Below are 115343 nucleotides of genomic sequence, written 5' to 3'. Positions count from 1 at the left end.
TTACGGTGCAGGAAGGTCAAGTAAGCAGTGTGCGGGTAGACATGGGTGAACCGGTTCTGAATGGATTGAGCGTGCCCACGACAATCGATCTCCATCCGGTAGTGAATCATCCCATTGAAGCGGACGGCAAGGAGTTCCGCTTCACTGCGGTGTCCATGGGCAATCCGCACTGCGTCATTTATGTGGACGATGCAATTAACTTCGACCTTGGTGTATGGGGACCCAAGCTGGAGGTGCATCCGCTGTTCCCGAGAAAGATTAATGTGGAGTTTGCGACGGTGAATTCACGGAGTCAAGTGGACATGCGGGTATGGGAGCGCGGTGCAGGACCGACATTGGCCTGCGGGACCGGAGCTTGCGCAACATTGGTATCCTCGGTGCTGAACGGATTGACAGACCGCAGCGCGACGATATCTCTTAAAGGCGGGGACTTATTCATCGAGTGGGATGAGTCCGACAATCATGTATACATGACAGGGCCGGCCGAAGTCGTGTACGCAGGGACGCTTGCCTTGTAGAGCCTTCGCCAGCCGCGACAATCCCCGCCCGCAAATGCAAAAAACAGTATGATCTAAAGTTTGTCCTGTAGGGGTGGACACATTAGGGAGGCCTTCGGAAGGCCTCCCTTTTGTCTCTTTATCTTTTGAGAGGTTTTATGATACATTAGTTGAAAATAAACGTCGGGTGGAGGAGAAACGCGATGAAACCGAATCTTCGGCAGGCATGGGAGAATCAGGTACTGGTCGGTGACGGCGCGATGGGTACTTATTTATATCAAAAAGGATTTCCTGTAGGCATTTCTTATGAAGAACTGAATTTAACCTCCCCGGAGGTCATCGGGAACGTTCATCGCCAGTATGTTGAGGCGGGTGCCCAGGTCATAGAGACGAACACGTTCTCTGCCAATTATGACAAGCTGTCCAAATACGGTTTGGAGGCGAAGGTAGGGGAGATTAACCGTGCAGGCGTGAGAATTGCGCGTGAAGCTGCCGGTGATCATGGATATGTAGTGGGTGCGGTAGGCTCCATTCGCGCGGGTAAAAGAAGCAACATCTCCACGAGCGAGCTCAAGCGTTATTTCGAAGAGCAGCTGTCGGTACTCATATCGGAAGGCGTTGACGGCATTCTGCTCGAAACGTTCTATGACGTGGATGAAATTCAATTGGCTTTGGCGCAGGCTCGGATGCTAAGCGACCTGCCGGTGATCTGCCAGTTTGCGGTAGAGGATATTGCCCGCACGCTGGACGGCTTCACGATGCCGGATGCATACCGCATACTGAGTCAAGAAGGGGCGGACGTGATCGGCTTTAACTGCCGGACAGGTCCAAACGGCATTATGCGTGCGCTGGAGACTCTGAACGGTATGATGAATCTTCCGGCTTCGGTCTACCCTAATGCGGGGATCGCCGATTATGTGGACGGGGAATACCGGTATGGTGCGAGTCCCGAGTATTTCGGCAGGACAGCCCTGGAGTTTGCGGATCGCGGCGCCCGGATTGTCGGCGGCTGCTGCGGAACGACGCCGGAGCATATCGCTGAAATTTCATCAGCGTTGTCCGGTTACGTACCTGCGCCGCTTCCCATCGTCGAGGAGGCGGAGGTCAACCGGATCGTGATTCACGAGACGGCCCAGGAGCAGTTTTACGAGCGCAGCGGGGAGCCGACAATTGTTGATATCGTGAAGGAGCGGCATACGGTGATCGTGGAACTGGACCCACCAAGGGATTTGGATATCACCAAGTTCATGAAGGGCGCGGAAGCTTTGAAAAAAGCAGGAGCCGACGCCTTGACCCTTGCGGATAACTCGCTGGCCGTAACCCGTATGAGCAACATGGCCCTTGGACATCTGGTACAAGCACGCACGGGACTGCGGCCGCTGATTCACATCGCTTGCCGTGACCGAAACCTGATCGGTACGCAGTCGCACATGATGGGCTTTGATGCGCTCGGCATCGACCATGTGCTTGCGGTGACGGGTGATCCGGCACGCTTCGGGGATTTGCCGGATTCCAGCTCGGTGTACGACATGACCTCATTTGAAATCATCCGCATGATTAAACAGCTGAACGAGGGCATTGCTTTTTCCGGAAAGCCGCTGAAGCAAAAGGCCAAATTCGTTGTCGGTGCAGCGTTCAATCCCAATGTAAGGCATCTGGACAAGGCGGTTGCCCGCTTGGAGAAGAAGATTGCTTCCGGTGCGGATTATGTGATGACGCAGCCCGTGTACGATCCCGAGTTAATGGTTAGGCTGAGGGAAGCGACGGCACATCTGGATATTCCGATCTTTATCGGCATCATGCCGCTGGCAAGCGGACGGAACGCAGAGTATCTGCATAACGAGGTGCCTGGCATTCAACTGTCGGACGAAGTCCGCAGCCGCATGGCCGGGCTTGAAGGCGAAGCGGGCCGGGCGATGGGCGTTAAGATCGGCAAGGAGCTGCTGGATGTTGCAACAGCGCATTTTAACGGCATATATTTGATGACGCCGTTTATGTTCTATGAAATGAGCGTACAATTAATGGAGTATGTCTGGGAGAAATCGGGCCGCCGATTGACCCCCTTGTTTCATTAATAATTATCAATTACAATAGTGTAATGGATGTGATTCCGATGTCATTGAGCATGACCGGATATGGGCAATCCGTTGTCGATTTTCAAGGTTACAGTATCTCTTTCGAAGTGAAGTCAGTCAATCATCGGTATTGTGAAATCGTCTTTCGTATGCCCCGTGAATGGGCTCTCTTCGAGGATTCATTTCGACGGATGGTACAGAGCCGAATCGGACGCGGACGGATTGATGTTTATATTAACAAGGAAAACAACGGCGAGTCCCAGGGTGCCGTGCTGAACCACGCCATGGTTCAGGCGTATTTACAGGCAGCCGAGGATTTGAAGTCATATGGAATCAAGGGAGATCTGGCGGTGCGGGATATTTTGTCGCTGCCAGATGTTCTTGTTAGTCCGAGCGGACTTCCCATGGATGAAGCGCAGCAGAAGTTATGGAATGATGCGCTTCTTCAAGGTCTTGAACAAGCGCTGGAGGGTCTGATCCAGATGCGCAGCAGGGAAGGCACTTTTCTCGTGAAGGATATCGGGCAGAGGCTTGACCGATTGATGCTGCTTCACCGAGAGATGACCGAACTTGCTCCGGAAGTTCCGGAAGAGTACCGGAAGCGTCTGCGGCAGCGCATAGAATCTCTTGATGACGGATCGCTTGCTGTTGATGAACATATATTCGGAATGGAAGTCGCGCTGTTTGCTGAACGTTCCAATGTAGACGAGGAGTTGATTCGACTTCATAGCCATTTGGAGCAATGCAGAGAGCTGCTTCATCAGAAGAGCCCTGTAGGCCGTAAACTGGATTTTCTGATTCAAGAAATGAACAGAGAAGTCAATACGATTGGATCGAAAGCCAATCATCTGACTCTGGTAAACCGTGTTGTCGAAATGAAAGCGGAACTGGAGAAGATTCGTGAACAAGCCGCTAATGTGGAATGACCGCAGCTTCATCGGCAAGTAAGAGTCAAATGTATAGGGGGAGCAACCGCACTATGGCAATCAAACTTATTAATATTGGCTTCGGAAACATCGTATCGGCCAATCGGATCATCTCAATCGTGAGTCCTGAATCGGCTCCGATCAAGAGGATCATTCAAGAAGCACGGGACCGTCATATGCTGATTGATGCTACATATGGCCGAAGGACACGGGCTGTTATCATTACGGATAGCGACCACGTGATTTTATCGGCTGTGCAGCCAGAAACGGTGGCTCACCGTCTGTCCAGCAAAGATGACGACAACGACGAATAAGATGAGGAGTACTATGTCTAGAGGATTATTGATTGTATTGTCCGGTCCTTCCGGGGTGGGAAAAGGAACCGTCTGTACGGCGCTTCGCAGCCGGGTTCCGGAGCTGGTGTATTCGGTGTCGGCTACGACGCGTTCGCCGCGGCTCGGTGAGGTACATGGTGTGAACTATTTTTTCAAAAGTCGGGAACAATTCATGGATATGATTGAGAACGACCAGCTTCTCGAATATGCGGAATACGTCGGGAACTATTATGGAACCCCGCGTGATTTTGTGGAAGAAACTTTAGCCTCCGGCAAGGATATTATACTGGAGATCGAAGTGCAGGGTGCACTGAAGGTCAAGGAGAAGTTTCCGGAAGGTATCTTTGTGTTTCTGATGCCGCCGTCTCTGGATGAGCTGAAAGATCGGATCCAGGGCCGGGGAACAGAGAGTCAAGCTACCATCGACCACCGCATGTCCGTAGCGGTTGACGAAATCAATTTGCTGCAGCATTATGATTATGCGGTAGTGAACGATGAAATCAATCTCGCTTGTGAGAGAATACAATCTATCATTATTGCCGAACATTGTAAGGTAAGAAAGTAAGCTGTCTATTCATAGACGTGTTAACTTTCAAGTAAAAGAAGAAGAGGTGCTTCGCCATGTTATATCCATCCATTGATGAAATGATGAATAAGGTAGACAGTAAATATTCTCTTGTGGTTGCGGCTTCCCGCCGTGCACGCCAGTTGCGTGAAGGCGGAGTCAGCGAGTTGAAGAATCCGAAATCCCATAAGTTTGTCGGTGTCGCTCTGGAAGAAATCTATGGCGATTACGTGAAAATCGAGAAGGGACAGGACTAAGACTTTTTCTTCAATATTTGAATAACATGCGTTAGCGCGCGAAAATGTGACAACCGAAAGGTTGTTATTTTTTTGAGAAGATATGAGAATGTAGCCTTTATACAATGGAAAGCGGGGGATTGTCATGTTGAACGGAAAAGTCATTGTGCTTGGCGTTACAGGTGGCATTGCCGCGTATAAAGCAGCGACTTTATGCAGCAGGCTTGTCCAGAGGGGGGCGGATGTGCATGTCATTATGACGGAATCCGCGAAGCAGTTCATTCCGGAATTAACGCTTCAAACGCTGACCAAAAACCCGGTTTATAGCGATACCTTTGATGAACGGGACCCATCGGTCGTCTCGCATATCCACTTGGCCGATCTGGCCGATTTGGTGTTGATCGCTCCGGCCACAGCCAATGTCATCGGCAAGATGGCACATGGCCTGGCGGATGACATGCTGACCACGACGCTGCTAGCGACCACGGCACCTGTCATGATCTCGCCGGCAATGAACGTGCATATGTACACGCATCCGGCCGTCTTGGCGAATATGGAGACGCTGGTCTCCCGCGGGGTGTCCATGATTGAACCTGGAGAGGGGCTTCTCGCTTGCGGATACGTCGGAAAGGGACGGATGGAAGAGCCTGATACGATTGTTGATGTGGTGGAACGGTTTTTCCGAGAACGTGCAGTACAGCCTGTGGCGTTGAATGAAGAAATAGCGAGCAGCACCACAGGCATATTGCATGGTAAAAAGGTAGTTGTCACGGCCGGCGGCACGATCGAACGCATTGATCCGGTCCGGTATATAACGAATGATTCTTCCGGAAAAATGGGATTTGCGATCGCGAAAGCGGCCAAGCAGCTGGGAGCGGATGTCCACCTGATTGCCGCTCATACCGATGAAGCTCCACCAGAGGGAATCCGGACGGAAAAGGTGGAATCGGCCCAAGATATGTACGAAGCGGTGCTGCGCGTGTTCGATCATAGCGATATCGTGGTCAAAGCAGCGGCGGTTGCCGATTATCGCCCTGCCGAGGTAGCGACATCAAAGATCAAAAAGAGTGGGGAGACCATGACGCTGGATCTTGTCAAGACAACGGACATTCTGGAGAGTCTGGGACGCCAAAAAACCTCCCAGTTCTTAATCGGATTTGCGGCTGAAACCGATACGGTGGAGCAGTTCGCCAGGGAAAAGTTGAATCGTAAAAATTGCGATTTGATCGTTGCTAACGATGTTACACAGGAAGGAGCGGGCTTCCGCACGGATACGAACAGCGTTCATATTTTTGATGCAGAAGGACTGGTCCTCCAGCTTCCAGTGATGTCCAAGGAGGAAGTGGCCCAGAGGCTGTTAACGCTGGCGGCTGATCGGTTGTCCGGGAGGTCATCCTGATGGAAATGGCCCGCGTGATTGTGGACGTGCCGTCCAAGGATACGGACCGACCTTTTGATTATTTGATTCCCGAGGAACTCCGGCCCTGGGTTGAGGTAGGCAGCCGGGTCGGCGTGCCGTTTGGGCACCGTACGCTCCAAGGGTTCGTGGTCTCTTTGCATCCAAGGCCCGAGATGGATACGGCCAAAATGAAGCCGATTCAGGAAGTACTCGATGTGATGCCGCCTCTTTCGCCTGAACTGATTGAGCTTGGAGAATGGATGAAGGAGCGCTACGCATGCCGTTATATATCGGTCTTGCAGTCGATGCTGCCAACGGCGCTGAAGGGGAAAGCCGAGCGATATATTTCCCTTAGCGAGCCAGACGCAGGTCTGACGGAGGAAAGCGACGGATTATTTGCGCTGCTGCCGGAAAGCGAGTCGGAGCAGGAAATGATCCGGTTTGTCAGTCAGAGAGGCGAGGTTTCGCTCCAGCAGTTAACGCGAGCATTTCCGGATGGAGCTGCTACCATTAAAGCGCTGATCGGCCGAGGACGGCTGAGTGAGTTTCAGCAAATCAAGGATAAACTGCAGAAAAAAACGATGAAAGCGGTAGAGCTTGCCGTATCGAGCGAGGAAGCGCAACAGGCGCTGGTTTCCTTTCCTGCCAAGGCCCAGCGTCAGAAGGAAGTGCTCCAATATATATTGGAGATGGAAGCATTTCTGCCGATATCGCAGAAGGATCTGCTGCAGACGCTGGGCGTCACCGCAGGGACCATAAAGGCGCTGGCTGACAAAGGGCTGATTACCCTTGAGGATATCGAAGTGTTCCGGGATCCGTATCGAGGGCGGCATTTTACGCCCAGCACCCCATTGGCGCTCACACCGGAGCAGCAAGCGGTGTACCGCAGTATCGTGCACAAGCTGGATGAACGCAAGCATGGCGTGTTTCTCCTGCACGGGGTAACCGGCAGCGGCAAGACCGAAATCTACCTGCAGACCATTCAGCGCTGTCTCGAACAGGAGCGTCAAGCGATTGTCCTGGTACCTGAGATATCGCTGACACCGCAAATGGTGGAGCGGTTCAAAGCCCGTTTTGGCGACCGTGTAGCTGTCATGCACAGCCGGCTCTCGGATGGGGAGCGTTATGATGAATGGCGGAAAATAAGAGAAGGCCGGGCGTCCGTTGTCGTGGGTGCGCGATCGGCGGTATTTGCGCCGTTTGACCGTCTGGGCCTGATCATTATGGATGAAGAGCACGAAGGCTCTTATAAGCAGGAAGAGACGCCGAAGTACCATGCCAGGGATGTTGCGATTCACCGTGCCCGGCTGACCGGTGCAGCCGTCATTCTGGGTTCGGCAACCCCTTCGTTGGAGAGCTACCATGCGGCGAGATCGCAAGCTCAGGATGATTTTGCGCCTCATCTGCTGGAGATGCCGAGCCGTGCGCTGGGCAACAAGCTGCCGGAGGTCCAGGTCGTGGATATGCGGGAGGAGCTCCGTGAAGGAAATCGATCCATGTTCAGCCGCTCCTTGCATGCCGCGATTTCGACAAGGCTGGAACGCGGTGAACAGACGGTGCTGCTGTTGAATCGGCGGGGTTACTCCACGTTTGTCATGTGCCGGAGCTGCGGATATGTGGCAGGCTGTCCGGAATGCGACATTTCGCTAACCTATCATCAGAAATCGAATAATTTGCGCTGCCATTATTGCGGTTATGCCGCACAAGCGCCGGAGGTTTGCCCGGATTGCGGAAGCGAGCATATACGTTATTTCGGTACGGGCACGCAGCGTGTCGAGGAAGAATTGGCCAAGCTGTTTCCCGGCATTCGCGTCATTCGGATGGATGTTGATACCACGACCGAGAAGGGCTCCCATGAGAAGCTGCTGAAGCAGTTTCGGGATAAAAAGGGGGACGTGCTGCTAGGGACCCAGATGGTCGCCAAAGGCCTGGATTTCCCCGATGTCACCTTGGTCGGTGTCATTACGGCCGATTCGGCCTTGAACCTGCCCGATTTCCGGGCGGCCGAGAAGACGTTTCAGCTGCTCACTCAGGTTGCCGGAAGAGCAGGCCGCCATCAGCTGCCGGGTGAAGTGGTTATCCAATCCTATACGCCCGAGCATTATTCGATTATCCATGCAAGCAGCCATGATTATTTATCCTTCGTCAAAGACGAGCTGAAGCACCGCAAAGCGCTCCATTATCCGCCGTATTGCAGGCTGATCCTGGTGACGCTGTCGCATGAACAGCTGCCGCTGCTGGTAAGAATGGCGGAGAATTTCGCCGCGACGATCAAAAGCGAATCCGACCGCCGGGGATGGTTTGGAAGCCTGGACCGATTCGACGCCAGCGCGCTCGATATATTGGGTCCGGTAGCTTCTCCCATTCCACGGTTGAAAAATAGATACAGATTTCAATGTATGATAAAATGGCGGGGAACGATGGATGCTGTCTCGCTGGTGCGTTCGGTTGCCGAGAAGCTTCAGGATTCGGCGCGGGACAGCAAGCTCCAGATCAGTATTGACGTTGATCCGCAAATGTTAATGTAATACAGCATACAATGATGAAAAGCACAAGGATGGTGTCATAGACATGGCGATTCGAATTATCGTTAAAGAACCGGATGAGGTTCTTCATAAAAAGGCAAAGGAAGTTACCAAAATTACGCCGAACGTTCAAAAGCTCCTGGACGATATGGCCGACACTATGTACGATGCGGAAGGCGTCGGATTGGCTGCGCCGCAGGTCGGCATTTTGAAGCGTCTGATCGTAATCGATGCCGGTGACGAGCATGGCTTGATCAAGATGATCAATCCGGAGATCGTGGAGAGCGAAGGCGAGCAATTCGGGCCGGAGGGCTGCCTGAGCATTCCGGGATGGAACGGGGATGTGCGCCGTGCGGAGAAAGTGACGGTTAAGGGGCTTGACCGCGAAGGCAAAGAGCTTGTCATTACGGGTACCGGGCTGCTTGCGAGAGCGTTTCAACATGAAATCGATCATCTGAACGGGGTGCTGTTTACGGAAATCGCTGACCGGGTGTATGAGTATGTTCCGGAACAGCCGAGAAAAGAGCTGGAGAATCGATGAATATCGTATTTATGGGCACCCCGGCCTTTGCAGTACCCAGCCTGGAAATGTTGATTGCCGAAGGTTATTCCATAGCTGCCGTTGTTACTCAGCCTGACCGTCCGCAAGGGCGTAAAAAAGTGCTGACCCCAACGCCGGTTAAGGAAGCCGCTCTTCGTCACGGCATCCCTGTTCTGCAGCCGCAGCGCCTGCGGAATCCGGAAGCCGTGGCCGAACTGGCCGAATATAAGCCTGACTTGATTGTCACGGCCGCCTACGGCCAAATCCTGCCGAAATCCGTGCTGGATATGCCAGCGCTTGGCTGCCTGAACGTCCACGGCTCGCTGCTCCCCGCTTACCGGGGAGGAGCGCCGATTCAGCGGAGCATCATCAACGGAGAGTCCGTCACAGGCATCACGCTGATGTATATGGCGGAGGGACTCGACACCGGGGACATGATCGCCCGCACCGAGGTCCCTATCGAAGACAACGATACGGCCGGAACCATGTTCGAGAAGCTGAGCCAAGCCGGCGCCGAGCTGCTTCGGCGGGAGCTGCCGCGGCTCGTGAAGGGCAAGGTGGAGGCCGAGCCTCAGGATGATTCGAAGGCAACGTATGCTCCGAATTTGACCCGGGATGACGAGAGAATCGACTGGAGCCGAACTTCCCGCGAAATTTACAATCAGATTCGCGGCCTGGTTCCTTATTCCGGCGGATTCACGCTGTGGAACGGCGAAGTGTTTAAAGTATGGGCAGCGGCTAAGCCGGACAGCGCCCAGAAGTCAGCTGGCGATGCGCAACCCGGGACCGTGCTTGGGCTGCAGGAGAAAGGGATCGTCGTGAAAACAGGCGACGGCACGCTGACGCTGCTTACGGTTCAGCCCAGCGGCAAGAAGGCAATGGATGCGGCGCAATTCGTGCGCGGGACGAGCCTGACGGCCGGGACGGTGCTGACGTGAGCGGAAACCGCAGCCCGAAGGGGCGACTGGACTCCCCGCGGGAGCTGGCGATGAATGTGTTGACACAGGTTGAGCAGGAGGGAGCGTACAGCAATCTCCTGCTCAACACGGCCCTGCAGAAGTCCTCGCTTGCGAAGAGCGACGCGGGACTTGCCACGGAGCTGATCTATGGCACGATCTCGCGGCTGAACACGCTCGATTATTTTTTGGACAAGTTTGTAAAAAAAGGGGTACAGAAGCTTCAGCCGTGGGTAAGGGCGCTGCTTCGCATCAGTCTGTATCAGGTCGTATATCTGGATCGGATTCCGGATCACGCGGTTGTCAGCGAGGCCGTTAATCTGGCGAAGCGCCGCGGGCATCAAGGGATTTCCGGTATGGTGAACGGGGTGCTTCGGAATATTTTGCGCCAGAAGGAAAGCTTGGCGATTCCGGAGAATATGCCGACTGCTCAGCGCATTTCTCTGCTGCACTCCCATCCGCAGTGGCTGGTGGAGCGCTGGATATCCCAGTACGGGATCGAGACGACAGAAGCGATCTGTGCCGCAAACAATGAACCGCCGGCAGTCAGCGTCAGGGTGAATACCACGATGATCAGCCGTGAGGACATGCTGACATTAATGAGCAGCCACGGCCTCGATGCCACCCCTTCGTCGCTCAGCCCCTATGGGATTGTCGTAAAAGGAGCGGGCAATATGGCCTTGACCGAATGGTACCGGGACGGAATGATTTCGATCCAGGATGAAAGCTCCATGCTGGTCGCCGAGGCTGTTAAGCCCGAGCCGGGGATGCGGGTGCTGGATTGCTGCGCGGCCCCGGGCGGGAAAAGTGCCCACATGGGCGAGCTGATGAAGGATGAAGGCAGCATTGTCGCTAACGACATTCATGCGCATAAAGGCAAGCTGATCTCGGATCAGGCCAGCCGTTTGGGACTGGACAGCATTTCGATCGTGACTGGGGACGCGCTGGATTTGGTTGACCGCTTCGAGCCTGCGTCTTTTGACCGAATTTTGCTGGATGCTCCCTGCTCGGGCCTTGGCGTCATCCGCCGCAAGCCCGATCTGAAGTGGGGCAAGTCACAGGAGGACATTCATGAAATTGCGGCGCTGCAGCTAAGGCTGCTGGAGTCGATCTCTACCTTGCTTCGTCCCGGAGGACTCTTGGTATACAGCACGTGTACGATTGAACCGCTGGAGAATGAAGGCGTTGTATCTGCTTTTCTGGAAGGCCATTCCGAGTTTGAAATCGCGGAAGATGGTCTTGGCGCCTTAAGCCGGCTGGAAAAGAAATCGCTTCTGCAAGGAGGCGGGATTCAAATTCTGCCCCAGCACTATCATAGTGACGGTTTTTACATTGCAAGACTCGGCAGACGCCCCTCATAAGGGCGCTGCCGCCATGACTATAGTCGTATCCCGCCAATGCCGGCGGGTTTTCCTCTTTTACCGTCTCTTTTATTTATGTTAGAATAGGAAGAATGAAAAAAGAGATGCATATGAATGTAATAGGGAGAGTTCGGAAGAATGCTGGCTGGACATCCTCTAAATTAGACAGGTGTGGTGAGAATGAAACCTTTTATATATGATTATTCACTGGAAGAGCTTCAAGCATGGGCTCAAGAGAATGGGGAGCCGGCGTTTCGCGGAACCCAGATTTATGACTGGCTGTACGTGAAGCGGGTGAACGACTTTGCGGAAATGACGAATCTATCCAAGGAGCTTCGCTCGAAGCTGGAGCAGGAGTTCAGTTTTGTTACCTTGACGGAAATCACCAAGCTGGAGTCGAAGGACGGAACGGTCAAGTTTCTGTTCGGCTTACATGATGACCATGCGATCGAGACCGTCATCATGAGGCACAATTACGGCAACAGCATCTGCGTGACAACGCAGGTAGGCTGCCGTATCGGATGTACGTTCTGCGCATCCACGCTGGGTGGCTTGAAACGAAATCTGACCTCCGGCGAGATTGTTGCCCAAGTGGTTCAGGCGCAGAAGATTCTCGATAAAACGGGAGAACGTGTCGGCAGCATCGTGATCATGGGCTCGGGCGAACCGTTTGAGAACTATGAAGCGACGATGAAGTTTCTGCGCACGATGATCCATGAAAAAGGATTGAATATCGGCCAGCGCCACATCACCGTTTCGACGAGTGGCATTGTGCCTAACATCTATAAATTCACGGAAGAGGATACCCAGATTAATCTGGCCATCTCCATACATGCACCGAACGATAAGCTGCGCTCCAAGCTAATGCCTGTTAACCGCCGGTTCCCGTTCGACGACGTGATTGAGTCGCTTCGTTATTACCAGGCAAAAACCGGGCGGCGCATTACGTTTGAATACGCCTTGATCGGCGGCGTAAACGATCAGGTTGAGCATGCCGAAGAGCTTGCGGACGTCATTAAGGATATGAACTGCTTCGTCAATCTGATTCCGGTTAACCATGTGCCGGAACGGAAATATGTTCGCACATCGCGTAACGATATTTTCAAATTTCAACGTGCGTTAGCAGACAAGGGGGTCAATGTGACCATCCGTCGTGAACAAGGCCATGATATCGCTGCCGCTTGCGGTCAGCTGCGGGCCAAGCATATGGAGTTGAGGTGAGAAGATTTGATCAAGACGGTTCATGTAAGCCATGTGGGACGCGTTCGTCCTGTTAATGAAGATTCGGTATTTGTTAGCACACTGGAGCATGGCTATACCTTGGGTGTGGTTGCTGACGGTATGGGAGGTCACCTTGCGGGTGACACCGCCAGCAGGCTTGCGGTAGATACCGTGGCCGAGGATTTGTCCTCTTTGGAACAGGACATGTCCATGGAAAGTATCCGGGCTGCGCTTGGTGATGCCATATTGCATGCCAATGCCGTTATCTATCGGGAAGCCTCGGCTGATGAGCGGCTTCACAATATGGGCACGACGATTGTAGCGGTGCTGCTGCGAGGTTCCGAAGGCTATATCGGACATATCGGGGACAGCAGGGCTTACAAAGTCGTTCCCGGACAAGTGATTCGACTCACAGATGATCACACATTGGTCAATGAGCTTTTTAAGAGTGGTCAGATTACGGAAGATCAACTGGAGACCCATCCCCGGAAAAATGTATTAAGCCGGGCGCTAGGAACGGATGTGGATGTGACGGTTGAGCTTACACCGGTTACGATCGGAGAAGGCGAAGTGCTGCTGCTCTGCAGTGACGGGCTCAGCAACCGGGTCAGCCGCGAGCTGATCGGACAGATTTCCGGTTCACTTGACCTTCCTCTGGAAGAAAGAGCGGATCGCCTGCTTCAACTGGCACTTCTTGCCGGCGGTGAGGACAACATCACGGTCGCCATGTTTGAACATCAAGAAGAAGTTGTCGGGCAACGTATAAAGGGGTGGGATTCATGATCGGACATGAATTGGCTGGTCGTTATAAAATTATAGAACGCATCGGTGGCGGTGGCATGGCGCTGGTCTACAAGGCTCAGGATATTTTGCTGAACCGGAATGTAGCAATCAAAGTGCTGCGCCAGCAGTTTGTGCACGACGAGGAATTTATTCGCCGTTTCCGGCGTGAAGCACAATCAGCGGCTTCGTTGTCGCATTCCAACGTGGTCAGCATCTATGATGTGGGCCAAGAGGAAGATGTGCATTACATCGTCATGGAATATATCGAAGGTCAGAATTTGAATGAAATTATAAAAGAACGGGCACCGCTGCAGGTGGAAGAAGCTGTGCGGATTGCTACCCAGATCTGTGATGCACTGGGGCACGCTCATCATAACCAGATCATTCACCGGGACATTAAACCGCATAATATTCTGATTGGCCGTAATGGGAGGGTCAAAGTAACCGACTTTGGCATTGCCAGAGCGGTCACGTCGACAACCATTACGCAGACAGGCTCTGTTGTGGGTTCTGTGCATTATTTTTCCCCGGAGCACGCCAAGGGCGTCGTTACGGGCGAAAAATCGGATTTATACTCACTTGGTATTGTGTTATATCAAATGCTCACGGCCCGTCTCCCATTTCTGGGCGAGAGCCCCATTAGTGTTGCTCTGAAACACCTCCAGGAGGAATTTGATGAGCCTAGAGAAGTGAATCCGCTCATTCCTCAAAGCGTGGAGAACATCATCCTGAAGTCCATGCGCAAAAACCCGGAGGAGCGTTACCAGTCTGCCGAAGAGATGATGGACGATCTCGAGACGTGTTTGATGCCGATGCGACTCAACGAACCGAAGATGGAGTTCGAGGACGATGCCGATTCTACCCTGGTCATGCCGGCGCTCAAAACGATGCAGCGCAGCAGCCAGCATCATGACGAAGACGATGACTCGGATGATGAGGACTTTGAGGAAAAGCCGACAGGTAAACCGAAGAAAAAATGGGTCAAGCCGACCATCATCATCGGCTCAGTGCTCCTGTTCCTCGGCATTATGTTTGGTGTCGTCATGTATGTGAACAATATGCTGGAGGTGCCGGAGGTCAAGGTGCCGCCAGTAGTAGGCATGACGGAAGAGGATGCGATCCGCACGCTTGAGGCCCAAGGTTTGACGGTGGATGAGGAAGTCATTCGTGAATATAAACCAAATGTCGATGAAGGCATTGTGTTTGCCCAGGATAAGGAACCAGAGACCATGCTCAGGCAGGGGGCACCGGTTCAATTGTCGGTTGGGGATGCGAAGCCGCTTCCGGAAATGCCGGACCTTAATGGGAAGACGTTTGATGAGGCTGTTGCTGCGTTAAAAGAGATTGGCGTTAAGGAAACCTCCATTAAACGATCGTCCGAAAAAAATGATGAAGTGCCACAAGGCAAGATCTTTAAACAAAGTCCGGAAGCCACTACAAAAATCGATCCGGAAACGGAAGTAATCAGCGTAACGGTAAGTGAGGGGAAGAATTTCGTCCCTATGCCGGGCGTGGTTGGCTTAGAGCAGGAGAATGCCGTCAATATTTTGGAATCCAATGGCTTTAAGGTTGAGGCAATCAAAGAGAAATCCAGTTATGAAGTGAAGAAGGGCATCGTAGTAGAGCAGTGGCCGCATGAGGCCAATGAACAGGTTGCTCCAGGCTCCAAAATCACGTTGTTCGTCAGCTCAGGCTATCCTTCGGATGCGCTTGAGTATAATTACAGCGTACCGGTGTCGCCGAGCGTCGAAGGTCAAGAAAGCAAAATCCGGGTGGTCTTCAGCGATGCGCTGGGAGAAAATCAGGAAGCCGTGAATAAGACCATTACGACTTCCGAAATGGTACCTGTTAAGCTGCTGCTGGCTCCCGACAAGCATGCAACGGTCATGATCTTCCGTGACGGTCGCCAAGTGGATACGTACAGCGTAAGTTACAGCGATGTCAAGAATGGTACCGTGCCGCAGCCGACCTTTGAGCAGCCGCCTGTTGAACCTGATGTACCGGTGGACACGAATCCGGATGAAGGAAATGGCGAGGAAGGCTCGAATGAGGAAGATGATGCTGCTTATCATTGGGACTCCGGGAACAACGGAAACGGTAAGGGTAATGGCAAAGGTAATGGTAACGATTAGAAACAAGTCGTGAGAACACTAAATTTCAACAAGAAAGGTGAGGCCTATTATATGCTAGAGGGACTGATCGTGAAGGCACTAAGCGGATATTATTACGTCAAACCACTGCAGGATGGCAACATTATATCCGGGGAGGACCCAGCGGTTCAATGCAGAGCCCGCGGCATTTTCAAAAAGAAAGGTATCTCTCCGCTCGTTGGAGATCACGTGATGTACTCATTGACTGAAAATGGGGAAGGGACCGTGGATGAAATTCTTCCACGGTCTTCCCAACTAATTCGCCCGCCTGTCGCGAACGTCGACTTGGCGGTGCTGTTGTTTTCGGTCAAAGAACCGGATCTGAGCCTGCATCTGCTGGACAAGTTTCTGGTACATATAGAGCATGAGGGCCTTGAGGCATTGATCTGCCTGACGAAGCAGGATCTTGTGGACGCCACCGACGATGTGCTGGAGCAGGTGAAGCGCCAGTATGAAGAGATTGGTTACGAAGTGCTGATTACCAGCTCTCTGCAAGGGATCGGGACGGAAGAGGTGAAGAAACGCCTGGCCAGTCGAATCAGTGTCTTCTCCGGTCAATCCGGTGTCGGGAAATCGTCCCTGCTGAATGCGTTAATGCCTGGCCTCTCGCTGGAGACGAGCGAAATTAGCCTGCGTCTTGGCCGCGGTCGTCATACGACACGCCATGTGGAGCTGATTGAGCTTGATAACGGGGGGTATGTTGCCGATACACCCGGCTTTAGCCAGCTGGATTTTCTGGAGCTGGGTGTCGAGGAGTTATCGACCTGTTTCAGAGAATTTGCTCCTTATGCTGCCGAATGTAAATTCAGAGGCTGCAGCCATCTGCAGGAGCCGGGCTGCCGGGTGATCCAAGCCAAAGAGGATGGAATCATCCTGGCTAGCCGTTATGAGCATTATGTGGAGTTTTATACGGAGATGAAAGACAAGAAACGGAGGTACTGAATGATGATAAAAATTGCCCCATCCATATTGTCAGCGGATTTTGCGAAGCTGGGACAAGAAATTAAAGAGGCTGAGGCCGGCGGAGCCGATTGGATTCATGTGGACGTTATGGACGGACACTTTGTACCCAATATTACGCTGGGGCCGCCGATCGTCCAAGCGATCAGGCCCCATACGAGCCTGACGCTTGATGTGCACTTGATGATTGAGCAACCGGAGCTGTATATTGCGGACTTCGCCAAGGCTGGAGCCGATCTGATCACCGTTCATGCCGAGACCTGCCCGCATCTTCATCGCGTCATCCATCTGATCAAAGAGTTTGGCGTGAAGGCCGGCGTCGCGATCAATCCGGCTACGCCGGCCCATGTCCTTCAGGAAGTGCTTCCTGATTTGGATTTGGTACTGGTAATGACCGTGAACCCGGGGTTTGGCGGACAGGCTTTTATCGAGCGGACGGTAAACAAGATCTCACAGCTGCGTGAATGGATTTCTAACTCCGACAACCCGAATATCCATATTGAAGTGGATGGCGGCATTACAGCGGAGACAGCGCCGCTTGTGGTGGAAGCGGGAGCGGATGTCCTGGTTGCGGGCAGCGCGGTATTCGGCATGCCGGATCGCGCGGCAGCCATTGCCAAAATCCGTGACAGCGTAACATCTTGACCAGAACGTGAGCAACGGGATGCATAGGGCGCGGGGTTCCCGCATAAATATGGTTACATGAGCTGGGTTCTCATGTAGCCTTTTTTGTCTGTGTTCACATCTAAGGGCTTGGTGCATAACATAATCTAGGAAGGCATGAGAATGATGGGGAGGGTGAGACATGAAATTCTATACGTTCAAGCTGCCGAAGTTTTTGGGAGGTTTTGTGAAGGCCATCTTAAATACGTTTCACAAGAGCTGACAGCTTGTCCCGGCGTAACAAAACCTCCGCCTGGGACTGACGCCGCCTAGCCGGTTCTGGGGGAAAGAGGCAAGAACACTCCGATAGAGCGCATGGAGGACATACCGCATCTGTATGCGGAAGTTTTCTTGCGGTATAAGAAAGCCAAAAAACGCGTAAGTCCTCCTTCGCTTTCTTATATCAAAAGAAGAGTGTCTAGCGACGTACTTATCGAGGACAGACCGCGTTCGACCGGAAGTTTTTCTTGCGATATAAGAAAGCGGAAGTTTTGCTCTTTCATTTTTCTTATATCTAAATAAAAAAAGCACCTGCTAACTGCTCAGGGTGCTTTTTGTTTAGAAGAAGAATATGTATCTAAACGCAAGAAAAACTTCCTTGTCCCGGATCGCCCACAAATGGTGCCTGGAGATTAAGAAGTTTTTCTTCATATAACACAAGATGATTATACGCGAGTCACTTTACCGGATTTCAAAGCGCGAGTGCTGACGTATACACGTTTTGGCTTGCCATCTACCAAAATGCGAACCTTTTGAACGTTGACACCCCAAGAACGCTTGTTGTGATTGTTAGCGTGAGAAACATGGTTACCACTGCTTGGTTTCTTGCCAGTTACATAACATTTGCGAGCCATTCATTACACCTCCTTGTTCCTAACCCTGCATGAAACAATACTTAAATATAATATCACAGTAAAAATTGCTCCGTCAACTGTCCTAAAAACATTTATTTCTCTTTGCCATTATAGTACAATGTTGATTAGTCCATAATATTTCCGAAGAAATAGTTCGTGGGCTGCTCGGCAGGGCTCTCAAGAGGCTTGGGAACCGCCGGAAAGCGTAGAGGACGAGAGGATAGCCCAACCTAGATTTATGATCCATTAATCACGGTAAGTCTTTTATTTACTGCCTGGGCATTTCGTCAGCTATAAGCTATGAAATAGATATGAAATTTACAACAAGTAGTGTTATGGGTATCAAGCCAGGAAGGGGAATTCTCATTGAGTAAGCGTTCTTTGAATGGAACAGAATTTACCGCGATGGTCCTAGCCGGAGCGGAGCAGCTGCAGCAGCATGCAGAACACGTCAATTCCCTGAATGTGTTCCCGGTGCCGGACGGCGACACGGGGACCAACATGAATTTGACGATGACGGCAGGTGTGGCAGAACTGAAGAGTAAGTACTCGGAGTCCGTCGGGCATAGTGCCGGTGTGCTGTCCAAGGGGCTTCTGATGGGAGCCAGAGGGAACTCGGGGGTTATTCTGTCCCAGCTGTTCCGTGGTTTCAGCCGATATGCGGCACCTTATACAGAACTAAATTCTCATCAATTCGCCGCAGCACTGCAGACAGGCGTAGAAGCTGCGTATAAAGCTGTTGTGAAGCCTGTTGAAGGTACCATCCTTACCGTAGCTAAAGAAGCGGCCAAGCATGCGGTCTATTTCTCCCGCCGCAACAACGATATCGTGGAATTGATGGAGCAGGTGTTGGCCAAAGCCAAAGAAACACTGTCCCAGACGCCGGATATGCTCCCTGTTCTGAAGCAGGTTGGCGTCGTGGATTCGGGTGGACAGGGCTTGGTTTACATTTATGAAGGTTTCTTGCAGGCACTTAGAAAAGACGCTCCAACCGGATCGTTTGCTGTTGCGGAAGGACAAGCCGAACAGAGCAACAAGGCCCCCGCCTTTCAAGCGGCCCCTGACTTCTCGGCGGTTCAAGCTCCGGCTTCTGCCCAGTCCAGACTGTCCACAGAGGACATTGAATTTTTATATGACATGGAATTCTTTATTAATAGGCAGCTCGGAGAAGGAACAGGCGCAGACTTTGATGAAGATAAGTTCCGGAAAGCGCTTGCAGTGAATGGTGATTCCATCATTGTCATCGCCGATGACGAGACGATCAAAGTTCATGTGCATTCCAAGGCTCCGGGTGAAGTGTTGAATTTGGCGCTAATGTATGGAGAGATCACTCAGATTCATATATTGAACATGCGCGAGCAGCATCGTGATTTGCTGACAACGGGAATGGATATTGCACCGATGCCCGAGTTGTTTGCAGATATTCCGGCAGAGACCGTGACGCCGGAAGCTCCGGCTGTTCTCCCGGCAGACGAGATTGCACCGTACGGCTTCATAGCAGTATCGTCAGGGGAAGGCATCTCCGATATATTCAAGAGCCTGGGCGTAGACGTTGTTCTCTCCGGGGGACAGACGATGAACCCGAGCACCGAGGATTTTGTCAATGCGATTTCTTCGATCTCGGCGCAGCAGATTTACATCCTGCCGAACAACTCCAACATCGTGCTGGCCGCCCAGCAGGCGAGAGAGCTTCTTGAAGGCGAACGCAGCGTAACGGTCATACCGAGCAAGACGATTCCGCAGGGGATCGCGGCGGCATTTGCTTTCCAGGAAGACGAGAATGCGGATATGAACACCGACAACATGCTGGATGCGATCACTCGCGTGCAATCGGGGCAGGTAACCTATGCCGTTCGGGACACAACGATTGATGATCTCGAGATCAAGGCTGGCCAGTTTATCGGTATTCGCAATTCCAACATCGTTGCAGCAAACGAGGATCTGATTACGACCTCCCAGGATTTGCTGGGTAAAATGCTGGAGTCCGGCGATGAAATCGTGACGCTGCTTACCGGCGCGGACGCAACTGAGGAATCGACCAACGCACTCACGGAGTGGCTTGGCGAGCAGTATCCTAACGCAGAGGTTGAGGTTCACTACGGCGGACAGCCGATTTATTCCTATCTGTTCTCCGTGGAGTCTTGATCTAAGAGATAAGGAAGTATACACTTCCGAGGTTTTCCCTTCCTTATCTCGCAAGAAAAACTTCCGCTATATGCGGTCTGACTTCTAAGGAAGTACGTCGATAAAGTTTTTCTTATAACGTTTTGACATTATGCAAGGTATATTAGGAGGGGTTCCGGTGAATAAGACCGTTATTGTGACAGACAGCACAGCGGATATTCCGGCAGACCTGGCGAAGCAACACAACATTCATATTGTGCCGCTGAGACTTATGTTCGGGGAAGATACGTATTTGGACGGAGTCGAAATCACGCCGGGAGAGTTCTACAAAAAGCTGGTGCAGTCACCCCAGCTTCCGACGACCTCCCAGCCTTCACCCGCAGATTTTGTAGCTGTGTATGAGTCCATTCTGGAACAGCACCCCGGCTGCTCCATTATGTCCATTCACATCTCATCCGGCTTGAGCGGAACGTATCAGTCCGCATTGCTTGCCACCTCTCTTATCGAAGGAGAAGCGGATATCACCGTATGGGATTCCAAATCGGCCTCTTATGGTTTCGGACTATTCGTGGTTCATGCAGCGAAGCTCGCACAAGAAGGAGCCGCTGTTCCAGATATTATTTCGTCGCTTGAGGACCTTCGCTCTAAGCGCCGCCTCTACTTCCTGGTAGACACACTGGAGTACTTGCAGAAGGGCGGACGGATCGGCAAGGCTTCAGCCGTGCTTGGTACACTGCTTAACATTAAGCCAATCCTGTCCATTGATGGCGAAGGGATTATCTTTCCGGTAGACAAGGTCCGCGGTCGTAAGAAAGCGACGGCCAAAATCATTGAACTGTTTCAACAGGATCTATCCGGTGTGAAAAATATTAAAGTGGCTGTGGGTCATACAGCTGACCCTGCTCAGGTTGAGGATTTTCTGCAGCAGCTGTCCGCTGTGTTTACGATCGAGGAAACGGTGTTCTCCGAGATCGGTCCGGTTATCGGTACGCACGTTGGACCGGGAACCATTGCAGCGTATATATGGCCTGCTTAAGTGAGGTAGATGATATGAGTCTCAAACTCGATCAAATATCCGTCAGACAGATCAACGGCGTGAGCGCCCTGAAAGAGGGGGAGCTTCACGCCTTTGGCGTCTCTACGGTCAAGGATCTTTTGGAGTATTACCCCTTCCGGTATGAGGATTACCGGCTACGGTCTTTAAGCGAAGTCAAGGACGGGGACAAAATCACCATACAAGCTAAGATAGCCAGCGTGCCGGTACTGCAGCGCTACGGGCGCAAATCCCGTCTCACCTGCAAAATGCTGGCCGAAAACTGGATGTTCACCGCAACCTGGTTCAATCGGCATTTTCTGAAGGACCAGCTTACGGCCGGTCGGGAGATCGTGCTGACGGGCAAGTGGGATCAGCGCAGAATGCAGCTTACGGTGTCCGAGTCCGAGTTCCCGGATAAGGGAGCCTTCCGCAGCGGAACGCTGCAGCCGGTGTATTCCATCGGCGGGAAGATCACGCAATCCTGGATCCGAAAAACGATGGGACAGGCTTTGGAGCAATACGGGGAGATGATTCCCGAAATTTTGCCGCAATCTCTGCTCCGAAAATATGATCTGATGCCTCGTAAAGCGGCGATCATGACGATCCATCAGCCTGTCGACTCCCGGGAAGGCCAGGAAGGGCGGCGCCGGATGGTGTATGAGGAGCTCTTCTTGTTCCAGTTGAAAATGCAGGCGTTCCGGGCGCTGAACCGGGGACGGATGGACGGTGTTGTACATACGGCTGACAATGCAACGATCCGAGAGTTCGTGCGCAGCTTCCCGTTTGAGCTTACCGATGCGCAGAAGAAGGTGGAGCTGGAGATTTTGCATGATATGCGCTCCCCTTACTGCATGAACCGCTTGCTTCAAGGGGATGTCGGCTCGGGAAAAACGATTGTTGCCGCCATCGCTCTGTTTACAACGGTGCGCTCAGGCTTTCAAGGGGCCTTGATGGTGCCAACGGAGATTCTTGCCGAACAGCATATGCGTTCGCTGCAGAAGCTGTTTGAGCCCTTCGGCATTACCGTTGGCCTGTTGACAGGCAGTGTAACGGGGAAGAAGCGTAAAGACCTGCTGGCTTCCTTACAGATGGGGCTGACGGATGTTGTCGTGGGCACCCATGCCCTCATCCAGGATGATGTGTACTTCCGGGAGCTGGGACTCGTCGTGACGGACGAGCAGCACCGTTTTGGCGTGAACCAGCGAAGCGTACTCCGCCGTAAAGGCTATAACCCGGATGTGCTCACGATGACGGCAACGCCGATTCCGCGAACGCTGGCGATTACCGCCTTTGGGGATATGGATGTATCCACGCTGTCGGAGCGTCCGAAAGGTCGTATTCCTATTACGACCTATTGGGTCAAACATGAACTCATGGACCGTGTGCTTGGATTTATTTCCCGGGAAGTAAATCAAGGTCGTCAGGCCTATTTGATTGCTCCTTTGATTGAAGAATCGGATAAGCTGGACGTTCAGAATGCGATTGACCTGCATGTCCAGATGCAGCAGGCCTTTCCCACGTATGCTGTCGGACTTCTGCACGGTCGTATGACGCCTGCCGAGAAGGATGAGGTCATGCGCCAATTCTACAGCAATGAGGTCCAGCTGCTGATTTCTACGACGGTTGTTGAGGTTGGCGTTGACGTGCCGAACGCAACGTTGATGATCATTATGGATGCCGATCGCTTCGGTCTGTCCCAGCTTCACCAGCTTCGGGGCCGTGTAGGCCGTGGGCAGCATGCATCCTACTGCGTCCTTGTGGCTGATCCAAAATCGGAAGTGGGCCAGGAGCGGATGCAGGTCATGACGGAAACCGAGGACGGCTTCGAGGTATCCCGGAGGGATTTGGAGCTTCGGGGCCCTGGTGACTTTTTCGGTACGAAGCAGAGCGGACTGCCGGAGTTCCGGCTGGCCGACATGGTCGCGGATTTCAAAGTGGTGGAAGAGGCCAGGGGCGATGCAGCGGCGCTTGTCAGCGACAGCTCCTTCTGGACGTCCCCTGAATATGAGCCATTGCGCGACTTTTTGCAGCAGGAAAAGATCTTCCAGGGCGATATCATGGATTAATGACATGAATCTGTTAGCACAATGGACAGACCTTCGTCATATACTCAAAAAGGGTAGCAGCATTTATGACTGGAGGTGCTTCAACATTGAGTTATCAGCAGTACGGGATTAGTCCGCAGCTGGTGGAGCGAATCAAGCTGAAAATGAAAAACCCGGCAGTCAAGGAAAGAATCAAAGGGCTGACTCAGGGGTTGACCAAGGCAGATCTTCAAAATAGCGCAAAAGTACATCAATTGATCCGGACGGCCAGCGGCATCATGAATGAAAAGCTGAGCTCCGCGCAGGAGCAGCAAATGGTTCAATTCGTCCTTGCACAGCGCATCGATCCGAACAACACCTTCCATTTGATCAAGCTGTGGGGGATGTTTCGATAACAATTGGATGACATCAAGGTTTTACTTTGCATAGAAGAAGCCCCTCTCGGGAGTGTTTTCTCCTTATGAGCAGGGGCTTTTGATTTGGCATGTGCAGGGATGAAACGTTCCTGGCGGACTTTTATAAAAGAAGTCCCTTGATTTGTGGTCTACCCGATAGCAGAGGAACCGGGGAGCTAAGAAAAAGTGCGGAAGTTGAAGAGGCCCCCCCAATCTTTCCGTAGTATTTAGCTGTCCGTAATGGAACGGATGCAAGCTTCCGTGTCATTTTTAACGGAATTTACGGTTGTGCTAACCGGTACGGCCTGCATTTCCTCCGCGGGGTAAGGCCTCAAAAGCTCTTTGAGGGTTTGCAAAAGGGAAGGGCTGCTTTCATTGGTTTGGGAAGATGTCTGCCGTTCAAGCCATAGTGCTTCGTCTGCGGGGCTCAGAATGACCGGCATCCGGTTATGGATCGGTTCCATGAGTCGATTGGGTGCGGTTGTAATGACGGTGCAGGTGCTGAGTTTATCTCCGCTTGGGGTGATCCAGGTATCGTACAGACCTGCCATGCTGAATATTTCCCCGTTCCTCAAGCCGATGCGAAAAGGCTGCTTGCCATTGCCGTTTTTTTGCCATTCGTAAAAACCGTCTGCAGGTATCAGGCATCTTTTCCGATAAAAGGGCATCCTAAATGCAGGCTTATCTTCCAGCGTTTCGCTGCGCGCATTGATCATTTTGGCTCCGGCTGAGGGATCCTTGGCCCAGGATGGGACAAGCCCCCATTGCAGCTGACCGATCCGGTTGGCGCTGCCGTCGTTGATAATCGCCGTGACCATCTGCGTAGGAGCGATGTTGTACCGGGGAATGTGAAAGGGAGATACCGATTCGGGATCGATGAGATACCGTGTCATTAATTCTTCCCAAGTGACCGTGAGTGTAAAGCGTCCGCACATGGATTCAAACCTCCTGTCATTTGCTCTCGCTTAAGATTTTGAATATAACGACTAATTAAGACTTTTTATCGAGTTCAGAACGAAATGGCTACGTAGAGTTGTACAGTACATTTGTTTTTGAGTATATCAAATATTGCATAACTTACCAAAAGGGTCTAGCACAAAGCCAGGCCAAGCAACATGAATGGAGGATATATTGTGTTTGATTTAAAAGCTAATGGTACCTCGGTGAAGACAGAAGTTGTTGCCGGGGCCACGACGTTTTTCACGATGGCGTATGTGACCGTTGTGAATCCGCTGATTCTGTCGCAAGCGGGTGTACCTTTTGAGCAGAGCTTCACGGCAACGATTATTGCCGCTGTGATTGGTACACTGCTGATGGGGCTCGTAGCCCGCTACCCGATCGCAGTGGCGCCGGGGATGGGCTTGAATGCCTACTTCACCTATTCCGTTGTTCAAGGACATGCCGGACTTGGGTATATTGAGGCTTTCTCGGCTGTTTTTATAGCCGGTATTCTGTTTTTGGTATTATCGATGACTTCCCTGCGGCGTAGGCTGATTGAGATGATCCCGTCGAATTTGAAGCATGCGATCACGGTCGGAATCGGCCTGTTTATTGCTTTTATCGGTCTGCGGATGAGCGGCATCATTACAGCGCATCCGGACAATCTGGTAGCGCTCGGTGATCTGCACCAGCCATCGGTTGTGCTCGCCTTGGTGGGATTGGCGGTTACGCTTGTGCTGCTGTCCCGCGATGTAAAGGGTGCTTTGTTTATCGGTATGATTATTACCGGGATTATTGCTTATTTTGCCGATATGCTGTCCTTTACGAGCGGGATTATGTCGGTTCCTACGCTGCCGGAAGGCATTCTGGTATGGAACCCGATTACCGCTGCCTCCGATGTGATCAGGCATGGACTTTATGCCGTTGTGTTCTCGTTCCTCCTGGTGACGCTGTTCGATACCACAGGCACGGTCGTTGGTGTGGCGGAGCAGGCGGGGCTGATGAAGGATAACAAGCTGCCTCGTGCAGAACGCGCCATGTTCTCCGATTCGGTGGCAACCGTGGCCGGATCCATGGTCGGTACAAGCCCGACCACCGCCTATGTGGAATCTGCAGCCGGCGTCGGCGCAGGCGGTAGGACAGGGTTGACGGCGGTCGTCGTTGCCGCGTTGTTCGTCGTTGCAGCCTTCTTCAGTCCGCTGATCGGCGCGGTTGCCGGATTGTCCGCCATTACGGCCCCTTCGCTTATCGTAGTGGGCTGTCTGATGCTGAGTAACGTTCAGCACATCCGGTGGAATGATTTTGATGAAGCGTTCCCCGCGTTTCTCGTCATCTTGACTATGCCGCTTACGTCCAGCATCGCGACCGGGATCGCCCTCGGTTTTATTTCATACCCGCTGATGAAAATCGTAAAGGGCAAGTGGAAGGCGGTTCACCCGCTGATGTATATTTTTGCCGTGCTGTTCGTGCTGCAGCTTGTCTTTGTCCCGCATTGATTTTAGGGAGTACTAGGCGCATGGAAATCCCCTGCAAGGTCTGAGCAGACCCGACAGGGGATTTTTGGCATGCCGATAAACGTATAAGTGTGAGGATTATTTGTAACGGAAGAGGAGATGGTGCAACGGTTCCGGGTTGTTGCTTTCGACCGGTTAAGAGGATATACCTTCTCATCAGCCGGCCGTGGATGCACCGAGCTTTAGCGAGCACGGCTCCATACGTCCGCGTACCTCGTAACGAGGCCGTGCTCGTCAACCTCCAGATCCGCTTGGTAGGCTCCATAGTTACTCTCATAACGGTAGGCATACTCATCCGTACGCGTATACTGTTGGGCAAGGGGGGCGATGGTTAAACTCGGGAACTGAATCCAGACTGCGGTCATGGACGCGCTCTCCCCAGGCTTCAGTCCCAAGCGCCGGATCGGCAGCGTGTTGGTGGGTGTTGCCCCTCTATATTATATAACGAACGTATGTTTGTTATAAAGCGATAAATACAATGCATGGATTACAAATTGGAGACTTCCACGGAAAACGCTTATTCCATATATGGACGTCAAAAGGTTTGTGAAGTAATATGTAAAGATCGTATAATAATCCGGCAATAGGTTTCATCAAGAGTAGGAGTGCAGCCGCCATGAACATACCTAAAAAACGCATTAAAATCAGTCTAGCCATGGTCATGCCTGCGCTGGTTTCATTATCCATTCTCATGACGATGTCGATTATGATCTATATTCAGTATAAAAATGAGAAACGATCTCTATATAACAATACCATGTCGCTTAATTTATCCTCCGCACAAAAAATGGCGGTTACCATTGAAGCGCTTTTATCAGGGATGCGCCAAAGCCTTCGTGCCTCTGCCAACAACCCGGCAATAGAGGCCAGTGCGGCATCCGATGAGAAGGAGCTGCAGGTCATTTTTGATCTTATGCTTCAGAGCAGCCTTTACTTCAACTCCGTATTTTGGGCCGATCAAGCGGGTACCATTCGAGTGGTTTCTCCTGAGGGGAACCATTTGAATCCGGCCCGATTAATAACGGAAGGGACCACTAAGGCGCTAAATGAGAGAAAGTCCTACATATCGGCACCTTATAGAAGCCCGACCGGACGCTGGATGATTCTTGCGAGCGAGCCGATTTTCGACAGCTCCGGCAAGTATCACGGGATGATTGCCGGCACGATCTACTTGGAAGAAAATAATATATTGCATCGGATTTTCGGATCTGGTGCGGGAAATGAAAAGGACTCCTACTCCTACATCGTCGATTCCGGCGGGAAGCTGCTCTATCATCTGGATAAAAGCCGGGTGGGGGAGGATGTAAGTTCTAACGTCGTGGTGCAGCGGCTCATGGACGGCGAGAGCGGTATGCAACGTGTCATGAATACGCAAGGTAACGATTACTTGACGGGTTACGCCAGCGTTTCGATGAATGGTTGGGGGATTGTCATGCAGACATCGGTAAGTTCCATTCTGGACGATGTCAATCGCAACCTGCAGGATCAGCTGAGAAGTATGCTCCTTCCGATCATGATCATGCTGGTCATCGCCGCATATATGGCTACAAGAATTGCCGCGCCATTTACCCAGCTGTATAAGTTAACAAAATCGATAGCAGCCGGTCAAACGGTGTCCTCTGAAGAATTCCAGCCGCATTGGAATCGGGAAGCTGATCAATTAAACCAGATTATGGGGGCCGCTGCCGAAACGCTGGCCAAGCAGGCCTATTCGTTGCAGCAGGAAGCCAGCACGGATCCACTGACAGGGCTGACCAATCGCAGAGAACTGGAACGCTGCCTTGATTCGTGGGATTCGCTTGGGGATCCGTATGCCGTTTTAATGCTGGACATTGACCATTTTAAAAACGTAAACGATACCTATGGCCACCAAACCGGCGACCAAGTCCTGAAGCTGGTGGCGGCGGTCATGAGCGGTTGCGTTCCTGCGGGTGCGGTCTGCTCCCGTTTTGGCGGAGAGGAGTTTGTTATTCTTCTTCGCAAGCATAGTATGGAAGAGGCCTACCGTATGGCTGAGCGGATACGCAACGCGATCCTGATTTCCCAAACGCCGTATTCCCTAACGCTTACCGTATCGATCGGCGTCTCCTTGTATCCTGAACATGGCGGGAACCGCGAGGATGTATTCCAGGCAGCGGATATGGCTTTATACCGGGCGAAGGACGAAGGACGTAACCGGACGATCGCTGCAGGATTATCGGCGAAATAGTACATGCGGCCAATCCCTTGATTACCGGGTTAAAGTATATTTATGAGAGAACATTATTTAATAACTTCTCCATAATTGTTACGTCCACGAACTTACCATCCAAGATGCCGTGGTCTTGAAAAACACCAACATCACGGTACCCGAGTTTATGATATAAACCCTGCCCGCCTTGATTGAATGGAAAGGTGAACAGCACGATTTTATAAAAACCATTTTCCTTTGCAATCGTCTCAAGGCGATGAAGCAGCATGCTTCCAATTCCTTTGCTTCGGAATGCCCGATCGATATATATGGATAGGTCGGCAACACCATCATAGGCGCAGCGCTGAGAATAAGGGTTGAGGGAAGCCCAACCGACCACCTCGCCTGCGCTTTCAGCGACAATGACAGCGTAACGCTCCGCATGTTGTTGGAACCAATGATGCATATATGTAATATCTTTTGTCTCTACTTCCAGGGTAGCAATGCGATCTTCAATTCCTTGATTATAAATACGCAATATTCGTTTCACGTCGTTCGTGTGGGCTGTTTTAATCGTAATTGGGTTCATCAGCGGCGGGTTCCTCACCTTTCTCTTTAAATGAATGACAGCTCAGCCAAAAGTTATTGGGATAATGGGCTGCAGCATGTACTGGATTTAGCCATGGCTTGGTCTGGAATATCACCTATGATTTGTTATACAACATATATTTGCAATATGCAAGTAATTTAACGTTGTATCGCTGCAGTCAGTTCTATCGTATATCTGAGTGTCATTCTGCAAACACTCCTAAACAAATCAAAAAAAATTGATGCTTGACGTGTCGCGGATGGCTTGCTACAATGAGCACATCAAAATTATTTGATGGGAAGTAAAGAGGTGACAACATGAAGGTATCTACAATACATGAAGACGTATTAAGCCTGTATGAACAGAAATTCAAAGCATTATCCGATAAGAATCGGCTCAGAATCATTTATGAATTAAATCAACGAGGTAAAGTATGTGTATGCGACCTTACCGACATGCTGGAACTGCCTCAATCGAAACTGTCGTACCATCTGAAAATGTTGCTGGATGCAAATATTATATTGATGGAACGCATCGGAAAATGGAATTACTACGAATTAAACGATGAAGAAATCAAAGGACTATTATCCGAAAAGCTATGCTGCGTTTTCTATCCGAGTACAAAAACATAATTTTTTTAACCAATACATCAAAAAAAATTGATGGATTGAAAACATAAGGAGGATTTCAATATGAAAAACATTGAATTCAAGGTAGCCTCATCTTCTTGTTGTACACCCCGTGTACCGTTAAACACTAAGGAAGTGAAGGAGGAATATGTTCCGGACAACCGTAACCTGCCTGTCGCGATTATTGGTGCCGGTCCTATCGGCTTGGCTGCAGCAGCTCATTTGGCCGAAAGAGGGCAACCATTCATTCTTTTTGAAGCCGGACCCAGCATAGGTCAAAACATCCTACAATGGGGACATGTGCGTCTTTTTTCACCATGGCAGTACAACATCGATAAAGCTGCGGAGCGACTTTTGCGTAAACAAGGATGGCAGCCTCCTGTATTAACGGAATTGCCTTTCGGTCAAGAGATTGTGAATCAGTATTTGAGGCCCTTAGCGCAACTCCCTGAACTGGAGCCCTACATCATATTGAATGCTAAAGTGGTGTCCATATCGAAGAAAAATGCTGATAAAATGAAATCCGCTAATCGCGCAGCTGCGTCGTTTGTACTTTATGTTGAACGAAACGGCAATACCGAACGCCTTGAAGCCAGGGCAGTAATCGATGCCTCCGGAACCTGGGGACATTCGAATCCGCTGAATGCAGACGGGATATGGACACGTGAAGAGCGTGATTTGAAGGACCATATTTATTACGGGATTCCGGATTTATCATCCGAACAAAGGCAGAAATACGCCGGGAAACGTGTTGCAGTTGTAGGAGGCGGGCACTCTGCGATCAACACTTTACTGGATTTAGCCAAGCTCAAAGAAACGGATCCGACCACTGAGATTATTTGGGTGATGCGAAAGAAATCTGTGGATGAAGCTTACGGTGGTGAAGAGAATGATCAGTTAGAGGCACGAGGGGCACTTGGAAGACACATTCACCAGTTGATTGATGCCGGCCAAATCCAAGTGGTCACTCCGTTCTTGATTGAAGGGCTTTCCAAACACGATGGAAGAATGAACATCAAGGGGACTGCAAACGGTGAAGGCAAGGAAATACAAGGAATCGATGAAATTATCGTAAATACAGGGAGCCGACCTGATTTTTCATTCCTGAGTGAGATCAGACTTAGCATTGATCCTGCTACGGAGAGTGTTGAAGCGCTTGCGCCCCTTATCGATCCCAATGTACACAGCTGCGGAACGGTAAGACCCCATGGCGAAAAAGAGCTGCGTCATTTAGATAAGAATTTCTATCTCGTTGGGATGAAGAGTTATGGCCGAGCACCTACCTTCCTTATGGCGACGGGCTACGAACAGGTTAGATCCATTGCTGCATATCTGGATGGCGATTTAGAATCCGCGTTAAAAGTTGAATTAGAGCTGCCGGAGACCGGCGTATGCGGTATTAACAGTGCGCCGAATGCCAATGATTGCTGCATGCCCGCTGCCTCATCTACTTCGGGCTGCAATTAATTTATATCAAGGGGGAATCAAGATCTGGTTCTCCCGGATAAATGAAACAGAGGAGTGAGCGACATGTATAAATCAATCATTATAGGAACGGGTCCAGCAGGTTTGACCGCTGCCATTTATTTAGCCAGAGCTAACCTGAGTCCGCTTGTAATTGAAGGACCGCAGCCGGGTGGCCAATTGACATTAACTACAGAAGTTGAGAATTTCCCTGGATTCATTGATGGAATCATGGGTCCGGAGCTCATGGATAATATGAGAAAACAAGCGATTCGATTCGGTGCTGTGTTTAGGAATGGCTGGGTGAATGAAGTGGATTTTTCATCCCGTCCGTTTCGAGTGTCGGTTGATGGGCTGGGTCAATTACAAGCGGATTCGATTATTCTCTCGACGGGTGCATCTGCAAATTTACTCGGTGGCATACCAGGCGAAAAAGAGAATATCGGCCGCGGGGTAAGCACTTGCGCGACATGTGACGGCTTCTTTTTCCGTAATAAAGAAGTGCTGGTCGTGGGCGGGGGAGATTCCGCCATGGAAGAAGCGAATTTCCTCACGAAGTTCGCTTCGAAGGTAACGGTCGTTCATCGGCGGGATGAACTGCGTGCTTCAAAGATCATGCAGGAACGCGCTAGACAAAATCCTAAAATTAGCTGGGCCCTTAGTAAAGAATCCACTGAAATTATCGCCGATGATCGCGGAGTTACCGGTCTGCGCGTCAAGGATATGAAAACCGGAAACGAAGAAATAATGGAGACCAACGGAATTTTTATCGCGACGGGTCATACGCCCAATACTGCATTTTTGAAAGGACAGATCGATACGGATCCAGCCGGATATATTCGGGTGAAGCCTGGAACGACCGAAACGAACATTCCTGGCGTATTCGCTTGCGGAGACGTACAGGATCCGAAGTACCGTCAGGCAATTACCGCTGCAGGCACGGGATGCATGGCCGCGCTGGATAGTGAGAGATTTTTGGAGGAAGAATCTGCGCACTTGAAATCAGGCACACTTTCCATTAATATATAAGCATTAAATTATATGGTTATGGATTCATTAATCTCATTTTATCGGAGGAAAGGGATGAACCTTATTGGAGCATATGAACGAAATAGCCGAGAAACTCAAATTGCTTGGGGATAAAACAAGGCTTACCATGTTGACGCTCCTTAAGGAAAGAGAATGGTGCGTTTGCGAGTTTGTTGATATTTTTGACATGTCACAGCCTGCAATCAGCCAGCACTTAAGAAAGCTTAAGTCTCAAGGGATCGTAAATGAAGCCAGAAGAGGCCAATGGGTTTATTATTCATTGCATGTTGAGGATAAGCCATATATCCAAGCGGTGTTGAATGAGATGCCAAGTTCTCAAGAAATATTGTCAACGTTTAATAAGGAAATCAACTGTTCCTGTGATTAAACGGCAATCAGCCCGTATGAGCAATAGCTCTCAGGTTGATGAGAGTTATAATCGCTGCTTAATATATAAGTATATCGTTATATATTGATTAATAGAGGGAAAGCAATAACGGTATTTTAGTTCAACACGTCATTGGAGGGTTTGTGCATTGGTTTCTGTTTTGGCTAGCATCATTTTTCTTGTTACATTGGTTTTTGTTATTTGGCAGCCTAAAAATCTGTCCATTGGATGGTCGGCTTGCGGAGGTGCTGTACTGGCACTGCTCGTTGGAGTTGTCGACTTTCAGGATGTTTGGGATGTCACCCAGATTGTGTGGAATGCTACGCTTGCCTTTGTCGCCATTATTATCATTTCATTGATTCTGGATAAAATCGGTTTATTCGAATGGGCGGCATTGCATATGGCGAACGCCGCTCGAGGAAACGGTATCCGGATGTTTGTCTATGTATCCGTTCTTGGAGCGGTTGTCGCTGCATTTTTTGCAAATGACGGTGCAGCACTGATCTTAACCCCGATTGTGCTTGCCATGGTACGGGCGCTGAATTTCGACGAAAAGAAGGTATTCCCCTTTATTATCGCAAGCGGCTTTATTGCGGATACAACCTCCCTTCCGCTAGTGGTCAGCAACCTGGTGAATATCGTATCGGCCGATTTCTTTGGCATCACGTTTACCGAATACGCCAGCCGAATGTTGGTTCCCAATCTGTTCTCTTTAGCAGCAAGTGTACTGGTGCTTTACTTGTTTTTCCGCAAAAGTATCCCGCGGAAATTTGATGGCACCCAGCTCAAGCAGCCATCAACGGCGATTCAAGACCCTGCGATGTTCCGGTTATCATGGATCGTGTTGAGTGTGCTCCTTATCGGTTACTTTGTGTGCGAATTTGTCGGTATTCCGGTATCGATCGTAGCTGGGGTTATCGCGATTTTCTTCCTGCTGATGGCGCGGAAAAGTCCGGCTGTGCAAACCAAGGAAGTCCTCCAAGGTGCTCCGTGGGCAATCGTGTTTTTCTCCATTGGCATGTATGTCGTCGTATATGGCTTGCGTAACGCGGGTCTTACGGATCTACTGGCAAGCGTCATACAGAGCATCGCGGACCAAGGACTACTTGCGGCAACCATGGGGATGGGATTTATCGCAGCGATGATTTCTTCCATCATGAACAATATGCCGACCGTCATGATTGATGCGCTGGCAATTGATGCGACAAGCACATCGGCTGCCATTCGAGAGGCATTAATATATGCCAATGTCATCGGTTCCGATTTAGGTCCCAAGATCACGCCGATTGGCTCGCTGGCAACCTTGCTATGGCTGCATGTCCTTTCGAACAAAGGCGTGAAGATTAGCTGGGGGACATACTTTAAGACAGGCATCATCCTGACGATCCCAACTTTATTTATAACCCTTTTAGGTTTATATATCTGGTTGACCATACTGTAATTTGCAGGATAAAAGGAGAGAAACGAATCATGGAGAAAAAGACACTTTACTTCTTGTGCACTGGCAACTCTTGCCGCAGCCAAATGGCGGAGGGATGGGCCAAAAAACATCTGGGTGATGATTGGAAGGTCTACAGCGCCGGCATCGAAGCTCATGGCCTGAACCCTAATGCCGTCAAAGCGATGAATGAGGTTGGTATTGATATATCGAAACAAACTTCCGATATCATTGATCCGGAGCTGTTAAATCAATCCGACCTGGTGGTCACCTTGTGCGGTGATGCTGCCGATCGTTGTCCGATGACGCCTCCGCATGTTCGCCGTGAGCACTGGGGATTTGACGATCCGGCGAAGGCTCAGGGGACCGACGAAGAAAAATGGGCTGTTTTCCAGCGCGTTCGCGATCAAATCGGCGAGCGTATTCAAAAATTCGCTGAAACCGGCGAATAAGACAAAGCCTTATGCCAGGGTCCGAACACTAAGAGGATTCTTGAGAAAACATTGAAAGCCTGCGTCTATGTATACCAAGAGCGCCCCTACTCGGGGCGTTTTTTTTGTCGAGAGGACCTCGCGTTACCGGTTCTCCCTATTGAATTGCGGCGTGCAGAGCTTGAGCAAACTTGGATATTCCCGATGGGATATCCTCGGCTCTGGCACGGGCATAAGTGAAACGCACATATCCGGAAGCTGAACCGTATACACTTCCCGGCGCAAAAATCACGCCTTTTTGAATGGCGGCCTCCAGCAGTTTGCTGTCATTCACTTCCGGGACGATCTTGCACCAGAGATGGAGGCCGCCCTCCGGCACATGGAAATGAACCAGGCCTTGCAGTTCTTTCTGCAGGACCTCGATCAGTAAATCCCGCTTGTACAGCAAGCTCGCTCTCAGTCTGTCCAGGTGCGGAGCAAAATAGGAAGAATTGAGAAACTGTCCGGCCAAGCTTTGGGGCACCACGCTCAATCCGAAATCCATCTGCTGCCTGGCGTCCGCGAGCCGCTCCACCACCGAATTCGGGGCGACCATCCAGCCTACGCGGAGGCCGGATGCAGCTATTTTCGAGAGCGATCCGATGTACAGCACCGACCCGATGGAATCGACGGATTTCAAAGGGGCAGGCGGCGAGCACTGGTAGGCGGTCAAACTGAAGGGGTCGTCCTCCACGATTGGAAGTCCAAGTTCACTGGCTGCATCCAGCAGCTGTGATCTTCTCTCCTGAGCCATGACGGTGCCAGTCGGATTTTGAAAATTCGGATTAATGAAAATCATCTTGATCCGGTGTTTCTTGTACAGCGACCGAATGTCCTCGGGCCGCACTCCCTGTCCATCTACAGGGAGTCTGAACAAGCGAAGGCCAGCAGATTGAAACATCGGCAGCGAATAGCAATACGACGGGTCTTCAATAGCCACCGCGTCGCCAGGCGACAACAAGCACTGTGTAATGAGATACAGCGACTGCTGTGATCCTGATGTGATCAATATGGATGATTCGGTGGTCCGGATCCCCCGATACTTTTTCAGATACGTAACCAATGCCTGTCGGAGCGGACCATATCCCTGCGGGTTGTCATATCCGAAATAGGACGTGTTCGGTTTTTGGCTCATTAACGTATTCATTTCTTGGATCGGCGCCAAATCACCGGCAAGCTCTCCGCTGGCAAAATCAATCAAAGAAGGATCATGCGCCAGCGCTTCCCGAATCCGGCGGAGAAAAGGGAGATTCGGCAGGAAATTTCCTCCCTCCGCATAACGGTGCCAGTTCGGCGTATGCTTAGGCGTGGCTCCCCATTTGGAGTTGCTGACCCGTGTTCCGCTTCCGGAACGGCTTTCTATAATTCCTAGCGCCCGAAGCTCCGAGTAAGCCAGAACCACGGTGCTTCGATTAACTCCGATTTGCTCCGCCAGTTTTCGCTCGGAGGGGAGTAAGCTGCCTGGTGGAAACTCACCATAAGATATTCTTTGCTCCAGATCATCTGCAATTTGCTGATATAGAGGTTGTGTGCTGTTGCGATCCGGCTTCCACACCTTCCTCATCCTTTCATGAACATATTCAGGCTGGTTTTTGTCTGTAATGTTAATCATATCATTGTGCATAAATGAAGTGTTTTCATAATTTCATCATTACGATGACAAATATCCAAAACTCCGGTAAACATGGATGGCGGATCTGATTGTAGATTGGATGGGGCAACTTATCCACCCTTACCGGATGTGGCTGTATGTCGTTTTCGGTTTCTTGACAAAACGTAAAAATAGGAATAAAGTATGGTTTGAGTTAATCGTAATTATTACGATTATACAATAAATGCGAGAATAGGAGGTGCTGAATATGCGAGTGACGGTAACATTGGCATGCACGGAAACCGGCGACCGTAACTATACAACGACCAAAAATAAAAGAAATCACCCGGAGCGAATGGAATTGCGCAAATATTGTCCGCGCTTGAAGCGGGTGACGCTTCATCGGGAAACTCGTTAAACGAATACAAATCATAAGCCGGACCTATCATCCGGCTTATTTGACTTCGAACGAATTGGGATTACACTAAAAGTAGCAGAATGCAGCTATGTCTATGAGGGGATGGATGGGATGAACGAGGAACGACATGATTCCAGCGGAGAGCTGCTCCTGAGCACACATACCCCGGAACAGTGGAGGCGGAGAAGACAGGAGCTAAACGAGTGGATCAACAGACCTAAAATATGCAAACAGCCCAAACGGACACGGTTATTCGGCAACACCCCTGTGGATGAGCAGTTATATCCGATATTGATCCGGCTGCAGCAGGCGGGATTGGACACCGAGTTTTCCTGCGCGGGCGTGAGTCCTCTTGATGAACCTGTTGATCATTCTCTGTACGCCTACCTCACTTTTTTCTCGAGCGGTCCTGCGGAGCAGTTCGCTAACATACTGATGGGAAATATGAGGCATCGAGCGCTGATTACCTATGAGCCTGCCCGTCACCGCTATGACGTATCGTCGTTTTTTATCGGACATAACCGGTCCTTTTGTCTTCTTCTCCAGCACAGCGCGGATCAGTTACTAAGAGATTCAGCCCAGTAGAATACGGGGCTTTTACATAGAAGTTCTATTGTTTTGCCAGCTCAGAGTCCTTTGAGCAGCTTAGCTTCGAACATCCCTATTAGATGAAATAAGGAGTCGTGATCGATGACGAAAGGGAGAATTGCTTGGCATTCAGGCCAATGGACAACCGCACCGGTATCGGTGACAGAGGAAGAGTTGAATCTGAAGGTTGAGTCCAGAGAAGGCAGTGATTATTGGGAGAAAACCCTGTATGGGTTCCAACGCGACAGCGGCCATTCACTGCTTGCGGCGTGGGATCAGGATGCAGCCATGGAGGTCACATTTGAATTGGATGCCTTTACGGAACTTTATGATCAGGCCGGGTTGATGCTAATGAACGCTCCGGGACAGTGGATCAAAGCCGGGATCGAAATCAATGACGGAATCCCGCAGCTGGCAACGGTCGTCACCCATGAATATTCGGATTGGTCACTCGCGCCCGTGCCGGAGTGGGTTGGTGAGCGTGTCACGATCCGTGCCTCAAGGCTGAATGATGCCGTCATCATCAGGGCGAGAACCGAGAAGCATCCTTGGCGAACCGTTCGCGTGGCACCTTTCCCCGCCCGAACAGAAAGTCAAGCAGGGCCTTTTGTCTGTTCGCCGACCCGCTCCGGTCTGATCGTGACCTTCACGCGTTGGGTGAGCACGCAGCCGGACAGCGATATTCATGTTGACCCGCCGATTGAAGAGTAGGAAAGAGTTAACCTAAATTCTTGAGATTAACCAACAGACATAACGGCAAAGAGACCTCACCCATCCTTTCGTGATCGGTGAGGTCTCTTTTTATATGCAGCCCGCTCTGTATCAATTGCCACAGCGGCCATGCCGCGTGTGGTGATATATTGAGGGTGGTCACACACTTACCTGCCATATATTGATCACGTCCAGCAAAGGGGATGAAGCCATATGCCGAGCAAAGAAAGTGTTGCTATCAAAGAACTGCTAACCGCAGAGGGATTTCATCATAAATGGGAAAATGCCGGAACGATTCGGCAATATATCGAAACATTGCCTCCATATCCTGCGTTATCAGAGAAACAGGAAGGATTTGAAACCCGCTGTTTCCAAAGCGAATCGGGGGTAAGCATGAATTATTATGTATCGCATGGCGCGAAGGAACAGGGAACCGTTGTTTATTTGCACGGCGGAGCTTATATCGAAGAGATTTTGCCGCCCCATTTCACTTATGCCAAACAGTGGACGAAGCGAACCGGATTCAGCGTCATTCTACCCAATTATCCCACCGTCCCAGCTATGGATGCGAAGAAGCTGACGGGGCTGATGCGCGAATTTTACAAGTACATCTGCACCCAGGTGAGGAGTCCAGTATTTCTAATGGGCGATTCGGCGGGTGGCGCGCTGGCTCTCGATATGGCCCAGTCGGTGAAGGGAACTCCGCATGCACCCAAGGGGTTAATCCTGCTCTCCCCATGGGTGGATGCAGCCACGGTCAATCCGCAGATTGCCGCGCTCGGTATACCGCAGCGCGACGTCTTTCTCCAGCCGGTCGGGCTCGGTGAAGTCGGAAGGATGTACGCTGGAAGCCTTTCGCTGGACGATCCGGCGGTCAGTCCTTTGTTTGACGAGATGGGAAGCCTTCCCCGCACGGTCATTCTCATCGGAACCGATGATTCCCTGCTCCCGGACGCTCGTCTTTTGCGCGATAAACTGGTCCGAGAAGGCGTTGATACCGAGTATTGGGAGTACGAGAATATGATGCATGTGTGGCCTCTGTTTCCGATGCCTGAAGCCGAAGAGGCACTGGAGCGGTTGCATCAATGGGTGGCATGCGATGGAGGAAGGCTGTAATGGAGGGTGACGAACCATCCAATTGGATGGTCAAACTGTGGCGAAATTGGATGGTGTGCATTAGCCGATTGTTCATTATAATGAGGCAGAAATGATAAAAGAATGATGATTACTGTTGATCCTGATGCCTCAGGTTCTATAATAGATTGTATATAATGAATAATCGAATGGGGTTGTTTGTGGTTGGTTATGTATATTATCGTCATCGCGCTGGCTTTAATTGGAGGAGTTTCCACGCTTGTTGTAGGATTATCTCAGGAGAATAAGAAGGCAAACCCGAACTATGAGCGGAAAACCAAAACCAATCTCACGAAGCTGCTCATCATTTATCTTGTTTCGTTAATTGCGTTTATTTTGATATGGATGATTTTTAGATAACTGTAAAGGCCGTTTCCTGGAACGATGACCGGGGAGCGGCCTTTTGCTATTCAGATAAAGGACTCGGGGGTGTCCGACGATCATCTCGTGATAGGAGCTGCTGAAGTTCAAACCGAGTACACACGATGTACACAGCACTTCTCTATACTAGGTCTTGAACTTAGAGACGAAAGGTGTGGAGGACAGATGCACGGTATGGCGAATTATGGATGCTGTCGGTCATACAGGATGAACGTGATTCGCAGTTCATTGTGTTAACATGAGGGTATATGGAAACTTCAGCTTATGACAGATGCGGAGTGTTATGCAATGAAACGGAGTCTATTGTTGGTCGAGGATGACCTGCTGATGCGGGAGTTCATAACGGACTATTTCAAAAAGGAACAATGGGAAGTGCATGAAGCGGAGAATGGAAGGATTGCGCTTGAAATTTTCGAGCAGATCTCCATCGATCTGATGGTACTGGATATCATGATGCCGGAAATGGATGGGTGGTCGGTATGCCGGCGCATTCGCGAGAAGTCGGACGTGCCGATCATCATGATTACGGCAAGAGCCGAGGACGATGATCACATCATGGGGTTCGAGCTGGGGGCCGATGAATACGTGACAAAGCCGTTAAGCCCGAGAGTACTGGTAGCCCGTGCCGCTGCATTAATGAAGAGAAAGGAAGGCACGGTTGGACGTGAGGGGGATCGTCTGGTCTACGGCGATTTATACGTAAACCGAACGGCGCATACCGTCTCGGTTGCGGGCAATAAAGTTAATCTGTCCCCGAAGGAGTATGACCTGCTTCTCTTTCTGATCAAGCATTACGGGAAAGTCCTGTCCCGTGATTATATTCTGGATGCGGTCTGGGGTTACGATTATTTGGGCGACCTTCGCACCGTCGATACGCATATCAAAAAGCTGAGAGCCAAGCTCGGGGATGAAGGCCGCCATATATGCACGGTTATCCGTTCAGGCTACAAATTCGAGACGGAATCATGAGAAGAAGCGTCGTTTTCAAACTGTTCATGGTGACGTCTGTGATGATATTGATCGTCTTTTCACTGGTGATGGTAGCGGAAGGACTGTTCTTCGAGCGGTTCTACCGTACGTCCAAAATCCATGCATTAGAGCGGAATATGAAACAATTCGCGCTGCAGCTTAAAGAGCTGGAGGCGGGAGAACGACAGACGGCAAGGCTGCTCGGTCATTTCATGAATGAGAATGATGCCAGCATCGCGATGCTGAACGAACGGTTTGCTCGCTTGCATATCAATCCCTACGTGCTGGAGCTGCAAGCAGAGGACGGCAAGAACATCACGATTCTTCTTCCAATGGAAGGAATGGCTCTGGAAGACATCCCGCAGGGGATCAAGACCGGCGATACGCTGGTGGTTGATGGCATCTTTATGGACGAGATAGACACGGTTATGCAGCCTGTAGTCTTTCAGCCAACCGATTCGGAGGCGGATGAGGGATTGGTGCGGATCAGAGGGAAGGTTACGGACATGATGCTGCCGGAGAAGCGGTCGTATAACCCGTTATATCAGGATGCGCTCATTGACGATGCCCTTCTGGAATGGACGCAGCAGCCGGAACAGGATCTGAAGCTCCTGCAAAAGGGGTCACCGGTTCGGATGTCATGGACCGACAAGTGGAGCGGGGGCGATTACGTGGTTCTGGTTCGCTCGCTTGCGGAAGAGGGCCAAGAGGATCGTTATTTGTTTGTCATGACCTCGATGCAGCCAGTCGGGGAAGCCGTCGGTACGCTCAAGCAGTATTTTATCTATATCGCGCCGATGATTGTGGTGCTTGTCATGGTCCTGTCCCTGATCTATTCCCGCATGGTCTCTAGGCCGTTGGTGCAGTTAAACCGGTCGGCGGCGCGTTTGGCAAAGCTGGACTTTTCCGCGCAGGCGGAAATCCGTTCCAAGGATGAGTTCGGGGAGCTGTCACGCAGCATGATCACGTTATCGCAGAATCTGGATGCAGCCCTGAAGGAGCTTACCCGGGCGAATGCCAGGCTGCAGGAAGACGTGGAGGAGAAATTGAGATCCGAACAGCTCCGCAAAGAGCTGATCGCGAACATTTCCCACGAATTAAAGACCCCGCTGGGGATTGTCAAAGGATTTGCGGAAGGGCTGCAGGATGGCGTGGCGGACGATAAAAGAGAACGGTACCTTGCCTTCATCGTCAATGAAACGGATCGAATGAATGCGCTGATTATGGATATGCTGGAGCTTTCCAAATTCGAAGTGAAGGCTATAAGGCTCCAGCCCCGAAGTTTTTCGCTCACTGATCTTATCCAACAGGCGGCGGATTCGTTTACCCGGCAGTTGGAGGACAAACGTCTCCAGCTTAGCATCCACCAAGGTCAAGATGAAGAGGCCATCGTTCAGGCGGATTCGAGACGGATTGAACAGGTTATTCTCAATTTATTGAGCAATGCCATCCGGCATGCCGAGGAGAACAGCGTCGTTACCATAAGGTTACTGCGGATGTCTCCAGGGAAGGTCACCACGATCATTGAAAATGCCGGCAAGCCCATTTCGAAAGCGGAAATGGGGCGGATCTGGGACCAATTCTACCGAGCCGAGCGTTCCCGGGATCGCAAATCCGGAGGTACGGGCCTTGGACTCGCGATTGTCAAACATATTCTGGTGCTTCATGAAAGCGACTACGGCGTGATGAATACAGAACGCGGTGTAGCATTTTATTTTACTTTAAACGAAAGCGGAGGGGACATTCATGCTCATGAATAACAAAAAAACCATCTATCTTATGTCGGCACTGCTCGTGCTGCTTCTGACCAGCGCGTGCGGCGCAAAGCCGGACACAGAGTCTCCGGCGACCCAGACGGGTTCGCCGATTGAAACGGATCAAGGCGGCGAGGTTGATCCTGAATCGCCGTCCGCTCAAGACGGGACCGATGCTTCAGCCGATCCCGAATCGAACCAAGGAGACTCGGAAGCAACCAAAGATCCTGATCAGGAAAAACAAAACGAAATCCAGGATCCACCGGCGGAAGGGGATCAGCAGATCCTTATTGTGATCGATCAAACCCCCAAGCCGATTACGGGAAACAGCTTCGACTTTGGCGTGACCAAACTTCCGGAGGGTTACTCCTTGAGTGAAATGGAGTGGAAATCGGACAAAACCGAGATCAAGAGCACGGTTCAAGAAGCGATTGAACACGGGCAAACCGGGGAAGACGGATTTTATATCAGCGGAAACGGACAATTTTCCGGGTTTATCTATCCTGACGGGATGAAGGGTGAGGAGGGCCAGGTCTTGTTCCGTTTCATCGATGAGCAGGGACATGAGTTAACCTGGGAGAAAACATTGACTCTGAAATAGCGTGGAACAAGTAATACAGACAGAAGGGCGGCCGGATGCGACCGCCTCTTCGTTTTTTCAATCGCTGAAAGGCACGATTTTCAGCAATCACCCGCTGACATCTCTTATAATAGGAAAAGAATCATTCAGTAAGGAGTGAGGTTTTGGAGCTTTTTTTGAGGAAAAACAAATACGGCTTGATTGTGCTGGCGCCATTAATCGGAGGCTGGTTGTTTAATTCATTAATGGTTATGCTGCCCTTTTCCGGTTTTTTGCTCTGGACGGTCAATATAGGATTCATGCTGTTCTGGTTCTGGGCCGGGCGGCAGTTCGCCCTGCTTCCGAGGAGTAAGATGTACAGCTTCCTGCTGGGTAACCTGGTCTGGCTGCCATCCTTCCTGCTCTACATTTGGCAGTTCGTACTTGTGGACGAGGCCTCCAGGAACATGATGCTCGCCGGTCTGTCCCAATATTATGTATTATTCATGATTATCATTGGAACCCAGGTTCATTTGATGTATTCTGGAGACATCAGCTCCACGGAGATCGTCATCATCGCTTATGTCCTGATGCTGGTTGTGTTCGCTGCAGGATTTGTATATCAATGGCTGAGAAGAAAACCATAGTGTCTCTAATCAAAGGGGAGGTCTTAGGATTACATGGCATTGCGAATTGGAATCATAGGCACAGGCTGGTTTAGCAAAGTACATGCAGATATTTTGTCCAACATGGATGGAGTTAACGTTGCCGCCTTCGTTGGGACGAGTCAGGAGAAAGCGGAACAAGCGGTGCGGGGCTATGCCGGGGCCAAGGCGTACAGCAACGTTGAACAGATGCTGGATGCAACGAAGCCGGATGCGGTTTATATCTGCGTCCCGCCGTTTGCGCACGGAGAGATCGAAGCCCAGATCGTGGAGCGGGGCATTCCTTTTTTGGTCGAAAAGCCGCTGGGCACGAACCTGGATACGCCAAGGCAGATTCTGCATGAGGTGAAGAAGGCCGGTTTGATTACGTCTGCCGGGTACCATTTCCGTTATACGGATGCAGCCATCAAGGCTGCCGAGCTGCTGGAAAGCCGGGAGATCGGGATGGCGCTTGGCTACTGGATGGGAGACATGCCGCAAGTGTACTGGTGGAGACAGCAGGAAGGCTCGGGAGGGCAATTCATCGAGCAAACCACCCATATAGTTGACCTGCTTCGCTGCCTGCTGGGTGAAGCGGATGAAGTGTATGCGGCTTATGCCCATCGAGCAATGAAGGATATTCATGAGGGGGTAACGGTGCACGACGTAGGTACCGCGACGCTGAAATTAAAATCCGGCGCCGTGGCAACGATCTCCAATACCTGCATGCTGCCGGAGTCGGATCGGGCCGGCTTGGATATTTATACGGAGCAGGGGGTCATCGGCATTCAATCCGATAAACTCATCGTTAAGGAAAAAGGAAGAATGACGGAAATCCGCAATGCAGCTAATCCTTATCTTCGAGAGAATGAAGCTTTCATCCATGCGCTGCGCACAGGCGATGCTTCCGGAATCTTATCGACCTATGAGGATGCCGTCAAAACCATGGAAGTTACCTTTGCTGCTTTGCAGTCGGCCGAAACGGGGGTCCCGGTGAAGATCGGGGAATGATCATATCCCGTTAGAACCCCAAGATGTCCCAGAAGACCATCAGGTCTTCCGGGGGCATCTTTTTTTCGTTTCAAAGAGAACCGTGCATGAATCGCGCCTGCCTTAATCAAGGGAATTCTCGCAGGAATATAGGTGTTTCCCTAATAGGAACCGATGAAGAAGGCACCCATAATAAAGCTATACGAAGGACGGCACATTGATTCCCCAATCATTGTCTTTCAAGCAGAAGGAGTTGAACTGTCCTATGAAACGAAAGTCGGGGCTGAAGTTCTTCAAGAGGATGGAAAGCTATTCTGACAATTGGTCCGTTCTGGAGGAGAAAAGCAGGGAATGGGAAGATATGTACCGCAAGCGCTGGTCGCATGACAAAGTGGTACGGACGACGCATGGCGTGAATTGCACAGGCTCCTGCAGCTGGAAGGTCTTTGTAAAGAACGGGATCATCACTTGGGAAAACCAGCAGATTGATTATCCCTCCTGCGGGCCGGATATGCCGGAATTCGAACCGCGCGGCTGTCCGCGCGGAGCTTCATTTTCCTGGTATGAATACAGTCCGCTGCGGGTGAAATACCCTTATATGCGCGGCCGGCTATGGCATATGTGGCAAGAAGCCTTAAGCCAACACAGCGATCCGATCGCCGCTTGGGCCAGCATCGTCGAAGATCCGGAGAAATCCAAGTCCTATAAACAAGCACGCGGGAAAGGCGGTCATGTCCGTGTGTCCTGGCAGGAGGCCACGAAGCTGATCGCTGCCCAGTTAATCTATACGATCCGTAAATACGGCCCGGACCGCATTGCCGGGTTTACGCCCATTCCGGCCATGTCGATGATCAGTTATGCTTCAGGGGCCAGATTTATTTCCCTGCTTGGGGGAGAAATGCTCAGCTTCTATGACTGGTATGCGGACTTGCCGCCGGCATCTCCACAAATCTGGGGAGAGCAGACCGACGTGCCGGAGTCCAGCGATTGGTACAATGCCGGTTACCTTATCATGTGGGGCTCGAACGTGCCGTTAACGCGGACGCCGGACGCCCACTTCATGACGGAGGTGCGGTACAAAGGCACGAAGGTTGTGTCGGTCGCGCCGGACTATGCCGAGAACGTTAAGTTCGCCGACAACTGGCTGGCTCCGAATCCCGGAACCGATGCGGCCATTGCACAGGCCATGACGCATGTCATCTTAAAAGAATTCTATCATGATCGTCAGGAACCGATGTTCCTGAATTATGCGAAACAATATACGGATATGCCTTTCCTGATTCTATTGGATGAGTTTGAGGGGGGATACAAGGCAGGACGTTTCCTCCGGGCAAGCGATCTGGGAGATACCACGCAGCATGCCGAGTGGAAGCCGGTGATTATCGACGAGAACACCAACGAAATCACGGTTCCGAACGGCACGATGGGACAGCGCTGGGAGCAGGACAAGAAATGGAACCTGATCCTGGAGCGCGAGGACGGCTCGGTCATTGCGCCGGCGCTATCCGTGGAGCCTCAGGGTGGGGAGCGGCAGGTCATTTCCTTCCCGTTCTTCGACAACAACGCCAACGGCACCTTCAAACGCCAAATTCCGGCGAAGACCATTCAGTTGGCGGACGGAACGGAGCGTCTGGTGGTAACGGTGTACGATCTGATGCTGAGCCAATATGGCATTGGACAGGCAGACAGCGGGCTGGGTGCAGACGGATATAAGGATGCGGACTCCTTCTATACCCCGGCCTGGCAGGAGAAGATCACCGGTGTGAAGCCCTCCGTCGTAGTCCAGATCGCCCGGGAATTTGCGCAGAATTCGCTGGATACCGGCGGCCGCTCCATGATCATCATGGGCGCGGGTATTAATCACTGGTTCAACAGCGACACGATCTACCGCTCCATTTTGAATCTGGTCATTCTAACGGCTTCCCAAGGCGTAAACGGCGGCGGCTGGGCGCATTACGTCGGCCAGGAGAAATGCCGCCCGATCGAGGGCTGGTCCACGGTCGCCTTCGCCAAAGACTGGCAGGGACCGCCGCGTCAGCAAAACGCCACTTCGTTCTTTTATTTTGCGACCGACCAATGGAAGTACGAAGAGATGGGTGCCGATTCCCTGAAATCGCCAACGGGCGGGGAGATCCGTTACCAGCATCCGGCGGATTACAACGTGCTCGCCGCGAGACTGGGATGGCTCCCATCTTATCCGCAGTTTAACAAAAACAGCTTGAAGTTTGCGGAGGAAGCAGCTCAGCTGGGGAAAACCACCCATGAGGAAATTGTGAAGCATACGCTTGAACAAGTGGTTTCCGGGGATACGAAGTTTGCGGCCGAAGATCCCGATGCGCCTGAAAACTTCCCGAGATCGCTGTTCGTTTGGCGTTCGAACCTGATCTCGAGCTCTGCCAAGGGTCAGGAATATTTCATGAAGCATTTATTGGGCGCTTCCGACAGCCTGCTCTCGACGCCGAATGAAGAGGATAAGCCGGAGGAAATGGTCTGGCGCGATAACGTGGAAGGCAAGCTGGATCTGCTGGTTGCCTTGGACTTCCGGATGACATCAACTCCGATGTACGCAGATGTCGTTCTTCCGGCAGCAACCTGGTATGAGAAAACGGACTTGTCTTCAACCGATATGCATCCTTTCGTGCATCCGTTTAACCCGGCAGTCGATCCCCTCTGGGAATCACGGTCGGACTGGGATATATACAGAACGATTGCCGAAGTCTTCTCCGACATGGCGAAGACTCATCTGCCGGGAATTTATAAGGATTTGGTCACCACACCGCTCTCTCATGACTCCATTAGCGAGATTGCCCAGCCATACGGTGAAGTGAAGGATTGGCGCAAGGGCGAGATCGAAGCGATTCCGGGCAAAACGATGCCTAATCTGACGGTGGTTGAGCGGGACTATACGAAAATTCACGACAAATATATCACGCTCGGTCCGAACCTGGCTACAGGCAAAGTCGGAGCGCACGGCGTCAGCTTCTCGGTCGCCGAAGAGTATGAAGAGCTGAAGCGTTTGAACGGAACGTATTTCGATGACACCATCAAAAATGGCCTGCCCAAACTCCATACGGCAAGAAATGCGGCGGACGCCATTTTGAATCTGTCTTCGGCCACGAATGGCAAAGTATCACAGCGAGCCTGGGAATCGGCGGAGCAGGACACCGGCGTGCAGCTGAAAGACATTTCCGCGGACCGCGCCGCAGAGCGCATCACGTTCCAGAGCATTACGGCCCAGCCGCGGGAGGTTATTCCGACGCCAGTATTCAGCGGATCGAACAAAATGGGAAGAAGATACTCCCCGTTCACAACGAATATTGAACGGCTAGTACCTTTCCGTACGCTGACCGGCAGACAGCATTTTTATATCGACCACGAAATTTTCCTGCAGTTCGGAGAGGCGCTGCCGGTGTATAAACCGACGCTTCCGCCCATGGTATTCGGACCGCGCGACAAGCAGATTACCGGGGGGAAGGATACACTCGTGCTCCGATATCTGACGCCGCATGGCAAATGGAACATTCACAGCACCTATCAGGATAATCTGCACATGCTGACGCTGTTCCGCGGAGGCCCGACGGTATGGATTAACAACGATGACGCAGCGGCTAATGACATTCAGGACAACGATTGGCTGGAAGTCTACAACCGCAATGGCGTTGTCACCGCCCGCGCCGTCGTCAGCCACCGGATGCCGAAAGGCACGATGTACATGTATCACGCCCAGGATAAACACATCAACGTGCCGGGCTCGGAAATTACGAAGGACCGCGGAGGCAGCCACAACGCGCCGACGAGAATACATGTGAAGCCGACCCAGATGGTCGGGGGCTATGCACAGCTCAGCTATGGATTTAACTACTACGGACCGATCGGCAACCAGCGGGATGTGTACGTGGCTGTCCGCAAAATGAAAGAGGTGGATTGGCTTGAAGATTAAGGCACAAGTCGCCATGGTCATGAATCTGGATAAATGCATCGGCTGCCATACGTGCAGCGTCACCTGCAAGAGCACCTGGACGAACCGTCCGGGTGCGGAATACATGTGGTTTAACAACGTGGAAACGAAGCCGGGCGTAGGCTATCCGATCCGCTGGGAAGACCAGGAGAAGTACAAGGGAGGCTGGACGCTGAAAAAGGGCAAGCTGCAGCTGAAATCCGGCAGCAAGCTGTCCAAAATCGCGCTCGGCAAAATCTTTTACAATCCGGATATGCCGGAAATGAAAGATTACTATGAGCCGTGGACCTATAACTATGAGCATCTAACCAATGCCGGGGAGAAGAAGCATCAGCCAGTGGCCCGTCCGAAATCGGCGGTAACCGGCGAGACGATGAATCTGGAATGGGGTCCGAACTGGGAAGACGATCTGGCGGGAGCCCATGTGACCGGCCCAAAAGATCCGAATATCGAAAAGATCGAGGAAGAAATCAAGTTCAACTTTGAGCAGGCGTTCATGATGTATTTGCCCCGCCTGTGCGAGCACTGCCTGAACCCGAGCTGCGTAGCGTCCTGTCCTTCCGGAGCCATGTACAAGCGGGATGAAGACGGCATCGTATTGGTGGACCAGGAAGCCTGCCGCGGCTGGCGGTACTGCATGACGGGCTGCCCGTACAAAAAGGTGTATTTTAACTGGAAAACGAACAAGGCGGAGAAATGCACCTTCTGTTTTCCGAGAATTGAAGCCGGGCTGCCTACGGTATGCTCCGAAACCTGTACAGGACGTATCCGGTACTTGGGCGTGCTGCTGTACGATGCCGACAAGGTACAGGAGGCAGCCTCCACGCCGGATGAGAAGGATCTCTATCAAGCTCAGTGCGATCTGTTCCTGGATCCGCATGATCCGGCTGTGATCGAGCAGGCGCGCAAGGACGGATTAACCGAAGAATGGATCGAAGCTGCCCAAAACTCGCCCGTATATAAACTGGCCATTGAATACAAGCTGGCCTTTCCGCTCCATCCGGAGTACCGGACGCTGCCGATGGTTTGGTACGTGCCGCCGCTCAGTCCGATCATGAACTATTTTGAAGGCAGGGATTCGATTGAGAACCCGGACATGATTTTCCCGGCAATCGAGGAGATGCGTACACCGATCCAGTATCTCGCGAATCTGCTCACGGCAGGGGATACGGTGACGGTGAAGGAAGCTCTGCAAAAAATGGCCATGATGCGTTCTTACATGCGTGCGCAATCGTCGGGGACTGCGTTTGATGAGACACGGCTAGCACGGGTTGGCTTGACCGCTTATCAAATGAATCAGATGTACCGGCTGCTTGCTATCGCTAAATACGATGACCGATTTGTTGTTCCGACTTCGCATAAAGAAAGCCATATGGATGTTTACCGTTCACAGGGTTCCGAAGGCTTTAGCGCAAGCTGCGGCGGCTGCGGACCGGAGGGTTTGCAGGGCAAAACGGGCAAAGAGCTGTACGAAGAAAACTTCTACGGGGGGATCTGGCGTGATTAATCTCGGAAAGCTGCATGATAATAAACATGTTTTCGGCTTTTTCGCTCAGCAGCTCACGTATCCGGAAAAGCTGGACTTCCATCCGTCGGTCATGGAGGAGTCGCTTGGCTCCTCAGACCCGGCCTATGAATCCGTCAGAACGTACTGGACGACCATGCATGAATACAGCATGGAACAGATTGAAGAGCTCTACGTCCAGACCTTCGACTTTCAGGCGAAATCTACGTTGTATATGACCTATTATAAATTTGAGGATGGCAGGGAACGTGGTCAGATGCTTGCCAGACTTAAAGAGACGTATGAGATGTTTGGCCTCGGCATCGAGGGCTCGGAATTATCGGATTATCTTCCGCTGATGTGTGAGTTTTTGTATGCAGCGAATTGGCAGGGGCGTGAAAAGGAAGCGGCGGAGAGCCTGGATTTGATGATGGCTGTCATGGAAGACGGTACCTATCATCTGCTGAAAGCTTTGGAGAAATATAAGAGTCCGTATCGTTATCTCATTCAAGGTCTGCGAGAGACGTTCAAAGCGTGTGTCCATCGGGAGGCGGCAGCTCATGAGCATGATTAATCAGTTTCTGTGGGTCATTTTTCCCTACATCTGCCTTGCCGTGTTTATTGTCGGTCATATTTATCGATACCGTACGGACCAGTTTAACTGGACGGCAAAATCCAGCGAGTTTATCGAGAAGAAGCATCTCAAGCTCGGCAGTCTCATGTTTCATCTAGGCATCATTCCGGTTATCGGGGGGCACGTCGCAGGTCTAGCTATCCCTCAATCCTGGATGGAGTCGCTGGGCGTCAGTGATCATATGTACCATATCGGGGCGGTGTATATCGGGAGCGCATTTGGCTTTCTAACGCTGGCAGGTATGGTATTGTTAACCGCTAGGCGGTTCACCATTCGAAATGTCCGAAAACTCAGCTCCGCTTCCGATATGATGGTTAATGTCCTCCTGCTGTTTATCGTATTTATGGGGATGTACAGCACGCTGGTCACGAACGCGGTGCAGCCGGAATTCAATTATCGGGAAACGGTCTCCGTGTGGTTCCGTGGGTTGTTTATGCTCCGTCCGGATGCTTCATTGATGGTGAATGTGCCGCTATCATTTAAAATTCACATTCTGGCGGGATTTGGCATTTTCGGCTTATGGCCGTTTACCCGATTGGTGCATGTGTGGAGTGTTCCGTTGAATTATGTGGGTAGAAGATATATCCTGTATAGAAAGCACCGTAAATTTGAATCGTAGAGCGGAAGAAGGCTGTTTGGCCTTCTTTTCTACGTCAGAGGAGTAATGGAAATGAAGAATCAGCCGATCTTTAATTACCAAAGTGAAATGGATAAGCTTCGAGCCCGGTTTCAATTCGATTTCGTGTCCATGGCGTTGGTGCAGCCGGCTGAAGACCGATTTGTATTGACCTGGCAGTATGCCTCGGGAAACATAAACGAGAGGTATAAGCGTATCGTTTTACATTCCGGCAAAGGCATCGCCGGCATGGTGTTTAAGACCGGAAAACCGATGCTGATTCAAAACGTGAATGCCGATATTGAATCAAAGGACTTGTATAATTATCCGATTATCGTTGCCGAGCAGTTGAAAAGCCTTGGCGCATTACCGCTGTGGGAAGGCTCTCGCGTCAGGGGGGTTTTGCTTGTGGGCTATCGCAAGGAAAACGTGCTGGATCCACTGTCCTTTGAATCGTTTCAGGAAGGAATAGGCACGGAATTTGGGGCTTTTTATGCCAAGGAGGTATCACAGCCTTGATTCAAATGACGGATGAGCATTTAAGCGAACTGCTTAGAAATATGTATCAGAATAGCATGGAGGCCATTTTTTTTATTGACGAAAAGGGCAGCGTGGTGGCAATGAATCCGGCAGCGGAGAACATCCTTGACATTGAAGTGATCGAGAGGATGCAGTCCGGTGCGGATGGTTCCTTCTGCCAAACCTGCAAAGGCTACACCGATGAACAGGATCTCATAACCTGCTCCACTTGCTATCTGGATTATCCGGATGGAGAGTTTTCATCGTTCCAAGTCTATCTGAAGACACGCGGCGAAGGAATCGTTCCCTATGCGGCCAGTTACCATATCATCGATGAAGCTCGCGGCATCCGGGTCATGATGCTCCTCGATCTGACGAAGCAGCAGAAGACACAGGAAATGCTGCAGCGGACGAATATGCTGAAATACGTTATCAAGGCACAGGAGGACGAGCGCAAGCGGATATCCCGCGAACTGCATGATAGCGTGGCTCAAGAGCTGCTCAGCTCACTGGTCGACCTGCGTGTTGTTAAATATATGAACGTGGGCGAGGATGTGCTCAAGAAACTGCACCAGACCGAGGTATCTTTAACCAGGCTTCTGGATGATATCCGGCATTTATCCGTTGAACTCAGGCCGGCTTCATTAGATGATTTGGGGCTTGAGGCTGCCTTCCGCTCCCATTTTAAATGGATTGGAAAGAACTACGGAGTGCTGGTTGATTTTTCTGCGGAGTTAGCGGCAGCACGCTACGGCAGCGAGATTGAAACGGTTGTGTACCGGGTATGCCAGGAAGCGGTGCTGAATGCCATGAAATATTCAGGAACGGATGAGGTGCATGTACGCTTATGTGAAGTGAATGGCTACCTTCAGTTAACCGTCCGGGACCGTGGAGTCGGGTTTAACAGGGTCATTGATGAAGCTAAGGGAACCGGACTGGGACTGTACGGGATGCGCGAACGCGCAGAGCTGGTCGGTGGTCAGTTTATTTTGCTTTCCGCTCCCGGTGAGGGTACGACGATTCAGCTTAACATTCCGCTTACGAATGGTGACGGCAAGCTGGAGGTGATGGGTACATGAAAATTGTGATTGCGGATGATCATGCCGTGGTCCGCAGCGGATTTTCCATGATTCTGAATTACCAGGAAGATATGGAGGTTGTCGCGACGGCGGCAGACGGCATGGAAGCTTACACCATGGTGGCGAAGCACCGGCCGAATGTGCTGTTGATGGATTTAAGCATGCCTCCCGGCGAAAGCGGGCTGATTGCGACCGGCAAGATCAGCAGTGAATTTCCGGAAACGAAAATTCTGATTCTAACCATGTATGATGATGACGATTATCTGTTTCATGTTTTAAAAAACGGGGCTTCAGGTTACGTACTCAAAAATGCGCCGGATGATGAATTAATCTCCGCCATCCGCATGGTGCATAAGGGAGGGACCTATATCCATCCCCAGATGGCTACATCCCTGGTTCGGGAGTTTATTAAGAAAGATAGTGAGAGCGCGGAGCAGGATCCGTTTAACAGTCTGTCCAAAAGGGAGATTGAGATCCTGCCTCTGATCGCCAAGGGTTATGGCAATAAGGAAATCGCAGAAAAACTATTCGTATCGGTCAAGACGGTGGAAGCGCACAAGGCCAAAATCATGGAAAAACTGAATTTGAAAAGCCGTCCGGAGTTAGTGGAATATGCATTAAAGAAAAAATTGCTGGATTTTTAGTCCTTGCATATACAAGTGGGCGCAATTAAGGGTCGTTGCTTTAAGGAATAGGGAAGTTCCCCGGAGAGATTCAGGGAACTTCCCTATTAGCATTGTGAATAGGTGCACGTACAATAGGAGCTGGGGATCAATATGCCATTCATTATGCTTTAGAAAAGGTGATGGAAATGATCAAAAAGCTGCAGCTTCCGCTGCAAACAATGAATCTGGTGCTTGGCTTTATGGTATGGGTCATCATCTCCGCGCTCCTGCCGTTTATTCGAGAGGACATCTCCATTTCGGCCGACCGGCTCGCGATTCTGACGGCTATTCCGGTGGTGCTGGGTTCCGTTCTCCGGATTCCGCTTGGCTATTACGCCAATGTGGTGGGAGCACGAATTGTTTTTATCGCCAGCTTCATCCTGCTGCTGTTTCCGGTCTATTTTATCAGCTCGGCTTCCTCCTTTACGCATCTGGTGATCGGAGGTTTGTTCCTGGGGATCGGGGGGGCCGTGTTCTCGGTTGGCGTGACCTCATTGCCTAAATATTATGCGAAAGAGAAGCTGGGACTCGTGAATGGGATTTACGGGATGGGCAATATCGGTACCGCCATTACCACATTTGCTGCACCGGTCATCGCGACTCAGATCGGATGGTCCAAAACCGTCCAGCTGTATTTGGTTCTGCTGCTCATATTTGCCGTGCTAAATGCATTTTTAGGCGATCGCAAAGAAATAAAGGTAAAAACACCGGTAATGGAACAGATCAAGGGCGTGTATAAAAATGAAAAATTGTGGTTTTTCTCGCTTTTTTATTTTATTACATTCGGTTCGTTCGTGGCCTTTACAGTGTACTTGCCAAACTTCCTGGTGACCCATTTTGAGCTTGCGAAGGTGGACGCCGGGATGCGGACGGCAGGGTTCATTTTGGTAGCCACTTTATTACGTCCCGTAGGCGGCTGGCTTGCGGATAAATTTAAACCGCTGTTCTTATTAATGGGCGTATTCATAGGGCTCACGGCTGCGGCCATCCTGTTGGCATTCTCTCCATCCATTGGCTTATATACGGCCGGATGCTTAACCATTGCCGTTGGTGCCGGTCTCGGAAACGGGGTTATTTTCAAACTCGTGCCCCTTTACTTCAACAAGCAGGCCGGCATTGTAAACGGTATTGTGTCCATGATGGGCGGCCTTGGCGGATTCTTCCCGCCGCTGATGCTTTCCTTCATCCATTCGGCTACGGGGCAGTACTCCATTGGATTTATGGCCTTATCGCAGGTTGCGCTCGCCAGTTTCGTTATTGTGGTATGGATGTACTACCAGGACAAACTCACCGTACAATCGGAGGTGTTTAACTCCACCGGCCAGGGGATTCTGGTTACGGATCCGAACGGTAGGATCAATGCCGTCAATCCGGCATTCACGAAGTTAACCGGATATTCGGAGGAGGAAGTACTCGGCAAAAATCCGAGCGTATTGAAGTCCGGAAGACAATCACCGGCGTTTTATCAGGCGATGTGGTCTGAAATCAGGGAACACGGGAGCTGGCAGGGGGAGATTTGGAACCGCCGGAAAGACGGAGAAGAGTACTTGGAGCTGCTGACGATTAACGCGGTAAAGGACGAATCGGGTGACATCGTTCAGTATGTGGGTACCTTCAGCGATATTACTTATCATCCGCCTGGCCGTTGTTCGAATGGCTGAAGATATGAATCACGATGGCTATGAGTTGATGGATTGGAGAGGGAGAAACGCATGAAAAAGACGAGGATTGTCATCCCGCGGGAGCATGGTGGCTGGGCTATGGTCAGTGTACCCTATATCATAGGAATGGCGGCAGCCAAGCCGGCTCTGCTGCACCTTCCGCTATTTTTGGCGTGGTTAGGTTTATACATGGCATCCTATCCGTTTCTGCAATCCTTAAAGAAGACGTCCCAACGTAAAACTTGGATATCCTGGGGGATCATTTATACCCTTATCGCCGTGGTTTTTCTGATTCCGGTGCTTGTCTTCAAGCCGTCGATGCTCTGGTTTGCACCTGTGCTGCTCATCCTGATCATGGTGAACGTTTGGCATGTCCTTCAGAAAGCGGAGCGTGCGCTGTTAAATGATATTTGCGCGATTCTGCTGTTCTGTACCGGAGGTGCCGCTGCTTATATGCTGGGGGGCGGTGGTTTCGATCCGATGCTTGCCGCCGTCATTGCGTATAATTTCCTATATTTCACGGGCACCGTGTTCTTTGTCAAATCGGTATTCCGTGAGCGGAAAAACAGGCGCTGGACGATATACGCAAGAATATATCATGCCGTCATGTTGGTTCTGCCGATCATCTTCGGGAATCCGTGGATGTGTCTGCCATTCGTATTTCCGTTCATTAAGACGTTCCTGTATTCTGGAAAAGCAATGAAACCGATGAAGGTCGGAATCATCGAGATTGTAGGTTCCGTCCAGTTTGTATGGCTGTCCATGATGTTGATGTAGTCTGCCGTTTTCATAAAAATCGATTCCATCGTCCATTCTGTTATAATAAGTGGAGGCATACAGAAGGGGACGATGTTTATATGACATATACAGCACAGCAGGTGGCTGAATGGATGGTGGAGGAAATCCGGTTTACGGGTAATTTGTATCAGACGGAGGCCATCCGCTATGTACGCGAGAACTTCGGGGAAGAGTTTGTTTTCGTTAACGAAAACGGGAATGCCTCACTGTCCAAGGACGTGAAGAAGGCATTCCGCAAACTGCATGGCGGTCGGATCGCTTGGGATCGTGACGGATTCATGTGGGCATGGACGTAGTCTTGCTTCGAAAATAATAATAAGGGCTGGAGCGGCTTGAGGGCCATCCTGCCTATCATAATGAGAACAGCTGCCTTGAAACCAGGGCAGCTGTTTTTCATTTCGACTTATTTGATTCGGTGAACCGTGAATTGTCCGGTTGAAGCGTGCAGGGTCTTCGCAGCCTGCTCCGGGTCCAGCTGGCGATGCCGTTCTACCGCATAGCGGAACTCGTAGAAGCCGCCAAGCGTAGCCTTGAAGTTGGTTTCCCAGTAGTTGGTCAATATCCAGGCATACGTGGAAGGACGGCTGTCCGCAGGCTGCATGATGTGGAGCTGCCGGGGCACGTGCTCCAGCGTTCCCAGCTGTACGAGCGGCGTGTCTGTCATGGACAGGATGAGCGCTTCCCGTTCTTTAGCCGAGTGCCAGAATATCCCCTCTTGGACGCTGGTGTAATCCAGGCAGGATCCGGGAATCTGATCCTTCCACGGGCGGATGTGACAGCCTGCTTTTTCTACATATAGCTCGGCTTCAGTGCCCATGGTGAATGGCAAAGCCACGTAAACATTTTCCGGCAGCCAGACGCTGTCTTTGTGGAAGCGGACGGACACCTCGATACGAGGCTGATTTGCATACATCTTGATGTGGAGGGCATAGTAGCTGAGCCCTTTCACGTCAAAGACCAGCTCCACCAGGGCAAATAGCGGCCCGTTGTCCAGCACGGTGACTCGGGTCAAGCGTCCGGTATCCCGCTGGACGTTGACGCCCTTCCGATTGCGACCCATGCGGCGGCGGGTAGAGCACACCTCGGACGGATTATGCTCATCCTGAGCCGGCGTAACCTCGTACACGGGGGTGAATGGCGCGTGCTCGCGTGCATCGTCCAGCAGGTCTGCCGAGCGTGTCTTATCGATCCATGCCGTAATGCCTTCGTTCATCTCCCATTCGATCCGGAAGGATTCGGATTCGATCGAACGCTTGCCCACCACGATTGGATATGGAGTTATGGGCTGAGTCTGGATGTCTGCGATTCCTTCGCACGCAATCGGTTCGGTGTTGCGCGCGGTCACCATGTTCCCGAATTCGGAGAGGGCATCTGGTGTTTCGTGCGGATGGATGTACAAGATCCGGGACTCATCCGGTTCAAGTGAGAGCTGCGTGACAAGCGCCCCCGTGTGTGCCAATTGGTACGGTAGCGCCTGCCCGGTCGTTTCGTCGATGAGCTCGAACTTTTTCTTCAAGATCACATGTTCCCAACCATCCAGCGGGATGGCGACCTGCAGCGTCGCCGCGGCCGGCTCCGTGTTGATCACCTCGTAGCGCAAGGGACGATGAGGGGCAAGCAGTGCGCCCTGACGGGTCACGAGCGCTTTGTCCAATGCCCGGTAAGCAAGTTTGCTGGCTTCCGCCGCATAGGCCTGCTTCCGTACCTCCAGCATTTGCACCTGCGGATGCCATGGCTCATACACGGAGGAATGATAGCCCCATGTATGCTCCGCGTACATGGTCAGCGCCTGTGAGGCATCCTCGATCTCGGCGAGGCTTGCCGCACCATGGACCGGATCGAGCCGCTTGACTTTGCGAAGGGTACGCTGGGCATCCCGGTAAATCTGGGTATGCATCGCTGTTGAAGCCACCCCATCGGTCCACCAGTCCGGCCAATCCCCCCGGTGTACCGGAAGCTCGGACAGGTCCTCCTGTTTCAAGGCCGCAAAAAATTCGGACAGCGTAGCCAGCTTAATGGTGATTCGGTCGCCGTATTGTTCATTCCACTTCGTCATCCACTCCGCGATATCCGCATTCGGGGATGCATTGTCCGTGCCCAGGCCGGAGACCATGACCGGAACGAAGGAATACGGGTAGGCTTCCTGCTCGAGATTCCATAAATACCGGTTAATCCGTAAAGCAGCGATGTCGTTATGACGTTGTTCCGGCTCCATCAGGTTATGCTGAAGCTCGTCCTTGATGATGTATTTACCCAGTGCGTCCGGACAGAACCCGAGCTCGTTGCCGAACATATAATGCTCGCCGTTCCAAACAAGCAGTCTGCCGCCGTTCGGGCTTTCCCACCAGAACGGAGTTTGTTTGCGGCCCAACGGATACATGCCGTGATGCGTATGAATGCATGAAAATAGATGCTCGATGTTATTTTGCAGCAGGCTTTCCGCGTACCCCCAGCCGTACCCGTTAATGTCGGCGGTCATGGCGCTGTCGATCCGATGTCCGAAGGTCTCCGCGAACCTTTGCGCCTTGCCGTGGTTCCGCAGTAGGAGGTCGTAATCCGGGAGTTCGGTCATATTGAGATAGGTTCCGGACAGTTCGATATCGCCGCGTTTTACCGCTTGTTGAAAAGCTTCTTTTTCTGCCGGAGTTGCTGCTTCGAGAAATTTCTCTACGGCCCAAAAGGTTTCGCAAGTCCAGCGGAATGTTTTCCATTCCGGGCGATCTCCGCTGTTTGCGGCTTCCGCGATGCCTAGTGCCTGGCGGATAAAATCAACATGGTACTGCTCAATCCTCTCTTGGCGCTCGGTGTAGCCGATATCCGTGTGAGAATGATGAATGACATAAATCGTCCAGGGGCGGGCGGGTTCATGACCGCCTTGGGTGGATAGGTTCATATAATGGTGACCTCCTATAGATTAATTGGGAGCGGATGCATGATGATCCGTATCCTCGAATAGCTTCTCAATGCCGTTAAACACAGCCGCCGTCCCATCCGCTAGACCGTGAACCGGGACGGCGTACCTGCCTAAAGCCAGTTGGATATCTCTTTCCCATAAGGGCAAGCTGCCCGAGATTTGTCCGCCCAGCACCAGGCGGCTCGGTTTGAACTCGGATAGATAAGGCAGCAGCATCTCTCCCAGCTTGCTGCCGTATTCCCGGAATACATCCTGAGCTTGCGCGTTACCGCTCTTGGCTGCTTCAGCGAGGTCGGCTACGTCGATCCCGTCAGCCAGGAGCCCCCGCTCCGAAGCCATGTTAAGAATGCCCCTTCTCCCGAAATAGCTGTCCACGATGTGATCCCGGTAAGGCTCCGCAAACAGCATTCCGCTGCTTGGGATACCGTGCCTGCCGGCTACGATTTGACCATTCTCCACAAAGGCAGAGCCGAGGCCTGTACCAAGCGTAAGGCATAGGAGACGTTCCGAAGGGAACCGGATGGAGGCCCCAAGCCCGAACATGAAGGCGTCATTCCCGAACCGGATATCGGCGGCGGTCAGTCGATTCATCGTGACACCCGGGAAGAATGGCTTGAGTCTCTGAAATTCGAAGCGGAGCAGATCCCGAACCGATAGCTTGAACAGAGCTTCATATTTGCCGATGCCTTGAAGAAGCGCGATGCCTTTTGCGTAATCGAAGGGTCCTGGAAAAGCAAAGCCGATCCGAATGGAATCGTGATAATCCAACGGCCGGTAGGCCGAAGCGTAATAGGTGATCAGATCATGACAGGCTTGGGCGAAGCTGGCGATCGTATCGGCCGCAGCCCCTTGCGATTCCGAGGGCCGGGTTAGGAACGATCCGGGAACAAGCTGACCGTTCACGATAAGCGCTCCCTTCAAGGCGGTGCCGCCGGCATCCAGCGCGATGGTGATGGGGGCCGGGGTGGGCATGCCCCCAGGATCCGCCCCATCATTCCGCAACATGGAAACTCTCCGTTCCGGATGTCCGGGAAGGCGGAAGCAGCGGATGATTCCACTCGGGATTGACTCTGGCGGCAATCAAGGTGCATGGGGACCCGGACAGGTTCTCCAGACGGTATTCTCCCACACATGCCGGGACGATGTAGGATTCCGCGTAACCCCATTCAACGGCCGCACCTTCGTCTGCTGCCGGTACAAGGCGGACGCGTTCGCCATCCACGAGGTTGTACATGACGAATTCTCCTTGTGTGTCCGCATTCCATGTTTCATGCAGGGTCAGCCTGCTGACCTGGAACAGCAGATCATCCCGTTTACCGAGCAGCTCCTCCGAACTGCTGCCTTGTCGCCTTATGACGGTTGGCTGGGCGATAAGTCCGTCTTCTACCGCTGACGTATTCATGGCGTCATTGATATTGTGGCGTGCATGCTCAGGGTTCATCGGGCGTGGCTTGCCATCCGCGTCCAGCCGCAGATAATCGTAGATTTTGAACGTAAACCACCAGGTGGTTGAGGAGATTTCCAGCACCAGATTATCCCTGCCGGAGCAGTGGACTGTGCCCGGTGGAATGAGGTAGAGATTCCCCGTTTGCGAGTAGTACTCGTTAACGTAGTCGGAAAGCTCAAGCTGCTCTTCCCGAAGTTGGGCGTCTTCTACTGCTTCAAGCAGCCGTCCGCCGCTTATTCCTTCCTTCAGCCCGAGATACACCTTGGCTCCCGGGGCATTCCGCATGATGTAGTACGACTCTTGCTGTGTCATATGTTCATTGAACCGCGACTCGGCATATTCTTGCAGCGGATGCACCTGCAGCGACAGTTCGCCGCCCTGCATTGTATCCAGATAATCAAACCGGATCGGGAAGTAATCGCCGAATAGCCGGGCGTTCCGCTCTCCCATGATCTCTTGGGGAGCCGATTCCATTAATAACGTGAACGGAACCTCAAGGGTGATATCCTGCACGCGCAGCAGAAGTGTATTCTCGGGAGCGATGGGTTCAAAGCTCCAGGCACAGTTCGGCCATTCGTCGGGAAGACCGCACAATTCCTTAAGGTATTGACCGCCCCATATCCCCGGAGCAAAAAACGGCTTGACCCGAAACGGCTGCCGACTAGCTTTATGCAGTACGTTCACCAAGTCTGCTGTCGGCAGCCACACCGGCTCTTCCGGACGATTTAAGTCCATGTAGTAAGCTTGGTTATCCGAGTGTTCGGAATGGGTATAATGGGCTAACCAGTCGCGACGGTAAGTCTCCCAGACGGGCCATTCGAGAAATAAACAATTCTTGTAAGTCTCAACCTTATCGTTGGAGCTGCCCAAGCCAAAGCTGCCCATATGTCGGGCATGGCGCCGCTGCTGATTTTCGCGGGAATAATCGGCGTAGAAGCGAAGGTCGGGGGTCTGGCCTTCAAGCAGCGAAGCACCGGGTCCGTGCAGTACGTATATGCCTTGCATTGCTTCAAATTCAAGCGCGCTTTTTTTCAAGGCAGGCCGTGCGTCCTGTTGAAAATATTGAATGGGGCGGACATCGGTTGCTTTATAGCCGAATGCCCGATTATCAGTCAGATAAGGAGCCATCTCGGCCCGGAGCTCGGCTTCGGGTTTGACGTAATTGGATGTGGAATCGCATGAGAAGGCGATCCCTTCCTGCTCACAGGTTTGCTGAAGCTTCCCCAGCAGTTTATCGAAACCGGCGCCGTGCGTTCCGTCAAGTGTAATGAAGATACTGCTCTTTTCTTGTACTAGATGCTGGTTTTTTTGTTTGTAGGCCGACATGATAAGCGAGCACCAGGAGTCGATCCCATTCTTCATAAATAGGGGGTGGTTGCGAAAGTCCAAGTGGTTGATTGGGTGTGATTGAAAGGCCGTTGCAGGTTTCATGGATTGATGGATCCTCCCTTCCGGAATGTCTGTTACGACTTCATTGTAGAAGGCAAGGGAGGATCCGTCTTTATAAAAAGAGGAAGTGTTTTTGTACGATCAGGACATCGGCCCCTAAGCGCTAAAGCTCGGAGTCGTAACGTCCTTCCGAAAACTGCGATCGTCGGAAGCGGGCCGGGGTTACGCCAAGCTTGGACGTAAACACCCGGGTGAAGTAGTGCACGGACTCGAATCCGCAAGAGACGGCAATCTCTTTGATCTGCCGGTCTGTATTCAGAAGCAGGTGTTTAGCCTGCTGCACGCGCTGCTCCTGCACATAATGAACAAAGGATTGATGTCCGTATTTACGGAACAGCCGGGTCAAATGACGGGTCGTAACGTGAAGATGGCCAGCCACCCGCTCCAGAGAGAGCGGCTCGCCCAGATTATCCTTGATAAACAATTCGGCTTGATGAAACATCGAAGCCCCTTCTTCGTTTGCTCCAACTTCGGAAGGTTCTTGGTAGAAACCGGGGCCGTGCGCAGCCAGAATCGATAATAGGAGCGAAATCGCCATGCTGTTCAGCATATGCGGCGGGTGCTGCTTACCGCCAGAGCCCGAATGAAACACCGATAACAGCGAAAGCCACAAGAGTCCGGGCGCTTGCCCGGCACCTTCCTGAAGCACCGGAATGCCTTGGCTGGCTAACCTTCGAAAAGCAGCCGTATGGAGATCGTTGTTTGCCGATTCATCCAGTTCAAAGGCAACATAACATAAAGCCAAGCCTTCCCTGCTCTTAATTTGGTGCTGAATGCCCGGCCTGGAGAGAAATAGGGTGCCTGGATGAAGATGGAATTCTGTCTCGTTTTCGATATACGAGCCGCAGCCTGTCAACACGTAACAAGCTTCAAAAAATGAATGCTTATGCTCCGTATTGTCGAAGTGGCGCGGCATAAATCCCCAGTAGTGGATCCGGACGTTCAGTTCCTGCTGTTCAATACGGTTCAAGGTTCGGTTTAATATGGAATTGGCCCGTTTAAATAAGGGGATGAAAGCATCGTCATCGATGTGCATGGGAGATGGTACTCCTTTTCGGAATTGGCGGATTTCCCTGCCAAGAATATAGAGTTGAATGGGACTAATGATCACTCTCTATTTTATATCATAGATTAGTTTTATTGAAAAAATGGGTACCGTGATGTCATGCATAGACAGCTACACAAGTTCTTCATAAGTAGTTGCTATGCTATGAACATTCAATATAAGAGAGGAGTTCATTATATGTCAGCTACGAAACGATTGAAGCCGCTTTTTCTGGTTGCGTTAGCATCCCTTATCCTCATACTGGGTGCCTGCGGAAATACGAAAGGCGCAGATCCGGATAGCAAGGAAAGCACGGAGGCCACCGGGAACATAGATGGCATGGATCATGGCAGCATGAATCATTCCGGCTCGGGCGAGGTTCCGGATGGGTTGAAGTCGGCAGAGAATCCAACCTATGCGGTCCAGACCCAAGCGATCATTGAATCCGATCACATGCCCGGGATGAAGGGGGCAAAAGCAACGATAGTCGGAGCTTATGATACGACGGTGTACACCATATCGTATACGCCGACGAACGGCGGACCCGAAGTGAAGGATCATAAATGGGTAATTCATGAGGAGCTGAAGGATGCCGGAAAGGAGCCCTTGGAACCTGGAACGGAAGCGGTCGTGAATGCGGATCATATGGAGGGGATGAAGGGAGCCACTGCCGTCATCGATTCCGCCGAACAAACGACGGTCTATATGGTGGATTTCACGACAACAACCGGCGAAGAAGTCAAGAACCATAAGTGGGTGACAGAGAGTGAGTTATCCCCGGTCCAATAAAGTTTCATAGAATAAAACCATCGCTCTCTTAAGACAAGAGAGCGATGGTTTTTTATGCATATGGGGGGATGCTCAGCTTCCTTTGATCTGCTGCAGTGCACCCGTCACTTCCGGATATCGAAACTGGAAGCCGTGACGCAGCGCTTTGGCCGGAAGGATTCGCTGGCCCTTTAGCAGAATGAGCGACATTTCACCCAGGATGGCTTGGAGCATGAAGGCAGGCAGGGGGAGCCAATGCGGACGGTGATAAACCTTGGCGACGCTCCTGCCGAATTCCTCATTCGTGACCGCATGCGGGGAAGCGGCGTTCACGGCTCCTGAAATGTCCTCGTGCCGGATGCAATAATCGATTAAATCCACGATGTCGTCGATATGTATCCAGGAGAGCCATTGCTTGCCGCTGCCGATCTTGCCGCCAACGCCCAGTTTGTAAGGCAGCAGCATTTTGGGGAGTGCACCGCCTTGATTGCCAAGCACGACGCTGATGCGCAGCTTGATTAACCGGTCGACCGGGATGCGGTCGGCCGCCTGCTCCCATTGCTGCACAACCTCGGACGGGAAGTCCATAATCGTTGCAGGGCTTTCCTCATCAAACGTTGCCTGCTCGGATGTGCCGTATATGGCCATCGCCGATGCTTGAAGAATGACCGGAGGTTTGTGTTCCAGGCGGTGCATCAGGTCGGCTACGGCAGATACGGTTCGTTGCCGGGATTGAAGAATTCTCTGCTTGCCTGCTTGCGTCCAGCGCTGGCTCAGGGAGGAGCCCGCAAGGTTAACGAGTGCATCCAAATCCTCAAGCCGCTCCGGATGAGACTTCATCTCATCCCAAGTCAAGTAGGATACCTGCTTTTTTATCTGATGAGCGGGAGTTTCCGGCTTCAACCTGGTGACGATGATAACGTCATAGCCGTCGCGCTGCCAGCGCTTGCTTAATGCTTGGCCAATGAAACCGGTGCCCCCGCAGATGGCTATTCTCATGAGTGAACCTCCTTAAACTTATAATTAACCCGTCAAAACTTGGCTGAGAATCATTACTCGTAATGCATTAAAATGAGCGGAGAAGGTAATAAGAGTACGTTTCTTTTCGAGGATGAAGCCAATATTATACAATCCATTATACAAGAAATGAGGTATGATTCCGTTATATGATTTTTCGGTCATCACTTCAGTTTGTCATGATTCGAAACGGGAAGGGGTGCGGGATGGGACTAATAGAGAAACTTCAAACTTTGATCATTATGGGCGCGGTGGCGATGGGGCTGGCATTGGGGCAGCTGCCGGCTGCCGCAGGCTATGCGGAATATGGGATTGTTCCTTTTTTGCTGCTGATGTTATATGGATTATTTTTGACGATACCGCTGCAGCAGCTAAGAGAGGCGTTCAAGAACATCAAGTTTCTGGGGGCGAGCACGCTCATTAATTTTATCTGGACGCCGCTGCTTGCCTGGGGACTTGGCGCTGTCTTTCTGTCGGATCACCCGGCGCTCTGGATCGGATTCATCATGCTGATGGTGACCCCCTGTACCGACTGGTATTTGGTGTTTACCTCGATTGCCAAGGGGAACGTGCCCTTGTCAACCTCGATACTGCCCATTAATCTGATCCTTCAGGTGCTGCTGCTTCCGCTGTATTTGCTCTTGTTCTCCGGCAAGATCGAAACGATATCGATGGCAACGCTGATCGAAAGCGTGCTGCTTGTGCTCGTTGTTCCGTTTACTCTTGCACATCTCACCCGTTTCTTGCTGAGAGCGAAGAAAGAGGTGCTGGATCACAAGCTGATGCCATTCTTTGGCCGGGCACAGATTGTCTTTCTGGGTCTTGCCATAGTCGCGATGTTTGCGTCTCAAGGGTCATACTTATGGAACAACTTGGACATGATGTATATCCTCATTGTTCCGATCTTGATTTATTTCATGATGAATTACATGCTGGGCAGCGTGGTAGGCAGAATGCTGCGTTTCTCCTACGAGGATTCGGTCAGCCTCCATTTAACGATCATTGCCCGGAACTCCCCGGTAGCCCTCGCGATCGCCGTGACGGCTTTTCCGGAACAGCCCGTGATTGCCCTTGCCTTGGTCATCGGACCGCTGATCGAACTGCCCGTGCTTGCTGCTGTCTCTCAGCTGCTGCTAGTAACAAGAAGAATGAAGCGGAAGTCGATTTCATAACTAGATCGATTCGTCACGCAAACGCCTGCCTTACGATCTCCGCGGCCTGGTCCAGCTCCGTTTTTGTGATAATGAGCGGAGGGGCGAAGCGGATAATGGATTCATGGGTTTCTTTGCAGAGCAGGCCGAGATCCTTTAGTTTCTCGCAGTAGGATCTGGCCGGGACCTTGAGTTCCATGCCGATAAATAAACCTCTGCCGCGCACCTCCTTGATATCGGGATGCGGGATGGATCGAAGCAGCTGGAGAAAATATTCGCCGAGCTCCAGGGAGCGGCCTTCCAGCCCTTCCTCAATGCATACATCCATGGAGGCGATGGCCACCGCGCAGCCGAGCGGATTCCCGCCGAAGGTGGAGCCGTGGGACCCCGGCTCGAATACACCGAGAATATCCGCATCCGCCGCCACGGCAGAGACGGGAAAGACGCCGCCGCCGAGCGCTTTTCCGAGAATGTACATATCCGGCACGATCAACTCCCAGTCGCAGGCAAAGCGTTTACCCGTTCGGCCAAAACCCGTCTGGATTTCGTCCGCAAGCATAAGGACGTTGTGCTGCCTGCACAGCTCCAGTGCCCCGCTTAGGTATCCGTCAGGCGGAATGACGATGCCGGATTCGCCTTGGATCGGCTCCACGAGAAAAGCGGCCGTATTCGGCGAAATCGCCTGCTCCAGCGCCTCAAGGTCCCCATAGGGAATGACTTTGAAGCCCGGCGTAAACGGACCGAAGTCCTCGCGGTATTCGCGGGATGAGGAGAAGGAGGTAACCGTGATCGTACGGCCGTGGAAATTGCCCTCGCAGACGATGATTTCAGCCTGATCTGCCGGAATACCTTTCTTCCGGTAAGCATAGCGACGCGCTGCCTTAAGCGCCGTCTCAACCGCCTCGGCTCCCGTATTCATGGGAAGCATCATGCCTTTGCCGGTAAAAGCGGACAGCTTCTCGTAAAAGACACCCAATTGATCATGATGAAATGCGCGCGAGGTCAGGGTCACTTTATCTGCCTGTTCCTTCAAGGCCCGGATAATGCGGGGGTGACAATGACCTGCGTTCAGCGCCGAGTAGGCGCTCAACATGTCGATATACTGCTTGCCGTCCGAATCCGTCACATGGATGCCTGCAGCTTCGGCAATGACGATGGGAAGGGGGTGGTAGTTTCTCGCGCCGTACCGTTCGGCTTTCTCGATATGGGGGTTGGAAGGGTTCATGGCTTAACCTCCTTGGGAGTCTAAAGAAACCTGTAACGCGGAAAATGCTTTATACCGTGCTTAAGAGGCTTCTCATATCAAGCATGGTGCCATGTCACAAGATGCTTTCGCCCAGCATGGAGGCGATTAAGCCGACAAGCAGCCGGGAAGTCTTCTGCCCGCGATCCAGTAGCGGGTTGTTCTCCACGAATTCGGCTGAGGTTAGAATACCGGATTCCGACAGCATTTCCATGGCCAGGTGCGCTTCCCGGTAGCTCAGCCCGCCTTGAACCGGCGTTCCTGTTCCCGGTGCAATCTTTGGATCGACGCTGTCAATATCGAAGGAGAGATGAACGCCATCCGTCCCCGTTGACGATATTCGGATGGCTTCCTCCATGACCCGGAACATGCCCATGCGGTCGATATCCTGCATGGTGAAGCAGGTAATGCCTTCCTGGCGGATGAAATCCCGTTCGCCCTGATCGAGGGAGCGTGCGCCAATGAGCACTACGTGTTCCGGCTTGATTGTTGATTTTACGCCGCCAACTGAGGTTAGCCGCCCATCGCCTTTTCCCAAGCTGACGGCCAGCGACATGCCGTGGATATTGCCGCTTGGGGTGGTATCCGGCGTATTGAGATCGGAGTGGGCATCGATCCAGATGACGCCCAGGCTTTGGTAGTGCCGCGTAAGCCCGGCTAGTGTGCCGATTGCAATGCTATGGTCACCGCCAAGGACAAGCGGGAAGACACCCGATTCTGCCAGGGCGGACACACGAGTTGCGAGCTGCTCGTTAATCGTTATGACTTCTTTCAGATGTTTTAGTTGAGGATGGTGCGCTTCATCCTTGTGTTCGGGGAGCGCAGCAAAGTCATCGACCTGGTAGGATACACCGAGTGTGTCAAGCTTGCGTTTCAGACCGGCTCCGAATATCGCGTTCGGTCCCTGTCCGGCGCCACGTCGGGTAGCTCCCCGGTCGAAAGGCACCGGGACAATTGTTACGGTGGACGGAAGATTTCTCATCATAGGCTCACCTCCACTTTGTATCAGTGTATTCAGGAGCCCGGCTGCGTGACTTGGGCAAACCCCTATACAAGCTGACCAATGTGGAAGGTTTTGGATACCACGAGAAAAACACCCTTGATGCATGATTCATGAGGTGACCGTAGAGGGCCCCATGATGCAGCATGAAGGGTGTGTAATACGTTCAATTCGATTCATGCTTCATCGTATGCGTACGCGGCATGATCGACGTTTATTTTACCGTTTTATTATAGGTCTCGATCTTGGAGCTGATCTCCTGGGCGGCTTTGTCCAGTGCTTCCTGCGCCGTTTTTTGACCGTTCAGCACTTCCTCGATGGCCGTTTCCGTCAGCTGGCGGGCTTCAGGGAACACGCCCATGACAGCGCCTTGCGTTGCCAGATTGGCCGTCGTTTGATGCAATTGATCCACGGCCGTCTGGAATTGAGGATATTTCTCCAGATTTTCCTTTACCAGGGTCTCTTCGTAAGCTTTGGTTGTTACCGGGAAGTAACCGGTGTTGACATGCCAGTAGGCTTGCGTTTGCGGCTCGGCCAAATATTTCATGAATTCCCAGGCTGCCTGCTGCTCTTCTTCCGATTTGTTGTTCATCAGCCACAGGCTTGCACCGCCGATAATAACGCCGCCATCGCCGCCGTCAGCCGGTTTAGGCAGGAAAGCTGTGCCGACTTCGAATTTGCCTTCCGCTGCGCTGACGATACCGCGGAGCGAAGCCGTGGAGTCCAGCGTCATAGCGATTTGGCCGGCTGCAAAAGCTTTTTTGGTGTCATCCGTTTTACGTCCCAGGTTCAGCAGAACTTTATCGTCCAGCATTTGCTTCCACCATTCCAGCGTCTTCACGGCAGAGCCGTTGTTGACTTGCGAAGCGGTTGCGGGGGAAGTGCGGCCGTTGCCGTTGTTCAGCAGCTCAACGCCTTGGTTCGCAAGGAATTGCTCCATGAACCAGCCGTAGATCGCGAAGGATGCGCCGGCTTGGCCGCCTTTCGTTAGCGCCTTGGCCGCTTCGGCTACCTCTTCGTAGGTTTTTGGAGGATTTTCCGGATCCAGTCCCGCCGCTTTAAAGGCATCCTTGTTGTAGTAAAGGATCGGGTTGGAGGAGTTGAATGGCATCGAATACAATTGGTTGTCGAATGTATAGTAATTTTTAATATTCGGTTCCAAGGAGGAAATGTCGTATGCTTCCGCATCCATGAAGTCCTGAACCGGACGGATCGCCTTGGTGTCCATCATGAAACGACTGCCGATTTCGTACACCTGAATCATGGTCGGGCCGCTGTTCGATCCCAAGGAAGCCTTCAGCTTGTTCAAGCTTTCATCGTACGTTCCTTGAAACACGCCCTCTACCTGAATATCCTTGTGGGCTGCGTTAAAATCGGAGATCAGCTTGTCCGCGACGGTCCCGAGCTCACCGCTCATGGAATGCCACCATACGACCTTAACAGGTTCTTTGGCCGGTTCGCTGCCGGCGGCAACGGTCGTTTCTCCAGCGGCTGGCGTATTGCTGCAAGCGGCGCTGATCAGCATGAAGCAGGAAAGCAGGAGCAGCGCGAAGGACCTTTTACCAAAACGTTTCATGATCGGTTAATCTCTCCCTTTTTGAAAATAAAGTATGGTTTGATCTATCAGAAATTGCGTGGGACCGATTTTTATCGATAACCGGCACGCAAGGCTGAACATGCAGGGTCCGGCTATATTAGCCATCAGCCCTTCAAAGCACCTGCCGTGATGCCGCGTACAAGGGGTTTCAGCCCGAGTGCAAGCAGCAGCAGGGAAGGAAGCAGCAGCAGGAGTACGCCGGAGAGAATCAGATTCCACGAATTCATCTCTTCGAACTGCAGCATGCCGATCCCGATTTGGACGGTTCGCATCTCGACGCGGTTGGTTGTCAGGAGCGGCCACAGGTACATGTTCCAATGGTTCAGAAACGAGTACACGCCCAGCGTGGCAATTCCGGGGATGGATAACGGCAGCACCATGCTCAGGAAATTGCGGACATGTCCACAGCCGTCCACGCGGGCCGCTTCAAACAGCTCCTTCGGCAGCTGCAGGAAGGTCTGCCTGAGCAGGAAGGTTCCGAAGGCCGTGGCCAGAAATGGAATGATGAGGCCTTGATAGGTATCGAGCCAGTTCAGGCTTTTGACCGTCAAATAATTCGGAATCATGATCACTTCCCACGGAATCATCATGGTGGCGAGAAAGAGGCTGAACAGCAGCGTTTTTCCCGGGAACCGCAGGAAAGCGAATGCGTATGCCGCCAAACTCGCGGTCACGATCTGCCCAAGCATGATGGCGATGGAAACAACGAGGCTGTTTCCGATAAAGGTAAGAACGGGAATCGTATCGATCACCTTGGCGAAATTGGACAGATTGATGGCTTCGGGAAGCAGAGGCGGCGGATATACGGCCGACTCGGCCTCGCTCATCAGCGATGTCGACAAGGTGTACAGGAGCGGAAAAGCCACAGTCAATGAACCGAGTAGCAGCGCGACGTAGATGAAGCTTTTGGGCATGAGACGCATGCTCATTGGTAATGCACCTTCTTCTCCACGAATTTAAATTGAAAGACGGTCAGCAGCAGAATGATCGCAAACAGGATGAGTGCTTGCGCGCTGCCGATGCCGAAGCGGAAGTTGACGAATGCATCCTGATAGATGTTGAATACGATGACGTTGGTGCTGTTCATCGGACCGCCCTTGGTCAGGATGTTGATCTGTCCGAATGCTTGGAAGGCGCCGATAACCGAGACAACGGACGTGAAGAATAACGTAGGGGAGATCAGCGGCATCGTAATCCGGAAGAAGGTTCTCAGCGGACCGGAGCCGTCCATTTTGGTGCTGTCGTAGATATCCTCGGGTACGCCCTGCATGCCGCTCAGCATCAGGATGTAATTAAATCCAAGATTCATCCAGACGGTCATGAGCGCAACGGAGATCATGGCCCATTTCGGATCGGTCAGCCATTGAATGGGCTGAGTGCCGAGCAGCGACAGAAAGTAATTCAGTATGCCCAACGTCGGATGGTAGAGAATCATCCAGATCATCGAGCCGGTGCCGACGGACACGGCCATCGGCAGCGAGAAGATGAAGCGGAATATTTTCATGCCCTTCAGTTTGTTGTGCGTCAGGGCAGCCAGCAGAATTGCAGCCGCCATGCCGGTCGGGACCGTCAGCACGATAAACAGCAGCGTGTTGCCGAAGCTTGTATAAAACATCTCGGAGGCTAGTATTTCCTTGAAATTATCGAACCCTACAAATTCGGCTACCCGGCCTTGAGGATCGGTCAGGAACAAGCTCAGATAAACCGATTTGAGCAGCGGGTAGAACAGGAACAGACCGAAAATGAGCAGCGAAGGTGCTAAACATGCATAAGCAAGCATGATTTCCCTGCGCCTTGTTTTCTTGATGGAGATCGGTTTTGCCGCTGTCGCAAGCTCAGCTTCGCTGACCGGCGGCGTCAAAGAGTGACCCGGAGATGGAAGCGTAAAATCTTTTTCCATAATCATGTTTACCTCACTTTCCTGCTTGGCCTTACAGGTATTGAGTATAGGAGTCGGATGTAAAATCCAGTAAAGGATTTTGTAAGAATACCGTAATTTATTGCCGGACATTTTTAGTTGCTGAAGGAGCGTTTGTCAGCGCACGGTACAAAAATATTCCAATCCTTAAAGGCTTGCAGGTTGAGAAGGGATGTGATATCTTATAGCTGTAACCGGTTACACATAAATGAGGTGATGACGGTAATGGCAACGATCAAGGATGTGGCAAATCGGGCCGGTGTGTCCGTAGCCACGGTTTCACGGGTTTTAAATGGAAACGGTTACGTGCATGAGGACACCAGGTCCAAGGTAGAACAAAGCATTCGCGAGCTGAATTATACGCCGAATGAAGTAGCACGTTCTTTATATAAAAGAAAATCCAAATTGATTGGACTTTTGCTTCCGGATATTATGAACCCTTATTTCCCGCAGCTTGCTCGCGGAGTTGAGGATGAGATGCAGGAGAATGATTATCGGCTGATATTCGGGAACAGCGACGAGAGCAAGAAGAAGGAAATGGAGTACATCCAAACCTTTGTCCAAAATAATGTGGTTGGTGTCATATCATCGACCAATGATCCGGATGCCGACATGTATACAGAGCTGAACATTCCCGTTGTGTTTCTGGACCGCACCTCAACGGACCGCCCTTCCGTTTACGCGGATGGTCGGCAGGGAGGAAGGATAGCCGCCCAGGAGATCGTGCGGCGAGGGAGTAAAGCTGTAACGGTCATTCAAGGTCCGGCGGATGTGCGGCCTGCTCAGGAACGTTTTGAAGGAGCCGTTGAGGTTCTGGAAGAACAGGCGGCTGCGTATCAAGTGCTGAAGACGACATCGTTTTCTTTAACCGATGCCGAAGAATTCGCCCAGAAAGTGTTCAGCGAGTTTCCGGACACGGACGGCGTAATCGCCAGTAACGATATCATGGCATCGGCCGTGGTGAAGGAAGCGCATCGGCTGGGGAAAAGGGTGCCGGAAGACGTACAAATTATCGGATTTGACGATATTTTGCTCAGCAGGCTGCTGGCCCCTCCGCTGTCCACGATTCATCAGCCGGCGTATGAAATGGGCCGGGAAGCGGCCAGATTGCTTATCGGACTTATTGAGGGGCAGCACATTGAGAAAAGCAATATCGAATTCTCGGTAGAATTTATAGAGCGGCAGACAACGAGAAAGGTGGAATCATAATGGCGAAAATTGTGGTAATCGGAAGCGCGTCGATGGACTTGGTGGTCACCTCCACCAAGCGCCCCGGCGCGGGAGAGACGGTGCTTGGCGACAGCTTTAAGACGGTACCCGGAGGGAAGGGAGCCAACCAGGCCGTCGCGGCGGCGAGACTGGGCGCAGAGGTGACGATGATTGGCTGTGTAGGCGATGACTCCTTCGGCGAAACGATTTTGAGTAATTTGCAGTCGAATGGCGTTATTACGAACCATGTGGAACCGGTTACAGGTATGGAAAGCGGAACCGCACACATTATTTTGGCAGAGGGAGACAACAGCATCGTGGTGGTGAAGGCTGCCAACGATCGGATCACCCCGGATTATGTTGATCAGGCAGCAGAAGTGATCAAGGCCGCGGATATCGTGTTGATTCAGCAGGAGATTCCGGAAGAAACGGTGGTGCACGTGAGTGAGTTATGCGCGAATTATCAGGTGCCATTGATGCTGAACCCGGCTCCTGCCCGCCCGGTGCCGAGCGTTGTTATTGAACGGGCGGCATACATTACGCCAAACGAGCACGAAGCGGCTATCCTATTCGGAGATGAGCCATTAGGCGACGTGCTGCGCCGTTATCCGAACAAACTGATCGTGACGGAAGGCAAGCGGGGCGTTCGTTATTTCGACGGCAACGAAGAGGTTGTGGTTCCCGGCTACAAGGTTGATGCCGTGGACACGACGGGAGCCGGCGATACGTTCAACGGTGCCTTTGCCGTGGCTCTGTCCGAAGGCATGGGCATTGCCGACAGCCTGAGATTTGCGAACCGCGCAGCTTCCTTGTCGGTCATGAAGTTCGGAGCGCAGGGCGGAATGCCGTCTCGCCTCGAAGTGGAAGGGAGTCTTTGATCATGAAGAAGAACGGCATGCTGAACAGTCACATCGCGAAAGTGCTGGCAGATCTGGGACACACCGATACCATCGTTGTTGGCGACGTGGGCCTTCCGATTCCTCCCGGCGTTCCCAAGATTGACTTGGCATTAACGCTGGGGACGCCAAGCTTTACCGAGGTGGTGAATGCGATTGCCAATGATATGGTGATTGAAAAAATCGTCATTGCTGAAGAAATGAAGCTTGATAATAAGGAAACACTGCACTATATACAGGAGAACTTTCACGGTTGCGAGATCGAGGCCTGCTCGCATGAGCAGTTCAAGGCACGGACGGGAAACGCCAAGGCGGTTATCCGTACAGGCGAAGCCAAGCCCTACGCGAACTGCATTTTGCAGGCCGGTGTTCATTTCGGTTAAAAAGGAGGAAGCACCATGAACATTGAGATGACGAACATCCATAAATCTTTTGGCACGAACCGGGTGCTGGCAGGTGTGGACTTTGATCTCCGGGAAGGAGAGGTCCATGCTCTGATGGGAGAGAACGGCGCGGGTAAATCGACGCTGATGAATATATTAACCGGTCTTCACAGCCGGGATGAAGGCAAGATTGTCATCGACGGTAAGGAAACCTATTTTGCTAATCCGAAGGAAGCGGAAGAGAAAGGCGTTGCCTTCATCCATCAGGAGCTTAACATCTGGCCGGAGATGACGGTTCTGGATAACTTGTTTATCGGCAAGGAGATGACGTCCGGCCTCGGTTTCCTCAATATGAAACAAATGAAGGCGCTTGCGAAGGAACAGTTCGATAAATTAGCGGTGACGATACCATTGACGCAGGAGGCGGGAGAATGCTCCGTCGGACAGCAGCAGATGATTGAGATCGCCAAAGCGCTCATGACCAAAGCGAAAGTCATTATTATGGACGAGCCGACGGCGGCGCTGACCGAAAGGGAAATCGAGAAGCTGTTTGATGTCATCCGTTCATTGAAAAAACAAGGCGTATCCATCGTCTACATTTCCCACCGGATGGAGGAAATTTTTACGATCTGTGACCGAATCACGGTCATGCGGGATGGGAAATCCGTTGATACCAAAGCCATTCCGGACACGAGTTTTGACGAAGTTGTCAAAAAGATGGTCGGCCGGGAGCTGACCGAGCGATATCCCGCACGACATCCATCTCCGGGCGAACCGGTGCTGGAAGTGAAAAATATGACGGGCAAGGGCCGGTTCGAGAATGTGAGTTTCTCGGTTCGTGCCGGCGAGATCGTAGGCGTGTCGGGTTTGATGGGCGCGGGACGCACCGAGATGATGCGAGCGATATTCGGATTGGACCCGCTGGATAGCGGCGAAATCTGGGTGCGCGGAAAGAAAGTTTCGATCAAGAAGCCGGATGATGCCGTGAAACACGGTATTGGATTCATAACAGAGGACCGCAAGGATGAAGGGTTGGTCCTGGATTTCTCGGTCCGTGAAAATATGGCGCTGCCCAATCTGTTCAGCTTCTCATCCAGAGGGTTTATCTCCGGGAAGAAGGAGCAGGATTTCGTGGACACGTTGACGAAGCGGCTGCAGATTAAAACCCATTCCTCCGAGACGCAGGCACGCAATCTGTCGGGCGGTAACCAGCAGAAGGTCGTAATCGCCAAGTGGATCGGCATTGGGCCGAGCGTGCTCATCCTGGACGAGCCGACACGAGGCGTGGACGTTGGGGCGAAGCGGGAAATTTACCAGCTGATGAATGAGCTGACCGAACGCGGCGTGGCGATCCTGATGGTCTCGTCGGAGCTGCCGGAGGTGCTCGGAATGAGCGACCGGATTCTGGTTGTTCACGAAGGCAGAATTTCCGGTGAATTGGATCGCGAACAAGCCACGCAGGAACACATCATGACTCTAGCTACAGGAGGTCAGTAATATGACAACTATTAACGATGCCAAGGCGGAAAAAGGGTTTAAGGTATCAGGTTTGACGCAAAAGCTCGGTCCGCTGCTCGGACTGATCATTCTGATCGTTATCGTATCCGTTCTGAATCCAAGCTTCTTGGAACCGCTTAACATTCTGAACCTGCTGCGTCAGGTATCGATTAACGCATTAATTGCATTCGGTATGACGTTTGTTATCCTGACAGGCGGCATTGACCTGTCGGTCGGTTCGATTCTCGCACTCTCCAGCGCATTTGTCGCCAATATGATGGTGGCCGGGTTTGACCCGATCCTATCGATCATCATCGGCGTTGCGCTTGGCGGTGTCATGGGGATGATCAACGGTCTCATGATTACCAAAGGGAAAATGGCGCCGTTTATCGCCACTTTGGCTACCATGACGATATTCCGAGGACTTACGCTGGTCTATACGAACGGTAACCCGATTACGGGTCTCGGCGACAGCCTTGCATTCCAATTGTTCGGCCGCGGTTACCTGCTTGGTATTCCGGTACCTGCCATTACGATGATCATCACGTTTGCCGTGCTGTGGGTCATCCTGCATAAAACGTCGTTTGGCCGCAAGACCTATGCCATCGGCGGTAACGAAAAAGCATCGCTAGTATCCGGTATTAAAGTACCGCGCGTGAAAATTATGATCTACTCCTTGGCAGGGATGCTGTCCGCGCTTGCCGGCGCGATTCTAACCTCTCGTTTGAATTCCGCACAGCCGACAGCAGGGACGTCCTATGAATTGGATGCCATCGCAGCCGTTGTTCTGGGCGGTACAAGCCTGACCGGCGGTCGCGGCCGGATCGTCGGTACGTTAATCGGTGTGCTGATCATTGGCATACTGAACAACGGACTCAACCTGCTCGGCGTGAACTCTTTCTATCAGATGGTTGTCAAAGGCGTCGTGATTGCGATTGCCGTGCTGCTCGACCGTAGAAAATCGGCTTAAGGGGGAGAATGAACGATGAAAAAAACAACTTTGCTGCTCGTATCACTTATGCTGATCTTCATAACAGGCTGTTCGCTGGAGCCGCCGGAATGGGCGAAGCCCAAGGCTAGCGGAGATGTAAAAGACATCAAAATCGGTCTTTCCATCTCGACCTTGAATAACCCGTTCTTTGTCTCCTTGAAGGATGGCGTCGTCGCCGAAGCGGCGAAGCAGGGAATGGAGGTCGTTGTCGTTGACGCACAGAACGACTCGGCTAAGCAGAGCAATGACGTCGACGACTTGATTCAGCAGGGCGTCAACGCACTGTTGATTAACCCGACGGATTCGTCTGCGATTTCAACCGTGGTGCAAACGGCGAATAGCTTGGGCATTCCGGTCATTACACTCGACCGCTCGGCGGATCAAGGTGAGGTCGCTGCGTTGGTTGCCTCCGATAACGTCAAAGGCGGTCAGATGGCAGCCGAGTATATCGTGGAACAACTGGGCAAAGATACGAAGGTCATTGAGCTCGAAGGCGTTCCGGGCGCTTCCGCGACGCGTGAACGCGGCAAGGGTTTCCACGATATTGCAGATGAGCAGCTGAACGTGGTCGCGAAGCAAGCAGCGGATTTTGACCGGACAAAGGGTCTTACCGTGACGGAAAATCTGCTGCAGGGCAATCCGGATGCCAAAGCGATATTTGCCCATAATGACGAGATGGCCCTGGGCGCAATCGAAGCGATCCAAAGCTCGGGCAAAGACATCATGGTCATCGGCTTTGACGGTAATGACGATGCGCTGAAGTCCATCGAAGCCGGCAACCTGACGGCCACGGTAGCCCAGCAGCCGGAGCTGATCGGTCAGCTCGCTGTCGGCGCAGCCAAGGACGTGCTGCAGGGCAAAGAGGTGGAAGCGAATATCGCTGCACCGCTGAAACTGGTTGTGAAGGAGTAATCTGGCGGGATGAAGGAGCGTTACCTTATGCGATAGAAGCAGGGTAACGCTTTTTTTGTCATCCTGATCATTCCATCCCGGGCTGCGAAGTAACTCACAGCCTTGCGATGACAGCAGGAATACAATATCGTAAAAGGGAACAGTTATTTCGCATATGATATGATAATGGTTGTGTATGCGTTTACTGCTTAGATGTAAAAAAGGAGCTATGTAACTATGACGATGGAAAAAAGAAAACATGCGATCGTGATTGTAGGCTATGGCGGAATGGGCAGCTACCATGCCAAGCTGATTAAGGACAATGCATTTCTCGAGGTTACGGGTACCTACGATATTTTGAAAGATCGCCGGGAAGTGTCCCAGCAGGACGGGTATCCTGCCTACGAGAGTTATGAGCAGGTATTAAACGATGCTGCGGTTGACGTGGTGCTCATTGCTACACCTAATGATGTGCACAAGGAATTGGCACTTCAGGCGTTTAAAGCCGGCAAGCATGTCATCTGCGAGAAGCCGGTGACATTGTCCGTCAGTGACTTCAAAGAGATGGTGTCTGCGGCCGATGCTGCTGGCCGGGTGCTGATGGTTCACCAGAACCGCCGCTGGGACGAGGACTTCCTGACGATTAAGCAAATGTACAACGAGAAGACAATTGGCGATTTGTTCCGTATCGAATCCAGGGTACACGGGGCGAACGGCATTCCGGGCGACTGGCGCCATCTGGAAGCCCACGGCGGCGGCATGCTGCTGGACTGGGGCGTGCATTTGCTGGACCAGATCCTGTTCATGGTGGACAGCCGGATGACCAGCCTGAGCAGCCGCTTAAGCTTTATTTTGGGCGATGAGGTGGATGACGGCTTTGAGTCGGTTATCGAATTCGAGAACGGCGTATCGGTTCTGATTGAAGTGGGGACGACGAATTTCATTACGCTGCCACGCTGGTACGTCAAAGGAACCGAGGGAACCGGTATTATTGAGGATTGGTCGTTAAACGGAAGAATCGTTACCCGGAACCAGGATGCCGTGAAAGTGGAGCCGAAGCCGATTCAAGCCGGGGTAGGCTTGACCAAAACGATGGCCCCTCCTTCCGAAGAAGCTACCATTACGGGAGCTCTGCCGGAGCCATACCGTCAATCCAGCAGCTTCTTCGATAACTTTGCGGCCGTGATTCAAGGCGAGGCTGAACCGATTGTGAAGAACGAGGAAGTGCTGCGCGTCCTGAACCTGATCGAAGCGGTGTTTGAATCGGCCCGAACGGGAGAAACGCTGAAGAATTTCGATATTTACCCTGCGTAATCTATACAAATTTGCACTTATTATTATAGAAAAAGTACCGCTTCCGCCAAGCGAATTAGGCTTGAGGCTGCGGTACTTTTTATTTTTCATGTTGTGGTTGCTGACAGCTCATTCGCGAAACTCGTCGAGCGTGTAATGTTATTTCGCATGATCGACCTTTCCGGAACTCCCGGCTTGCAGCACCCGCCTGTAGTCGCTGGGCGCCCAGCCCGTATCCTGCTTGAACAGCTTCGAGAAATAGGAATAGTTGGCGTACCCCACCTTAGCCGCAATCTGGTACACCGACAATGGAGTCGTCTCCAGCAGATGCTTGGCTGCCTTGATGCGGGACTGAATGATGTAAGTACCCAAAGAGACGCCCGTCTCTTTCTTGAACACGCGGGCCAAATAATCCGGGTTAAGATAGACGATTTCCGCCAGGCTCGTTCGCGTCAGCTCATCCCCGTAATGGCTTTGAATATAATGCTTGATCTCCTCCACCACCGTATGCGAATGGTCGGCGTAGGCATGATATTCTGCTGCCGTGCTGACGAGATATTCCATATATTTCTCCATGTCTTCAATCGAGTTCAAGGATTGCAGGAACAGCTGGTCATTGGTTTTGCCGGTATACAGCTTATGTGCCTGGATCTCTTTGCCCTTCAGATAGGAATACACCAGCTGCACGATATCCAAGCGGAACAGACGCAGCACCGAGGCGTTGTAGACGCCATTCTTGGCTAGGTTTTGCAAGTATTTGCGGGTTTCTCCCAGAAACCCAGCCGGATTGTTACCGCTGAGAAGCGCTTCCCAGTCTTGCAGCGGCGGAGGGGCGTACGCGGTTTCTTGCAGGGAATGGTGTTCCAGAAAAACAATCTGATTCCGCTTTTTGATCATATCCTCATTCATTTGTAGCAGAATCCGAATGGACTTGTTGATTTCCTCCAAAGCCACCGAAATCGATACGCTGCAGCAAGCATCGCTCCGGAGAAATTGATTGGCTTTGTCAATGAACGAAGTGCAGATGGATTCAATGACCCCGGTATCCGGAGGATGATTCCATTTCAGCATGACCATCCAATTGTAATCCCTATATTCCATAGCGGCTTCAACCGTGAAGAGCGGGTCCTGGAACAATTCGGACAGCACATTGAGAAATGCATAGTCAAACAGGTCTTTGTCTTCTTTGCCCAAACTTTTATCATGCGGAAAAATGGTGATGAGCACAGGAAGAAATAGATCCGACATCTCATAGGACAGGTTCTGTTCCGCGATATATCCTGCGATGGCGACCCGGCCCGAAGAAGCTTTCCTTTCCTTTATCAGTTTGCTCCAAAAATGCTCCTGGAGCTTTTTTTGATTTTTTTTCCACAGCTGCCCGTCTTGTATCGCTTCCTGATCGCTTTGCTGTTCCTTTGCTTTATAGGCAGCCTTGGAGATGATGAGGCTAAGCTTATCGAATTCAATCGGCTTCAGGAAATAGTCAAAGCTTTGCAGCTCAATGGCCTTCTGCGCATAATTGAAATCAGCGTAATTGGTCAGGAAGATCGTCTGAATGCTGTATTGTTCCTCGCGTATCCAGGCGAGAAGCTCCAGCCCGCTGCCTTGCGGCATTTCGATATCGCAGATGAGGATCTGGACCGAATGCTGCTGCAGTATATCCCTTGCCTGTGCAACGCTGTAAGCGGTATGGACCTGTTCGATCGAGAGGGCTTTCCAATCGATTTTCTTCTCCAGTGCGGCCACGACAAAATAATCATCATCAACCAGCAATACGTTCATTGAATTTCTCCTTTCCATTCCTGCACGGGTTGTGGAAGCGTTAATATGACGCAGGCGCCGCCCCCTTCTCGATTTGAAAATTCCACATGTGCCCTGCGATGATAGAGCAGCTCCAGCCGCTGAAGGGTGTTCATGATCCCGATGTGTTTCCCTTCGCTTTGATCCAGCGGCTTGCCGTTTGCCAGCTTATCCAATACGTCTTCCGGAAAGCCGGGGCCGGTATCGGAGATCCGGATGACCGCGTAAGGCTTATCGTCCTCCACCTGCAAGCTGACGGTCAGGTGAATTTGCAGCACCTGATCTCTGGATACGGCGTATTTCACCGCGTTTTCAATAAAGGTCTGGAGCACCAGAGGGGGGATCGTGAGGCCGGCAAGCTCTTGTTCAAACCCGATATGATAAGAAAAGGCATCGCGGTAGCGGTGCTTCTGAATCTCCAGGTAAATCCGGACATGCTCGATCTCGTCCGCAAGCCGCACGAGGTTATCGCCGCTTTGAAAGATGTAACGAAAATATTTGGATGTGGACAGCGACATATATTCGATTTCCTTAAACATCTGCATTTGCGCCATGCTGTAGATGTTCGTCAGGCAGTTCAGGAAAAAATGGGGGTTGATCTGCAGCTTCATATAATCCAGCTGGATTCTTTGCTTCTCCAGCTCCTGCTCGTAGATATCGATTTTAAACTTCTTGATCTGTTCGATCAGGTGTTTGAATTGGGAGTTGACCTGCTCGAGCTCGATGATCTCGCTGCTCATGAAATCCAAATTTTCGCTATCCTCGTGGATGCGCCTTACGTTTTCCGAGAAATTCTGAATGGGCTTTAACACCTTCTTCTTGAAATACAGCATGACCACGCTGAGCGTGCAAGTAAGCAGCACGAACAGCAGCATAATGAGCAGCTGGGCGATCATGATGGTCTCGAACACGCCGAACTGGATGACCAGCTGCACGTTGAAGGAGGCGTTCGAGAATCCCTCCGTGACCGTAGTCCGCGGCTGTGACAGGCTGAACAAGGAAGCCTTGGCGCCTTCGAGCGGCTTGGCCCCGGCCTCGCCGGCACCTGGACTCGTAAGGGCTGCTCCTTGGGCATCCACCAGAGAGACGAACCCGTCCTCGCCCAAATCCAGTTCCTGGAGCGGCCGGACCAGGTCGTCTGCGGAGATGAGGCAGATCAGATACCGGTTGTGGTAAGGGACGATGTTGATGATGTAATGCGTGTCCTGAACAAGGATCGGATTCCAGTTGGAGTAGAACGTTTCGTATACGTTTTTGGAATCCGTGAGGGAGACGATCTGTTCCTTTAGCTCCAGGAACTCCGTATACGATAGGGACATGGGCGCATAGTTCTGGAAAAAATCCTGCTCTTTTAAATAGAAGAAGAAGTTGTATTCTTGGCCGTAGTTTTTTTGAAGCTCGTTGAACCGTTTATGCACTCTTTCGCTCGACTTGATGTAATCCACGTAGTCTGTGCCGGGGGTATCCATGATCTTGATGCTCTCATCATTCGCCAGCGTCCAGCCCATATAGTGGTTGATGTAGGAGAAGTCATGATTGATCTGCCTGATATACAGATTCGCCGTATCCTGCAAATATCGAGTCGATTGCTGCTTCACGATGAAGATGGAAGCGAAGCTGATCACGAGATCCACCACGAGGGCAAAAATCGAGATAAAGAGCATGATTTTCACATAGTGACGGATGGGATAAGGCTTGTTATTGAGTGCTTTAACCATAGGGATGCCGTGATTCCTTTCAATTCGCCTGTACATGTAAGCGTTTTAATAGTGGTACTGATCATTATAAATGGAAAAGACGAAAAAAACAGGAGCGAACGTGAGCGCATTTTCCATAAAGTCCGGATACCACATCGTAAAGTCCGGATAATAGCATGCTTTGCATAGGGGACTCGAGGATTCCTTGAAGTGGAATAGGGCGAAGGTCCGAATAGGACATCATGAGGTCCAAATAACGATTCCGGAGCGAAGTATACTGAAATTGCTTACGTGACATACCGAATTCACGACGACGAGTACAGAAAGGGGAATCGATTTGAAAGCAGGCCAACTGAATAGAACCACACACCCAACCCTCGGGCGGATCAGAAAAAATTGGGGCCTGTATTTGCTGCTGCTGCCTGCGGTAGTACTGGTTTTGTTGTTTTCTTACGTACCGATGTACGGGATCTTGATCGCATTCAAGGATTACAGTCCCGCTCTCGGGATTATGGACAGCCCCTGGGCAGGCCTGAAGTATTTCGAGAAGTTTTTTAACTCCTATCAATTCTCGACAACCATTACCAATACGCTGGTCATCAGCTTATACAGCGTGGCGACATTCCCGATTCCGATCATGCTTGCCTTGATGGTCAATCAAATGCGCCAGAATGGGTTCAAGCGCTTCTTTCAGACCGTAACCTATATGCCGCATTTTATATCCACGGTCGTGATGGTGGGACTCATGCTGATTCTGTTCTCGCCGGGTTCGGGATTGATCGGGAATATCTTTCGGCTCTTCGGTGCACAAGCACCGAACCTGATGGGATCGGCCGGCTTGTTCAGCAGCGTGTATGTATGGTCGGATGTGTGGCAGCATACGGGCTGGGACAGCATTATCTACATCGCGGCTTTATCTGCGGTGAGCCCCAGCTTGTACGAAGCGGCCACGATGGACGGGGCAAGCCGGTGGCAGAAAATCCGGTTTATCGATATCCCGATGCTGATGCCTACGGTCGTGACCTTGCTTATATTGCGGATCGGCAGCTTGCTTGGCGTCGGCTTCGAAAAGGTTTACCTTATGCAAAACAGTCTCAATATTACCTCCAGTGAGGTCATCTCCACGTATGTGTACAAAATCGGGATGCTGAGCAGCCAATACAGCTTCTCGTCGGCCATCAATTTGTTTAATACGGTCATTAATTTTGCTCTGTTGATTCTGGTCAACCAGATTTCGAAAAAATACAGCGAAAACAGTTTGTGGTAACGCAAGAGAGGAAGGGTTCTATGGGTGTAGTGGAAGTAAGAGAGAAGACGGCGCCGCGGCAGAGGAATACCCGATCTTCCGACAGGGTGCTGGAAATCGGCCTGTATGTATTCGCTGTCTTGATGCTGATCGTGCTGATTTACCCGCTGTACTTCATCATCATCGCTTCGTTCAGCGAGCCGGCGGCGGTTGCGAACGGACAGGTATGGCTGTGGCCTAAGGAATTTACGCTGGCAGGCTATCAAGAATTGCTGAAGCACTCTAATATATGGATTGGGTACCGAAATACGATTGTGTATACGATTGTGGGTACCGCCATCGGCTTGGTGGTTAACATATCCGCAGCTTACGCGCTCTCGCGCAAAGACCTCGTGGGCCGCAAGTATATATCGCTGCTCTTTATTTTTACGATGTTCTTTAACGGCGGTTTGATTCCGACCTTTATGACGATCCGCGATTTCCAGCTGTACGATACGTTTCTGGTCATGGTGCTGCCGTTCTCGGTTGCCGCCTTCAACATCATTGTGGCGCGGACTTTTTTCCAAAGCAGCATTCCGGAGGATTTATGGGAGGCGGCGCAGCTCGATGGCTGCGGAAATCTGAGATATTTCGTGACTATCGTGATTCCGCTCTCGAAAGCGGTCATCTCGGTCATCGCCTTGTGGACGGCCGTGGGTCACTGGAATTCCTATTTCAATGCCCTGATCTATTTAAAAGATACGAACCTGTACCCCTTACAGCTCATCCTGCGAAATATTCTGGTCACCAACCAGATGCAGTCCGCCATGGGTACCGGAGAAGCCGCGGCCATCGCGCTGCGACTGGCCAATATTATGCGCTACGCGGTCATTATCGTCGCAACGGTGCCGATCATGTGCATCTACCCGTTTGTACAGAAGTATTTCAATCAGGGGGTGATGATCGGAGCCGTGAAGTCGTAACACCGATGAATTTATGAAAAATAAGTATTGGGGGAATGGTTGAATGGGAACAAACAATGTAAAGAGGAAGCACCGCCTGAAGCTGGCTGCCGTCATCATGTTGGCCGCAATCCTGCTGCTGAATCTGGCGGGCTGCAGCGGCGGCAAGAAGGAGGACGCCAATTCGGATGCCGAAGCCGCTTTTAACAAAGAAGGCCTGCCGATCGTGAATGAGCCGATTACGCTGGACGTGCTGACCGTTCGCTGGGGCAATATGGGAGATACGTTCCTCCAGAACCAGTGGCTCAAGGATTTGGAGAAGGAGACCAACGTCAAAATCAATTGGCAGATCATGTCCTCCAATGATTGGGGCGAGCAAAAATCGATCATGCTGGCGAGCGGTACGCTGCCGGATATCATTTTCGGCGATATCGTGTTCAGCGATTCCGACATCGTGAACAACCTGTCGTATTTCCGCCCGCTGGACGACTACATCGATCAATACATGCCGAACCTGAAGGCGGCGCTGGAAGAAACGCCAGAAATGAAAAAGATGAGCACATTCCCGGACGGGAAAATCTACTCCTTGCCGGCGCGGCTGCCGTCAAGGCCGAAAGCATCGATTCAGCCGATCATCAACAAAGCCTGGCTGGATCAGCTCGGACTGGAAGTTCCGGACAACACGGACGAGTTGTATAGCGTATTTAAAGCGTTCAAAGAAGGAGATCCGAACGGCAATGGCAAGGCTGACGAAATTCCGGTCAGCGGATCGGGGAACATCAGCATTGATCTGTTGAATCCGTTCGGCATCACGGACATCAACGGAAACAGCATGATGGTTATCGATAACGAGCCCGTGTTCTACCCGGTGACGGAGAATTACAAGGAAGCGATTAAGTGGGCGCATAAGCTGTACGCCGAAGGCCTCATAGACCAAGAGATCTTCACACAGGACAGCACCATGTCCACGGCGAAGCATCAGAATCCGGATGCGGCGCTGATCGGTTTCTCCAACCAATGGGTACCGGACGCCGTATTCGGGAAATGGAAGGATCAATACATTGCGATTCCGTCCATTGCCGGACCTGACGGAAAAAGGTACCAGGGCGGCGAGCCTCAGGGCATGAGCCTGCGAAGAAACGAGTTCCTCATTACCACGTCGAACAAATATCCCGAAATTTCGGCGCGCTGGGCGGATCAGTTCTACACCAATGAAGCGAGCATTCAGAATTTCTGGGGAGCCATCGGCACGGTGATTCAGAAGAACGACGACGGAACGTTTACGCTCATGAGTCCGCCGGAGGGGACGAGTGCGGATGCTTGGTACTGGGAGCAATCCGTAAGGGATTTCGGTCCCAAGTATGTCAGCCCGAGCTTCGAGAAAAACATCATACTGGATGAGACCACGGGCGACGGCTTGAAGCTGGTCATCGACAAGTTGGGCAGCGATTACGTGACGACGCCGTTCCCGAACGTGATGTACAGCGCCGAAGAATTCCAGGAGCTGCCTACGCTGACAACGGATATCGATGGTTATGTCGGTACGACCCGCGCAAAATGGATATCCGAAGGCAACATCGATGCGGAATGGGATGCGTACGTCAAGAAGCTGAACGATATGGGCCTTGAGCGGCTGGTACACATCCGCAAGGAAGCCTATCAGCGGTATATCAGCGTCAAATAAGGAGACGGCAATCGTCAGGAGCTGCCCCGCAGAACGAAATGCTGCGGGGCAGCGTGATTTTGAGGGGATGGAGTTTGACTTGAATTCAATAGGTTTTAGAGTATCAGACTTCAACGAAGAAGGCGGAATTGTTTTGGAGAAGCGAAGCGTTCCCTGAAAGCTTTCCATCGGAAAGCTCGCAACGAAAGCCTATGCTATCCCCGGATTTTCACCATATAACAAAACGCAAAAAAATCTGGGTCAACAGGGATGTAAAGTATGATCCGCATTCGAAGTGATGAATAAGCTTTTATTGAATCGAATTCTAGGGAACTCAGGAGGCAGCAGTCATGGGAAACATCAAAGTCACGGTATGGAATGAATACCAGCATGAGAGACATAATGAACAGGTGGCCGGCATATATCCGAATGGGATTCATCGTGCGATAGCGGATCATCTCGAACAGGTGGAAGGCTTGGAAGTAGCGACTGCCGTACTGGATGAGCCGGATCACGGCTTATCCGAAGCACGATTGGCCAACACGGATGTGCTGCTGTGGTGGGGACATTTGGCCCATGACGAGGTCCGGGATGACATTGTGGAGAAGGTTCGGCAGCGCGTGCTGGACGGCATGGGATTGATCGTTCTGCACTCCGGCCATGGCTCCAAAATCTTCTCCCGGCTCCTTGGCACGAACACCGGGATGCTGAAGTGGCGCGACGATGGTGAGATCGAGCGTTTATGGGTCGTTGAGCCGGGCCATCCGATTGCGCAGGGACTGGGTGAATATATTGAGATTCCGCGGGAAGAAATGTATGGAGAGCGGTTCGAAATCCCGGCGCCGGATGAGCTGGTGTTCATCTCCTGGTTTGAAGGCGGCGAAGTGTTCCGCAGCGGCTGTTGTTACAGGCGCGGCAGAGGGAAGCTGTTTTATTTCCGGCCGGGCCACGAAATGTTCCCGGTCTACCATCAGCCCGAAATTCTGCAGGTCATTGCCAATGGCGTGTTCTGGGCTGCTCCTGTGAAAGGGGCCAAATCGGCTTATGGACGGGTGTCGCCTATCGCCCCTGTCGTTCAGTCCTAGTGAGAGACTAATATAAGGAGTGTTCTATGATGAATAAATTTCGAATCGGCTTAATTGGTTTGGGCGGGATGGCGCAGGAGCATATCCGCTGGATGAATGAAGAGAAAATCTATCAGTTCGTGGCTGTGAGCGACGTCAATGGCGAAGCCGTGGCCAGGGTAGGCGATCAGCTGGGGATCGAGGACGGCAAGCGCTATGCGGATTTCAAAGATTTGATAGAAGATCCTGACGTGGATGCTGTCATTTCGGTTACGCCCAACAACGTGCACGCCGATATCATCCGTGCATGCTTGCAAGCAGGTAAGCCTTTCTTGGCGGAAAAACCATTTACGCGCGTCTTTGAAGAGGCCATCTCCTTGCTGGAGCTGTATGAGAAGCAGCCCGTTCCAGCCATGATCGGGTTTACGTACCGTTATACGCCCGCTTTTCGTTATGCCAGGGAACTCATTCGTACAGGCAAACTGGGGACGATCCGTCATTTCTCCATTCAGTATTTGCAGGGGTTTGGCGTGCCGAACCAGCAGGTTCCCTACATGTGGAGATACAACAAAGCCATCACCGGGACGGGGACACTGGGAGATCTCGGTTCGCATATGATTGATATGGCCCGTTTTCTGTTTGGAGAGTTTGAAGAAATCACGGCCCAGTTACATACCATCATCCCGGAACGTCGTGACCCGGTGACGGGAGCGATGGCCAAGATCGAAGTCGATGATTTTGCCAGCTTTCAGGCACGGATGGCGGATGGCATGATGGGCGTGTTCCAGACATCACGCAATGCGTTCGGTTCAGGCAATCAGCATGAGGTGTCCATTTACGGCGACCATGGCACCGTCCACGCCAGCACGTTGGATCCGGAACGGGTGGTTTGGATTCGCGAAGAAGAGCCCGGGCAGCTCGCCAGAACGACAATGGAAGTGCCGCAGCATTGCAAAGTCAAGCAGTATGCCGATTTTGCCGCGATATTGCGGGGAGCGCCTGCCGACGGAGTCCCCGGGTTTATGGACGGATACCGGAATCAAGAGGTGCTGGACGCGGTCGTCAGATCAAACGAGACCAAAACGGTGGTAGAGCTTGGTAAATCCATCGGCCAACGGATCCAGAGCTTGTCATAACGTCTTGCCCATCCAGATATACAGTGCCATCAAACTGAACAGAAACAGGCAGAAGTTGACGCCTACAAACAATCCGCGGAGCACAGGCGAGCGGTGGAACTGAAAAGGAGTACGGAGGTCTCCCGTGCCTTCGATCAGGAACAGGATCAGCACCGTGTGAATGATCGTATGGCCGATGACTTCTTTGTAACCGAATACAAGGCTTGTCATAACAAAAATGCAGGATACCAGCAGCGCCGTGAACCGGTTCATGATGCCTACGATGAACGCCCATGCCAGCCCGATTTCGATAAAAGCGCTAATCATGACAAAATGCTCAATGGTAAAACCGAAGGTAGGAAGTCCATAGCTGCCCATAACCGTGCAGGCGAGCTCGGGAATGGTCAGCTTTTCCATGGCAAGCCAAGCGAGGGACATGCCTGTGCATATATACATGACCGGGGCTGCCGTTCTTTTTATAGGAGTGCCGCACACAAACAGATAATACACAATGCCAAGATAGATCAAATAATCGATGGAATGAAACATACCGTAGGACAAGGAGGCTTGGATATAAAGCAAGAATAGGATGGCGCCGCTCAACGGCAAGGTGCGTTTATAGAGCAGGCACGCTGCGGCTGCGGAGAGGCCGAGGATAATCCACATGGAATTGGTTCGGAATTCGGGTGCGAGGTACGAGCCGCTCAGAAGCTGCAGCACCAGCCCGATAGCCAGCCCAAAACGCAGAATCACCTCGGTATGGGGCCTCAACCTGTGCAGCCATCCGTGGATTCGCACGACGGGACGCATCTTACCCAAGGGATCGTGAAATGCGCATGTGAGCAATAAGATCAACAATGTAAACGCTAACCAAAACAGGAATGTCAGTGTAACGACGCGAGGAAAAGGCAGGGGGACCCTTTCAAAGTTATCCGTAAACCATTTGACATGAATATAGATGTTGCTAATCTTGGAGAAATGCATTACCATTCAATCAGTTCCTCCCTTAACCAACTCTAGTCACCTATCCAAGATAATACAATATTAGATAAAAAAGTATATTATTGGATGAATATATCCCCCCATTTTGAAAATATTATCCCTTAAAAGCGTTCATAGGCAGCGGTTGACTTTATAGTCATAGCGTCACCAAACAAGCCGATCCACCCGGATCGGCTTGTTTTTATGTTTCATGTTAGGGGTTCTTTTTACTGCTGAATGCGGCTTAAAGACAGGCTCAACCCGGCTAAGGAAGCTGTGTTCTTGCAGCGTAACGTTCAATGGTTTCATAAGGCAGATGATCGGTAATCAGACGACCGTAATGCGCGATCCGTACGATGCCGTCCTCGTCCAATACAAACTCTGCGGGAATCCGATTGAAATTTGAACCTTCTTCCGGCGTCAGCTTGAAACCTGCCGCTTCGGCTTCATCCGTAAATTGATGCACATTCGGTTGAGCTAAGGTGGCTTGTGTCTTGGCTGCCGAAGTCTCGACTCCATAGAGCGTGTAGAGCTCCGCATTCGGATCGGCAATAAGAGGAAACGGAGTATTCTGCTGACCAACATGCTGATGAAGCGCAACTTCCGGTGATTCGAATACGCAAATGACATCGAGATGATACTGCTGCCACTGAGGATATCGTTGAATAAACTGGTGCACCCTCAGATTGCACAGTGCGCAGGCTGCGTTACGGAAAAAAGCGAGAAGTAATTTACGTTCGCGATAGGTTTCCAGCGAAATCATATTTCCATGTTGATCTACCCTTTGGAATAATGGAGCATATTCTCCGGGTTGAAGCACGTTGTTCATGTTGGATTTCCTCCTGGGTTAACGGTATATAGGCGTGAGGCCTATTACCAATGTAGCAGGGAGGAGTTTATTGCTCTGTGACTAGGTCACATAGCCGTTTCTGTTAGACAGCCCCGGTTTATAATTTTCACCCAGCCTCTTCCTGTTTCCAGCCATCCTTTCTTTTGGAAATGGCCCAGCGCACGGGAGACGACCTCTCTAACGGAGCCGATGTCATCGGCAAGCTCTTGGTGGGTTGTGTGCACTAGCGGATGTTCATCCGAGGTGATGCGCAGCAGTGTTCTGGCAAGGCGCTGCTCCAGCGGCAATGACTGTCTCTCCTGCAGCAGGTTTGCCATCCGCAGCGTTCCATCAAGCAGCCCGCCAAAAATAGCGCTACGGATAGGTTCGTATACCTGCAGCCAGCGGAGAAAGCAGCTTTTCAGTACATACAGCACCTCTACCTCGGACTCGGCAATGAGGGTGCCGGGATAATCCTGCCCGCTTAGCCCGCTAAGTACGAGGAGCGAACAGACTTCACCGGCTGATAGGATGTTTAACACCGATTCGTTGCCATTCTCGTTGATAATCGTGATCCGGGCCGATCCGCTGATCAGGAACATGCCATACATCGCGGCATCCTCTCGATGAAAGATTCTCGATTTGGCTTCAAAATGTTTGGTAAAAGCATTAGCTTGAATCCATTCTTCGGGGGGGACAACTTTTAAATAAGGGAAAATGTCGGTTATCTGCTTGTCATTCAGTTCAGGCTTCATGGTTGGTTTCCGCCTTTCGTTTATCATGCACGGACATGTGAAACTGCTATTCTATATAGTTAACATTTCGGGCTGACTAAGTACAAGGAAATTTATCTGGATTTCATGGGAGAAGAACGCCTTTAACGACGGTTTGCTATAATGATGTGAGTGAGCGGTTTAAGTCAGGGAGAAGGGTGAAGAAGATGAATGAAGCAGAATACATAAGGGATACACCCACGAAGATCAGGAAGGGCCAAGGAGCGGTACTCATGCTGCAGGGCACCGCTTCGGATGTAGGCAAAAGCATCGTAACGACAGCGCTATGCCGCATATTTCTACAGGATGGTTATCGCACGGCTCCATATAAATCGCAAAATATGGCGCTTAATTCCTACGTGACGCCGGATGGGAAAGAGATCGGCAGAGCACAGGGCGTACAGGCTGAAGCCTGCGGCATTGCCGCAACAACGGACATGAATCCGATCCTGATCAAGCCGATAAAGGACATGTTTTCGCAAATTGTGATCCACGGCGTGCCCCAAATGCAGATGAGTGCGATGGATTACCGGACACAGTTCCTGCCGAAGGCCAAAGAGATTGTGTTGGATGCACTGGATCGACTACGGGAGAGCTACGATATCGTTGTTATGGAAGGCGCGGGAAGTCCGGCGGAGATCAATCTTAAGGATCGGGACATTGTTAACATGAACTTGGCAGGATGGGCGGATTCGCCGGTTATTCTGGTTGCGGATATCGATCGCGGCGGCGTGTTCGCTTCCATTGTAGGTACGCTTGAACTGCTTGAGCCCCATGAAGCGGCCAGGGTCAAAGGGTTTATCATTAACAAGTTCCGTGGGGATCTGGCGCTGCTTCAGCCGGGACTGGACTGGCTTGAAGAGCGGACAGGCATTCCCGTGCTGGGCGTACTCCCCTATATTCAGGACATGCGAATCGAGGCAGAGGATTCGGTTGTGCTGGATGAGCTTCAATCTCAAAGACAGGAACAACGCGACCTTGATATTGTCGTGATCCGGTATCCGCGCATTTCGAATTTTACGGATGTTGATGCGCTGCGCTGGGAACCGGATGTTGTCGTTCGCTTCGTCCAATCGGCGGATGAACTCGGCACGCCGGACGTCATTATTTTGCCTGGTACCAAGGATACGATCAGTGACCTCGGGTTCCTCCAGGATCGGGGTCTGGCCGATGCGATCTTAAGGCAGACGCAGCAGCGGGATGTGCAGCTGGTTGGCATCTGCGGAGGATATCAAATGCTGGGCGAGCAGCTGTCGGATCCGCATGCGGTCGAAGGGAGCGTTCGGGAAGCGAAGGGGCTCGAACTGCTGCCGATTCGGACTTCCTTTTTAAAGCATAAAAGGACCGTTCGGGTGAGAGGGGAATTGTTACAGGAACATCCTCTGAGGGTCGTTATTTCGGACACAGAGGCCGATTCGACGATTACGGCCTATGAAATTCATATGGGCGTGACGCAATGGAGTGCCTTGGCTGACGGCTCGGGCTACCGACCGCTTTTTTCGATTGAGGCAGATGGCACAGATTCTTTAAAGGCGACAGAAGATATTCAGCCGCACGTTGAAGGGACAGCTACTTCGGATGGCCGCATATGGGGAAGTTATCTGCATGGCTTGTTTGACAATGATGTCTTCCGCAGGTCCTGGCTGAACGGCATTCGGATGAAGAAGGGGCTGATGCCAATCTCGGAAACGTTCAAAGCAGAAGAACGCAAATTCGCGGAATTTGACCGTGTAGCGGACGTTGTTCGTGACCATGTGGATATGAAAAAAATATATGAAATCATCGGTTATACGCATTGAATCATGTGGAATACGCAAAGGAGCTAACCGAAGGATAAGCGAATACAATGAGAAGAAAAGGAAAGAGGGCAAGCCTTACAAGGTGGTCGTGATCGCTTGCGCCAACAAGCTTCTCCATCACGTATACGCCATCCAAAACGAGTCCTACAAAGCATAATCCCCATATTTATCCATAACCTTCACACCATTGAAGGTTATTTGTTGCTATAAAAGCATATCAAGATTTATGAGATGACTTCGAGTTGCAATACTTGACAAACATTAGCTGTTTTATTGATGACAGCTATTTAACCTATTTTGAGCATGCCGAAAGCGTAAGTTCACATCAAATGACCTATGACGGGGTTACGGATAGCCGAATTCGCGGTTTGATGCAGGAGAAGCTTGCAGAATATGAAAGGCGCACTCCATTTTTTAATTCGTCCTGAAGGCTCATCTGCTGCTACAATCAATCATTGTTCGACAGGTGAACGGGGAGCTTGTCAAAGCCGGTTTTGAGAAGTCGGAGAAGTATCGCGATACGATGACTCCGCCATTTCAAATTTGTCGAAATCGACGTTTTGCAGCTTGTTCAAAGAATGGATTTTTTAACTATTGAACGTTGGTGTCGGGATTATTTTGTGCCAGCGTGAGTTTCCTTGCCATTCATTTGGTCAATAGTCCTGTGGCCTCGGGGGCGGACCAGCATCATTGCACCCAAGAGGACAGTCAGAATGACTATCATGACCATAGGGCTATATCGATTTGCCTGATATAAAGTGGTACTCAGAATAGGTGCAATGATGGCGGAAATTCCCTGCATGGCCGCAACTAGACCAGCTACACCACCTTGCTGTTCATTACTTACAGAAAGTGACGCGCCTGCCATAAATCCAGTCATCATAAATCCCGACCCGAGTCCAAAAACAAAAAATGCTAAATTGTAGAATGGAAGATGAGTTGTAAGAAGGAATATGAGCATACTTGCGACGAGAATCAAGGAACCGAGCAGGATCATCACCCGCGGCTCCCATTTCAGCCATTTGGACTGAACAATTTGTGAAATGAGCATTGCCATGCCCGTAAGCATTAATCCGAAGGAAACGATTCTCGCCAACTGATCAGAGGGGAGATGGAGCTGATCCTGTAAATAAAACCCGCCGACGACCTGAATCGTTACGATCCCGATCATCGTCACTAACGCTGCGAGTAGATAAAGCCTCAAACCGGATTGAAATGGACTGACTTTGACAGCCCCTTTCTGTATCGCCGGCTTCGTTGCAGGCATCAGCAGCAGGGTGACTGCCAATGCAACTACGGCTATCACAATGCCAAAATATAAAGGCCATAGCAAACCAATTAATGTGAAAATACCGGCAATGGCTGGCCCAATAACAATTCCAAGCCCATTTGCGGCACTAATGATTGCCATGCCGCTTCCTCTTTCCTTTCCCTCTGTCACATCGCCCATATAAGCCTGTGATGAGGACAGGATGGCCGGGATGAATATGCCGACCAAGCTTCTCGCCGCAATCATCAGCCCCAGCAACAGTCCGCCGTTAATCCAGTGGTTAAGACCGCAATAAAAGGTGATCGTTAATAATAAAGTACTGATGGACATGCCGATAAACCCAATCAGTATAACCGGTTTCCGCCCCTTCGCATCACTGATATTCCCCCATATCGGAGCCATAACAGCCATCATAATTGATCCGGTTGAAATCAGGATTCCGGAGTGGATTTCCTTAAGTCCTAATTCCCGTATAAGCGAGGGTGTGATCGGTGCAAGGAGCATAAGTCCCAGCATCGCTACAAAAACACTGAAAAAGACGCTTCCCTTAATTTTATTCATGTGCTTCACTCCTTGTTTCAAATTGATCATTTGATTTGGAGTATAAGCGATTTGGGTCAGTGCTTCTCCCTCCATACGGATGGAAATGCGGTCAAATGGATTAAAATAGTTTTACCTGGACGGTTATCTCCGCCACATCGAAACTTTCAACAGCTTTAACCGTATGATTTCCATACTTCCCTTTAGCGCCATAAGTCCAGTCATTATCTTCAGCCAAGGGACTACGTCCGGCTGAAAGATGGTTGCAATATGCCATAGCGGTACCATTTGAGTCAAACTCAACAACAGGATAATAAACAGAGGTGCGAAATGCAGAACAATTCTTGATATCACTCCGAAAGATATTTTAGTATGGACAGAATGGTCATCTCTCCTCCGCTCAAAACAGCGCTTCGCAGTTCTAGCGGTCGAATATAATAACCATATGCTGAGTATGATGATTAATCCATTTACAAGCAAGTATTTCTGCGAAATGCTTAAACCAGATCCTCCAATTGGTTGTTCATTCAGTTTGTTTATGACCCCAGTGGCGATGTGGGTAGTCGTGATGACGTGCGTTTTGGGCCAAGCGGCATCGATCGCGTCAAGTACGTTAGCGAACACGATAACTCCCAGTTGTTGTTCCGGGACCATAAAAGCTTGGGCTTGGAAGCCTAATAAGCCACCCGGCGAACCGATAACCTGCAAGTCGTTAATGTAATCTGATGACCAACCCATGGCATATGTACCGGGAACAGGTTCGGTCTGCATGAGTCGTATGCTTTCAGAAGTGAGCACGGAATCCTTTTCAAATCGCCCTCCGTTCATTTGGGCAATCAAGTAATGACTCATGTCCTTCGCACTGGTATACATGTAGCCCGCCGGCGAATCCCCTGCAATATAGACAAATGGGCCATCGTAGGCAACGTTGTATCCAAATATCCGGCGGTAGGGCGTAGCCAGTCCGTGTGCAGCCGCTTCATCGAGCGAAACGTAGCTGTCATGCATAGACAGAGGATCAAAAATTTGTTTCTTCACATAGTCGCCATAGGACTGACCAGATACTTGTTGCACAATATAGCCGAGCAGTACATAATTCGCGTTCGAATATCTGTAAGGATGTTCAGTTTGCTTGGTGTCCTTTAAAAACTTTTTCGCATAAGACAGGGAGTTTCTCTCTATAGCATCTTGATAATGATCGTTGATACTTGTGAGTGTGTTGCTAAAAGTTGAGATTTGAGTGAAACCGCTTGTTTGATTCAGTAACTGACGTACGGTAATGAATTCTGCACCTTTATATTGGGCGGGGATATAACGTTGTATTGGTGCATCTAAATCAATTTTCCCTGCTTCGACAAGCTGTAGTACGGCAATAGCCGTAACCGACTTGCCGATCGAACCTAATCCAAAAGGTGTTTCAGGTGTTACAGGACGCCCCGATGAATCGGCTTGGCCATATCCCTTAAGGTAAAGAATACGATCCCCCTGTATAATCCCGAGAGCCAGTCCCGGAAGACGTTGTCGTTTCATTTCACGAGCAATATACGAATCTACTTCGGAGAAGACGGAAGCTCCAGATTGCTCAACTTGCCTGTTTTCATCACTTCGCGCCGAAATGAATAGGGGGAATATGAACAGACCACACAAGATTATTGCCATGACTCTCATTTTCATATTTTCATTCCACCCAACATTGTATTTTCAGTAATACGAATTATTTATCCAAAGCTTGCGCAGAGTCTCTATGTCTAAAAGACTGAAAGTTTGCGACCGTTCATGATTTCCATACCTCCATCTAGAACAAGATGTGAATGATAATAATGAATTCATTCATATGATAAGAGTATAGGAGGATTTAGGTCATGACCGCTCCCTTGAAAGGGAATAAATTACGGTCAAACGGATTAAAATAGTTTTTTCACCTCGGACGGCTTCATACCATATTTCCGAGAAAACTGCTCGGAAAACGCGCTAACATTGCTATAGCCAACAATCATCGCAGCTTCGGTCACATTTGCGGTTTGGTCATGCAGAAGCTTCATCGCATGGTCAAGGCGGATATGTCTTAAATATTCGAAAACCGTCATGCCAAAACAAGCTTTGAATCCCGCCTTCAATTTATAGTCATTTAATCCTACCATTTTTGCTAATGCCAGCAGCGACGGAGGTTCTGTCATACAAGATTCAAGTACTTGCTTAGCTTTATTCAATTTTTGGATATCCCCTTTAGAAAAGCCGTTTGGTCTAGGTGTCAGAAAAAACAATTGATTCATATGCATGTTTAAAAGCTCCAATGCAGATGCTTCCATCATTAACGGGGATCTATTGTCATTTTTAAAATCAGTGATTAATTGCTTTACCAAAGCCATGCTTCTGGTATCGTATTCAAAATCATAGGAGCGGAATGACTGCTCTTTTAGTCGGTCAAACCCGAAATTCATATTTGGTGAAGTCGCCAAATGCATAGCCGCATAATCGAATAGAGAAACCGGAATGGCCAGCGAAAGTGAAACATATTGCTCTTGTGCAGAGGGAAAAAAATGAGCTTGAAAGTCCTCAATTAAAGAAAGCGCACCCCGCCCAACCGGAGTTTGATGTTCTCGACCGGATACAATTATCTGTCGTTGACCGGAAAGAGTAAACTGAAGTTCAACCATTCGTCCTCTTGAAGCAAAACAAAAAGGATACGGTTCATGATAACGAATATCGTGGTACACGATTTGGATCCCGCTGTAAGTAGTGAGCTTGTAAGCGTTCCCGGCACCGATTTCTGATTGTAGGCTATAAGATATTCCATTCTTTTGGCCAAATAACGTTTCATCGAAATATCGCTGATAGATGGACTTCAATGTTTCTATAATAATGACCCCCTGTGTTACCCATTATAAGGAAATAATAGCACAAAACCGGTGTTCATTCTGACCAAAATCATAGCGCCAGTAGGAACTGTGCAAGCGAAGGTAGGCGAAAAAAAGGAATCGATTTGCCTTAGTTCAAAAATGGTGCAACTGAAAGTCGATATGCAGAAGGTTTGGATTGATCATACAATTTGGACAAGAAGCTATATCGTTAGCGCTATATCTGAACGTGGAGATCAGAAGGACGTATTGGACCGGCTTTTACGGAACCAGCAGGACATAAGCTTGGTCAAAAGCATCCCAGGCATTGGGGACAAGTTGGCGGCTGCGATCGTAGCAGAGCTTGGTGATGAGAGTCAATTCAAGGATGCAAAACAGATTGTTGCCTATGCAGGCCTAGATCCGGGGATTTATAGCTCAGGGAAATTTACGGCCACAAGCAACCGGATCACGAAACGAGGATCCAAAAGACTTCGCCGAGCACTGTATCTAGCTGTACAGTAAGGAATGCATCCAATCATTCGGGTAATAATGATGAATAGAAAGATAACACCATGCAGGTTGCATGGTGTTATTTGCGTGGAGCGAACAGAAAAAAAGTTGATTAATTATAGGATAGGGGGGTATACTAAATATAGAGGCAGGTGAAAATGAAAATTCATCTTGCAGTATATCCAATGATTGGAGTGATAGCCCATGTTGATTAGGAAGGGCACTATACTAACCTTAACGGGCATACTTGCTTTTGGATTGTTGACAGCATGCGATAACGCGAAGCAGGTCCCTGATACGGGCGGCCATGGCGGGAACCATGAACAGGAAAGCGAAAGCGAGGAAACAAACGGGCATGGTGAACATGCTGGCGGGCATGAAACTGCCTCAGATCATTACAACGCAGCGTTTACATGGAATGAACCGGCAAGGGCAGGCGCCGAATCGGAGCTGACGATTCAAATTACGGATAAAGACGGTGAACCTGTCCAGGATTTTGATGTCAATCATGAGAAGCTCCTGCATCTGATCATCGTGAATCGCGATTTGTCTTTCTTCAACCATATTCATCCGGATTACAAGGAGAATGGCGTATTTACCGTGAACACGACATTCCCGGCTGGCGGCGAATATAAATTGTTCGCAGATTTTGTCCCTAAAGGTGCTGGAGGGGCCACGCTTAGCGAATGGGTTCAGATTGAGGGAGAAGAAGGGGAACCGTCGGCGATTCAAACGGATGCCAGCCTCATCAAACAAGTAAACGGCAAGGAAATTGAACTGAACTTAAGCAATACCTTATCGAATGAAGAGGTCGTGCTCGCCTATCATATTCAGGATGCAAAGACAAAGCAAGGAATCAACAATCTGGAGCCTTATCTGGGTGCAGTCGGGCACGTTGTCATTCTGTCCGAAGACGCGGAGCAGTACATCCATGTGCATCCTCTGGACGAGCAGAGCACAGGACCCAAAGCGGAATTTGCCACTACCTTTCCACACAGCGGCATCTACAAAATCTGGGGACAATTTCAGCATCAAGGTGAAGTGATGACCGTGCCTTTTGTTGTTGAGATAAAATAAATTTCGCTTAAGGAGTGATCGATATGACAGAGCCATTGAAAATCTATACCATACCCACATGCAGCGATTGCCATCATGCCAAGCGCTACTTCAAGGAGCAGGAGGTTCCGTATACGGAGTATGATTGTACAACGAACCCGGAATATCCGGAAGAAGTGAAACGTCTGACGGGAAAACAGATTGTGCCTACGATCGTTATGGGTGAAAAAGTATTTATCGGATTTGCCGATAACTTTCAGGAAATCAGGGAATTGATTAAATAAATAAAGGTTCGTGGAAATGAAAAAGAAGCCTGGATCGTTCCCTGCGGGATGATCCAGGCTTCTTCTGTGTTGAGGATCCAGAGCGCATCGCATGGTCACCAAAGCGCGATGTGTCTTGCATGTGCCATTATCCTCATGCCGCTAACCTCTCTCTTATGCCGATCAAGACGATGGACGCTTGCGGATCAGTTCAATTACACTGGCGAAGTCGTCCCCGCCAAAACCGCCTTCCACCCGGCGTTTCATCAGCTCATAAATCGGCGTGAACAGCTCGGGGCTGACGCCCTGTGCCCTGCTGACCTCCCCGATGGTGTCGTGAGCTGCTTGCATCGCCAGGCTCGCATCCTTGGCGGTATAATCGCCGGTGTCGATCTGCTTCGCCATCTCCGGCAGAGTGGACATCATGGCCTGCAGAAAAGGCATCAGCAGCGAAGTCGTGAAGTCCGAAGCCTTCGCTCCTTCGGTGCCTGCAAGCGCCACGGCATGGATAAAACCGCTGAACATCCCATACATTCCGCTAAGCAGTGCCAGGTCGTTCAGTGGGGCGAGGGCGGGATCAGGTCCCAAATAGTGACTTGTACCTAAACTGTCCAAGACCTGTTCATACGTTCCGTACGCAGTCTCTGAACCGCTGTAGAGTATGACGGCATGTGGTGTGGCGATCAGGGAAGGGACGGCCATGATGCCGCCATCCAGATAATCGGCGCCCAGGCTACTCATCCACGTCTCCATGTTGCGGGCTTGCTCGGGAGTGCCGTTTGTCAGATTTACGACAACTTTACCGGAAAGCTTATCGCCTATGGGTTCCAGAATATGGCGAGCGACATCGTAATCTAGTACGCAGACGATCACGAGGGGGCTGGCGGCGATGGCATCTGCGATCTCCGTAGCGCCGGAGGCACCCAAGCCTACAAGTTCGGCGGCTTTTTCAGGTGTGCGGTTCCAGACGGTGGTGTCATATCCGCTGTTCACGAAGGTTCGGGCCAGCTTGGAGCCCATGGCGCCTAATCCGATCACGGTTACGGAAGTAAGGGTAGAGCTGTTCGCCTTCGCATTGTGCTGATGGTTAACGAGAGATGATCTATCAAGATTTGGATTCATCGGTAAAACCCCTTTCTGGACTGGAATGATACCGATTCTAAAGTATGACACTAGTGACAATGTCAAGACAGACGATCATCATGAAATTTGATGCTACACCTTATAAAACGTAAATAATCAGGTACTGTATGGCCAGAATGTTCGTTTTCATCAATTTTTTAATGGCAATTCGCAGGTGTAAATAATCAGTAGCGGTGTTATTATATGGGTTGCGTCTTTTGGAAAAGAACGCTGCGGTAAGCGTTGATAGCCCATCGTAGATTTTTTGAAACGATTCGGAATTTACCACGTATCAATACTCACTGCTTAGATGGAAGGGGTAGACACACAGTGGATAATGGGATGAACGTCATTTTGTTTGAAAAGAGGCCGGACGGTGAGCTGGTACAGATTGAAGAACGGTCATGGACGATGAACATGGTCGCTGCACTGGAGCATGTGAATTATATCGTTGTTGGCGGCCGGGAATACGAAACGATTGAAGGCAGATTAAATGTAGACACGGGCAAACTGGAGCTGCTGCTCGTTCCGATGCGGAACGATTAATTCTGTCCGAAAGGAGAAACCATCTTGAGTAATGAAAAAGACAAAAAAGATCAGCCAACATCCAAATGGCTGACGCCGGAAGGCAAACCGATTCGGGTCTTGTCGAGCTCGCTGGGCATCGCCTTGTTGGCGAACGCATTTCTGGTATCGGGCGCTGCAGCGAAAGACCTCGCTTCGGAAGCGGTTACCTCATCCGAAGAGCCGCAGCTGGTATCCTGGTCAACAGAAGAAGTGAAGAAGTATTTTGACAAGAATGTGGATTGGAACATTCCGTTTCCTAGTGAGGAAGAATTCCAGGAAGAGCCGGTAGAGGGAGCCGCAGCAGGATCGGGTTCGGGCGGCGGAACCACGATTGTCAACAACTATGGCGGGTACAATTCCGGCTTCGGCTGGGATGATCTGCTGCTCTATCACATGCTCTTTAACAATGGTTCTTATTATTCATCCAGCGGATGGTACAACAATCATCGCGGTTATTATGCGAATAACGGAAAGCCTTACAAACCCCGCACGTATTCGAGTGGTAGTTTCCAGAATAAACCGGTGGTGAACTCCAATGTTCGCCCGAAAACCTCCACTTCATCTTCGGGTACGATTACGCGCCGCTCCACGTCGTCGAAGTCCGGCGGCATTGGCGGCAATTCCAGCGGGTTCAGTTCATCGGGTTCGAAATCAAGCTCCAGATCCGGCGGTTTTGGAGGATGAGTCACGACAGCGTATTCACCGTATCGGGACAGCCTGACCCCAATCGGGATGGTCGCGTATCGGAGCTCGCGGAGCTCGGCTTTACCTGGGCGGATTTGGAAGGCGAAGCCTACTGGATAGACCAGATCGTCACCATACGCCAAGAGACCTATCGTGAGCTGGAAGAAGCGGCTGAGGTATTATGGGCCATGCTGGACAAAACCGTTCGTTATATTCATCGCAATCATCATATCTACACCTTAATTGGCATTCCGCCCGTCCTGTGGCAGATGCTGGACGAATGTCCGCTGCCGGAAGAGGGATTGATCAGCCGATATGCCAGGTTTGATTTTGCTATTGCCCATGACGGTAGCATCAAGCTGCTGGAGCTGAATGCGGACACGCCTACAGGTTATGTTGAGGCTTCCATTGCAACGCCGTGGATGTGCCGTCAGGCTGGCATCTTCTCTCCCAACGAACGGATGCAAGAGCTGGTCGCGCAAGCTTGGGGGGTAGAGCGTCCGGATACGGCCGCCTGCATTGCTTATGGCGAGCATAAAGAGGACTCCGGTACGATCGAAGCATTGGTTCGGCACAGCGGGCTGGACGTCCGGCTGGTGGATTGTCTTGATCTGTGGGTGGACGAAGGCATGCTGAAGGACGGCGATGGCCGGGAGATTCACCGGATGTTTGCCCTATATCCGAAGGAGTGGATGTCCGTCGATGATGGCGGAGATGCGCTTGCCTATGCCATCGAGACGGGACGGCTGCAGCTGTTCAACTCGCCGCACAGCATTTTACTGCAATCCAAAGGACTGCTTGCCGCCATGTGGGGGATGTATGAGCTGGGTCTTTTGTTCGATGAGAAGGAACGTGCAGCCATCGTCAATTATATGCTGCCGACTTACAACAAACCGGTATTCTCCGGTAACTTTGTATCCAAGTCGATGTTCGGCCGCGAGGGTGGTTCTGTCAAGCTGTACGACCAGGCCGGACAACTCGAGGTAGAGGATCAGGACGGGTATGATACAAGCGTCATGTTTCCGACGGTCTATCAGCGGAGGGCAGACCTGGCCCGCGTCGAGACGGCGGAAGGCCATTTTCATTTACTGACAGGATTGTTCGTCCTGAATGGCAGCCCTTGTGGTTTGCTGGGACGGGCGGGCGGTTTGATTACGGGGAATTCCAGCCATTTTATCGCAATGGGAGTGAAATAAATGCAGTTGAAACAAGATAGAAGGCAGCATAGCGGTGCTCCTAAGGGAAAAAGGAAACCTCCGGTCGTTCTGGCGGTACTTCTATTATCCCTCATGGTTTTGTCGCTGAGTGCCTGCTCCGGCAATGGGTCCACGGTGTTCCACACCGGATCGGAGGAAGTATCTTCAACCTCTGCTCGCGTGCCTTGGGACTACCGGATCGTTGAAGGGACCGTTGGCGATTTGATAGGCGGCGATATGACCGTCCTGCCGGACAACGAACTTTTGCCTAACGATAACAACTATGCTACCGGGGACAACATTTGGACGCTTCAATTCATGGATGCGGAGCTAACCACGGATGCGAATCAGCGCAATGATATCCGTTTATCGTCTTGGCAGACCATTAAGTCGTTCAAGGACAAAAAGACGGCGGAATCGGATTTAGCCAACCTCAAAGTCACGGTCAAAACCGACGTGAAGCTGGTTGGGGTTTATAAAACAACGTATAAAAAGGACACCAGGCATTTTGCTGTCATCGAGCTGCCGACGGGCAACCGGATCAAGCAGCCGATTGATGAGAAGCGTTATGCCGCAATGGAAAAGAAGGACACGGTTGATGTTGTATTGGAGGAAGTGCATGATTTCGCCGATTACGACTTGGCCTATGCAAAATTTCGGGGGTGGGCGGATTGACGGTCGTCATTAATATTGTTGTAAGTGTAATCTGCATTATCGTGCTTCAATTGCTGGGTATGCTGATTTTCAGCTGGATGACCCGGTTTAACGACATGGAAGAGCTGAAGAAGGGAAATGTCGCGGTGGGTCTTGCATTTGGAGGCAAGTTTATGGCAACGGCCATCATTCTGGGCATATCCGCATATACGAACTCATCGATCTGGCACATGATGCTGTGGTTTGCCGTCGGATATGTATGTTTGATTGTGGCCTATTGGGTATTCGAGCTGGCTACGCCGGGTATTCGAATATCCGAGCACCTGCAAAAGGGGAACGTCGCGATCGGCATTCTGCTTGCGATGGTGTTTATCGGCACGGCCTTTGCGATCAGCAGCCTGATTATTTAGGTCAAATAGCACCATTTTCGGGAGAGGAGCAGGAACGTGCACTTTTTTCTAAGATTATCTTTGAAAATGATGCGTCTGCGTAAAACAACGATTAGCGTGATTGTGGTACTGTTTGTGGTGCTGTGCTCGACCCTGGCATTTCTGCTGGAGCCGGAAACGTTTCACCATTGGTTTAACGCCCTTTATTGGGTGTTTACCACCATGGCAACCGTAGGTTATGGCGATTATTATGCAGTTACCGTGCCGGGAAAGATATTAACGATATTTATCTATATCTTTGGTATTGGGCTGCTAAGTTTAGTGATTGGCCGGGTCATTGAATCGTTTGGAAGCATACAGCGGCAGAGAGGGGCGGGCAGGTTGAATTTTCGGGGCAGTGATCATGTCGTTATTATCAATTGGAGCAAAAAAGCAAAGTCCGCGATCGATGAGATACTTTTGTTTTCGCCGAAGTCCCAGATCGTGGTCATTGATGATTCGAGTCAGCATCCTGTCGAGCATCTCGAACAGGTGCATTTTGTAAGCGGCGATCCAGCAGCGGATGACGTGCTGATGAGAGCCAACATTCTGGAGGCCAAATCGGCCATTGTTTTTGCGGATGCCCGGATTGATGAATCGGCTCTCGTGGACGGCAAGTCGCTCCTGATTGTTTCCAGCATTGAACGGATTGCGCCGAACGTACATACCACGGTGGAGATCGTGCAGGAGAAGCATGTTCAGAATTTCCGCTACAATCATGTGAACGAGTTTGTGCTTTCGCATGATGCCGTGTCCCGATTGGCCGTACGCGCGGCGCTCCAGGAAGGAAACTCGGATGTGCTGATGCAGCTGCTCAGCCGCCAGCACGGCGACGATATCTACGAAGTGGCATTGAACCCTGCATGGAAGACCTACGGCGATGCATTTCAGGATCTGCTGCGGCAAGGAGCAACGCTCATCTCCGATCGCAGCGATCTAAGCATTAACCGCAAGCTTGATGTCCCGATTCCACGGGATGCCAGGTTGTATGTGGTCTCGGACGAGGCGACCTATAAGCGGATTACAGGCAACCTTGCCTGAAGATGGGCCATCGATGCGAGGCCGGTGGAACTACATTGGGTCTTCGGTTTTAGTGATACCGGTATCCAGATGTTAAACATTCGGCACAGATAGAAACATCCAGCCTCCAAAACGCCCCTGTTTATAACAGTGGGCGTTTTTTCCTATTGGAATCAGACCATCTCTCTTAGAATGTTCTCACTGCTCTTCTCCAGCTTCATGGGAAACAGTTTCACCTTCTCGGGGGATAAGGCTCGAACCTCTTCATATGCGGCAGCAGATGCATAGACCCAATCGGATTCCTCGATCCGCTGCAGTAGGTCCTCCCGATTATCCAGCCCAGCCAAGTGGCCGTGGGGCCCCTCAATACCGGCTTCTTGAATGCGGCTGGCCATCCACTGTGCACCTGCCTTACCCAAGCAGACAAAGCTGATATCGCTTCCCGGTGTAAGCCGGGCAATCTCAAGCAGGACCGATGTTTCCACGCTGGCGCCAATGACCGTTACTTTTTTGTCATATTTGCTGCACAGAGCCTTTACTTCGGCATCGTGATTCAATGTTGTAACCATGTGGTTTGAGTACTCCAGCGCCTCGAATAGGGCCTGCTTCCCCGTCAACAGATCCTCCAGAAATACCGTTTTCACTTCGGCACCCGTCATTTGCTCAATCGCTGTCTGATAAAAGGGATAGTCATGTCCCTTACATTCGATGAACAGAATACGCTGCTTCGTGTTCTGGACAGGCTCCTGCAGCAGCGTATAGGCGAGGGATGCGGCAAAGAATTCGCTCGCCGGGATGTTAACGGAGCTTAACTCCTCCGTCGTTCGCTCGACCAGCTTGTGCATTAACTTTCTGCGAGTTCTAAGCTCCTCTACCTGCGCGTTGTTCAATACCTGCGTTCCTTTGCCTTTATGCATCGAGACGATCCCCTCTTCCTTCAACTGGTTGTAGACCAGATTCACGGTGTTCCGGTTCAGTCCCAGCAGATCCGCCAGCGCACCGGCCGGAGGCAGCATATCGAATGGTTCGATCTGTCCAATCCCAATCAACCACTTTAATTGCTCTTTAACCTGTGTGCTGACATTAAGGGTGGCGTGCGGGTCGACTCGAAGCATCAGTTTATGCGGCATAACAAAACCCTCTTTCCTAGTCAACTAGTAATTTAACTTTACACAATCATTCGTTAATTATCAAGAAAAGTATTGACATGTATGGATATAAGTCATTATCTTATATATAACTAAATAACTAGTTAAATATGAATAATGGAGGCTTATCATGAAGGATCTGGCAGCTGTGTATTTACAAAAAATGAAAGGGGGGGCTAGAAGTCCGTTGACCGTTCGTCCCATGAATATCGCCATTGGCTTTATCGGCGGGGCTGTTTCCATCGGATTGTTGGCTCTTCTGACAACACTTGCAGGGAGTGTTTGGATCATGGCACCCTTTGGTGCGAGCTGCGTGCTTGCGTTTGCGGTCTGGGACGCGCCGCTGTCACAGCCAAGGAACCTCATTGGAGGACATCTCATTTCAACATTCACGGGACTTGTGACGCTTGAGGTTCTGGGGGACGGAATCTGGGCCATGGCCATCGGTGTGGGAGCGGCGATCAGCTTGATGGGCATAACCAAAACGACCCATCCTCCGGCTGGAGCTGATCCCTTGGTTGTCATTATGGCTGGCAGCGGCTGGTCATTCTTGTTTACGCCGGTGCTTGCCGGGTCGGTCATGATCGTGGTTGTGGCTCTGCTCGTCAATAATGCGGTAAAGGAGCGAAGATATCCGACTTTTTGGTGGTGAAGGCAGTTTTTTCTTTGATGAATATACGGTAATCATGGTAACTTCTTCAATCAAATATCGTCAACAACAGACTCGGATCTACAATGGACCGGGTCTGATTTGTATTGTTATGACGCAGATTTGAAAATTCCCAAACTAATTTATATACCACCATCCGGGAAAATCCAAACCGAAATCAGAAAAAATAGGCGATACTTACCACTTGATCCCGGGTGTCAAATCTATAGAATATTACACAATCCCGGTACAGGACTCTATTCTTATTTTGTATAAAAGGTTAATATTGCCAAACCTTTACAGGATGCGGTTCTCAGCCGTTTTTTTATACGACTTTGGTATCAAATTTGTCATAACTATGGATAATGATGTAAAAATGACCGGAACTTTAGCAATTTTTATGCGTTTAATCTTATGATTCACGAAAATTTTCTGAAAATCTTCGTCGTCTCGCTGCATTCCTCGGATGGAATGAAGTCATGCGGTTCCAGCCTTATTCGGGCAGCGATGCTTTTCACTGCACACAACTAACATCAGGCTGTGAAGTTGTCAAATGACAGGGACGAGGAGGCAGCGGCGAGTGTTATCGGGGGAAAAATGTGGAAGAGGTTTGTTTTACTTCTTTTTGACTACTATCGATATCGGAAAAGTTGGTAAAGAAGGAATATGGTATCGGGAACGCATCGGCTATAGAATGACGAGTATGGCTCAGTCGTCATATGTCGGTGCAGCAACAAGCATGTCAAAGAAAGGGCAGGTGAGCAACGAAGACGATGAGCAGACGAAAATGGTGGGTGATCGCAGCACTTTTCACTATAGTGCTTCTCTGCGGTGCCGCTGTAATTCTAGGATATCTACGACCGTCATTAAAAACGTATGCGGATGCGGACGGCGTGAAAATGAAATTCAAAACAGAGGGAACCTCCTTTCTGGTATATGAGGATGACGAAGTTTGGAAAGAGGTTTTTGCCAAAGGCGTGAATCTTGGGGCAACCGTACCTGGACATTATCCCGGTGAGCTTCCGGCAACGGAGGAAGATTACCTTCGCTGGTTTAAACAGATTGATGACATGGGAGCGAACGTAATCAGGGTCTACACCGTGCATAATCCGGTCTTTTATTCTGCGCTTGTGAAATATAACCGGGATAAAGGCGATGACCCCTTGTACTTCATGCAGGGCATTTGGTCACCGGAGGAGCAGCTAATCGAGCGTAAGGATGCGTATGACGAAGAAATCATCCAAACGTTCAAAGCGGAGATATCGAAGGCTGTTGCTGCAGTCTACGGCGATATCAACGTTGAGCCCAAGCATGGACAGTCGAGTGGCAAGTATAAGGTCAATGCAGGCAAGTACCTTATGGCCTGGCATGTGGGAACCGAGTGGGACCCAACCATGGTCGATAACACCAACACGGTACATAAGGATGTTCCTCAGTATGAGGGGTCCTATTTCTCGGGGACGAAGGACGCAAGTCCCTTTGAGAATTGGCTGGCATCTTTATTGGACTATACGGCTGCCGAGGAGCAGAAGTACGGATGGCAGCATCCGATGACATTTACCAATTGGGTCACAACGGATGTGCTTGAGCATCCGGGGGAACCGCTGTTTGAAGAAGACCTGGTGTCTGTTGATGCGAGGCATGTAGAACCGGTGAACTGGGATGCAGGATATTTTGCCGCATACCATGTGTATCCGTACTACCCGGATTTTTTCCGGACGGACAAAACGCTACAGACCCTTCCTGACGGGAATGGGGGTTATAACACGTACAAAGCCTACTTGCGAAAATTGAAGGCGGAATTCGAGGATATGCCGATTATGGTCACCGAATACGGCGTACCTTCGTCCATCGGTATTTCACACCACGGTCCTGGAGGGAAGGATCAAGGGGGGCATGATGAAGCGGAGCAAGGCGAAGTTAATGTTTCGCTGACCCAGGATATTTACGACGAAGGCTATTCCGGGGCCATCTTGTTCATGTGGCAGGACGAATGGTTTAAGAAAACATGGAATACGATGCCTTTTGAAATACCAGCAGACCGCCGGGCATTCTGGTTGAATGTGCTGACGAATGAGAAAATGTTCGGCGTTCTCGCCATGCAGCCGGGCAAGGTAGAGCAGATCACGATCGACGGGGATCTCAGCGATTGGGATAAAGTTCCCGAAGGGGAAGTCAAGACCTGGTCCGGAACGGCTCCGGGCGTCAAGAACATGAGGCTGACTCATGATGAAGCCTACCTGTATATCGGCATGGAACTGGAAGAAGCATTTGATCCCGAACGTTCCAAGCTTTTCATTGGAGCAGATACGATCCCTGGCGGCGACATCCCGAAGAAAGAACTGGCGGGACGAACGCTCCAAGGTGGAGCTTTGGAAACTTTGATTCAGTTAGGTCAAGAGGATGAATCCCAGGTCACCATAGCGCCATCATACGATTTCCACAGCCGTTTGTACGGTAAAGAGGGATATTGGATGCTGCCGGAAGAGGAAGCCAAGGGAGCCAAGGATGATCCTGTGGTGCCTGGAGGTTCGTTTCATGCCTGGAAGCTGGCCATCAGCCTGCTGATGAACCCGCCGGATACCCGCTTCTCCCATCCGTTTGTGGATGAGAAAGTAGGGATGCTGAAGCAGGGGACCAGTGATCCGAACTCTCCGGATTTTAATTCGCTTACGGCCTGGCAGTATCAAGACAGGTTTGTTGAGATGAGGATCCCATGGATGCTGCTCGGATTCGGGGATCCGAGTTCGCTGCAGGTGGTGGATTACAGCCCGCTTCAAGACAAGCGTACATTCAGCACGATAACAACGGAAGGGATCCGGCTGGCTCCGTGGATCGCACAGCGATCTGAGAAAAACGGGAAATCAGCGTCAGGATCGGCAGCGTCCATCAACCTGGAGGAGATCGAACCCTATACTTGGGAGCTATGGGAAGCTACCAAGTACAGTGAACGATTAAAACAAAGCTATTATGATATGCAGGACATATTCACCCGTCTGTCCGAAAAAGAGCGGGAACCAGATGCTAAATAAAAGGAGGAGCCATCGGATATGTTTTCAAATTTAGAAATGGCGTACGTCTTTGTCTATGTATGTCTCGGCCTTATTGCAGCCGGCATTATCCTGTTGTTCCAAATGAAGATCAAGCACAATGCCATACAAAGAGAAACGGAACGCTTAACAGAAAAACATCATGACTATTTTGTGTATGTCCAGAGTCATCTGCATGACGATACGAAGCTGGAGCTCCCGCCTGGCAAATTGACATCGGCTGATCGCCGGGTCATTCAAGCCAAGTTTATGGAGTGGATCGAGCAATTCAAAGGGGACGCCAGAGAGAAGCTCCTGCGTTTATGCCGGGATGCCGGATTTGTGGAAGAGGAGATTCGGGCATTATCCAGCCTGCGGAAGGACCGCCGTATTGAAGCGGTCTACCGCCTAGGCGGGATGCGTGCAGAAGAGGCCGTGCCGCAGCTTCAGCATCTGATGAACCGTACGAAATATGGTCCGATGACCATCATTATTGCGCGGGCGATTGCCAAAAGCGCAGTTCAGTCACAGCAGATTCGAGAAATGTTGTCCAAGCTGCTGGCCTACGATAAAGCCATTCATCATATGGCTGCCGATATTTTGCTGGAAACCCGGCTGGATTCAGCCAGCCTCATGCGCAAGCTCTTGGATGATCCCGATCCTGGACTGGTCAAGGTCTCGCTTGTAGCCATGTGGGGGCAGGCCATTCCGGCTGTCGTACCGGCACTCGATCGACTGGTCGGGTCCGAAGAGAAGGACGTCCGTGCGGAGGCGGTCAAGCTGTATCTTGGCTCCTATCCGGCCCTGAAGGATGATACCATTGCGGAGCTTATGAATGATCATGAGTGGGAAGTGCGCGCGGCAGCGGCAAAAGCGCTGGGACGGCTTCATGCCGCAGGCAGCATTCCAATTCTGGCTTCCGCCTTGAAGGACGAGAATTGGCATGTGCGCAACAACAGCGCGGAGAGTCTTGCCATGTTGGGAGAACAAGGCTTCGAGACATTGTGCCAAGCCGCGTTGACAGGAGAAGGTCCAGCCAGGGAAACGGCCTTGTACCGGATTGAGCGGATCATGTCCAACGAAGGCGAATATGAGCAAGTTGAGCAAATGGTGGCTTTTAACAAAAGAAAACTGGTGTACGATCGTTATTTCGGCGTTCAAACGAACAAACGGATCGGCACGGTTGCAGGAGTAGGAGGAGATTACACTGCTTAGAGATATCCTGCTCACTTACGGGATGGTGGCGATTTATTACGTCATGATCGTTAGCGCGCTTTATTTTGTAATTCTGATGTTTTCTTTCAGAAATATTAAGGATATTTTCAGACGCGCTACGTATTCCAAATACAATACGCTCTCGGGTTCGGAACTGGTTCCATCGGTATCATTGCTGGTTCCCGCCTATAACGAAGAGTTGACCATCGCGGAGAATGTCCGCTGTCTGATGACGCTCAACTATCCAACCTACGAGGTCATCGTCATCAATGACGGATCCTCCGACGAGACGCTGAAGGTGCTGATTGAGGAGTATGGTTTGACGCTGCTGCCCAATCCGGAGATCCGCGGGAACATCAGCACGAACAAGGTTCGGGGCATTTATTATAATCCGCAGTACCCGCAGCTTTACCTCATCGACAAAGAGAACGGCGGTAAGGCGGATTCATTGAACGCGGGCATTAACCTGTCCCGTTATCCGCTGATTTCTTCCATCGATGCGGATTCATTGCTGGAGAAGGATGCGCTGATCCGGATGGCCCGCATGTATATGGAGAATCCCGAGGAAACGGTGGCCATCGGCGGGGATGTTCGGATCGCCAATGGCTGTGTGATTGAGAACGGAGAGGTTAAGGATGTATCCTTGCCGCGCCGGATATGGCCGATGTTCCAATCGATCGAATATCTGAAGGCTTTCCTGGGTGGACGAATCGGGTGGAGCCATTTCAATGGGCTCATCATCGTCTCGGGAGCCTTCGGCTTGTTCCGCAAAGATTATGTCATCGCGGTAGGCGGCTATCGGGGAGGCTACCCCGGTGAAGATATGAACATCATTATCAAGCTGCACCGCTATATGCTGGAAAATAAAATCAAATACCGCGTTTCCTTTTGCCCGGAAGCGGTGTGCTGGACGCAGGCGCCGGACAGCTACAACATTTTGTCCAATCAGCGCAAGCGCTGGGGACGGGGAAACTTGAAGAACATGATCGAGAACCGCGATATGGTGTTCAATCCGAAATATAAAGTCATGGGCATGTTGACGATGCCCTACAACGTTATTTTTGAAGCGCTAAACCCTTACTTCAGAATTACGGGCCTTCTGGCTCTGCTTGGATATGTATTGCTGGATATGACAAATTGGCATGTGCTGGTCGTGTTTGGACTCGTCAATTTTTTAAGTGGGTACCTGCTCAGCGTAGGAGCTCTCATCCTAGAGGAGATGGCCTTCCGCCGGTATACCAAATTGTCCGATCTGGTGAAGATGCTCTTCTTCTCGGCACTCAAATTCGTGGGTTACCACCAGTTAGGTGTGCTGTGGAGAGTACAGGGGCATATTCAATATCTGCAAAACAACAATTCATGGGGTACCATGACCCGGCAGAGCTGGAAAGATAAGAACGAGGCTGCCTGACTTCAAGGCCCGGTTCATATGTAACAGCATCAAAATATAAAGAGAGGTGGGACCTACAGTTATGTCTCAATCCGCAACATTGCAACGCGTGCAGGCCGTTGATTTTTACGGCCGCCTGGAGGAGGAAGTGAGAAACCATAGCCATGGAACAGCATTGCTGTTTCTGTACTGTGCAGGCAATTCGTCCGAGACGGAGGCTGGGCAGACGGAGGTTCAAAGCTTTGTGGACCAGTTGTCCGGCGTGAACGGTGAGGTACTGCTTGACACCAATACCGGTGTGTTGGCCGTTACCTTGCCTGGATATTCGCTGGATGCCGCCCATTATCAGGCATTGCTCCTGAAGCAGCATCTGCAAGGCCGTTTGGAGCAAGCAGATCCGCGTATTACGCTTGCAGCGCTTACTGAAGTGCCGTCAGCGCTGACGTTGAAGCAGATGGCAGAAGCGACCAAGCTCAGCACCTCTTCGGATATTCATATATTTACGCAGGAGGAAGTAGACAGCGGTCAAAACCGCATTCTCATCGTGGATCAAGATGCCACGGTGAGGGAGTTTTTACAGATCCGCTTGACCATGCAAGGTTATGAAACTCTTGAAGCAGTAGACGGTTTGGAGGCGCTGGATCTCATCCCGAAATGGGAGCCGGATCTTGTGCTGACCGAGCTCAACCTGCATGGCATCGACGGCCTGCCTTTCATTCATCATATCCAGCAGCTGGATATGAAGGAACCGCCCAAAATTGTGGTATTAACCGAGAAACGAGTGGAGCAGACGATCAGCCAATGTTTCCAAAACGGGGTGGATGATTATGTAACCAAACCGTTCTCGCCGGTGGAACTGGATGCCCGCATCCGCCGCTGCCTTCATTAAACACATCGTTACTAACGCTTTTAGTTTGAAGAGAATTGATGAATGATACGTGATTAGTTGAGCTGAGAGGTTCTTTAATCGCAAGGAGAGAGTTCAACAAAACGAGGTCTGTCTTTTGGCGAAATAGGCAAAAGACATAGACAAATAGACTATACATCCGATGGAGGTTGAATACTTGTGAATGAGGAATATGAAACGTTATTGAGTGCCATTGAGAATAAGAAAGCCGTTCTGGGTGTTGTGGGACTGGGCTATGTAGGATTGCCGCTGGCTGTGGAAATGGTAAGACAGGGATTCACGGTCATCGGTATCGATCTGGATTCGGATAAAATTGACCGCATTTACCGCGGCGAGTCCTATATTACGGACATCTCGTCCGAAGAGCTTGCGGCATGCATGGAGACCGGACGCTTTAAGCCGACAACGGATTACAGCATGATTGCTGTGATTGATGCGGTCAGCATCTGCGTGCCGACGCCGCTCAGCGAGAATCAGGACCCGGATACTTCCTACATTACAATGGTAGTCGATCAGCTCAAACGCTATATGAAGCCTAATCTGTTAATTACGCTGGAGAGCACGACGTATCCGGGAACCACGGAGGAACTGATTCAACAGCCGATTGAGAAGCTCGGTTATAAGGTTGGCCAAAACTTCTATCTGTGCTTCTCGCCGGAACGGGTCGATCCATCCAACAGCCGGTTCAATACACGAAATACGCCGAAGGTCATCGGAGGAACGACGGACGCCTGCCTAAAGCTGGGTGAAGCGTTGTACAAGCAGTACGTTGAGACGGTTGTACCCGTAAGCAACCCGAAAGTGGCGGAAATGTCCAAGCTGCTGGAGAATACGTTCCGCAGCGTGAATATTGCCTTTGTCAACGAGATGGCCATGATGTGCGACCGCATGGGCATTGATGTATGGGAAGTGATCAATGCCGCGGCAACCAAGCCGTTCGGATTCATGCCATTCTATCCGGGACCGGGCATCGGCGGCCATTGCATTCCGCTGGATCCCATGTACCTGTCCTGGAAGGCCAAGGGCTTCCGCTTCTACAGCAAATTCATTGAGCTGGCACAGTCCACCAACGATAATATGCCTTACTACGTGATCAACAAGACGGCTACGATTCTGAATGAATATGCCAAATCGATCAAGCGCTCCAGTATCCTGCTGTTAGGCATGGCTTACAAACCGGACATCAGCGATCTGCGTGAATCACCGGGACTTGAAGTATACGAACAGTTCAAGGAAAATGGCGCCTATGTGGATTATTACGATCCGTATGCCCACAGTTTTGTGGATAAGCAAGGCGAGACGATTCACAGCGTGGAGTATGATCTTGCGAAATTCAGCCGTTACGATTGCATCGTCCTCATTACAAACCACAGCAATCTGGATTATCATTCGATCGCTTCCACCGGCGTGCCGATCTTAGATACACGAAATGCGTTTAAAGCGTTCGCCGAGCCTCATATCTACAAGATCGGCCATTCCGTTCAGCATGTAGCTGAGCCTGGTGAGGCTGTCTTGATCTGATGAAATGGACGAGAAGAATGAGGCCTATACATGCAAAAGCGAAGTGGATCATCCTGGTTGCCGGCATCTGTCTTTTGCTGCTGATCCTTCTTCTTCTCCCGTCAGGCAAGGTGAATCAGAACAAGGCTACATGGCTGTGGGATGCAAGTCTGATCCGGAGTGAAACGGAGGAGATTGTGGCCTTTAGCGGCAGAGAAGGCATTACAACGATCTTTTTGCAGATTCAACAAGAGGTTACGGACGAGGAGTACCGCCATTTTGTAGCTGCTGCACATCAGCAGGGCATCAGCGTTCACGCCTTGAACGGTCAGCCGGATTGGGCTTATGAGGAAGGCCGGCGAAAAGGGATGGAGCTGCTGACCTGGCTGGAAGCGTACAATCGTACGGCTGCGCCGGAGGAGAAATTCGAGGGCGTGCAGTTTGATGTCGAGCCCTATGTGCTCCGGAGATGGGGCCGCGAACAGGCACAGGTGGTGGAAGAATGGAGCGCAAACATGGAGGTTTGGGTGCAGGAGGCAAAGCGTCAGGGGCTATGGTTCAGTGCCGCGGTACCATTCTGGCTTGACTCGATCCCTGGACCCCGCAGTGCGGATGCCGACTCGTTCAGCCGCTGGATGATCCAGAACACGGACGCGATTGCCGTTATGGCGTACCGGGACAGCGGGGAGCAGATGTATGAATTGTCCAAGGAAGAGCTGGAGCAGGCGGATGAACTCGGCAAGTCCGTCTGGATCGGCATGGAGCTCGGGGATACGGAGGAAGGCGAGCACCTGACCTTCTTTGCCAAGAGCGAACAGGAGATGGAGGACGAAGCCCTGCGTGCCGCCAAACTTGGCAGCGATCATTCTTCCTTTGCGGGAATGGCCGTCCATCACTACCAGGCCTGGGTTCACAAACGAACCGCGATGGCTGGGGAAGAGCCTTGATTTACCATAAGGTTTAATTACGATTTCCGGTTAAATGGTAACAACATGAACAACAACATGAATCATTCACAATTCAACGTACCTTCGAAGGTCTTAAGAGACTTTCGAAGGTTTTTTTGTCTGACAAGGGGGTGAGGCCCCGGTTGAATCGGAATTGTTTAGAAATTGTATAGAACTGAATTCTATAATGTGAATCATCGAGCGGCAGGGAGTAAGAGCATGTTTTGAATGAGTATGGGGCAACGGATTACATAAGCGTGGACGATCGGGGTCCCTTATTGTAATTCAAAGTTTTGAAAAAGATGAAAACCCATGAAATTTCCCGAAATGTTATAGCAATT

105 protein-coding genes (1 of these 105 only partly in view) are annotated in these 115343 nt (G+C 51.0%); 80 read left to right on the top strand and 25 right to left on the bottom strand.

Annotated features, from left to right (window positions below; genetic code table 11):
- The 17 genes from dapF to spoVM form a co-directional block, all read left to right on the top strand.
- Positions 1-518: the 3' portion of a diaminopimelate epimerase gene (dapF, locus tag ACETK5_RS18200; RefSeq protein WP_100539298.1), read on the top strand. 319 nt of this gene lie to the left of the window's left edge; only the last 518 of its 837 coding nucleotides appear in the window; the start codon falls outside the window, past its left edge; its stop codon occupies positions 516-518.
- Positions 519-700: 182 nt separating this feature from the next.
- Positions 701-2572 (top strand): bifunctional homocysteine S-methyltransferase/methylenetetrahydrofolate reductase, encoded by a 1872-nt coding sequence (locus ACETK5_RS18195; RefSeq protein WP_100536096.1) that lies wholly within the window; start codon positions 701-703, stop codon positions 2570-2572.
- Between the two features lie 38 nt (positions 2573-2610).
- Complete coding sequence (locus ACETK5_RS18190; protein ID WP_100536097.1) at positions 2611-3498, top strand: YicC/YloC family endoribonuclease; 888 nt, start codon at positions 2611-2613, stop codon at positions 3496-3498.
- Positions 3499-3551: 53 nt separating this feature from the next.
- Positions 3552-3812, top strand: coding sequence for an extracellular matrix/biofilm regulator RemA (remA, locus tag ACETK5_RS18185; protein WP_006209218.1), 261 nt, complete (start codon positions 3552-3554; stop codon positions 3810-3812).
- Between the two features lie 13 nt (positions 3813-3825).
- Positions 3826-4398, top strand: a complete 573-nt coding sequence (gene gmk / locus ACETK5_RS18180; RefSeq protein WP_071223696.1) for a guanylate kinase — start codon at positions 3826-3828, stop codon at positions 4396-4398.
- 56 nt (positions 4399-4454) lie between these two features.
- Positions 4455-4655 (top strand): DNA-directed RNA polymerase subunit omega, encoded by a 201-nt coding sequence (gene rpoZ / locus ACETK5_RS18175; RefSeq protein WP_100536098.1) that lies wholly within the window; start codon positions 4455-4457, stop codon positions 4653-4655.
- 124 nt (positions 4656-4779) lie between these two features.
- The gene (gene coaBC / locus ACETK5_RS18170) at positions 4780-6033 is read left to right on the top strand and encodes a bifunctional phosphopantothenoylcysteine decarboxylase/phosphopantothenate--cysteine ligase CoaBC (RefSeq protein WP_394057058.1); all 1254 of its coding nucleotides are present in this window, start codon (positions 4780-4782) and stop codon (positions 6031-6033) included.
- Entirely contained in the window at positions 6033-8561 is a 2529-nt protein-coding gene (gene priA / locus ACETK5_RS18165; protein ID WP_100536100.1) for a primosomal protein N', read from the top strand. The genes coaBC and priA overlap by 1 nt, the downstream gene beginning before the upstream one ends.
- A gap of 43 nt (positions 8562-8604) precedes the next feature.
- Complete coding sequence (gene def, locus ACETK5_RS18160) at positions 8605-9099, top strand: peptide deformylase (protein WP_100536101.1); 495 nt, start codon at positions 8605-8607, stop codon at positions 9097-9099.
- Positions 9096-10037: a methionyl-tRNA formyltransferase gene (gene fmt, locus ACETK5_RS18155; RefSeq protein WP_394057056.1), complete on the top strand. Its 942-nt coding sequence runs from the start codon at positions 9096-9098 to the stop codon at positions 10035-10037. Before def ends, fmt begins: the two co-directional genes overlap by 4 nt.
- Positions 10034-11416, top strand: a complete 1383-nt coding sequence (gene rsmB / locus ACETK5_RS18150) for a 16S rRNA (cytosine(967)-C(5))-methyltransferase RsmB (RefSeq protein ID WP_394057054.1) — start codon at positions 10034-10036, stop codon at positions 11414-11416. The genes fmt and rsmB overlap by 4 nt, the downstream gene beginning before the upstream one ends.
- Positions 11417-11596: 180 nt before the next feature.
- On the top strand, positions 11597-12637 hold the full coding sequence (gene rlmN, locus ACETK5_RS18145; protein WP_100536104.1) for a dual-specificity RNA methyltransferase RlmN: 1041 nt from the start codon (positions 11597-11599) through the stop codon (positions 12635-12637).
- Positions 12638-12643: 6 nt separating this feature from the next.
- The gene (locus tag ACETK5_RS18140; protein WP_076320735.1) at positions 12644-13420 is read left to right on the top strand and encodes a Stp1/IreP family PP2C-type Ser/Thr phosphatase; all 777 of its coding nucleotides are present in this window, start codon (positions 12644-12646) and stop codon (positions 13418-13420) included.
- Positions 13417-15552 carry a Stk1 family PASTA domain-containing Ser/Thr kinase gene (gene pknB, locus ACETK5_RS18135; protein WP_394057052.1) on the top strand — a complete coding sequence of 712 codons (2136 nt, stop codon included), beginning with the start codon at positions 13417-13419 and terminating at the stop codon, positions 15550-15552. Before ACETK5_RS18140 ends, pknB begins: the two co-directional genes overlap by 4 nt.
- Before the next feature lie 51 nt (positions 15553-15603).
- A complete protein-coding gene (rsgA, locus tag ACETK5_RS18130; protein ID WP_100536107.1) occupies positions 15604-16512 on the top strand; it encodes a ribosome small subunit-dependent GTPase A in 909 nt (302 codons plus the stop codon).
- Positions 16513-16515: 3 nt separating this feature from the next.
- Positions 16516-17175, top strand: coding sequence for a ribulose-phosphate 3-epimerase (rpe, locus tag ACETK5_RS18125; RefSeq protein ID WP_100539299.1), 660 nt, complete (start codon positions 16516-16518; stop codon positions 17173-17175).
- A 160-nt stretch (positions 17176-17335) separates the two neighbouring features.
- Positions 17336-17416: a stage V sporulation protein SpoVM gene (gene spoVM / locus ACETK5_RS18120; RefSeq protein ID WP_034273235.1), complete on the top strand. Its 81-nt coding sequence runs from the start codon at positions 17336-17338 to the stop codon at positions 17414-17416.
- A 442-nt stretch (positions 17417-17858) separates the two neighbouring features.
- Here the strand turns inward: spoVM and rpmB are convergent, their stop codons facing one another.
- A complete protein-coding gene (gene rpmB / locus ACETK5_RS18115; protein WP_006209230.1) occupies positions 17859-18047 on the bottom strand; it encodes a 50S ribosomal protein L28 in 189 nt (62 codons plus the stop codon).
- Positions 18048-18413: 366 nt separating this feature from the next.
- Here rpmB and ACETK5_RS18110 point away from each other — a divergent pair, with 366 nt between their 5' ends.
- From ACETK5_RS18110 to ACETK5_RS18095, 4 genes are all read left to right on the top strand, one after another.
- The gene (locus tag ACETK5_RS18110) at positions 18414-20192 is read left to right on the top strand and encodes a DAK2 domain-containing protein (RefSeq protein WP_394057050.1); all 1779 of its coding nucleotides are present in this window, start codon (positions 18414-18416) and stop codon (positions 20190-20192) included.
- 157 nt (positions 20193-20349) lie between these two features.
- A complete protein-coding gene (locus tag ACETK5_RS18105; RefSeq protein WP_100536109.1) occupies positions 20350-21207 on the top strand; it encodes a DegV family protein in 858 nt (285 codons plus the stop codon).
- Between the two features lie 14 nt (positions 21208-21221).
- A complete protein-coding gene (gene recG, locus ACETK5_RS18100; RefSeq protein WP_100536110.1) occupies positions 21222-23273 on the top strand; it encodes an ATP-dependent DNA helicase RecG in 2052 nt (683 codons plus the stop codon).
- A gap of 86 nt (positions 23274-23359) precedes the next feature.
- A complete protein-coding gene (locus ACETK5_RS18095) occupies positions 23360-23647 on the top strand; it encodes a stage VI sporulation protein F (RefSeq protein WP_100536111.1) in 288 nt (95 codons plus the stop codon).
- 227 nt (positions 23648-23874) lie between these two features.
- On the opposite strand, the gene ACETK5_RS18090 is transcribed toward ACETK5_RS18095, so the two are convergent.
- Complete coding sequence (locus ACETK5_RS18090) at positions 23875-24582, bottom strand: SOS response-associated peptidase (protein WP_127591847.1); 708 nt, start codon at positions 24580-24582, stop codon at positions 23875-23877.
- A 198-nt stretch (positions 24583-24780) separates the two neighbouring features.
- On the opposite strand from ACETK5_RS18090, the gene ACETK5_RS18085 reads away from it, so the two are divergent.
- Complete coding sequence (locus tag ACETK5_RS18085) at positions 24781-26082, top strand: NCS2 family permease (protein ID WP_326112348.1); 1302 nt, start codon at positions 24781-24783, stop codon at positions 26080-26082.
- 200 nt (positions 26083-26282) lie between these two features.
- On the opposite strand, the gene ACETK5_RS18080 is transcribed toward ACETK5_RS18085, so the two are convergent.
- On the bottom strand, positions 26283-26510 hold the full coding sequence (locus ACETK5_RS18080; protein ID WP_394057461.1) for a putative glycolipid-binding domain-containing protein: 228 nt from the start codon (positions 26508-26510) through the stop codon (positions 26283-26285).
- A gap of 206 nt (positions 26511-26716) precedes the next feature.
- Between ACETK5_RS18080 and ACETK5_RS18075 the strand changes: the two genes are divergently transcribed.
- Positions 26717-28309: a sensor domain-containing diguanylate cyclase gene (locus ACETK5_RS18075; RefSeq protein ID WP_394057047.1), complete on the top strand. Its 1593-nt coding sequence runs from the start codon at positions 26717-26719 to the stop codon at positions 28307-28309.
- A 40-nt stretch (positions 28310-28349) separates the two neighbouring features.
- Here the strand turns inward: ACETK5_RS18075 and ACETK5_RS18070 are convergent, their stop codons facing one another.
- Entirely contained in the window at positions 28350-28859 is a 510-nt protein-coding gene (locus tag ACETK5_RS18070) for an arsinothricin resistance N-acetyltransferase ArsN1 family A (RefSeq protein ID WP_394057046.1), read from the bottom strand.
- A 317-nt stretch (positions 28860-29176) separates the two neighbouring features.
- Here ACETK5_RS18070 and ACETK5_RS18065 point away from each other — a divergent pair, with 317 nt between their 5' ends.
- From ACETK5_RS18065 to arsC, 6 genes are all read left to right on the top strand, one after another.
- Positions 29177-29491 (top strand): ArsR/SmtB family transcription factor, encoded by a 315-nt coding sequence (locus ACETK5_RS18065; protein WP_394057044.1) that lies wholly within the window; start codon positions 29177-29179, stop codon positions 29489-29491.
- Between the two features lie 60 nt (positions 29492-29551).
- A complete protein-coding gene (locus tag ACETK5_RS18060) occupies positions 29552-30955 on the top strand; it encodes an NAD(P)-binding domain-containing protein (protein ID WP_394057043.1) in 1404 nt (467 codons plus the stop codon).
- Between the two features lie 63 nt (positions 30956-31018).
- Complete coding sequence (gene trxB, locus ACETK5_RS18055; protein ID WP_394057041.1) at positions 31019-31981, top strand: thioredoxin-disulfide reductase; 963 nt, start codon at positions 31019-31021, stop codon at positions 31979-31981.
- Positions 31982-32045: 64 nt separating this feature from the next.
- Positions 32046-32369: an ArsR/SmtB family transcription factor gene (locus ACETK5_RS18050; protein ID WP_100536119.1), complete on the top strand. Its 324-nt coding sequence runs from the start codon at positions 32046-32048 to the stop codon at positions 32367-32369.
- 148 nt (positions 32370-32517) lie between these two features.
- Complete coding sequence (locus ACETK5_RS18045; protein ID WP_100536120.1) at positions 32518-33810, top strand: arsenic transporter; 1293 nt, start codon at positions 32518-32520, stop codon at positions 33808-33810.
- Positions 33811-33839: 29 nt separating this feature from the next.
- Entirely contained in the window at positions 33840-34259 is a 420-nt protein-coding gene (gene arsC / locus ACETK5_RS18040) for an arsenate reductase (thioredoxin) (protein ID WP_394057039.1), read from the top strand.
- 136 nt (positions 34260-34395) lie between these two features.
- On the opposite strand, the gene pdxR is transcribed toward arsC, so the two are convergent.
- Positions 34396-35832 carry a MocR-like pyridoxine biosynthesis transcription factor PdxR gene (pdxR, locus tag ACETK5_RS18035; RefSeq protein WP_100539300.1) on the bottom strand — a complete coding sequence of 479 codons (1437 nt, stop codon included), beginning with the start codon at positions 35830-35832 and terminating at the stop codon, positions 34396-34398.
- Positions 35833-36136: 304 nt separating this feature from the next.
- Here pdxR and rpmG point away from each other — a divergent pair, with 304 nt between their 5' ends.
- The 20 genes from rpmG to ACETK5_RS17935 all read left to right on the top strand — a co-directional run bounded on the left by rpmG (position 36137) and on the right by ACETK5_RS17935 (position 55746).
- Positions 36137-36286 carry a 50S ribosomal protein L33 gene (gene rpmG / locus ACETK5_RS18030; RefSeq protein ID WP_098742858.1) on the top strand — a complete coding sequence of 50 codons (150 nt, stop codon included), beginning with the start codon at positions 36137-36139 and terminating at the stop codon, positions 36284-36286.
- Positions 36287-36397: 111 nt separating this feature from the next.
- Positions 36398-36871, top strand: a complete 474-nt coding sequence (locus ACETK5_RS18025; protein WP_100536122.1) for a hypothetical protein — start codon at positions 36398-36400, stop codon at positions 36869-36871.
- Between the two features lie 105 nt (positions 36872-36976).
- On the top strand, positions 36977-37585 hold the full coding sequence (locus ACETK5_RS18020) for a DUF1349 domain-containing protein (RefSeq protein WP_394057034.1): 609 nt from the start codon (positions 36977-36979) through the stop codon (positions 37583-37585).
- A 213-nt stretch (positions 37586-37798) separates the two neighbouring features.
- Positions 37799-38701 carry an alpha/beta hydrolase fold domain-containing protein gene (locus tag ACETK5_RS18015; protein ID WP_394057033.1) on the top strand — a complete coding sequence of 301 codons (903 nt, stop codon included), beginning with the start codon at positions 37799-37801 and terminating at the stop codon, positions 38699-38701.
- Between the two features lie 189 nt (positions 38702-38890).
- Complete coding sequence (locus tag ACETK5_RS18010; RefSeq protein WP_100539301.1) at positions 38891-39079, top strand: hypothetical protein; 189 nt, start codon at positions 38891-38893, stop codon at positions 39077-39079.
- A gap of 309 nt (positions 39080-39388) precedes the next feature.
- A complete protein-coding gene (locus tag ACETK5_RS18005) occupies positions 39389-40069 on the top strand; it encodes a response regulator transcription factor (RefSeq protein ID WP_326112339.1) in 681 nt (226 codons plus the stop codon).
- Between the two features lie 26 nt (positions 40070-40095).
- Positions 40096-41829, top strand: coding sequence for a sensor histidine kinase (locus ACETK5_RS18000; RefSeq protein ID WP_394057031.1), 1734 nt, complete (start codon positions 40096-40098; stop codon positions 41827-41829).
- Positions 41822-42424 carry a hypothetical protein gene (locus ACETK5_RS17995; protein ID WP_100539303.1) on the top strand — a complete coding sequence of 201 codons (603 nt, stop codon included), beginning with the start codon at positions 41822-41824 and terminating at the stop codon, positions 42422-42424. Before ACETK5_RS18000 ends, ACETK5_RS17995 begins: the two co-directional genes overlap by 8 nt.
- Positions 42425-42567: 143 nt before the next feature.
- Positions 42568-43029, top strand: a complete 462-nt coding sequence (locus ACETK5_RS17990) for a hypothetical protein (protein ID WP_394057029.1) — start codon at positions 42568-42570, stop codon at positions 43027-43029.
- A gap of 33 nt (positions 43030-43062) precedes the next feature.
- Positions 43063-44037, top strand: a complete 975-nt coding sequence (locus ACETK5_RS17985; RefSeq protein WP_394057027.1) for a Gfo/Idh/MocA family protein — start codon at positions 43063-43065, stop codon at positions 44035-44037.
- Positions 44038-44281: 244 nt separating this feature from the next.
- A complete protein-coding gene (locus ACETK5_RS17980) occupies positions 44282-47956 on the top strand; it encodes a nitrate reductase subunit alpha (protein WP_394057025.1) in 3675 nt (1224 codons plus the stop codon).
- Positions 47946-49481, top strand: a complete 1536-nt coding sequence (narH, locus tag ACETK5_RS17975; RefSeq protein ID WP_100536129.1) for a nitrate reductase subunit beta — start codon at positions 47946-47948, stop codon at positions 49479-49481. Before ACETK5_RS17980 ends, narH begins: the two co-directional genes overlap by 11 nt.
- A complete protein-coding gene (narJ, locus tag ACETK5_RS17970) occupies positions 49474-50052 on the top strand; it encodes a nitrate reductase molybdenum cofactor assembly chaperone (protein ID WP_100536130.1) in 579 nt (192 codons plus the stop codon). Before narH ends, narJ begins: the two co-directional genes overlap by 8 nt.
- Positions 50039-50731 carry a respiratory nitrate reductase subunit gamma gene (gene narI, locus ACETK5_RS17965; protein ID WP_100536131.1) on the top strand — a complete coding sequence of 231 codons (693 nt, stop codon included), beginning with the start codon at positions 50039-50041 and terminating at the stop codon, positions 50729-50731. Before narJ ends, narI begins: the two co-directional genes overlap by 14 nt.
- A 51-nt stretch (positions 50732-50782) precedes the next feature.
- Positions 50783-51247: a GAF domain-containing protein gene (locus tag ACETK5_RS17960; protein ID WP_100536132.1), complete on the top strand. Its 465-nt coding sequence runs from the start codon at positions 50783-50785 to the stop codon at positions 51245-51247.
- On the top strand, positions 51244-52326 hold the full coding sequence (locus tag ACETK5_RS17955; protein WP_326117797.1) for a sensor histidine kinase: 1083 nt from the start codon (positions 51244-51246) through the stop codon (positions 52324-52326). The genes ACETK5_RS17960 and ACETK5_RS17955 overlap by 4 nt, the downstream gene beginning before the upstream one ends.
- Complete coding sequence (locus ACETK5_RS17950) at positions 52323-52970, top strand: response regulator transcription factor (protein WP_071223733.1); 648 nt, start codon at positions 52323-52325, stop codon at positions 52968-52970. Before ACETK5_RS17955 ends, ACETK5_RS17950 begins: the two co-directional genes overlap by 4 nt.
- A 167-nt stretch (positions 52971-53137) precedes the next feature.
- Positions 53138-54652 (top strand): nitrate/nitrite transporter, encoded by a 1515-nt coding sequence (locus ACETK5_RS17945; protein WP_326117799.1) that lies wholly within the window; start codon positions 53138-53140, stop codon positions 54650-54652.
- A 51-nt stretch (positions 54653-54703) separates the two neighbouring features.
- Positions 54704-55429: a YwiC-like family protein gene (locus ACETK5_RS17940; protein WP_394057021.1), complete on the top strand. Its 726-nt coding sequence runs from the start codon at positions 54704-54706 to the stop codon at positions 55427-55429.
- A gap of 80 nt (positions 55430-55509) precedes the next feature.
- On the top strand, positions 55510-55746 hold the full coding sequence (locus ACETK5_RS17935) for a DUF6953 family protein (RefSeq protein ID WP_041621962.1): 237 nt from the start codon (positions 55510-55512) through the stop codon (positions 55744-55746).
- Between the two features lie 107 nt (positions 55747-55853).
- Here the strand turns inward: ACETK5_RS17935 and ACETK5_RS17930 are convergent, their stop codons facing one another.
- The 4 genes from ACETK5_RS17930 to ACETK5_RS17915 all read right to left on the bottom strand — a co-directional run bounded on the left by ACETK5_RS17930 (position 55854) and on the right by ACETK5_RS17915 (position 62296).
- Positions 55854-58343, bottom strand: a complete 2490-nt coding sequence (locus tag ACETK5_RS17930; protein ID WP_394057019.1) for a glycoside hydrolase family 38 N-terminal domain-containing protein — start codon at positions 58341-58343, stop codon at positions 55854-55856.
- A gap of 21 nt (positions 58344-58364) precedes the next feature.
- On the bottom strand, positions 58365-59369 hold the full coding sequence (locus tag ACETK5_RS17925; protein ID WP_394057017.1) for an ROK family protein: 1005 nt from the start codon (positions 59367-59369) through the stop codon (positions 58365-58367).
- On the bottom strand, positions 59356-61242 hold the full coding sequence (locus tag ACETK5_RS17920; RefSeq protein WP_394057015.1) for a class I mannose-6-phosphate isomerase: 1887 nt from the start codon (positions 61240-61242) through the stop codon (positions 59356-59358). Before ACETK5_RS17920 ends, ACETK5_RS17925 begins: the two co-directional genes overlap by 14 nt.
- Before the next feature lie 121 nt (positions 61243-61363).
- A complete protein-coding gene (locus ACETK5_RS17915) occupies positions 61364-62296 on the bottom strand; it encodes an AraC family transcriptional regulator (RefSeq protein ID WP_100536139.1) in 933 nt (310 codons plus the stop codon).
- A gap of 207 nt (positions 62297-62503) precedes the next feature.
- On the opposite strand from ACETK5_RS17915, the gene ACETK5_RS17910 reads away from it, so the two are divergent.
- Positions 62504-63094, top strand: a complete 591-nt coding sequence (locus ACETK5_RS17910) for a YdhK family protein (RefSeq protein WP_394057014.1) — start codon at positions 62504-62506, stop codon at positions 63092-63094.
- A gap of 72 nt (positions 63095-63166) precedes the next feature.
- Here the strand turns inward: ACETK5_RS17910 and ACETK5_RS17905 are convergent, their stop codons facing one another.
- On the bottom strand, positions 63167-64072 hold the full coding sequence (locus tag ACETK5_RS17905; RefSeq protein ID WP_394057012.1) for a TIGR01777 family oxidoreductase: 906 nt from the start codon (positions 64070-64072) through the stop codon (positions 63167-63169).
- Between the two features lie 224 nt (positions 64073-64296).
- Between ACETK5_RS17905 and ACETK5_RS17900 the strand changes: the two genes are divergently transcribed.
- On the top strand, positions 64297-65262 hold the full coding sequence (locus ACETK5_RS17900; RefSeq protein WP_394057010.1) for an arsenic resistance protein: 966 nt from the start codon (positions 64297-64299) through the stop codon (positions 65260-65262).
- Between the two features lie 13 nt (positions 65263-65275).
- Here ACETK5_RS17900 and ACETK5_RS17895 read toward each other — a convergent pair whose 3' ends face one another.
- The 5 genes from ACETK5_RS17895 to ACETK5_RS17875 all read right to left on the bottom strand — a co-directional run bounded on the left by ACETK5_RS17895 (position 65276) and on the right by ACETK5_RS17875 (position 70987).
- The gene (locus tag ACETK5_RS17895; protein WP_394057008.1) at positions 65276-66466 is read right to left on the bottom strand and encodes an ornithine--oxo-acid transaminase; all 1191 of its coding nucleotides are present in this window, start codon (positions 66464-66466) and stop codon (positions 65276-65278) included.
- Positions 66467-66560: 94 nt separating this feature from the next.
- Entirely contained in the window at positions 66561-67466 is a 906-nt protein-coding gene (gene rocF / locus ACETK5_RS17890) for an arginase (protein ID WP_326112535.1), read from the bottom strand.
- A 232-nt stretch (positions 67467-67698) separates the two neighbouring features.
- The gene (locus ACETK5_RS17885; RefSeq protein WP_394057006.1) at positions 67699-69060 is read right to left on the bottom strand and encodes an ABC transporter substrate-binding protein; all 1362 of its coding nucleotides are present in this window, start codon (positions 69058-69060) and stop codon (positions 67699-67701) included.
- Between the two features lie 125 nt (positions 69061-69185).
- Positions 69186-70010 (bottom strand): carbohydrate ABC transporter permease, encoded by an 825-nt coding sequence (locus tag ACETK5_RS17880; protein WP_326112308.1) that lies wholly within the window; start codon positions 70008-70010, stop codon positions 69186-69188.
- Complete coding sequence (locus ACETK5_RS17875) at positions 70007-70987, bottom strand: carbohydrate ABC transporter permease (RefSeq protein WP_394057003.1); 981 nt, start codon at positions 70985-70987, stop codon at positions 70007-70009. The genes ACETK5_RS17880 and ACETK5_RS17875 overlap by 4 nt, the downstream gene beginning before the upstream one ends.
- Before the next feature lie 237 nt (positions 70988-71224).
- Here ACETK5_RS17875 and ACETK5_RS17870 point away from each other — a divergent pair, with 237 nt between their 5' ends.
- The 7 genes from ACETK5_RS17870 to ACETK5_RS17840 all read left to right on the top strand — a co-directional run bounded on the left by ACETK5_RS17870 (position 71225) and on the right by ACETK5_RS17840 (position 78180).
- Complete coding sequence (locus ACETK5_RS17870) at positions 71225-72208, top strand: LacI family DNA-binding transcriptional regulator (protein ID WP_394057001.1); 984 nt, start codon at positions 71225-71227, stop codon at positions 72206-72208.
- A complete protein-coding gene (gene rbsK / locus ACETK5_RS17865) occupies positions 72208-73086 on the top strand; it encodes a ribokinase (protein WP_326112304.1) in 879 nt (292 codons plus the stop codon). Before ACETK5_RS17870 ends, rbsK begins: the two co-directional genes overlap by 1 nt.
- A gap of 2 nt (positions 73087-73088) precedes the next feature.
- Positions 73089-73487: a D-ribose pyranase gene (gene rbsD / locus ACETK5_RS17860; protein WP_394056999.1), complete on the top strand. Its 399-nt coding sequence runs from the start codon at positions 73089-73091 to the stop codon at positions 73485-73487.
- 15 nt (positions 73488-73502) lie between these two features.
- Positions 73503-74984 (top strand): sugar ABC transporter ATP-binding protein, encoded by a 1482-nt coding sequence (locus ACETK5_RS17855; protein ID WP_394056997.1) that lies wholly within the window; start codon positions 73503-73505, stop codon positions 74982-74984.
- 1 nt (position 74985) lies between these two features.
- Positions 74986-75954: a ribose ABC transporter permease RbsC gene (rbsC, locus tag ACETK5_RS17850; protein WP_076320794.1), complete on the top strand. Its 969-nt coding sequence runs from the start codon at positions 74986-74988 to the stop codon at positions 75952-75954.
- A 15-nt stretch (positions 75955-75969) separates the two neighbouring features.
- Positions 75970-76887, top strand: coding sequence for a ribose ABC transporter substrate-binding protein RbsB (gene rbsB / locus ACETK5_RS17845; protein WP_326112299.1), 918 nt, complete (start codon positions 75970-75972; stop codon positions 76885-76887).
- A gap of 216 nt (positions 76888-77103) precedes the next feature.
- On the top strand, positions 77104-78180 hold the full coding sequence (locus tag ACETK5_RS17840; RefSeq protein WP_394056994.1) for a Gfo/Idh/MocA family protein: 1077 nt from the start codon (positions 77104-77106) through the stop codon (positions 78178-78180).
- 138 nt (positions 78181-78318) lie between these two features.
- On the opposite strand, the gene ACETK5_RS17835 is transcribed toward ACETK5_RS17840, so the two are convergent.
- Together ACETK5_RS17835 and ACETK5_RS17830 are read right to left on the bottom strand one after the other, a co-directional pair.
- Positions 78319-79941, bottom strand: a complete 1623-nt coding sequence (locus tag ACETK5_RS17835) for a response regulator (protein ID WP_394056992.1) — start codon at positions 79939-79941, stop codon at positions 78319-78321.
- Complete coding sequence (locus ACETK5_RS17830; RefSeq protein ID WP_394056990.1) at positions 79938-81677, bottom strand: sensor histidine kinase; 1740 nt, start codon at positions 81675-81677, stop codon at positions 79938-79940. The genes ACETK5_RS17835 and ACETK5_RS17830 overlap by 4 nt, the downstream gene beginning before the upstream one ends.
- A 316-nt stretch (positions 81678-81993) precedes the next feature.
- Here ACETK5_RS17830 and ACETK5_RS17825 point away from each other — a divergent pair, with 316 nt between their 5' ends.
- The 5 genes from ACETK5_RS17825 (at position 81994) to ACETK5_RS17805 (ending at position 87706) form a co-directional block, all read left to right on the top strand.
- Positions 81994-82923: an ABC transporter permease gene (locus ACETK5_RS17825; RefSeq protein ID WP_326112293.1), complete on the top strand. Its 930-nt coding sequence runs from the start codon at positions 81994-81996 to the stop codon at positions 82921-82923.
- A gap of 20 nt (positions 82924-82943) precedes the next feature.
- Complete coding sequence (locus ACETK5_RS17820) at positions 82944-83864, top strand: carbohydrate ABC transporter permease (RefSeq protein ID WP_326112292.1); 921 nt, start codon at positions 82944-82946, stop codon at positions 83862-83864.
- Positions 83865-83907: 43 nt separating this feature from the next.
- Positions 83908-85527: an extracellular solute-binding protein gene (locus tag ACETK5_RS17815; protein WP_394056987.1), complete on the top strand. Its 1620-nt coding sequence runs from the start codon at positions 83908-83910 to the stop codon at positions 85525-85527.
- A gap of 329 nt (positions 85528-85856) precedes the next feature.
- On the top strand, positions 85857-86591 hold the full coding sequence (locus ACETK5_RS17810; protein ID WP_394056985.1) for a ThuA domain-containing protein: 735 nt from the start codon (positions 85857-85859) through the stop codon (positions 86589-86591).
- Positions 86592-86620: 29 nt separating this feature from the next.
- The gene (locus ACETK5_RS17805) at positions 86621-87706 is read left to right on the top strand and encodes a Gfo/Idh/MocA family protein (protein WP_326112287.1); all 1086 of its coding nucleotides are present in this window, start codon (positions 86621-86623) and stop codon (positions 87704-87706) included.
- On the opposite strand, the gene ACETK5_RS17800 is transcribed toward ACETK5_RS17805, so the two are convergent.
- The 3 genes from ACETK5_RS17800 to ACETK5_RS17790 form a co-directional block, all read right to left on the bottom strand.
- Positions 87701-88675 carry a hypothetical protein gene (locus tag ACETK5_RS17800; RefSeq protein ID WP_394056983.1) on the bottom strand — a complete coding sequence of 325 codons (975 nt, stop codon included), beginning with the start codon at positions 88673-88675 and terminating at the stop codon, positions 87701-87703. The genes ACETK5_RS17805 and ACETK5_RS17800 overlap by 6 nt on opposite strands.
- A 256-nt stretch (positions 88676-88931) precedes the next feature.
- On the bottom strand, positions 88932-89495 hold the full coding sequence (locus ACETK5_RS17795; protein WP_394056981.1) for a redoxin domain-containing protein: 564 nt from the start codon (positions 89493-89495) through the stop codon (positions 88932-88934).
- Positions 89496-89581: 86 nt separating this feature from the next.
- Entirely contained in the window at positions 89582-90250 is a 669-nt protein-coding gene (locus ACETK5_RS17790) for a Crp/Fnr family transcriptional regulator (RefSeq protein WP_394056979.1), read from the bottom strand.
- A 185-nt stretch (positions 90251-90435) separates the two neighbouring features.
- Between ACETK5_RS17790 and ACETK5_RS17785 the strand changes: the two genes are divergently transcribed.
- Positions 90436-92067 carry a cobyric acid synthase gene (locus ACETK5_RS17785; protein ID WP_394056977.1) on the top strand — a complete coding sequence of 544 codons (1632 nt, stop codon included), beginning with the start codon at positions 90436-90438 and terminating at the stop codon, positions 92065-92067.
- A 613-nt stretch (positions 92068-92680) separates the two neighbouring features.
- On the opposite strand, the gene ACETK5_RS17780 is transcribed toward ACETK5_RS17785, so the two are convergent.
- The 3 genes from ACETK5_RS17780 to ACETK5_RS17770 form a co-directional block, all read right to left on the bottom strand.
- Positions 92681-93898: an MFS transporter gene (locus ACETK5_RS17780; protein WP_100536165.1), complete on the bottom strand. Its 1218-nt coding sequence runs from the start codon at positions 93896-93898 to the stop codon at positions 92681-92683.
- A gap of 123 nt (positions 93899-94021) precedes the next feature.
- Positions 94022-95551 (bottom strand): serine hydrolase domain-containing protein, encoded by a 1530-nt coding sequence (locus ACETK5_RS17775; protein WP_394056975.1) that lies wholly within the window; start codon positions 95549-95551, stop codon positions 94022-94024.
- 230 nt (positions 95552-95781) lie between these two features.
- Positions 95782-96726, bottom strand: a complete 945-nt coding sequence (locus tag ACETK5_RS17770; RefSeq protein WP_394056973.1) for a helix-turn-helix domain-containing protein — start codon at positions 96724-96726, stop codon at positions 95782-95784.
- A 69-nt stretch (positions 96727-96795) separates the two neighbouring features.
- Between ACETK5_RS17770 and ACETK5_RS17765 the strand changes: the two genes are divergently transcribed.
- The 3 genes from ACETK5_RS17765 (at position 96796) to ACETK5_RS17755 (ending at position 98567) form a co-directional block, all read left to right on the top strand.
- Positions 96796-97239: an IS110 family transposase gene (locus ACETK5_RS17765; RefSeq protein ID WP_279300461.1), complete on the top strand. Its 444-nt coding sequence runs from the start codon at positions 96796-96798 to the stop codon at positions 97237-97239.
- Between the two features lie 192 nt (positions 97240-97431).
- Positions 97432-98304, top strand: a complete 873-nt coding sequence (locus ACETK5_RS17760) for a hypothetical protein (RefSeq protein ID WP_326117821.1) — start codon at positions 97432-97434, stop codon at positions 98302-98304.
- A gap of 23 nt (positions 98305-98327) precedes the next feature.
- Positions 98328-98567: a glutaredoxin family protein gene (locus tag ACETK5_RS17755; RefSeq protein ID WP_326117822.1), complete on the top strand. Its 240-nt coding sequence runs from the start codon at positions 98328-98330 to the stop codon at positions 98565-98567.
- Positions 98568-98729: 162 nt separating this feature from the next.
- On the opposite strand, the gene ACETK5_RS17750 is transcribed toward ACETK5_RS17755, so the two are convergent.
- Positions 98730-99668, bottom strand: a complete 939-nt coding sequence (locus tag ACETK5_RS17750; protein WP_394056972.1) for an NAD(P)-dependent oxidoreductase — start codon at positions 99666-99668, stop codon at positions 98730-98732.
- A 330-nt stretch (positions 99669-99998) separates the two neighbouring features.
- Here ACETK5_RS17750 and ACETK5_RS17745 point away from each other — a divergent pair, with 330 nt between their 5' ends.
- Genes ACETK5_RS17745 through ACETK5_RS17720 form a run of 6 tightly spaced genes read left to right on the top strand, consistent with a single transcriptional unit; the run spans position 99999 to position 104238 of the window.
- Complete coding sequence (locus ACETK5_RS17745) at positions 99999-100214, top strand: hypothetical protein (protein WP_100536170.1); 216 nt, start codon at positions 99999-100001, stop codon at positions 100212-100214.
- 24 nt (positions 100215-100238) lie between these two features.
- On the top strand, positions 100239-100919 hold the full coding sequence (locus tag ACETK5_RS17740) for a hypothetical protein (RefSeq protein ID WP_394056970.1): 681 nt from the start codon (positions 100239-100241) through the stop codon (positions 100917-100919).
- Positions 100916-102115: a glutathionylspermidine synthase family protein gene (locus tag ACETK5_RS17735; RefSeq protein WP_394056969.1), complete on the top strand. Its 1200-nt coding sequence runs from the start codon at positions 100916-100918 to the stop codon at positions 102113-102115. The genes ACETK5_RS17740 and ACETK5_RS17735 overlap by 4 nt, the downstream gene beginning before the upstream one ends.
- Positions 102116-102790, top strand: coding sequence for a signal peptide protein (locus ACETK5_RS17730; RefSeq protein ID WP_394056967.1), 675 nt, complete (start codon positions 102116-102118; stop codon positions 102788-102790).
- On the top strand, positions 102787-103179 hold the full coding sequence (locus ACETK5_RS17725; protein WP_100536174.1) for a DUF350 domain-containing protein: 393 nt from the start codon (positions 102787-102789) through the stop codon (positions 103177-103179). The genes ACETK5_RS17730 and ACETK5_RS17725 overlap by 4 nt, the downstream gene beginning before the upstream one ends.
- 36 nt (positions 103180-103215) lie before the next feature.
- The gene (locus tag ACETK5_RS17720) at positions 103216-104238 is read left to right on the top strand and encodes a potassium channel family protein (RefSeq protein ID WP_100536175.1); all 1023 of its coding nucleotides are present in this window, start codon (positions 103216-103218) and stop codon (positions 104236-104238) included.
- A gap of 152 nt (positions 104239-104390) precedes the next feature.
- Here ACETK5_RS17720 and ACETK5_RS17715 read toward each other — a convergent pair whose 3' ends face one another.
- Positions 104391-105347, bottom strand: coding sequence for a GntR family transcriptional regulator (locus ACETK5_RS17715; RefSeq protein ID WP_100536176.1), 957 nt, complete (start codon positions 105345-105347; stop codon positions 104391-104393).
- Between the two features lie 148 nt (positions 105348-105495).
- Here ACETK5_RS17715 and ACETK5_RS17710 point away from each other — a divergent pair, with 148 nt between their 5' ends.
- The 7 genes from ACETK5_RS17710 (at position 105496) to ACETK5_RS17680 (ending at position 115002) form a co-directional block, all read left to right on the top strand.
- On the top strand, positions 105496-106017 hold the full coding sequence (locus ACETK5_RS17710; protein WP_100536177.1) for an HPP family protein: 522 nt from the start codon (positions 105496-105498) through the stop codon (positions 106015-106017).
- Between the two features lie 770 nt (positions 106018-106787).
- A complete protein-coding gene (locus ACETK5_RS17705; RefSeq protein ID WP_100536178.1) occupies positions 106788-109046 on the top strand; it encodes a hypothetical protein in 2259 nt (752 codons plus the stop codon).
- Between the two features lie 18 nt (positions 109047-109064).
- On the top strand, positions 109065-110258 hold the full coding sequence (locus ACETK5_RS17700; protein WP_100536179.1) for a HEAT repeat domain-containing protein: 1194 nt from the start codon (positions 109065-109067) through the stop codon (positions 110256-110258).
- Between the two features lie 22 nt (positions 110259-110280).
- The gene (locus ACETK5_RS17695) at positions 110281-111669 is read left to right on the top strand and encodes a glycosyltransferase family 2 protein (protein ID WP_207797444.1); all 1389 of its coding nucleotides are present in this window, start codon (positions 110281-110283) and stop codon (positions 111667-111669) included.
- A 61-nt stretch (positions 111670-111730) separates the two neighbouring features.
- Positions 111731-112537: a response regulator transcription factor gene (locus ACETK5_RS17690; RefSeq protein WP_100536180.1), complete on the top strand. Its 807-nt coding sequence runs from the start codon at positions 111731-111733 to the stop codon at positions 112535-112537.
- 177 nt (positions 112538-112714) lie between these two features.
- Positions 112715-114076, top strand: a complete 1362-nt coding sequence (locus ACETK5_RS17685) for a nucleotide sugar dehydrogenase (RefSeq protein WP_100536181.1) — start codon at positions 112715-112717, stop codon at positions 114074-114076.
- Between the two features lie 17 nt (positions 114077-114093).
- Positions 114094-115002, top strand: a complete 909-nt coding sequence (locus ACETK5_RS17680) for a hypothetical protein (protein ID WP_243390616.1) — start codon at positions 114094-114096, stop codon at positions 115000-115002.
- Positions 115003-115343: the final 341 nt, after the last annotated feature.

Source organism: Paenibacillus ilasis (genome assembly GCF_043195395.1).
In the GTDB taxonomy this organism is placed as follows: domain Bacteria; phylum Bacillota; class Bacilli; order Paenibacillales; family Paenibacillaceae; genus Paenibacillus_AQ; species Paenibacillus_AQ lautus.
This window is presented reverse-complemented; position numbering and strand designations above follow the sequence as displayed.

Excerpts from the sequence above, each read along its gene's own strand:
- ACETK5_RS18195 (WP_100536096.1), top strand. The coding sequence starts at position 701 with ATGAAACCGAATCTTCGGCAGGCATGGGAGAATCAGGTACTGGTCGGT.
- ACETK5_RS18190 (WP_100536097.1), top strand. The coding sequence starts at position 2,611 with ATGTCATTGAGCATGACCGGATATGGGCAATCCGTTGTCGATTTTCAA.
- remA (WP_006209218.1), top strand. The coding sequence starts at position 3,552 with ATGGCAATCAAACTTATTAATATTGGCTTCGGAAACATCGTATCGGCC.
- gmk (WP_071223696.1), top strand. The coding sequence starts at position 3,826 with ATGTCTAGAGGATTATTGATTGTATTGTCCGGTCCTTCCGGGGTGGGA.
- rpoZ (WP_100536098.1), top strand. The coding sequence starts at position 4,455 with ATGTTATATCCATCCATTGATGAAATGATGAATAAGGTAGACAGTAAA.
- coaBC (WP_394057058.1), top strand. The coding sequence starts at position 4,780 with ATGTTGAACGGAAAAGTCATTGTGCTTGGCGTTACAGGTGGCATTGCC.
- priA (WP_100536100.1), top strand. The coding sequence starts at position 6,033 with ATGGAAATGGCCCGCGTGATTGTGGACGTGCCGTCCAAGGATACGGAC.
- def (WP_100536101.1), top strand. The coding sequence starts at position 8,605 with ATGGCGATTCGAATTATCGTTAAAGAACCGGATGAGGTTCTTCATAAA.
- fmt (WP_394057056.1), top strand. The coding sequence starts at position 9,096 with ATGAATATCGTATTTATGGGCACCCCGGCCTTTGCAGTACCCAGCCTG.
- rlmN (WP_100536104.1), top strand. The coding sequence starts at position 11,597 with ATGAAACCTTTTATATATGATTATTCACTGGAAGAGCTTCAAGCATGG.
- pknB (WP_394057052.1), top strand. The coding sequence starts at position 13,417 with ATGATCGGACATGAATTGGCTGGTCGTTATAAAATTATAGAACGCATC.
- rsgA (WP_100536107.1), top strand. The coding sequence starts at position 15,604 with ATGCTAGAGGGACTGATCGTGAAGGCACTAAGCGGATATTATTACGTC.
- rpe (WP_100539299.1), top strand. The coding sequence starts at position 16,516 with ATGATAAAAATTGCCCCATCCATATTGTCAGCGGATTTTGCGAAGCTG.
- spoVM (WP_034273235.1), top strand. The coding sequence starts at position 17,336 with ATGAAATTCTATACGTTCAAGCTGCCGAAGTTTTTGGGAGGTTTTGTG.
- rpmB (WP_006209230.1), bottom strand. The coding sequence starts at position 18,047 with ATGGCTCGCAAATGTTATGTAACTGGCAAGAAACCAAGCAGTGGTAAC.
- recG (WP_100536110.1), top strand. The coding sequence starts at position 21,222 with ATGAGTCTCAAACTCGATCAAATATCCGTCAGACAGATCAACGGCGTG.
- ACETK5_RS18090 (WP_127591847.1), bottom strand. The coding sequence starts at position 24,582 with ATGTGCGGACGCTTTACACTCACGGTCACTTGGGAAGAATTAATGACA.
- ACETK5_RS18075 (WP_394057047.1), top strand. The coding sequence starts at position 26,717 with ATGAACATACCTAAAAAACGCATTAAAATCAGTCTAGCCATGGTCATG.
- ACETK5_RS18070 (WP_394057046.1), bottom strand. The coding sequence starts at position 28,859 with ATGAACCCAATTACGATTAAAACAGCCCACACGAACGACGTGAAACGA.
- ACETK5_RS18065 (WP_394057044.1), top strand. The coding sequence starts at position 29,177 with ATGAAGGTATCTACAATACATGAAGACGTATTAAGCCTGTATGAACAG.
- ACETK5_RS18060 (WP_394057043.1), top strand. The coding sequence starts at position 29,552 with ATGAAAAACATTGAATTCAAGGTAGCCTCATCTTCTTGTTGTACACCC.
- trxB (WP_394057041.1), top strand. The coding sequence starts at position 31,019 with ATGTATAAATCAATCATTATAGGAACGGGTCCAGCAGGTTTGACCGCT.
- arsC (WP_394057039.1), top strand. The coding sequence starts at position 33,840 with ATGGAGAAAAAGACACTTTACTTCTTGTGCACTGGCAACTCTTGCCGC.
- rpmG (WP_098742858.1), top strand. The coding sequence starts at position 36,137 with ATGCGAGTGACGGTAACATTGGCATGCACGGAAACCGGCGACCGTAAC.
- ACETK5_RS18025 (WP_100536122.1), top strand. The coding sequence starts at position 36,398 with ATGAACGAGGAACGACATGATTCCAGCGGAGAGCTGCTCCTGAGCACA.
- ACETK5_RS18020 (WP_394057034.1), top strand. The coding sequence starts at position 36,977 with ATGACGAAAGGGAGAATTGCTTGGCATTCAGGCCAATGGACAACCGCA.
- ACETK5_RS18015 (WP_394057033.1), top strand. The coding sequence starts at position 37,799 with ATGCCGAGCAAAGAAAGTGTTGCTATCAAAGAACTGCTAACCGCAGAG.
- ACETK5_RS18010 (WP_100539301.1), top strand. The coding sequence starts at position 38,891 with ATGTATATTATCGTCATCGCGCTGGCTTTAATTGGAGGAGTTTCCACG.
- ACETK5_RS18005 (WP_326112339.1), top strand. The coding sequence starts at position 39,389 with ATGAAACGGAGTCTATTGTTGGTCGAGGATGACCTGCTGATGCGGGAG.
- ACETK5_RS18000 (WP_394057031.1), top strand. The coding sequence starts at position 40,096 with ATGGTGACGTCTGTGATGATATTGATCGTCTTTTCACTGGTGATGGTA.
- ACETK5_RS17995 (WP_100539303.1), top strand. The coding sequence starts at position 41,822 with ATGAATAACAAAAAAACCATCTATCTTATGTCGGCACTGCTCGTGCTG.
- ACETK5_RS17985 (WP_394057027.1), top strand. The coding sequence starts at position 43,063 with ATGGCATTGCGAATTGGAATCATAGGCACAGGCTGGTTTAGCAAAGTA.
- ACETK5_RS17980 (WP_394057025.1), top strand. The coding sequence starts at position 44,282 with ATGAAACGAAAGTCGGGGCTGAAGTTCTTCAAGAGGATGGAAAGCTAT.
- narI (WP_100536131.1), top strand. The coding sequence starts at position 50,039 with ATGAGCATGATTAATCAGTTTCTGTGGGTCATTTTTCCCTACATCTGC.
- ACETK5_RS17960 (WP_100536132.1), top strand. The coding sequence starts at position 50,783 with ATGAAGAATCAGCCGATCTTTAATTACCAAAGTGAAATGGATAAGCTT.
- ACETK5_RS17950 (WP_071223733.1), top strand. The coding sequence starts at position 52,323 with ATGAAAATTGTGATTGCGGATGATCATGCCGTGGTCCGCAGCGGATTT.
- ACETK5_RS17945 (WP_326117799.1), top strand. The coding sequence starts at position 53,138 with ATGATCAAAAAGCTGCAGCTTCCGCTGCAAACAATGAATCTGGTGCTT.
- ACETK5_RS17940 (WP_394057021.1), top strand. The coding sequence starts at position 54,704 with ATGAAAAAGACGAGGATTGTCATCCCGCGGGAGCATGGTGGCTGGGCT.
- ACETK5_RS17935 (WP_041621962.1), top strand. The coding sequence starts at position 55,510 with ATGACATATACAGCACAGCAGGTGGCTGAATGGATGGTGGAGGAAATC.
- ACETK5_RS17930 (WP_394057019.1), bottom strand. The coding sequence starts at position 58,343 with ATGAACCTATCCACCCAAGGCGGTCATGAACCCGCCCGCCCCTGGACG.
- ACETK5_RS17925 (WP_394057017.1), bottom strand. The coding sequence starts at position 59,369 with ATGTTGCGGAATGATGGGGCGGATCCTGGGGGCATGCCCACCCCGGCC.
- ACETK5_RS17920 (WP_394057015.1), bottom strand. The coding sequence starts at position 61,242 with ATGAAACCTGCAACGGCCTTTCAATCACACCCAATCAACCACTTGGAC.
- ACETK5_RS17915 (WP_100536139.1), bottom strand. The coding sequence starts at position 62,296 with ATGCACATCGATGACGATGCTTTCATCCCCTTATTTAAACGGGCCAAT.
- ACETK5_RS17910 (WP_394057014.1), top strand. The coding sequence starts at position 62,504 with ATGTCAGCTACGAAACGATTGAAGCCGCTTTTTCTGGTTGCGTTAGCA.
- ACETK5_RS17905 (WP_394057012.1), bottom strand. The coding sequence starts at position 64,072 with ATGAGAATAGCCATCTGCGGGGGCACCGGTTTCATTGGCCAAGCATTA.
- ACETK5_RS17900 (WP_394057010.1), top strand. The coding sequence starts at position 64,297 with ATGGGACTAATAGAGAAACTTCAAACTTTGATCATTATGGGCGCGGTG.
- ACETK5_RS17895 (WP_394057008.1), bottom strand. The coding sequence starts at position 66,466 with ATGAACCCTTCCAACCCCCATATCGAGAAAGCCGAACGGTACGGCGCG.
- rocF (WP_326112535.1), bottom strand. The coding sequence starts at position 67,466 with ATGAGAAATCTTCCGTCCACCGTAACAATTGTCCCGGTGCCTTTCGAC.
- ACETK5_RS17885 (WP_394057006.1), bottom strand. The coding sequence starts at position 69,060 with ATGAAACGTTTTGGTAAAAGGTCCTTCGCGCTGCTCCTGCTTTCCTGC.
- ACETK5_RS17880 (WP_326112308.1), bottom strand. The coding sequence starts at position 70,010 with ATGAGCATGCGTCTCATGCCCAAAAGCTTCATCTACGTCGCGCTGCTA.
- ACETK5_RS17875 (WP_394057003.1), bottom strand. The coding sequence starts at position 70,987 with ATGATTATGGAAAAAGATTTTACGCTTCCATCTCCGGGTCACTCTTTG.
- ACETK5_RS17870 (WP_394057001.1), top strand. The coding sequence starts at position 71,225 with ATGGCAACGATCAAGGATGTGGCAAATCGGGCCGGTGTGTCCGTAGCC.
- rbsK (WP_326112304.1), top strand. The coding sequence starts at position 72,208 with ATGGCGAAAATTGTGGTAATCGGAAGCGCGTCGATGGACTTGGTGGTC.
- rbsD (WP_394056999.1), top strand. The coding sequence starts at position 73,089 with ATGAAGAAGAACGGCATGCTGAACAGTCACATCGCGAAAGTGCTGGCA.
- ACETK5_RS17855 (WP_394056997.1), top strand. The coding sequence starts at position 73,503 with ATGAACATTGAGATGACGAACATCCATAAATCTTTTGGCACGAACCGG.
- rbsC (WP_076320794.1), top strand. The coding sequence starts at position 74,986 with ATGACAACTATTAACGATGCCAAGGCGGAAAAAGGGTTTAAGGTATCA.
- rbsB (WP_326112299.1), top strand. The coding sequence starts at position 75,970 with ATGAAAAAAACAACTTTGCTGCTCGTATCACTTATGCTGATCTTCATA.
- ACETK5_RS17840 (WP_394056994.1), top strand. The coding sequence starts at position 77,104 with ATGACGATGGAAAAAAGAAAACATGCGATCGTGATTGTAGGCTATGGC.
- ACETK5_RS17835 (WP_394056992.1), bottom strand. The coding sequence starts at position 79,941 with ATGAACGTATTGCTGGTTGATGATGATTATTTTGTCGTGGCCGCACTG.
- ACETK5_RS17830 (WP_394056990.1), bottom strand. The coding sequence starts at position 81,677 with ATGGTTAAAGCACTCAATAACAAGCCTTATCCCATCCGTCACTATGTG.
- ACETK5_RS17820 (WP_326112292.1), top strand. The coding sequence starts at position 82,944 with ATGGGTGTAGTGGAAGTAAGAGAGAAGACGGCGCCGCGGCAGAGGAAT.
- ACETK5_RS17815 (WP_394056987.1), top strand. The coding sequence starts at position 83,908 with ATGGGAACAAACAATGTAAAGAGGAAGCACCGCCTGAAGCTGGCTGCC.
- ACETK5_RS17810 (WP_394056985.1), top strand. The coding sequence starts at position 85,857 with ATGGGAAACATCAAAGTCACGGTATGGAATGAATACCAGCATGAGAGA.
- ACETK5_RS17805 (WP_326112287.1), top strand. The coding sequence starts at position 86,621 with ATGAATAAATTTCGAATCGGCTTAATTGGTTTGGGCGGGATGGCGCAG.
- ACETK5_RS17800 (WP_394056983.1), bottom strand. The coding sequence starts at position 88,675 with ATGGTAATGCATTTCTCCAAGATTAGCAACATCTATATTCATGTCAAA.
- ACETK5_RS17795 (WP_394056981.1), bottom strand. The coding sequence starts at position 89,495 with ATGAACAACGTGCTTCAACCCGGAGAATATGCTCCATTATTCCAAAGG.
- ACETK5_RS17790 (WP_394056979.1), bottom strand. The coding sequence starts at position 90,250 with ATGAAGCCTGAACTGAATGACAAGCAGATAACCGACATTTTCCCTTAT.
- ACETK5_RS17785 (WP_394056977.1), top strand. The coding sequence starts at position 90,436 with ATGAATGAAGCAGAATACATAAGGGATACACCCACGAAGATCAGGAAG.
- ACETK5_RS17780 (WP_100536165.1), bottom strand. The coding sequence starts at position 93,898 with ATGAATAAAATTAAGGGAAGCGTCTTTTTCAGTGTTTTTGTAGCGATG.
- ACETK5_RS17775 (WP_394056975.1), bottom strand. The coding sequence starts at position 95,551 with ATGAAAATGAGAGTCATGGCAATAATCTTGTGTGGTCTGTTCATATTC.
- ACETK5_RS17760 (WP_326117821.1), top strand. The coding sequence starts at position 97,432 with ATGTTGATTAGGAAGGGCACTATACTAACCTTAACGGGCATACTTGCT.
- ACETK5_RS17755 (WP_326117822.1), top strand. The coding sequence starts at position 98,328 with ATGACAGAGCCATTGAAAATCTATACCATACCCACATGCAGCGATTGC.
- ACETK5_RS17750 (WP_394056972.1), bottom strand. The coding sequence starts at position 99,668 with ATGAATCCAAATCTTGATAGATCATCTCTCGTTAACCATCAGCACAAT.
- ACETK5_RS17735 (WP_394056969.1), top strand. The coding sequence starts at position 100,916 with ATGAGTCACGACAGCGTATTCACCGTATCGGGACAGCCTGACCCCAAT.
- ACETK5_RS17730 (WP_394056967.1), top strand. The coding sequence starts at position 102,116 with ATGCAGTTGAAACAAGATAGAAGGCAGCATAGCGGTGCTCCTAAGGGA.
- ACETK5_RS17715 (WP_100536176.1), bottom strand. The coding sequence starts at position 105,347 with ATGCCGCATAAACTGATGCTTCGAGTCGACCCGCACGCCACCCTTAAT.
- ACETK5_RS17710 (WP_100536177.1), top strand. The coding sequence starts at position 105,496 with ATGAAGGATCTGGCAGCTGTGTATTTACAAAAAATGAAAGGGGGGGCT.
- ACETK5_RS17705 (WP_100536178.1), top strand. The coding sequence starts at position 106,788 with ATGAGCAGACGAAAATGGTGGGTGATCGCAGCACTTTTCACTATAGTG.
- ACETK5_RS17700 (WP_100536179.1), top strand. The coding sequence starts at position 109,065 with ATGTTTTCAAATTTAGAAATGGCGTACGTCTTTGTCTATGTATGTCTC.
- ACETK5_RS17695 (WP_207797444.1), top strand. The coding sequence starts at position 110,281 with ATGGTGGCGATTTATTACGTCATGATCGTTAGCGCGCTTTATTTTGTA.
- ACETK5_RS17690 (WP_100536180.1), top strand. The coding sequence starts at position 111,731 with ATGTCTCAATCCGCAACATTGCAACGCGTGCAGGCCGTTGATTTTTAC.
- ACETK5_RS17680 (WP_243390616.1), top strand. The coding sequence starts at position 114,094 with ATGAGGCCTATACATGCAAAAGCGAAGTGGATCATCCTGGTTGCCGGC.